Below are 114,968 nucleotides of genomic sequence, written 5' to 3'. Positions count from 1 at the left end.
TGGCAATGGACACTCGACTTTATTAAGTCGATCCCGTGCAGTATTAAGCTGGTCTTCGGTAAATAAGGTGCACCAGGGTCTCTGCAAAACCAGATACTCTACACTTAGTTTTAAATTTTCTTTCCCTCGAAGATACAACTCAGCAAAGCCCTGGGAAGGTTCTGTTGTAGCCAGTAATCTATTGGCAGCCTCCTTACCGCCATGTTCCTGAACCATTCGTAGAAAAAGATTGGCTCGATACGGAGGTTTCAGGTTCGCTGCTGAATGATAGATATGCATCATTTCATTATGAAATCTTTCTTCTATCTCTCTATCCATACTTCAATACTCCTTGATGTGCCTAACGCCTAAAGCACCGGCGGTAAAACCTGAGCGAAGCGGCGGTTTTGACGCCCGGTGCCTTTACTTGTTAGCTGCACGCCGCATACCTCGAGAAAAAGCATACAACGAAGACAGCAACTCTTGATATTGATTATTAATTTCTTCGTAATTTGGTTTTCGTTGGAACTTACCATGCTGATCTGTAGTTTGAGCTAGAACCAAATCATTAAGACTACCCATGCCGCCGCTACCTGAAAGTATGGTTTCAGCACAGCGTTGATACTCGCCGTTATCAAAGAAAGCCAAAGCCTTTTTAAAGAACTGTGCCCATCGATTCTCGTCGTTTTCAAGAAGCTCAATCATCAGAATGAGTTCTTTTCTAGTTTTATCGTACATGACTTTCCTAAGGCAGCTAACGCCGTCAGCAGGGGCAGCTTACCGTATGCGCGTTTTGCACAAAAATGGGAGCGGAGCGACCTGTGCAAAACGCGCATAAGGTAAGCTGTCCCGCGGAGGGCCGAAGGCCCGGAGCTTTACTGCCTGGCTTTGTTAACACCGACGATCCTGCGGGCCTCTACTACCCTGGATTGTGCTACGGGCTCAATATACTCGCAACTATAAACTTGCAATGTATCTTCGTACTTGGCACCCACTACTAAGTACGTGATTCCGGGTTCAAACTGATACTTGCATGCGCAAATATCAGTGCTATTGGTAACTAACTCTTTAGATACGTTACCTTTGATAGTTTCTTTTACATCAAATTTTGCCTCTACCTGGAGAACGACCGGCTCAATACCCACTTCCTCATAGATTGTTTTTTGGACGCTTTTTGCTCTACCCACGAAAACAATTTGTGCTCGGTCAATAGCAAATTCAAATGGATCTTTACCGTTGCTCTTTGCCACCAACTCATTTTGAGATTGGGTCCAGCACTTCGTAGCTAGGGCTGAAGAGCTAAAAATCAAAAGGCTTAAAATTGCGATGTATTTCATGTGTTAACGCCCCGCACAGGGGCAGACAGATAAGCGCAGCGTTTTGGCTGTCCCAGCGACCAACGGGAGCGATTGCTGCGGCTTGTTATGTTTATGACTCTTGATAATGTGCCTGCCTCCAGGAACTTATATCAGACTGACCTAAAACAACATTATTTACAAAAGACTTCATGTTTCTATCAGGCCTTGCAAGGATGAAACGTAGATAACTTACGCAAATTTCAGGACCATGCTCAGATAGTTTTTTAAAGTTATTCATGTGCAGATCACTTATTAACTCATAAGAACTGACCGCACTCTCCTCAAATACACTGAGTTCTCTTCCTAAGATTTCCTGTATTTTCCCTAAAATCTCTTGCTGCTTACTCATCCTATTCCTTAAATTTTATTGCAACTTCGCACTCGGAAACATAACAGTTTATTCAAAAGCATGGTTATATCTGGATATGTGGGTATATATGACCACGGGAGTCCATATATACCCAGAAATGGTCAGATATGACCATGCGAATGTTTGCCCCGCGCTGTCCTCCGCAGAACGATCAGCCAGCCACCTGTGCACCCTGAAGAATCTCCTCCAGCGTATCCACCTGCTTGCGCAGGCTGCTATTCGGAAACTTCTGCTTTACATAGGCCAGCAGTTTTCTCGCCAGATCCTCGCGGTTAAAACCGTCGATATAGATCTGTGCCAGCAGCAGATAGGCCGCGTCGAGGTGGCGGTAGTCCCAGTCTTCCTTGTGCAGGTTGTTCAGCAGTTGCGCCGCCGGGCGGTATTTCTGCTGGCGGTACAGCGCTTCCGCCAGGCCGTGGCGCAGATGGGATTTGTCGATGGTGGGCAGCGGGTCGGTGGCCAGGTAGAGTTCCGCCGCCTTGTGCGCGCGGTCCATGCGCACGAACTTTTCCAGCAGGTGCGGGCCCAGTTCGCGCAGCGCCTTCTTGTCCTGGGACGCGAGTAACAGGCGGTAGTAGCGCTCGTTCAGCGCGATATCGTCCGGGTAGCGGCGCAGGCAATCCACCAAAGTGCGGCGCGCGGTCTTGAAATCGCCTTCGCGCATCAGTATCTGCACTTCCGCCAGCGCGCGGGCGCGTTCGAACTCCTTTTCTTCTAGGTAGCTGTCTTCGTCATCGTGCGCGGCGGTGATACCCAGGCGCTGCTGCCGCGCGAGACAGATATAGCCCATCATCGCGCTGGTGACGATATAGAAATAGCTGGTGCTGGCCGCCACGACCGGAACTATGGCCCAGGGTGGCAGCTTGTCGCCGACCAGCAGCAACAGGTAGCCGGGTGCGGCGGAGACGGCGCTGGTGGCGAGCCACAGCAGCCAGTAGGGCCAGCCGATGATCAGGGTGAACTGCAGCAGCTTCAGCGGATTGATGGCCGCGCGCAGACTCTTCTCCAGTGCCAGCACGATCATCGCCGCCGGCGCCAGCAGCGACAGCGCGATGGAATAGAGCTGCAGGGCGCCGCTGCCGAGTTTCATAAACTGGTAGCCGACGAAGCCGGCAATCAGTGTCATGCCGATGACCTTGACGAACAGCGGTGCGCTGTTGCCGTCCAGGGCGTCGCCGAAGGCCGGCGCCTGCAGTTGGCCCTCGGCGAGCCGCTCGATCACCAGCAGGTTGTAGCGGGTGACCAGCGCGACGGTGGCCAGCAACAGTACCAATGACAGTATGCCGAGCCCGGAGATCAGCAGGCTGGCGCCGGTGGCCAGCGCCAGCACCGTCAGCGGTCCGGACTGCAGTGCGTACCTGAAGTAGAAGAGACCCATCTGCCAGAAGGGCTTGGCGCTGTTACTGGCGCCGATATAGTCGATCGGTTTGCGACACAGGGGGCAATCGGGGCGGCCGTTGTGATAATTGGCGCTTGCGCCGGGTATGCAGTCGCCGCAGTAGTGGCGGCTGCAGGGCTCGCACAACCAGGCGGCCTCGGCGCTGGAGTGGTAATTGCAGGATTCGGCCATGATCACTTCCCTATGCTTTTGTTATTCCCTGGCCGCCAGTTTATCCGCGGCGGTCCTGGCGGCGCAAACATCGGTGCAATCGTGGCGGCCTGTTAGAATGCCGGCGGATTGCACACATAATTCGCACAAGAGTTTTCAAAAGAAGGTGTTGTATGACTAAGGCAATGCAGGTCCAGTTGGTTGAATCCGCAGCGACGGATGCCTGGGGTGAGAAGGCGCTATTGAGCTTTACCAGTCGTGGCGCCACAGTGCACGCGACCAAGGCCACCGGTGCGCCGCTGGTCGCGGCCCAGCGCGCGGCGCGCCGACTGGACGGCATGGGAATATCCGCCGTGGAACTCAGCGGCGACGGCTGGGATCTGGAGCGCCGCTGGGCCTTCTGGGCCGGTTACTTCAATCCGCGCAACGACAACCGGCTCGACTGGGGCACGGAAAAGGCAGCGGAACTGAAAGAGCTCAATGCTCGCGAGACAGCGGCGCGCTGGGTGCGGGAAATCACCAACGGCACACCGGACGAGGTGTCACCGCGGGTACTGGCGGAGAGCGCAGCGGAAATGCTACAGAAGCTGGCGCCGGATGCGGTCAGCTACAAGATCATCGCCGGCGACGATCTGCTGACCGAGGGCTTTGTCGGTATTCACAATGTCGGCCGCGGCAGCGTGCGCGAGCCGGTGATGCTGCAACTGGACTATAACCCCGGCGCTGAAGGCTCCCACCCTTCCGGTGACGACGCGCCGGTGGATATCTGCCTGGTGGGCAAGGGCATTACCTTCGATTCCGGCGGCTACAGCATCAAGCCGTCTGCCGGCATGGCGACGATGAAGTCCGATATGGGCGGCGCGGCGATGGTCACCGGTGGCCTGGCGCTGGCGATCGCGCGCGGCCTGCAGAAGCGGGTCAAGCTTTACCTGTGCTGTGCGGAAAACCTGATCTCCGGCCACGCCTACAAGCTGGGGGATATCATCAAGTACAAGAACGGCGTTACCGTGGAGATCCTGAACACCGACGCCGAAGGACGGCTGGTGCTGGCGGACGGCCTGATCGCGGCCTCGGAGCAGGAGCCGCGCTGGATTCTCGACGCCGCCACGCTGACCGGCGCCGCCAAGATGGCGGTGGGGCGCGATTACAACTCGGTGCTCAGCTTCGAGGACGACACCGCACAGAAAGTGCTGGATGCCGCCGCGGCGGAAAACGAAAAAGCCTGGCGTCTGCCGCTGGAGCCGTTCCACCTGGAGCAGATACCGTCCGGCTTCGCCGAGATCGCCAATGTCGGCATCGACGGCAGCCCCGGCGCCTCAACCGCGGCGGCCTTCCTGGCCCGCTTTGTGCGTGACCAGGGCCGCAACTGGGTGCATATGGACCTGTCCGGTTCCTACCAGCCGGGTGCCAATGATCTCTGGGCCCAGGGTGCCAAGGGCCACGGCCTGCGCACGATTGCGCGCTTCCTGCAGGAAAGCTGAGTAACAGTAAGCTGGACGCGAGACGGCACCGTATCCCTTGTCATGGATGCGGTGCCCGTCCAATACCCCCTAGCGAAGGCACTCCGGCAGCCTCCAGGTAGCCGAATGGCCGCCGGCAACATTGGTGATTGTTGGCGCGGTATGCTTCATCGCAAAATCGCGCTAATATCGACGACATAACAATCTCCGGCGCGCCTCATAGGCGCAAATAGACGCAAAGTCAGGCGCAAAGTCCGCTTTGCTAGCGCCGGTTTCCCTGTCAGTGAAATAACGATAACTAGAAAATTGACCAGTTCATCTGATACCGCGGGCTCTCCCGCCAAACTTCCGGCGCAGTGCGCCAACTGCGGCACTCAACTTCTCGGCCCCCACTGTTATGCCTGTGGGCAGCCGGTGAAAGGTTTGGTGCGGCAATTCTCCAGCATTGTCGGCGACTTTTTTGACACGCTGCTGGCACTGGATTCCCGCCTGACGCGTACGCTCGGCCCGCTGGTGTCGCGGCCGGGCTACCTGACCGCGGAATATCTGGCCGGGCGCCGGGTGCGCTACGTCAGCCCGGTGCGGCTGTTTATATTCCTGTGTCTGACCACGTTCTTTATCGTGCAGCTGAGCAGCGACTGGGACATCAATGTTATCAGCAGTCAAATTGCCAAGGCGGAATCGGTAGAGGAAGTGCAGCGGTTGCGCGACCAGACACTGCACGAGCTGCGGCAGGCCATTGAAGAGAGTGACGAAAATTCCCCCGCGTTGGATGCGCTGAAAATCGCCGAGACGGAGGTGCGCCAACAGGCCGAAGAGCGCATCGCGGTGTTACAGGGCAAAGTGCCCGCCGTCGAGTTGTCGGAGCAAGCTTCCATCAGCGGAGAATTTTGCCTGGTCGGCCTCAGTGACAGTTGCTGGGACCCCCGTGTGCAGCCGGTGAATATCGCTGGCCTGCCCGCCGCCGTCAACGACTGGCTCACGGCGCGGGCGGTAAGGGCCAATGACAATATCAAGGTGATGAAAGAGGATCCAAATCGCTTCAAGGATGCTTTTCTCAGCGCCATCCCGGCGACGCTGTTTTTACTCCTGCCATTGTTCGCATTGATATTGTGGTTGCTGTACCTGTTCCAGCGGCGGCTGTATATGGAACATTTGATAGTGGCGCTGCACAGCCACGCCTTCCTGTGCCTGGCGGTGCTGCTGGTAACACTGTTGATAGACATCCAGGAGTGGCTGCAGGCCTATTCCATTATCGATTCACTGTGCAGCTGGGCGATCTTGCTCCTGTGCCTGTGGATGCCACTCTACCTGTTGCTGATGCAGAAACGCGTTTACGCTCAGGGCTGGGCAATGACCCTGGTGAAGTTTTACGTGCTGGGAGTCATCTATTCGTTACTGCTGGCATTCGGCGCAACCCTTACCGTTCTGACCAGCCTCGCTTGGATGTAATCGCCGTTCGTTGATTGCCGTCGCGCCATCGCGGCGGCGCTTCCGACCTCCACGATATCTCCGTATTTTTCTCTCGTATAAAGCGTTTCCGCGCCCGGGCGTCAGCCGAGTGACGTTATTGTGCTCGCCTCCCCCACCGTCTATACCTAATGCTGTGCTTTGCGCCGAGAGTCATTCTGGAGGCATATATGGACGCCACTCATCCGTACCGCCAGTGGCCGCGACGATTTATGGCGATCGCGGCACTGCTGCTTGCCGCCGTGCAGGCGCCACCGCTGGCGGCCGCCACTTATTTGCCCGGCAAGATAGTGCGCGCCGACCTGCTGACGACCAATCTGAATGCCGCCGCCAACTTCTACAGCCAGGTGTTCGGTTGGCAGCTCCGGCGTAACGACGCCGAGGGTTATATCGATGCTTTTGTGCGTGGCGAGCCGGTCGCGACGCTGGCTACCTACACCGGCGCAGGGGTGCCGCAGGATGGTTCCATCTGGCTGCCCTCCATCTCGGTGACCGACGTGGATGCAGCTGTCAGAGCTGCGACGGGCAATGGTGGCAAGGTCATCGAACCCGCGCAGAATGTGCCGGGTATCGGCCGTGCGGCGGTGATCGAGGACCCGAACGGTGCCGTGGTCATGCTGCTGCGCAATGAAAACGGCGACCCGGCGGATGGCCCGGCGCGCAACAACGAGTGGCTGTGGCCGGAATTGTGGACTGAGCGCCCCGATGCCACGGTGCAATTTTACGACAAGGTTGTCGGTTACAAGGCGGTCACGCGCAGGGGCCAACAGGGTCAGGACTACAGAATCCTCGGCCGTGACGGCGTTGCCCGCGCCACTATCCTGCGCACGCCGCTGGCCGATGTCGATTCGAACTGGCTGCTGTATATGAAGGTCAGAAACGTTCATGCGACCGCGCGCAAAGTAGTGAAAAACGGTGGCAGAATCCTGATCCCGCCGATGAAGGGCGACTTGAATGCGGATATCGCCATCGTCGCCGATCCCACCGGCGGGGTGTTTGCGATACAGGCGGGAGGCGAGTAACCATGACGGCATTGAACAGATTGCTGGCCGTTGCCGCGGCCGTGGCTATTACCGTCCCGCTGACTCTCGGTAGCGGCTGCGCCGGCAGCAGTAGTAGCGGCTATCAAAGTAGCGGCACCAAGGTAAGGAGCGCGCCGAGGGTGCGCGCCGGTATGCACTATCGCAGCCATTATTACGGCCATGCGTGGCGCCCGTGGGTCGGCTTCCGCCGGCCGATCGTTGTGGTGCCGCCCGGTGGCGGCAGTGGTGGCGGTGGTGGTATCGATCGTGAAGTCGATCCGGACTGGGGGGTAGAGGCACCGAGAATGCCGGAAGCCGTGACCCTGCCGTCTACGCCCGATATGGGCATGCCGGACTTCGGCGGAGACATGGGCATGGGCCTCGATCTGGGTGGCTTCGACTTCTGAACGTCAGTGTAACGAGGTTCCGCCGGGCGCAACCGGGGAAAACATCATGCCTATATGCCGATTTTCAATCGGTGCAGACGGCTTGCCCGTGTAACAATATTTTGCATGGAATAACCACACTTCCGACATGGCGTGCAGGACTCACGCCCCGAAAAAGTCCGCGCAAAAATATTCGCTACCACCAACACCCGCATAAAAGTCCAAAAAAGACGCCTGCAACTGCCGAGTAACAGTGGTCCCACTTGCGGGCCACTGATCCACCGGCGTGACGCGACGGCCACAACTTCGAATCAATAAACGCTACCATCCAGTCTGCTCGTGTGAGACGAATACATGGCACCGCGCCAGTGACCGGCTTCGCTCGCGGCCTCGACAATCTCGCGGGCATCGGGCAGCTGCTGGCGGATATTTCTGCAACGGATTCGCGCGGCGGGAGGTGACGGGGAAAGCGAACAGGCGGCATTGAGGCGCGATAATGCTCGACATCCCTGTGTGAAAATTGATCGATGGGGAAATTAATGGGTAGTCCAACGCCATTCAATTGAAAATTGCTATTTGGTCGAGGAACATTGATATAAACAAAAGCCACGACGAGAAGCCATGCGCGCAATCGACTACGCAGGCGTATTGAAGCACCAGCCGATTTTCTCGCAATTTACTCCCGCAGAATGTGAGGAGTTATTGGCATATTGTACCCCCCATAACCTGGTCAAAAACGAAAACCTCTTTCAGCAGGGAGAAACTGCAACCGGCTTTTACGTTGTGGTGCATGGACGTATCAAGCTCGCACTGCAGGCGCCTCGAGGTGCTGAAAAGGTCGTTGAGATAGTCACCGACGGCGGCAGCTTCGGCGAGGCGGCCATGTTTCTGGCCAAGCCCTATCCGGTGCTGGCACAGGCGTTGTGTGAGTCGCTGGTGATATTTGTTCGCGGCGAGTTTATCTTTGCCAGGATCGCGAGCGATCCGCAGTTTGCGCGCAGTATGCTGTGTGTGCTGTCGCATCAGTTGCATGCACTGATCGCAGATGTCGAAAGCTATTCTCTTAAGTCCGCTACCGAGCGGATCGCGGCCTTTGTCCTGAAGGAGAGTGCCCGTCGCAGCTCGGACCAGATTACCCTGGCCCTCTCTAAGTATGTGCTGGCTTCGCGCCTGAGTATCACCCCGGAAACTTTGTCCCGTGCACTGCACCAGATGAGTAACCGGGGCCTGGTCGAGGTGGATGGACGCAAGATTCGTATTCTCGATAGACCCCAACTGCATGAAATGCTGCAGCCCGCCTGAGCTAGGAGAAACGCTATTGTCCGAACTCTACTACCAGCCCCAAGCCGATGAAATCGAACTGTTCCAGAGCGCGCACCTGCAGCAGTTGCCGATATTGATCAAGGGGCCTACTGGCTGCGGCAAAACTCGCTTCGTGGAGTATATGGCGCGCAAGCTCGAGCGGCCGCTCTATACCGTCGCCTGCCACGACGACCTGACCGCGGCGGACCTGGTCGGGCGTCACCTGATCGGCAGTACCGGTACCTACTGGCAGGATGGCCCGCTGACGCGCGCCGTGCGCGAGGGAGCGATTTGCTATCTGGATGAAGTGGTCGAGGCGCGCAAGGACACGACGGTGATCCTCCATCCGCTGGCGGATGATCGCCGCACCCTGCCGCTGGAGCGTACTGGGGAAGAACTGCAGGCGGCACCGGGATTTACGCTGGTGGTGTCCTATAACCCCGGCTATCAGAACCTGCTCAAAGGCCTGAAACCCAGCACCCGGCAGCGCTTTGTCTGTTTGAACTTCGGCTATCCGCATAGGGAACATGAAATAGATATCGTCTGTCGGGAGGCGGATGTCGCGCCTGCTGTTGCCGCGCGCCTGGTGGAGCTCGGACATGCATTGCGGCGACTTGAGCAACACGACCTGGAGGAGGTCGCTTCCACCCGCTTGCTGATCCACGCCGGCCGTATGATCAACAGCGGGGTATCGCCAGTCCGTGCTTGCGGCAGTTGTATCGTCGAGCCACTGAGCGACGACGCAGATGTCCTGCAGGCGCTGATGGCGTTAGTGGATTTGCACTTTGGCGAGACCTGACCCTTGCACGGAAACGGCAACGCAGTGTTCGAACGGCGTATCGCGATGCGTGCGCAGATTCTGTATCTGCTGAATTTTCTGTTGTTACCGGGTATCGCCTTTATTCTGTTGCTAGCGATTTGGTACCGCACGGCTACAGAGGGGGAGTCGCTGCACCGGCAACATCTCGCGAGCGCGATCAAATGGGCGCTGATCGGCGGGCTCACACTGGTTATTGTGCCGATTAGTTACGTTTTTTTTTAGCGGAAAATCGGCCACGGCGATTGCGATACTGGTGACCGGCTGGGTGTGTATTCACGGCCTGCTGGTGTTGATCGGTGCCCATGGTCTGATGCGTGCGGCCAGCAATCGTCCACCGGTATTCTGAACAACTTTTATTGCCGGTGCAGCACAGGCGGCTGTCCGTCACGGCCAGCAGGAATGCTGGTCCGGCGAATTATTCAGTTCAGCGCGAAAGTGGTCGCTCGGCTAGCGCTATTCCTTACCGAGAACTCTCAGGAGAGCAGATATGGCAGAGAAATTCACCAAGGGAGCCGCCAGAAATATCTACTACGGGGGCAGCCTGTTTTGCATCCTGCTGTTTCTCGCGCTCACCTTCCATACAACGCGCGAAGCGCCGCAGACGAGTCATGAGGAAAACCTGACCGAGGCGGTGGCGCGCGGCAAGCTGGTATGGGAGGAAAATAACTGTATCGGCTGCCATACCCTGCTCGGCGAGGGCGCCTACTATGCGCCGGAACTGGGCAATGTCTACGTGCGGCGCGGAGGCGATGCAAGTTTCAAACAATACTTTGCCGCGTGGATGAAAATACAGCCGCTGCCGGCACCGGGGCGGCGCAAGATGCCCCAGTTCAACCTGACCGACCAGCAGGTTGACGACCTGGCCGAGTTCCTCAAGTGGACGTCGGAGATCAACACGCAAGACTGGCCGCCGAATGTGGAGGGATAAGGCAATGACAAATACCAGCACGTTAAAATTCGCCTCGCAGAGCGTGGCCAAGCCCTATTTTGTCTTCGCGCTGATCCTGTTTGCGGGCCAGATTCTGTTTGGCCTGATCATGGGGCTGCAGTACATCATCGGTGATTTCCTGTTTCCGGCAATTCCCTTCAACGTCGCCCGCATGGTGCACACCAACCTGTTGATCGTGTGGTTGCTGTTCGGTTTTATGGGGGCCGCCTATTACCTGGTGCCGGAAGAGGCGGATGTGGAACTGCACTCGCCGCTGCTGGCATGGATACTGTTTTGGGTATTCGCGGTTGCCGGTACCCTCACCGTGCTCGGCTACCTGTTGGTGCCCTACGCAACGCTGGCCAGCATTACCGGTAATGATCTGTTGCCGACGATGGGCAGGGAATTTCTCGAACAGCCGACAATCATCAAGGTGGGGATTGTGATTGTCGCACTCGGATTCCTCTACAACGTCGGCATGACGGTGCTCAAGGGCCGTAAAACGGTCATCAATATGGTACTGATGACCGGGCTCGTGGGGCTGGCGGTGATGTTCCTGTTTGCGTTCTACAACCCGGAAAACCTGGTGCTGGACAAGTTCTACTGGTGGTGGGTAGTGCACCTGTGGGTGGAGGGAGTCTGGGAACTGATCCTGGGAGCGATCCTCGCATTCGTCCTGATCAAGGTGACCGGCGTCGATCGGGAAGTGATCGAAAAGTGGCTCTACGTGATTATCGGCCTGGCGCTGATAACCGGCATCATTGGCACCGGCCACCATTATTACTGGATCGGCACGCCGTCCTACTGGCAGCCACTGGGCTCCATATTTTCTGCGCTGGAACCGCTACCATTTTTCGCCATGGTGCTGTTTGCGTTTAATGCCATCAACCACCGCCGCAAGGAGCACCCCAATCAGGCCGCTGCCCTGTGGGCCATGGGCACCAGTGTAATGGCCTTTCTCGGCGCGGGGGTCTGGGGCTTCCTGCACACACTGTCACCGGTGAATTACTACACGCACGGTTCGCAGATCACGGCCGCCCACGGCCATATGGCCTTCTACGGTGCCTACGCGATGATCGTGCTCACCATCATCTCCTATGCCATGCCCATCATCCGCGGCCAGGGTCAGGCCGCTCCCAATCGTGCGCAGGTCACCGAGATGTGGGGCTTCTGGCTGATGACTGTGTCCATGGTGTTCATTACGCTGTTTCTGACCGCCGCCGGTGTGGTGCAGGTCTGGTTGCAGCGCCTACCGGAGAGCGGCGCGGCGCTCAGTTTTATGAACACCCAGCAGCAGCTGAATATCTTCTACTGGGCACGTGAGTTGGCCGGTGTCATCTTCCTGATCGGTTTGGTGGTCTACTTCGCCAGCTTCTTCGTCAAAGGCGAAGCGGCCGATGTCGCCGCGATGAAGGCGGCCCGGGCCAGGGCACAAATCTGAGTTGGTCATCGTGCCTTCGCCTGGCGGAGGTGCGGTGCTGCCTTGAGGGCGGATTTTGGAAGAGTGGATCGGCAATCGCTGGCACAAGTTCATCACGCGCCGGGCCGACCGCGGTTTTCCCGCCGCGGCAGTTGAACTGGAGGCGGAAAAGAAAACGATCGGGGTGCTGTTTCGCGCGCTCGGCGGTGCGCCCGGCGTGCGTATTGAGGCGGCCAGTGCACAGGAAGTATTCGTTCGTCGCAGCTGGCTGCAGCGCCTCGCCGGCAGTGCGCAGAGTGCGGTGATTGCCTGGCAGGATGGCGACGCATTGCGCCTGCCGCCGCTGCTGCAAGTCTTTCCGCAGCAGTCGCTAAACCGCGACCTGTACCTGTGGCTGGCGATACTGGCCGCGCGCAGCCCGCAGCAGTATCGCAATTGGGCGCTGGACAATCAGCGCCTCGTCACCGAGGCATTAACGCAGTTTCCGGCGCTGCGTCCGCGCTACCGGCGCCTGGTCGAGGCGCTGTTGCCGCTGCGTCCCGCACCGGAATCCCTGCCCGATGACGAGGCTGAACTGGAGCGGGCCATCCGCCGGGCGCTGCTCGACCCGCAGACCGCCACAGATCTTCCGCGTGCGAACCGTGCGCCGCAGCCGGTGCCGCTGTGGCTCTATCCGCAGGCTGCCCTTGACGACCCGCTCGCGGTCGCCGCCGATATTCCCGAAGAGGGCGATTGCACGGCCGGCAGCACCCAGAGCCTGAGTGAGCGCAAGCGTGGTGAGCGTGCGGAGGAGCGCGAGCGGCGCGACGGGCTGATGCTGTTCCGGCTGGAAAACCTGTTCAGCTGGTCGGAATATGTGAACCTCGAGCGCAGCGAAGACGACACAGAGGACGAAGACGCTGCGGCCGCGGCCGAGGACATGGAAAAAATCGTGCTGTCGCGGCAGCGCAATCAGCGCAGCTCTTCCATCCGGCTGAGTCTGGACCTGCCTTCCGAAGCCTACGACGACCTGCCGCTGGGGGATGGGATTCGCCTGCCCGAGTGGGACTGGCACCGCCGGCGCCTGCTGGAAGACCACGTGTGTCTCCAGGCCTACTATCCGCGCAACGGCGACCCGGCACCACTGCCGCAGCACTTGCGACGCGATGCGGCGCTGTTGCGCAGCCAGTTCGAGCAGTTGCGGACACAGCGCTGCTGGCTGCGGTCCCAGTTGCAGGGAGAGGAAATAGACCTGAAGGCGTGGGCGGATTTCTGCGCTTCACGCCTCGCCGGTCACGCCCCGGAACCCGGTGTCTACCAGTCGTTCCGGGCAACCCATCGCGATATGGCGACTCTGCTGCTGGCGGATCTGTCTATGTCGACGGATGCGGCGCTGGATGAGGACAATCGTGTGGTGGACGTCGTGCGCGATGGTTTGCTGCTGTGTGCCGAGGCATTGGCCAGCGTCGGCGATCGTTTCGCGATTTACGGATTCTCCTCCGTGCGGCGCCAGCAGGTGCGCTTTACGCTGTTCAAGAATTTTGCCGAACCCCACGGCGATCCGGTGCGCGGCCGCCTGCTGGCCATGCGGCCGGGTTTCTACACGCGTATGGGCGCGGCGATACGCCAGGCGACACTGATCCTGCGGGACCAGCCGCAGCAGAAAAAGCTGCTGCTGATCCTGTCGGACGGCAAGCCCAATGATATCGACCGTTACGAGGGGCGCTACGGTATCGAGGATACGCGCGAGGCCCTGTCAGAGGCCCGCCGTGCGGGTCTGCATCCGTTCTGTATCACTATCGACCGCAGCGCCGAGGAGTATTTGCCCTATCTGTTCGGGCAGAACGGCTTCACCGTGCTCAACCACCCGGCGCATCTGCCGCTGCGGCTGCCGGAGCTGTATCACCAGCTGACTCACTGAGCGCAATTACGGGCTAGCCGAGCGAGCGCGGTAACAAGAAAATCATCACCGCACAGAAAATCACCACCAGCCAGAACAGCCACAGGAACGGACGGCGCAACCGCTTCCGATCGCGCAGCTCCTCGCGCGGCAGCGGCATGCCGCAGTGCCGGCAGCGGCTGCTGCCGGTCTCGTTCTCCGTATTGCAGTAGACGCAGCGCATGGCTTTACAGGTGAACGCTGAGTTTCAGCTGCACATGGCGACCGGGCGCCAGCAGGTTTTCCGTCGCGCTGGAGTAGAGTTTGTCGCCCAGGTTCAGGCCGCGCAGTACCAGCCGGTAGCGCTGCTCGCCTCCAAGCTCGATGCCGGCGGCAAGATTGACCGTGCCCCAGCCGGCGTTATCCGTGATTGTTCCGGCCTCATCCTCTTCGGCGGAATCGCTTTCACCGCGTAAGTACAGGTCGAGCCAGTAGTCCGACTGTGCGAGCCGCCCGGACTGGCGTAGGCCCGCGACCGCGCGCAGTGACGGGATGCCGCTGTTGTCGGTGGCAGTGCTGTCGGGTGTGGTGTTGAATTGGATTTCCCGCTGCATCCAGGTAGTGGTTCCGTAGAGTTCCAGGGAGTCACTGATAGCGTAGCTCAATATCATTTCCGTGCCGAGCGTCTCGGCACGGCCGACGTTTTTATAGATCTTGCTAGGGCGGCTGGATGAGCCGGGGATCTGGCAGTTGTCCGCAGCCGTACAGAACAGGTGGTCGATGTAATTGTCGGCGTCGGTGTAAAAGGTAGCCAGGTCCAGCGACCAGTTATCGCGTTCGAGACGCAGTCCCAGCTCAAAATTGTCAGAAGATTCTGGAGCCAGTTGCGGGTTCGGATTGACGTAGCGGCTGCCCGCCTGTGCACCCACGGCCGTATTCAGTAGTGATGGAAAGACGTAACCTTCGTTGTAGGAGGCGCGCAGCAGTGCGCGCGGAGCAAATTCCCACACCAGCGACACGGCCTCGATCGTCTTGCTGTCCCGCTGCTCGGCTACCTCCAGGTCCGGGCGATCCGTCTCCAGCAGTTCGCTGCGCATACGGTAGTGTCGCGCACCGGCCACCAGCTCAAGGTCGTCGGTAATCGCCCACTGGTCCTGCAGATACAGTGCGTCTGATTGCAACTGTGCTTCGTCGTGGCCGGGCGTCTGCCGATCGAGAAATGGCATCGTAGGGAAGGCGAGGGTGCTCAGGCGGTCTTGCACCAGATCGTCACGCAAGCTGCTCAGCCCGGCAATCAGGTAATGGCTGTCACTGAGTGACCAGTCCGCCTGCACCAGGCCGCCGCGGGTCTCCAGCTGGGAGTCGGTGCTGCTGGCGGTCTCCATAAACGGCGAGTAGGTCGCGTTTTGGAAAATACGATCACTGACCTGCCGATAGGCATTGGCCTGCAGCTTCACCAGCGACTGGCTGAGGTTGTCTCCGCTGTAAAACAGTGCGGCCTTGCGCCGGTCACGCTGCGGAATGGCCATGGTGAAATCGGTGAGCCCGTTATCGATGATGACCTGGGGATCGATATACACATCGGCGTTGGCCTCTACATCCTCGACGCGCGCTTCCAGGCGATGTTTGTCAAACTGTCGGCCCAGGTACAGCGACCAGGCACTGTTTTGCGCCGCGGTATTGTCCAGTTCGCCCGCGGGTGTGTTTCGCAGGCCCAGATCGTTGTCGATGCTGCTCAATCGGTACGCGGTGCCTGCCAGTTGGCCGTAGACCGAACCGCTGTATGTCTGGCCGCTGGTGGCACCGTTGTGGCTCAGGCCCAGATCAGCGGCGAACTGTTTACTGCCACCTTTCCTGGTAATGAAGTTCACTACACCACCTAATGCCTGGGAGCCATACAGTACGGAGCCAGACCCGCGTACTACCTCGATGCGCTCGATGGTATCCATGTCCAGCGTAAGCGGCACGCCTTCGCCACGGTGATCGGTGATCTGTTGTCCGTCCACCAGCACCGCAACCCGTGACGAATCCTCTCCACGCAGGCGGATCCGCTGCATACCCGCCTGGCCGGAATCAATGATGCTGACGCCGGGCACGTCTTTGAGTAGCTCCGCCACGCTCTGTCCGGTATTCTGCGCCAGCTCCTCTGCGGTCACCAGCGTGGTGGCCCGCGGACTGTAAAATACGGGTTTTTCGGTGCGGGTTGCCGTGACGACAATCTCTTCCAGTTCGCCCTGCTGTGCGAGGGAGACGCTGCTGGTTACACCAAGTGCCAGCGCGAGCACTTTCAGCGGGAATTTTTTCCGGGACATTGCGAGGTTCCTTTTTATTGATCGGGTTGGGGACAGTCCGTGAGTTTTTCGGTCAGCGCATCAAGCAATTCTTCATCGAGTATGAATTGCTGTGTTTCGAGGAGTTGATAGGCCCCACGATAATCGGGGCATTGGCGGAAAAAGCGACGTTCGCGATCGTTGTAAATATAACCACACAAATCGAGTTGTGTGCGCAGTGAAGGTGGAAGTGCTTCTGTGCTGTCGGCCCGTTCGGTATCGGGCCCTGCGAGTATGACAGCGATTATCTGTGTACAGTCCAGCTTCCACATCTGCTCCATATCACGCGCAGTATATGGCAGCCGTTCATTGACGAGCCCTTGTTCGTCAGTGGATTCCTGCGCCAGTGCCGCAGGCATGAACGAACACAGGAGCGCTATTAATGTTGTAGTGAAACTGCGGATTGTTAGAGTTAACTTGCGCATGATTGACTTCAGTCATTTCCTTTAAGCCGGTTTTCTGTGTAGAGTCCTGAGACTCAACCGGGTAGTTGCGAAATGCATAAAATCGCTTTTATCGTCCTGACTGTTTTGGTCTTTCTTTCTGCCAGTGCTAGCAGGGCGGCACCTCACGGTACCGGTGAGCTACATGACCTTTCCCTGCAGAGTGCCACACTTTTTTTTCCCAATGCGCAAAAAATAGCGCCTGTCCTGAATGATATCCCGGCGCGCCCGGTATTTGATAGCGATGCACTGATCGGTTACCTGTTCATTACCGATGAGATAACACCGATCCCTGCCTATTCTGGCAAGCCGATATCCCTCTTAGTGGGTATGAGTGTCGACGGAGAAATACGCGGTGTAAAAATACTGCACCACGAAGAACCTGTTCTGGTCATCGGTGTTGAAGACCGACAACTGCAGGAATTTATCGGTCAGTACGCGGGTATTAATGCCGAACAACGTGTGCGTATCGGAGCCTTCGATCGGGCGGGCTACCAGGGGGTCGATGGCATTACCGGCGCGACCATAACCTCAATGGTGATCAACCACTCCGTCATGCGATCGGCGAAGGAAGTGCTGGATGCCGTGCGCAAGCACCCCGAAGAGGTGTCTGCGGCCGTCCAGGATAGCCTTGAACGTGGAGCGGGGGCTGCGCCGCAAGAGGAAATTAATGGCATCGATTTCCTGCGGGAAAATTACGCCACGGTAACGCTGCTGGGTGCCGCGCTGATTTTTCTGCTCGGTATCCTTTTCTTTCAAGACTGGCTGGTGAAAAAGAAACAGCGATATGAATATGTCCGCACCGGTTACCTGATATTTACCGTGTTATATATCGGTTTGTATCTGGGGGCACAGCTGTCAGCGGTTAACTTATTCGCCTTTGCCCAGCGCCTCGGCCAGACGCTGTTCTGGGAGTCTCTGCTTTACGATGTCGCCATTTTCATGCTGTGGGCATTTGTAGCCTGTACGATCCTGCTGTGGGGGCGCGGCGTCTATTGCGGTTGGCTGTGCCCCTTCGGTGCGCTGCAGGAGCTGATTTACAAGGCCGCGCGCAAGTTGAGGCTGCCGCAGTTCACCTTTCCATCGGTGGTGCACGAGCGCCTGTGGGCGATCAAGTACTTTCTGCTCATTATTCTGGTTGGTGTCTCTCTGGGCTCAATGGCGCGGGTTGCGCCGTTACTGGAAGTCGAGCCGTTCAAGACCACCTTTGGACTGCTGTTCCAGCGTGAATTCATCTATGTCGCCTATGCATTGGGACTACTGTTGATCGCCGCGTTTAACAGCCGTTTTTACTGTAAGTATCTCTGCGTGCTCGGTGCCGCGCTAAGTATTTTCAGCCGCTTTCACGTATTCGACTGGCTGCGCCGGCGCAAGGAATGCGGGCACCCTTGCCAGGCATGTGCTAAGGCCTGTCCGCTTGATGCGATAAAGCCAACCGGAGAAATTATCGATTCGGAATGTCACTACTGTCTGCGTTGCCAGGTTCTTTACTGGGACGAATATACCTGCCCCCCGCTGGTGGAAAAACGCAAGCGCAGGGAGCAGCGGGCACTAAAACAACAGTCCGGGAATTTGATCGGCACCACGGAAGTGCGCTGATACTTGTACCAATAAATTCACGTGGTAACTCTTTGTGGTTAATTGATTCACGCATTGCCGAAAGTTGACCTTTGTCAAGGATAGTGCTGCGGCCGGGCCACAAAATTGATCTGAAGCTGGGAAGGTGAAGGAGAGCATCTGTGATGAAAAATACATTGGGCAGGCTGAGCGCCCTGAGCTTGGTCATAGCAACATTGTCCGCCGGCGCCTTGTATGCGCAGGAAGACGAGAAAAAGAAGACGGACCATCCGGGCACTACCGAAGGTGAGCGGCGCTATATGGGCGCGCCGCATATGACGGATGCCGGGGAGATGACGCTTCATCCCAACGGTCCGGAAATCACCTCGGCAGAATGGGCGGAATCCACAAAAATCTATTTTGAGCGCTGTGCCGGCTGCCATGGCGTGCTGCGCAAAGGTGCCACCGGCAAGCCGCTTACGCCGGACGTAACACAGCCAAAGGGTACCGCTTACCTGAAGGTGATGATCGATATGGGAACGCCGGGGGGCATGCCCAACTGGGGCAGCTCCGGCGACATGACCGCCAAGCAGATCGACGCGATGGCGCGCTACCTGCAACACATACCATCGCCGCCGCCGGAATTCGGCATGAAGGAAATACGCGACAGCTGGAAGGTGTACGTCAAGCCGGAGGACAGGCCCAAGAAGCCACAACACCAATACGACATCGACAATATCTTTGCGGTCACGTTGCGCGACAGCGGTCAGGTGGCGCTGATCGACGGCGACAGTAAGGATATCATCGCGATCGTGGATACTGGCTACGCGGTACATATCTCGCGCCCATCCAGCTCTGGCCGCTATATCTTTACCATTGGCCGGGACGCCAAGATCAATATGATCGACCTGTTCATGAAAGTGCCGAAAACCGTTGCCGAAATTAAAATCGGCACCGAGGCGCGTTCAGTAGAGACTTCCAAGTACAAGGGTTACGAGGACAAGCTGGCCATCGCCGGTGCCTACTGGCCGCCGCAGTACGTGATCATGGATGGCGACGATCTGGAACCAAAGAAAATCGTCTCCACCCGCGGTATGACGGTGGATACCCAGGAATATCACCCGGAGCCTCGCGTTGCCGCCATCGTCGCCTCGCACCAGCACCCGGAATTTATTGTAAACGTAAAGGAAACCGGCAAAGTATTGCTGGTTGACTACAGTAAACCGGATGCCCTGACGGAAACCACTCTGGAGGCGGCGCGCTTCCTGCACGATGGTGGCTGGGATTCCACCCACCGCTATTTCCTGACCGCGGCGAATCAATCCAACAAGATTGCCGTGGTCGATTCCAAAGATCGCGAGATGGAAGCGCTGGTGGACGTTACCAAAATCCCACATCCAGGCCGCGGTGCAAATCTCAATACCGCCAAATACGGTCCGGTCTGGGCGACCAGTGCACTGGGCAGTAACGAGATTACCCTGATCGGCACCGATCCGGAGAAACACCCGCAGCAAGCCTGGAAGGCGGTTAAAGTACTGGAAGGGCAGGGCGGTGGATCGCTGTTTGTAAAAACTCATCCCAAATCAAAGAACCTGTGGGTGGATACCACGCTCAACCCGGACGCCAAAATCAGTCAGTCGGTGGCCGTGTTCAATGCCGATGACCTGGATGCAGGATACGAGGTGCTTCCCATCGCGGAGTGGGCTGGTGTCGCAGACAAGGGGCCGGCGCGGGTGGTGCAGCCGGAGTACAATAAGGCCGGTGACGAGGTGTGGTTCTCTGTATGGAGCGGCATTGATCAGCCATCGGCTATCGTGGTGGTAGACGACAAGACGCGCAAGTTGAAGAAGGTTATCAATGATCCGCGCATCAAGACGCCTACCGGGAAATTCAATGTGTACAACACCAAGCACGATATTTATTGATCAATTGGTGTGACAGTACAAACCCGGACCGGCGCCTCTGGCGCCGGTCTTTATTTGTGTGAAGTACTGGCATACTCAGTAAAAAGACCTATACGGGATTGACGCGAGCCGGCCTCGCGCTGGTGTTGAATGTAACAGGGGAATTGGACTGGCCGTGAGCTAGCGTCAAGCGGCAGGCATAAGAAACGGGCAGCGCTGGCGCTGCCCGGTTGGCGTTACTTCAGACTGGCGTAGTAGGCGGCCAGATCGGCGATATCCTCGTCGCTCAGGTTTTTTGCCATGGGTGCCATCATCGGATCGTTGCGGGTGCCATCGCGGAATGCCTTCATCTGCTTGACCAGATAGCCCGCTTTCTGACCCGCCAGGTTAGGCCACAGGTCGTTGGGACTGATACCGTCAGCACCATGGCAGCTGGCACACAGGGCCGCCTTTTCCTTTCCGGCGGCGGGGTCACCGGCGGCGAAAACTGCCGTGGAGGCCAGCAATGCAATCAGGGCAATAGACCATCTCATAGGTGCAATCTCCTTTCCTGAATAGAAGTCTGGCTATTCTAACGCGCCCATACTCGGGGGAACCGCGTGCAGATCAAGAAACAGACAAAATACCCACATTGCGCCGCAAAAGCACCGTCAAACTCCTGTAGCAGATAGCAATCTATGGGGGAGTGGTATTGGTCCCTATGCGGGTGGCTCGGTGGGGCCCCTGGCCCTTTGACTGCCAGCGGCAGGCGCTGATCGCCGCGACCATTTATTTTGCAGCTCCTGCTGTGTCCTATCGATAGCGAGCTTCGAAATCGATAACCCCGTACTGTCCACCGGCATCGCCTCACATCAGCATTCGATCAGCGGTTGAGCGGGACAGCTTGGGGAGCCGCCACGGAGAGTGGCCAATATGCGGGGCTGCCGGTCGACAGTTGGGTGGGGCACAGCACGGCCTTGTCGTGCTGGACAATTGCATTAAGTCCATCTTGTAGCTGGTTCCACAACGCGATTCGTGGCTGGAAGTACCATTTTTTCGACCCTTGCTCTGTGATTGGCGGCAATCTGCTATTGAATTGGTAAGGCTTAAATTAAATTTTCTCGAATTTTGGTAAGACGCTTTTGGCAGGAAGGATGGTTGTCGCTGTCAAGCCTTGTCTGCTAAATTGGTCGACAGATTATATTGACCAATTGGAGACACGCTTTATGCAGCGCGCGCGACTATATCAGCAGGTGGCGGAGCAACTGGCTGCCGCTATCGCCGCTGGCGACTACCCGCCCGGCACTCGCCTGCCCGCGGAACGCAAGCTAGCGGAGCGTTTCGAGGTCAGCCGGCCGACAATACGGGAAGCGATCATTGCCCTCGAAATCGCCGGTTGTGTGGAGGTGAAGGGCGGTTCGGGTGTCTACGTGGCGGATGCGGGTAACTTTGCGGCGACCGCTACCGATATAGATCCCTTCGAGATACTACAGGCGCGGATCATGTTTGAAGGCGAGGCTGCCGGTCTGGCCGCGCGGCGGATGAGCGAAGAAGAAATCGCCGAACTGGAACAAATGCTGGAGGAAATGATTGCCGAGTATGCTGCGGATACCGAGGCAGAAGCGATGGACCAGAAGTTCCACGTGCTGATTGCCCGCGGTACGCACAACGACGCGGTGATCTCCGTATGCGAGCACCTGTGGCAGCTGCACAACAGTTCGTCGATATCAGCGCGTGTCCTGGAGAAGGTGCGTCAAGCCGGCTCCAAATGGCGTATCGATGAGCACCGCAAGATCCTGGCTGCGATTAAGAAGCGCGATGCCGATGGCGCGCGTAATGCCATGCGCGGCCATTTGCAACGGATGGTGCAGCAGTTGCTGGACGCCACTGAAGCCGAGGCTCTTGCAGCCGCGCGCCGCGAAGTCAATGCCGCCCGCGAGCGTTTCTCCCTGCCTTGAGCTTGGCCGCCTTGCGGGGACGTAACGCTCCGGCGGAACTGTATCTGTCTCGCCCTCTTTGCTGTAGCGGCCTTATCTCGTTGTTCTTACGGTAATTGGTAAGACACGGGGCTGCAAAACCGTTCCCCGGACAACAGCGCCGTATTATTCGTCTCATGCAGCCCGCCTGGCTGGCCCTGTTCGGGTGGGGAGATTGGCAAGCGCGCGACAAGCGGGTAGGGTTGGCAACAAATAAATTAAAGGGATCCGCAATGCGTTTTTCCATGTTTGTCGCCGCCACGGCTCTCGTCCTAGCTACTGCCGCACGCGCCGCAGTCAGCGTGCCGGAGGGCTTTTCTGTCTCAATGCTCGCCGATGACCTGGGAGCGACGCGCCACCTGGCTGTATCTGATAACGGTGTCGTCTATGCCTCGCTGATGCGGCCGGTGCAGGGCCACGGCCTGGTAGCGCTGGTCGACAGCGACGGTGACGGTGCGGCCGACGAACGCCATTATTTCGGCGAAGGATCCGGCACCGGCCTGGCGATCCACGATGGCTATCTGTATTTCAGCTCCGATACCGAAGTAAAACGCTATCGCCTCGGGAAGACACCGGTGCCCGCATCCGTACCCGAGGTTATCGTTTCCGGCTTCGCCCCCCAGTCACAACACGCGACCAAGCCGATGACGTTTGATGGCAAGGGCAACATGTATGTCACCGTGGGTGCGCCGTCGAATGCCTGCCAGCAGAAGCAGCGCACGCCGGGCAGCCCGGGTCTGAAACCCTGCCCGCAGCTCGAATCGCAAGCCGGTATCTGGCGCTTTTCCGCCAGCAAGCCGGGCCAGCGGCACGGCGTCGATGGCGAGCGCTATGCCACGGGTATCCGCAATGCGCTCGCGATGGACTGGAATCACAGTGCCGACGCCCTGTATTTCGCCAGCCACGGCCGCGATCAGTTGTCGCAGCTGTTCCCCAAATACTTCAACGATGAGCAAAATGCGGAACTGCCGGCGGAAGAATTCCACCGCGCAGTGCCCGGCGGCGATTACGGCTGGCCCTTCACCTACTGGGATCCGATGGTGAATGCGCGGATGCTGGCGCCGGAATACGGCGGCGATGGCAGCAAGCGCGCCGAGGCGGGTAAATATCCGGATCCATTGATCGGCTTTCCCGCCCACTGGGCGCCCAATGATCTGATCTTCTACACCAGCGATGGCTTTCCCGAGCGCTATCGCAACGGAGCTTTTATCGCTTTCCACGGTTCCTGGAACCGAGCGCCGCTGCCGCAGGCTGGCTTTAATGTGGTATTCGTACCGATGAACAGCAAAGGTGAAGTGAGTGGCCAGTGGTCGGTATTCGCCGACGGCTTTCATGGCAAAGATTCCAATGATCGTCCCACCGGGCTGGCCCAGGGGCCGGACGGTGCGCTCTATATTGCCGATGACCGCAATGGTCAGATATGGAAGGTCACCTATAAAGGGTGATGCTGGAGCGCAATTCCAGCCTCTGGACACCGCCTTAAGTTCTTATAGCTTTTGGTGGTGCCCACCTGCTCCGGTGGTCATAGGCAGCTGCCGAAAACCGGAGCGCGCCCGGGACTGGAGTTATCGCCGGCTATTTTTGCGGTAGTATCTGCCCAATAATATTCATAACACTGCCCGCTCGGAGGTCCATCTTGCGCCGCTTCACCCTTATTCCTACAGTTCTTGCCCTCGCTGCGGTCACACCTGCACTGTCACAGCCGAACACCAATGCCGCTCTGCTGGAAGAAATCCGCCAGGACGTCTCCGCGGACCGTATAGAAAAGGATATCCGTACCCTGGTGGGCTTCGGCACCCGCCACACGCTGTCGGAAACCGAGTCTGACACCCGCGGTATCGGGGCCGCGCGGCGCTGGGTCTACGAGGAATTCAAGCGCATCAGTGACGACTGCGACGGCTGCCTTCAGGTCTATTACCAGTCCGATTTTATCGAGGGTGAGAAGCGTATCCCCGCGCGCACCGAGGTGGTGAACGTGATCGCGGTGCAGCGCGGCAATGTGGATCCCGGGCGCTACGTGATCATGTCCGGCGATATCGACTCACGGGTGTCCGATGTCATGGACTACAAATCGGACTCCCCCGGCGCGAACGACAATGCTTCCGGCCTCGCCGGTACCATCGAGGCGGCGCGGGTGCTGAGCAAGCATAAGTTTGCCGGTTCAATCGTCTACGCGGGCCTGTCCGGCGAAGAGCAGGGGCTGTTCGGCGGCAAGATCATGGCCGCCGCGGCAAAGAAGGGCGGCTGGCGTATCACCGGCGTGCTGAACAACGACATGATCGGCAATATCGAAGGCATCAACGGCGTTATCAACAACACCACCGCGCGGGTCTTTATGGAGGGTACCCGCATGAACGAAAGCGCCGATGATGCGCGCATGCGACGCTTTACCGGTGGCGAAGTCGATTCGCCCTCCCGCAACCTGGGCCGCTACGTGCACAAGATTGCCGAGCGCTACATTCCCAACCTGGACGTGATGATGATTTACCGTCTGGATCGCTTCGGTCGCGGCGGCCACCATCGCCCGTTCAACGACCTCGGTTATCCCGGTGTGCGCATCATGGAAACCAACGAGAATTACAACCGCCAGCACCAGAACCTGCGCACCGAGAATGGCATCCGCTACGGCGATGTCATCGAGGGGGTAAACTTTGATTATGCCGCCAAGCTGACCTCGCTCAATGCGCTGACCATGGCCGCGTTGTCCAAGGCGCCGGCACCGCCCGCCAAAGTTACGATCGAGGGTGCCGTATCGCCCAATACAACGCTGAAATGGCAGGCGGCGGACAAGCGCGAGAAAAACCTGCTGGCCGGCTACAAGATCTACTGGCGCCTGACCGACGAATCCACCTGGACCAACAGCCGCTACGTCGGTAATGTCGATGAATACACGCTGGAAAATATTGTGATCGACAATTATTTCTTCGGCGTGGCTTCCGTGAGCAAGGACGGCTTCGAGAGCCCGGTGGTATTCCCGGGGCCGGCGGGATCCTTTTATCCCGGGGAATCCGGCGCGGAATAAACTGTACTAGCCGGGTGCGATCTGCGGACGCGGAGTAAAGGGTCACATACATTTATGTGGCCCTTTTTTGTTGCCGCTTCGGCCGCTTATCCGGATGTCGAAATCGCTGCCCGGCCTGGTTCTATACTGTGACGGCCCGAGCTGACAGCCGGGGAATAATCTGCATCGGAGAAACCTTGAACGATATCCTGATACAGGCGCGGGATCTCTGTGTTTCCTACCGCACCAGCCGTGAGCGCATCAAAGTGCTGCGCGGGCTGTCGCTCGAGCTGCGGCGCGGCGAGGCGGTGGCCATTATCGGGCCGTCGGGTTCGGGCAAGAGTACGCTGCTGAACCTGCTCAACGGCCTACTGCGTCCCGACAGCGGCCAGCTGCGGGTGTTCGGCCGGGAGGCGGCCGAACTGGGCGAAGGCGACTGGGCCGAACTGCGCCGCACGCGCATCGCGACGCTGTTCCAGGACGGCAACCTGATCCCAACGCTCACTGTGGAGCGCAATATTGCCTTTCGCGCCGGGCTTGCCGGGCTGCAGCAGCACGGTGGCCAGGCATTGCTCGAGCACCTGGATATTGCCGCCACTGCACAGCGTTATCCCGATCAACTTTCCGGCGGCCAGCGCCAGCGGGCCGCCCTGGCCTGCGCCTTCGCCATGCAGCCGGAACTGATACTGGCCGACGAACCCACCGGCAGCCTCGATCAGGCGACGGCCCAACGGGCGATACCGCTGTTCTTCGACGCCATCCGCGAGCGGACGGTGGGCGCGCTGATCGTCACCCACAACGCGGAGCTGGCCCGGCGCTGCGACCGGGTACTGGAACTGCGCCAAGGAGCCCTGAACCCATGGGACTCGGCACTGTCTTCCTGAGCCATTACCGCCGCCACCCCGGTCAGTTGGCCGGACTGCTGCTGATCCTGATCTGTGCCGCCATGCTGTGGAGTGGCGTCCGCTCACTGACCGGCCGGGCCGAGGATGCCGTTGCGCAATCCAGGGCCGCGCTGGAGCCGCGCCTGAGTGTCGTGCGCGTCGACGGCCAAGCGGTGGATGTAGCAGATTTCGCCGAGTTGCGCCGCGCGGGTCTCTGCGCCTCGCCGCGGTTGCAGGTGACGTTTCCGGCGAGCGAGGCACCGGAGGTTGTCGGTATCGATCCGTTCAGTGCCGCCTGCCTGCGCCAGTACAGTGTCGGCACGCCGGTAGTCGATGAACTGGTCGCGGAGCTCGATCAGCCGATACTGCTCGGCAGTGCCAGCGACCTGGCGCGTTGGCGGCGGCTGTCGCTGCCGGGCATGGGTGAATACCAGCTTCAAGAAACCGAAGGATTGCCGTCAGGTGTGTTGCTGACCGATATCGCCGTGGCTGCCGAGCTCGCGCCGTCTGGAAGGGCGGGGCTCGAGATTCTGCTGCCGGCGGCGGAGCTCGATAGGTTACCGCTGCCCGCCGGCTACCGCGGTCAGATCGAAGACTATGGCGTCGAACCGGATCCGCTGGTGGAAGCCTTCCTGCTGAATCTCAATGCGCTGGGGGCGCTGGCACTGCTGGTGGCGGCGCTGCTGGTGCGCAGTATCTATCGCTTCGCGCTGGAGCAGCGCCGCCGCAGCCTCGAGATCCTGGTGCGGCTCGGTGTCCGCACCGCACGGCTGCGGATGGCGCTGGTAGTGGAGGTGCTATTGCTGGCGCTGGTTGGCGCCAGTCTCGGTGTCCTGCTCGGTGAATGGCTGGCGTCGGCAATGGCCGACGGATTTCAGGGTACCCTCAGTGGACTGTTCAGCGTCGATACCCTGGCGCGCAGCCCGCCGGCGCTGGAAACCTGGTTCGGCATGGTGCTGATTCTGGTCGTCGTCGTCGGCTGGGCCGGCGTCGACCTGCTGATGCTCGGCCGCCGTGAGCAACGGACGGTGGCGGAAATGGAAAAGCGACGCTGGCTGACGACGCCGACTCTGGTGCCCCTAATTCTGGTTGCAGTATCGCTGGCAGTCCTGCTGGGGGCAGAAAAACTCTGGCTGATTTTCCTCGCCACCACCGGCTGCCTGATCGGCGCCGGCCTGCTGCTGCCCGGGCTGCTGAATCGGTTGCTGGCGCGGGTGCAGCGTCGCAGTCGGCAGCCATTGCTGGAGTGGTCCTGTGCCGAAATGCGCGCGCTGTGTCGATTGCTGCAATTGCCCCTGGTGGCGCTGGCATTCGCGATCGCGGCGGCCATCGGCGTGCAGGCAATGGTCGCCGGCTTCGAAGCGACCTTTGCCCGCTGGCTCGACCAGCGCCTGCAGGGCGATCTCTATCTCGATCCCGGGCGCCCCCTGGTAAACGGAGCAGCTGCCGACTGGCGCGGCCGACTGCAGGCGCTGCCCGGCGTGAAGACCGTATTACCGATGGTGCGCGGCCGCGGCCTGGTCGACCGGATGCCGGTGGATGTACTGGCGATCGATCCGGCCTCGACGCTGGTGCGGGGATGGCCCTTTCTCGCCGCCGTGTCCGACCCCTGGAGTGCACTAGTGGAGCGGGGCGTACTGATCAACGAACAGCTCGCCCGCCGGCAGTCGCTGGCATTGGGTGACGATATCCGCTTCCGCCTGGGCACAAAGATGCAGTCGCGCGAAGTAATCGGCATTTACGCCGACTATGGCCGACCCGAGGGCGAGCTGCTGTTGCCGCTGGCGACATTGCCGGATGTTCTCCCCCGCAGCTACACGACGTTTGTACTCGGCACGACCGCGGCCAATAAAATCAATTGGCAGGACTGGCCCGGGCAATATTCGTGGCTGGCCGGCAGCCGACTGCGGGATCAGACGGGACTGAAGCGCGCGGCCAACGCCGCTTTTGCGCGTACCTTCCAGATGACCCGGTTGCTGAATGGCCTGACGCTGGCATTGGCCGGTACTGCGCTGGCACTGATGGGGTTAGTGATTTTCCGCTTGCGGCAGCGTAGCTACACCCTGCTGCATGTCTATGGCGTGCCGCGGCGACGTCTGCGCCGGCGATTGCTTGTGCACAGTATGCTGATTACCGGCTTGCTGGGGGTACTGGCGACGCCGTTGGGTATTTTCCTCTGCTGGGTGCTGGTGGCCCGCGTCAATCCGGCCGCCTTTGGTTGGGCGCTACCGCTGCATCTATACCCTGGTTTCTGGCTACAGGTCTGGCTGGTGTGCATGCTGATCGGCGCCTTCGTAGGTGCGCTGATGCGCGATCCGGTGCACTTGGAGACGCTGAAGAATGAATAGTGCCAGCCGGATAGTGCTATTGGTGTTTTTGCTGAGCGGCTGCGGTGAGTCTGCCGATCGCGAAGTGTCGCTCGGCGCCCTGCGCGAATCGCCCGCGGGTTTCACCCAGGCGGCGCCGGGCATGACCGTCAGCCTGCCGGAGGATATGGGGCCGCACCGGGATTATCGTCTCGAATGGTGGTACCTGACAGCGAACCTGCACGGCGCCGACGGCGAGCGCTTCGGTGTGCAGTGGACATTGTTCCGCATCGGTTTGCGGCCAGGACCATACCAAGAGAAGGAATCGGGCTGGCGTCGCGATGAAATCTGGCTGGCTCACGCTGCGCTCAGCCGCCCCAACGACCACCGCTTCGCGGCCCGCAGCGCGCGTGGCGGTACCGGCCAGGCCGGCGTAACGGTGCAGCCATTCAGGGCCTGGATCGATCACTGGCAGCTCGAAAGTAACCATTCAGGGAACTGGTCGTTGGCGGTGGACAGCGAAGACTTCGCCTACCGGCTGCATCTGAAGCCGCGTCTGCCCCCGGTGCTAAATGGCGACCGCGGCTTCAGCGCCAAATCCACGGGTGGCGGCGGCTCGATGTATTTCAGCTATCCCCTGCTGGCGATCGACGGCGAGGTAATAACGGACGGCCAGCGCTTTCAGGTGGCAGGGCAGGGCTGGTTCGACCGCGAATGGAGCAGCCAGTACTTGCAGCCGGATCAGCAAGGCTGGGACTGGCTGGCGCTGCATCTGCAGGACGGCCGCCACCTGATGCTGTTCCGCATCCGCGGCGATGAACCCTATTTCACCGGCACCTTGGTGGCGGCCGATGGTAGCGCCCGAACGCTAGGCGCCGATGACTTCAGCCTCCAGCCGAGCGAGTACCGCGACAGCCGCTTCGGTCGTGTGCCGGTGGTGTGGCAGATGCAGTTGCCGGCGGCCGGGCTGGATCTAGAGATTCGCTCCTGGCCGGGTGATTACTGGAACCCGGGCCAATTGCGCTACTGGGAGGGGCCGGTCAGCGTCAGCGGCAGTCACTCCGGTGAAGGCTATCTGGAGATGACCGGGTACGCAGATTGACGACGGTGGCCTCCGCACACAGCCCTACGCCGTGACCGACGCCAGCTTCGTGCTCCAATAGCGTTTGATCCTGTCGTGATCTTTTCTCGCGGCCCGCGCTATTCGGCAACACCAGTTCGATAATCTGAAAGGCCAAGAAAAGGGCCGTTTACCCGATGTTCTCAGTAACAGGACGGCTAGTATTGCATCTTCTACACTAGTTTTGTCGCTGCCGGCAGTGCACCGGCCGGAATGCCGCTGTAAATATATGCCCAACAGTTTAAATTTTTGGCGCGCCAACCAATTCATTCGTTCATTTCAACAGAAAGGTGACGTGCCGATGGCGGGTGGCGCTTTGGGGATTGGCGAGCAGTCGCAAGAAAAGGCGGAAAATCTTTCAACATCAAGGTTAAAGAATGATGAGCAATGGAGCGAAAATACTGCCCGGTGCTAAAGCGCCGAATTTGGTAGTTACCAAAATGGACGGTGAGACTTGGGATTTGTCAAAACAGTCACCGGAAAATTTTACCGTGCTGATGTTCTACCGCGGCTTACACTGTCCAATTTGCAAGAAAACGCTAGAGGAACTCAACAAGAATATGAGTAAGTTTGAGGCGCGTGGCACGAAAGTTTTTGCGGTGAGTATGGATAGCCAGGAGCGCGCTTCACGCACTAAAGACGAATGGGACATTGACAAGGTGCCGCTGGGCTACGGCTTAACGGAAGAGCAGACCAACGAGTGGCAGCTATTCCTATCAAAAAGTATCAAAGAGGAAGAGCCGCGCAAATTCAGTGAGCCCGCGCTATTTATCATCAAGCCCGATCAGACACTGTATGCCGCCTACGTACAATCCGCGCCGTTTGCCCGCCCGAGGATCGATGACATTTTGGGTGCGATAGACTTCGTGTTGGAAAAAGATTACCCGCCACGCGGAACGCTGGGTCGATAGTTGATGCTGCAGTTGTGCTAATTGTCCCGGTGCGGCATGACAGCCGCGGTTTGAACACAAGCGGGTCACCGGTGGCGGTCATCTAGCAACAGCAACTTCCTGCGACCACGTTGGGTTTGGCCTAGGCGACTGCTGTTTGCGAACTGAAGGCTACCTAGAGCGGGTGAGAGGGCGAATAATTACGGTAGGTGCGAGGCCGACTGGTTTCGGTCGGCTGAAACCATCCTTGAAGTCGTGCGCTGTATCGGGCGTATATTCGTAGCGATCATAATACGATTTCGACTTGGAAATCCAATCAAGACATAACCCCCGCAGCATCCTGCGTGCGATTGTTATGTTTTTCTGCTCAGTTTCCTTAGTGTGTAGCTAATACAGAGAGCCAGTAGATAAAAGAAAATTAAAAACTCATGGTTGCCCGTGTTGTTAGCCCAACCAATTGCCCGCTTTCTACTGCCCAGTATGCTCACAAAAATAAAGGGCATTCCGATTGCACCAAACAATCCACCAAATGCAACCGCTGGTGCGCTATCTATACCTTCTCTATAGAAAATTGCAGCCGCGAGAGCCAGCAAGGCAATACCTATGAGAAAAAGCAGGCTCCTAGAAAGTAGCTCATCAAATTCGTTTCTTTGTCTTTTTGTGGCCACTTACTCTCCTGAAATATAACGCCCGCGGAGACCCGAAGGGCTGGAGCTTTCTGCTTGCGATTGTTGGCTGAAGTATCGCGTGCCCTAATAGCCCAAGTATCGGTACTGAGAGGGCGCATGTATTCGATGGAAAGGACCATTATCATGTGGCACACTGCTCCCCAAATTCCAACCACCTGCTTGGTAGGCGACTGCGCAAGTTTGGTCGAAATTACCTACAGCTCCCGCGTATGGGTGACTTACTTGTTGATTAGCCGGAACCCCAGCAGGTATGTTTCCTGCATAATTGTGGTAGATTTGTCCTGCCTGTATATAAACACTACATCCTCCTAAGCTCTCAGTGAATATGTAATTTGTTCCCACAGGAAGAGCATGGCTTGAAATTCCCTGTCCTGGGGGGGCTGCCAGCCACATGGCATTTATACCTCTTGTCCAGTGACCTACATTTGTTCCCCTATTCTGCATAACAGTGAGCAGAACCAAATTTCCTGCAGCAGGTGCCTGTATATTGATATGAGCTGCGGGATTAATGATTTGTAAATCGAAATTATAAATTTGACCACTTACTAAAGCTCTTCCATTATGATTATCGGTAAAACAGGTTGGCACAATAATTGAGTGATTTGCTAAATAGTTAGCGACATTGGCAATAAATCTCTTGTTTTGTCCATTCATTGGGTTGCTCCATATTTTTTCTTAGGAATAAATTGAAATTTATTAACTACTTCGCTTTAGATCGACCGTCTTACCCAGCTAACGCCCGCAACAGGGGCGACCAATGCTATGCACGTTTTGTGCGAAAATGGGAGCGAAGCGAACCGCACAAAATGTGCATAGCGTTGGGCGTCCCGCGGAGACCCGAAGGGCCGTAGCATGCTGCTTGCGCTTGTTAAGCATGTCTGTCGACTCGATAAAATGAGTAGACACACAAGGCCAAACCTACTGCAAAGAGCGTATCAACAGCTAAACCGGTTAATGCATGATTGACGTACGATTCTACGGGCTGCCATTTTTCCCATACGAAGTTTGTAATGGGGATTCCGAAAACCATTGAAAAAGTCATTATTGCTAGGCCCGCTGCGAACAATTGAGATGAAACGGTTCCCTTTCTCATTAGCAAGCCAATAGACACCAAACAGAGAGCGATGGTCGCGCCATGGCCTATTGCAGTTATTTTAATTATTTCCAACATTTTATTTTCGTATGCTTAACGCCCGCAGCAGGGGCGACCAATGCTATGCACGTTTTGTGCGAAAATGGGAGCGCAGCGAACTGCACAAAACGTGCATAGCGTTGGGCGTCCCGCGGAGGCCCCGTCAGGGGCCGTAGCATACTGCCTGCAATTGTTAGAATTCTACTTGGTCAGGAGCTCAAACAACCTTCTATTGTAACCAACAACGTAAAATTGATTATGCTTGTAATCTTCAGGCACGCTCCAAGATTCATAGCCCTCAGTAACTACCACACACCAAAGATATGCAAAGGCCGACGGCTCAACATCAAACTTTTCTTTAATTATTGAGTCTTCAACGCCGAGAAAAGTAAGCTTTTCCCTCTCGTTGCGAGCCATCTTAAATTCCCAATGCCCCGTTCCGAAGTCTTCCTCTGCTTCAGCTTCACCGCGAAGGAGAGATGTCGAGGGCTCGGAGTATTGCGCAATTTGGGCCTCACTCTTCGTAATCTCGAAGTAGATCCAGGCCACCAAAACAAAAATAATGGCGGCGCCTAAAAGTACTATATTTTTCTCTATGCCAACTAGTCTCATAAAATTCTAACGCCGTGCTCAGCGGCGGCTTATTTTATGTGCTTTTTACACGAAAATGGGAGCGCAGCGTCCGTGCAAAAAGTGCACAAAGTAAGACGTCGGCTGCAGCACCTTGTTAAGGCAACCTCACTATCTGGTAGCTCGTAACCTCTATACCCAAAGAATCAATTTTTCTTTGAGTGCCAATTGGGTCCCATGACGAAGCAGACCCTCTATACGGATCAACGGAAACCCCTGTATTGTATGGAACAAGATTCCCCTCCATTAGCGATTGGCAGCCACCAGTTGGGAAGTACAAACTAAGATCTGTTGTGATCCCTTTTGGCCGCAGCTTATCGGATCCGCTTTGTAACTTAAAATCCCATTTATTATGCAAGCCACGACCGTCACAGGATCGACCTACATAAGTACAGGTGCCTACGTCTGCGATATCGTACCTTTGGTCTCGATATTTATATGCAATAGCAAATGAAAAATTTGCTGTCCTCTCCTCCGGAATTTTCTCGATAGGCTCATCAAGAAAGCATCCTGCTTTTACTGCCATTTCGACACACCCTGATAGAATAAAAGCCATGATGAATAGATGTACTTGCTTCATTTTACATGCCTTAACGCCCGCAGCAGGGGCGACCAATGCTGTGCACATATTGTGCTAAAAATGGAGCGCAGCGACCAGCACAATATGTGCATAGCATTGGGCGTCCCGCGGAGGTCCCAAGGGCCGGAGCATACTGCCTGCGTTTGTTAAAGGGGCTTCGCGCACCATTCTGTCAGCGCCACCTCAGCATCAACCTCAGGCTCATTTACCTTTTCTCCAGAGCTAGCGCCGCACTTGTTACTCCCACACGTGTAGCCAACTGCGCGATCTACTTCTCCGTACTCCTGAATCAAACCAACCGCTACATTGTTCCGCAGATAAAAACGATTTTTATATGTTCCAGTTGGAGCTACGAGAGGAACCGGTACTATACCAACAAACGCACCAGCACCAGACCATGAGGTACCATCTTTATAAATAAGAACTTTACATTGCTCAAATAGACCTACGGAATCAGGACTGCCCCAATGTTCGATAATTTCATCCTCTGAGTAAGGCAAATCTCTCTTCTCGAAACTAAATATATTTCTCTCTTTCTCTAAGCTGAATTCTGTTCTTGCCAATTCCTTTTTGCCGTATGTGCCAGCAGCCAAACCGACACAACCAGAGAGCATGGTTAACAGGAAAATTACGAAAATGGCTCTCATCACTGATTTACCTTTAACGCCCAGCGCAGGCGCAACCAGCGTGGAGCGCCTTTTGTGTTAATGTTTGAGCGACAGCGAGTAACACAAAAGGTGCGTAACGTTGGCTGTCGCTCTGCCGCTGCTTGTTATGGTTTTTCACCCCTCGAAGCACCACAGGTAACGGTCCCGATAGTACTTGTAGGGATTGTCCAACCGCACAATCGGTGAGTCTTCGAAGTTATACTGGATTAATGCAACATCGTAGATCCCGTGGTTTAGTTCCTCTTTATCAAAATTGCATTTCATTGACTTTCTCTTTCCTTTTGCAATTTTGATATAAAGAACATCACCCATCTCGCTATCATGGGCACTAAATATGCCGTGCTCAATTTCCATTGTTTGCAAATCAAGATCAGTAAGCTTTGCCTTCTCCGACTCAGAGAAGCTGACGGGCTTTCCATCTATATGCATAGAAATATTTCTTAGATCATCATTTTCCGGATCTAGATCTATCTTCACAGAAACATTTTTATATGGCTCAGGAAGAACTCCCTCTACATAGACATGATGAGAATGCAATTTGGTTGTGTCATAAGCTGCTGAAAACATTGGGAAGACAGCAAGCAAAAGTATGAAATTCTTCATGGGCTCTTGGGAACCATAACGTTGCCATCTGTGGCGGCCGGAGCGATTTTAGCGCGAAGCGCGTTGTGTAGGCCGTCCGCAGCATGGCCTAGTTATGCGCTTTACTCGCGGCCCACTCCAAAGCCTAGTCTTCGTGCACACTTCCTCGATTGTAAACCACCATCAAGGTGTTTTGAGAAGTTAAAACATCCTCTCTATTGTTTAGAAAAACCAAGAAAACGGCTTTTTCTGAAAGATCTGGAGCCTCGCAGACTTTTGTACTTGGGTATAAATATCCCTCACTTTCAATTTCCCCTTTTAGGACTGGAGAAATAGTAGAGTAACGCCACCTTAGATGGGGCGCTTCATCAAGGTGCTCGATTTCGACATTTGCCAAGAAGACTATTTTCGCCCTCTCATACGCAGAATCTAGCATATCAACTCTGTCGAGTGATTTTCGATCATTGCAGTAAATATCGATTGCTAAGGCACTTCCACTGAGCATTAACAGTAGAAAAAACTGAAAGACTCTATTCATACGCTTGCCGCATAACAGTTTTATTCAAAAGCCTAGGGCTTTATATCACCGTGGCTCGATATATTGGAGGTGGATTTAGCTTCGTGAAAAAAATATCCAGAAATCAATGAGTTAAAAGCGATTAAATAAGAGGCTCCAGAATCATATGGCCTGCTGTCGAATGGTGTGTCTTGTGGGATGGCTCTTGTTCTCAGGTGCACATGTCGAAAAATCAATAAGTTACGCGATTTAGGGAGGTGATATAAAGCCCATGGCTTCTGAATTCGGTTCATTTTCGTGTCGATAGTGGGCGTGTCGAGATTGCGGCCTTTCCCACGGCTCTAAATCTGTACAAGTGTTGGTTGCCAACAGTTGGTCTGTGGCCGTACGTGGAACAGGTTTTCGTGCGGACGCTCGATAAAATTGGAGTAGCGGACAGTAGACTGGCGTAGGCACTTTTAGTGTTGGTGTCTAACAGGATTGCTGCGCATTTTGAAAAAATTGCTTGTGTACGCAGTGAACCCTAGGGGCTCCGGAACTACGCCGGGTTTCGATAAGCGAGCTGGGATAAACAGAATGGGGGAGAGGAAATGGTGGGCCCTCCGGGACTTGAACCCAGGACCTGCCGATTATGAGTCGGATGCTCTAACCAACTGAGCTAAGGGCCCCCAAAGTCGCTTGCGTTGTGGTGCAGGCGGTTGGGCAAAGTACTCGATTTTTCCTTGTAAATCAACGCCTTTTCCGGCGCGGGTTACCAGGCCCAGGCGAAGCCGAGGTTGGCGCTGCCTGCCTCCCAGTCCAGGTCATCGATCGAGCGCTGGTAGCTGAGATTGAAGTAGATACCTCCACCCTCCCGCTGGAGCAGCACCATGCCGGCGCCGATTTCAGCCCAGGTGGCACCGCGGTCGTTTTCCAGATAGAGGCGATTGTCGAACTGCAGTTCGTCGTTGCCGTCTAGGGTGTACCAGAGGTTGCCGAAGGCGTAGTACTGGTTTCGGCCGTCCGGGTTGTAGCCGCGCAGGCCGGCGCGGAAAGTGAGTTCCGGCGTCATGTCCGGCTCTATGCGCGAGATGCCGTCCTCGTAGGCATCGAAGTTGGTGTAGTTGGCCACCAGCTGCAGCTGCGGTTCCAGGCTGATGCGCTCGTTCAGGGTGCGGGTCCAGCCACTCTCCAGCGAGACGCTGAGCTGCGGGGCGAAGACTCTGTCGTCGACGCCCCGGTTGGAGCGGCTGTCCAGCTCCAGGTAGGCAGCTTTGACGAACACGTCCAGGTAATTCCGGTTGAGGCGGTAGTCGGTGAAGTAGCCGCCGAAATAATAGGTTTCCAGTTCGTTGCGGCCGGCGTCGAAATGCCGGAAGCCGCGGGCGAAGCCGCTGACATCGCCGCCGGCGCGGCTGCTGCCGACAAACACGCCCAGCTCCTGGGAGCCGCGGCAGCTGGGCGCGGAGTAGATATTGCCGCCCAGCTGTATACCGCCCAGGTTGCCGTCGAAGCGGCTGTATACATCGCCGTCCCAGTCGATATCCGCACTCTGGTAATAGAGCCGCATCCAGGCATTGTTGCCGGCGCTGCTCCAGTAGCGCTGTTCGCCACGCCGCTTGTGATAGCTACCCATTTCCGTGAGCGACAGGAAGTGGGCGAGGGATTTCGCCTGGGCGTAGAGGGGGATTTCCGGCCGGTACAGCGGGATCGGCCTGGCGCCAGCCGGTGGTGCGGCGGCGACCATCGGTAGCGCGCCCAGCGGTAGTGTTGGAATGGACGATGTGTTCGGTGTGGATGGTGTAACCGCCCTGACGCTGGGCGCGGCGCTGCCGGGCAGCAGCGTCGAGCGCAGGTACCAGTTGTCCGACGCGCTGGGCTCACCGGTGCCGCGGAACAGGAAATACTCGTAGGGCCCGGCGGACAGGGACCCGGTGGTGAAGAAGGCATCCGGGGCGGTAGTGGCACCGTTCAGCGCTTCGATGACCAGGATGCCGTCGCCCGTTGCGGCGCCCTTGCCACCCTGCACGTTGAACGCTATCTGGGTGTTGCCGTGGGCGTGGCCGCCGTCGATCTGCAGCACATCGGCGTCGCTGCTGTCGTCGCCGAGAATCACGTCGAGCAGCAGCAGGCCGTTGCCGGTGTAGTCGCCGACGATGCGCAGCGTGTTTTCCGACGGGCCGCGCAGGTCGATGGTACCGTTGTTTTCCAGTAGCAGGGGCTGGCCCGCGGCGGTGAATAGCATCGAATTCATGTCGATCAGAAGCAGGCTGCTGCCGCGATCTACCGTTAGCCGGGTAGCCAGTGCATCGGTGCCGCCGAGTTCGAGGTTGTCGCTGAACTCGATCGTCGAGTTGTCGCTCAGTCGCACGGATTCCCACTGCAGCAGCTGGGCCGGATCGGTGATGACTTGATTGCGCAATAGCAGGCTGTCGTTGCCGCGGCCGCCGTTCAGCAGGGTGCTGCCCAGCGCGGTGACCGAATCGAGGGTGGCGCTGTCGTCGCCATCGCCCAGCAGTACGGCGCCGCCGATACTGCCGCCGCTCCAGTAAAAGCTATCCCGATCGCTACCCGTCAGGATGTGATTGCCGATGCTGCCGCCGCTCAGCTCGATCACATTTTCGCCGCGGCCGAAATCCACGTTGCGGTCGATGGTGCCGCCGGACATGCGCAGCGTGTCGTTCTGGAAGCCGGCGAGAATATCGTTATCGACCAGGCCACCCTGCATCGCCATTTCATTGTCGGAGGTGCCCAGGTTGATCGTGCCGACGCGGCCGCCGGTCATAGTGACAAGGTCGCCCCCGGAAAAGGTGCCGACAATCCGCCCGCCCTCAATCAGCGCCCGATCCTGGCCGCCGCCCTGATCAATGCTGTCGATCACACCGCCGCGCAAATTGAACCGGTCGGCTCCGCCGCGCTGGGCGATATGGCCACTGACGCGACCGGCGTTCATATTGAAGGTGTCGCGCCCATCGCCGTCGCCAAAATCAATCGCGAGGCCGCCGCTACTGCTGATATTGCCGCTGTTGGTCACCGTGTCGTCACCGCTGGCAGAGAGCTCGATGGTGTTGGCGCTGCTGGTGGTCAGGTTGCCGCCGTTGTCGATCTCGGCGCCCGGGCCCAGTTCGATTGCGGTTGTTGCGCCGGTATCGATGGTGGCGCCGGTGGTGACGGTCACGCTGACGTCGCTGGCCGCCGGCGCCTGGATGCCGGTGGTGTCGGTGCCGTCGCAGATCACATCGCTGCCGCTGGCTGGGGTATTGTCGCTACAGGCGGCGAACAGTGCCTGCGGACTGGCCATGCCGGCGGCCAACAGCAGGCCGGCACAGTGACGCAGGACATCCTTCGCGCGCGCGTGGGGCATAAACCTTCCCTGGTTTATAGGAGTTAACAGGCTCGGAATTCTTTTGGAGCAGAAAGTCTAGACGAGCCGGGCGCACCTGCGAGGCAGCCAGAAGGGGCGAGGCGAGCGGCAATGGTGGGCGCTCCCGCCGTGCGGCGGGAGGCAAAAGACTTAGCCGAGCCAGCGTGGCAGCAGGATGCAGCCCCAGGTAGACAGCCACAGCAACAGGGCAATGGATACCGCCGCCGAACCGGTGTCTTTGGCAATTTTCGACAGCGGATGCCGCTCCGGGCCAATGCGGTCGATGGCCGCTTCCACGGCGCTGTTGAGCAGTTCCACCACCATCACCAGCAGCGTCGCGCCGATCAGGATGGCGCGCTCGACACCGCTCTCGCCGAGCCACAGCGCCAGCGGAATCAGGAAAATGGCGAGGGTGACTTCCTGGCGGAAGGCGGCTTCGTTGCGCCAGCTGGCGAGCAGGCCCTGCCGGGAATAGGAGGTGGCGTCGATCAGGCGGGAGATGCCGGTCTTGCCGGGTTTGTTGATGAACTCTTCTTGTTGCATGGTGTTTTTCTTGCGGCGCATGGTCGTGCCGGAAGTTCGCGGTAGCAGGTCCCGGCGGTCACTGAACTGTCACATAAAAAAGCCCGGCGTTGCCGGGCTTTCAGTGTGGTGCTTACCCCTCGTCGAGGAAGCTCCGAAGATGCTCGGAGCGAGACGGGTGGCGCAGCTTGCGCAGGGCCTTGGCCTCGATCTGGCGGATACGCTCGCGGGTAACGTCGAACTGTTTGCCCACTTCTTCCAGCGTGTGGTCAGTGTTCATATCGATACCGAAGCGCATGCGCAGTACTTTCGCCTCGCGCGCCGTCAGGCCGGACAGCACGGAGCGGGTAGCGTCGTGCAGGCCAGTCTGGGTGGCGGTGTCTACCGGCGAGGACTGGTTCTGGTCCTCGATAAAGTCGCCCAGATGCGAGTCTTCGTCGTCACCGATCGGCGTCTCCATGGAGATCGGCTCCTTGGCGATCTTCAGTACCTTGCGCACCTTGTCTTCCGGCATATCCATGCGCTCGCCCAGCTCTTCCGGAGTCGGCTCGCGGCCCATCTCCTGCAGCATCTGGCGGCTGATGCGATTGAGCTTGTTGATGGTCTCAATCATGTGCACCGGAATACGGATGGTACGGGCCTGGTCCGCGATGGAGCGGGTGATCGCCTGGCGAATCCACCAGGTGGCGTAAGTCGAGAACTTGTAGCCGCGACGGTATTCGAACTTGTCCACCGCCTTCATCAGGCCGATGTTGCCTTCCTGGATCAGGTCGAGGAACTGCAGGCCGCGGTTGGTGTACTTCTTCGCGATGGAGATCACCAGGCGCAGGTTGGCCTCGACCATCTCCTTCTTGGCGCGGCGGGAGCGGGCCTCGCCGATCGACATGCGGCGGTTGATCTCCTTGATCTGGCCAATCTCCAGACCGGCACGCTCCTGGCACTGGGCCAGCTTGCGCTGCGCTCGGATGATGTCCTCGGCTACCTGGCGCAGGTTGTCGGAGTAGTCGCGCTTCTTCTTGATGATGCCGGGGATCCAGTCTTCGTTGACTTCGTTGCCCGGGAACTCCTTGATAAAGGTCTTGCGCGGCATCCTGGCCCGCTTGATGCACAGATTCATGATGGTGCGCTCTTGCTCGCGCACGTCGTCGAGAATGCTGCGCACTTCGTTGTACAGCGGGTCGAACTGGCGCGGGGCCAGCTTGAAGTAGCGGAATACCTCGCCCACGGCTTCCATGGCCTCGCCGGCCTGTTTGGAATCGCGGCCGTGCTTCTTGATCGCGGCGTCGGCTTTCTTCTGCGCGGCGATCAGCTTCTTCATGCGCTCGGCCAGCTCTTCCGGGTCGATGCCGCCGACGTTTTCTTCTTCTTCTGAAGAGGAGTCGTCGTCATTGTCGTCGCTGGCGTCATCGTCGTCGCTGCTGTCGCTGCTGTCGGTACTGGAAGCGGCGGCGGCCTGGCCGGCCTGTGCGCCCGGAGGCACTTCGTCGGCCGGGTCGAGCCAGCCGGCGATCACATCGGGGATGCGGCGCTCTTCTTTCTCGATCAGCTCGTACTCGTCGATCACATGCTGTACCGCGCCCGGCCAGTAGGCGAGGGCGGCCATCAGTTCACGCAGGCCCTCTTCGATACGTTTGGCAATGGCGATCTCGCCCTCGCGCGTGAGCAGCTCTACGGTGCCCATTTCGCGCATATACATGCGTACCGGATCGGTGGTGCGGCCCACGTCGGATTCCACCGCGGCCAGAGCGGCGGCGGCTTCGGCGGCGGCGATCTCGTCTGCGGAGCTGTCTCCTTCGGCCATCAACAACTCTTCGGCATCCGGTGCGCTTTCAAACACCTTGATGCCCATGTCGTTGATCATGCCGATGATATCTTCCACCTGATCGGGATCGGAGATGTCCTCCGGCAGGTGGTCATTCACTTCGGCGTAGGTCAGATAGCCCTGCTCTTTACCGCGGGCGATCAGTTCCTTAATACGGGAAGTCTGCTGTTGGGTTTTGTCGGTCATGCACAACCCTGAATTCTGGGGATGAAAATACGGGACAAAGACGCGGGATTATAGCGTATTTGCGATAGCAATAACCACTCTGGCTGTCAAGGGACGCCTTGGTGCGATGTTTACTGTGCTTGAGTTCCCGATCCCGTCCGGGGTGAGTGAATATGGTGCTGGGCCGAGGGATTTCAAGGCCTGCACCGGTGATTAATCCTGTTTCTGTCGCCAGTTGGCCAGCAGCGCCAGTTGTTCCTCCGCGCTGAGCTGGCCGCCGCCTTTCAGCTGCGCCAGCAGGTCGCGGTTGCGCTGCTTCTGCGCGGCCCGTTCCAGCCGCTGCAGGCAGTCGACGAACTCGGCCTGCGGGTCATATTCCAGTTTGCTGTCGCCCTGCGCCAGTTGGCGCACGCCGCTGACCAGCTGGGAGGCGGCAAGCTTCGCCAGCGTGTCGCAGGAGTCGGCGCCGTGGTGCGCGCGCCAGTAGCCCAGCAGCTGATTCAGATTGTAGTCCGGCCGGCTCTTGAGCAGGTCCACCAGTTCCGCGAACAGCTGCAGGTCCGGGTGGCCGCTGGCGCGAAACTGCGCGCTGTCCTCGATCTGCTGGGCCAGTTGCGGGTGGTGCAGCAGCAGTGCGATCAGCATGCGCTCCGCCGGCAGCCGGTACTGGCCGCTGCGGCGCGGCTGCGCCGGTTGCGAGGGCGTCCCGGCAAAAAATTCTTCCTCCGGCGGCGGCACGTCGGCCAGCTCTGCCGGCGGGGCATCGGGCTCCGGTGCCTGCCGTTGCGGCTGTTGTTGCGATTGTGGTCCGGACTGCACTTGGGGCTGGGCCTGTGCCTTTGCCTGGGCCGCGCGGGCCTTTTCCGCGCTGATCACTTCCTGCAGCGTATCCTTGTCGAGGCCGGTACGCGCAGCCAGCTGCTGGAACATCAGCTGGCGGTAGACCCCGGCCGGCAGCAGGTCGAGCAGCGGTGCGGCCAGTTTCGACAGGCGCGCGCGGCCGTCCATCGTCTGCAGGTTGATGCCCTCGCCGAGCAGGTCGAACAGGAAGTCTTCCAGCGGGCGGGCCTGTTCGTCGATCATCTGCTGGAAGCGCTCGCCGCCCAGCTGGCGCACCAGCGTGTCCGGGTCCTCGCCTTCCGGCAGCAGCAGGAAGCGCACGCTGCGGCCGTCCTGCATATGCGGCAGCGCCGCTTCCAGTGCGCGCCGGGCGGCGGTGCGGCCGGCCTGGTCGCCGTCAAAGCAGAACACCACTTCTGGCGCGTTGCGGAACGCCAGTTGAATATGTTCCTCGCCGCAGGCGGTGCCGAGGGTGGCGACGGCGCAGCGGATACCGAACTGCGCCAGCGCCACCACATCCATATAGCCCTCGACGACGATCAGCCGTTCGAGCGTGCGGTTGGCCTGGCGCGCCTCCCACAGGCCGTAGAGTTCGCGGCTCTTGTGGAAGATCGGGGTCTCCGGCGAGTTCAGGTACTTGGGCTTCTCGTCTCCCAGTACCCGCCCGCCAAACGCGATGGCCCGGCCGCGCTGGTCGCGGATCGGGAACATGATGCGGTTGCGGAAGCGGTCGTAATGGTGGCGCGCGCCGGGTTTGGTATTGCCGTCGCTGTCCTGGCGGCGGATCGCGAGGCCGGCCTGCTCCAGCAGGTCCGCGTTCTGCGCCGTGTCGCCGAGTTCATTCAGCAGGTTGTCCCAGCCCGGCGGGGCCAGGCCGATACCGAAATCCCGTGCAATCTCGCCGGACAGACCGCGGCCGCGCAGGTAGGCGATGGCGCGGCCGGCGGCCGGATGGGCACGCAGCTGGCTGCGGTAGTAGTCGGCGGCTTTCTCGGTCAGCTGGTACAGCGACTGGCTCTCGCGCTGGCGCTTTTCCTGGCCCGGGGCCAGCTGCTCGCGCGGTACCTCGAGGCCCTGGTTCGCGGCCAGCTTTTCCACCGCCTCGGGGAAGGGCAGGCGGTCGTACTCCATCAGGAAGCCGATCGCGTTGCCGTTGGCGCCGCAGCCGAAACAGTAATAGAACTGCTTGTCGGGGCTTACCGTGAAGGAGGGGGTTTTTTCATCGTGAAACGGGCAGCAGGCGGAGTAGTTTTTGCCTGTCTTGCGCAGTTTGACCCGGCTGTCCACCAGCTCGACGATATCCGCCCGTGCGAGCAGGTCGTCGATAAAGTGCTGGGGGATCTTGCCGGCCATAGGGTCTCGCTAGCGCGTCGGCGATCAGCCGAGCTGCGCCTTCACCAGTTTGCTGACAGCGCCCATGTCGGCGCGGCCCTGTACCTGCGGCTTCACCTGGGCCATGACTTTGCCCATGTCGGCCATACCGCTGGCGCCGGTGTCTTTGACCGCCGCGGCGACGATCTCGGCAATCTCGTCTTCGGACAGCTGTTCCGGCAGGAATTCCTGGATCACGTCGATTTCCGCCTGCTCCACGGCGGCCAGCTCGGCGCGGCCGGCCTTTTCATACTGGGTGATGGAGTCGCGACGCTGCTTGGTCATCTTGTCCAGCAGGGCCAGAATGCGGGCGTCGTCCAGTTCGATGCGCTCGTCCACTTCCACGCGCTTGATCTCGGCATTGATCAGGCGCAGCGTGGCCAGTCGCTCCTTGGCGCGGGCTTTCATCGCATCTTTGGTGGCTTGAGCCAGGGTGTCCTTGAGGGTGCTCATAGTGGCTGATCCGGAATTTCGCTTGTTATTGGTTCGGGCCGGTAAGAATAGCGCGTCCGGCGCGGGTGGAGAATGCGGCAGCGGAAACGAAAAACGGCGCGCGAGTCAGGCTCGCACGCCGTTTTGTGAAACCGCTGCGGGATCGAACCCGCTGGGCGACCTCTCTGAGTCAGGCTTAATGCTGACTGCAGCTCTTAGTAGAGGCGCTGGAACTTGCGGTTTTCGCGCTGCAGCTTCTTAGCGTGACGCTTAACAGCGGCAGCAGCCTTGCGCTTGCGTACAGCAGTCGGCTTCTCGTAGAACTCGCGACGACGTACTTCGGACAGTACACCGGCTTTCTCACAAGAGCGCTTGAAGCGGCGCAGGGCGATATCGAAAGGTTCGTTGTCTTTGATTCGTACAGAGGGCATTAGGATACCTGTAAAATTCGTTTCTCTCGGCCATTCCGGCAATGCTCTCGCAGTTGCTTCCGGTGGCCGGTTCACAGCGAGGGCGCAAATTCTAAACACTCCCCCACGGGATCGCAACCCCATTTTCCAGTATGATAGCGGCCCCGCGAGGCAGTCACGAGTAAGAAACCAAGTGCGCGTTCTGGGTATTGAAACCTCCTGCGATGAAACCGGCGTCGCTATCTATGACACCGAGTCCGGTCTGCTCGGTCACGCCCTGTTCAGTCAGGTGGATCTGCACGCCGATTACGGTGGTGTGGTGCCGGAACTGGCCAGTCGCGACCATGTGCGCAAGCTGCTGCCGCTGGTGCGCCAGGTCATGCGCAAGACCGATACCCGCCCGGCCGATCTCGACGGTATCGCCTACACCGCCGGTCCCGGCCTGGTCGGCGCGCTGATGGTGGGTGCCTGCGCCGGCCGCGCACTGGCCTACGGCTGGGGCATCCCGGCAGTAGCCATCCATCATATGGAGGGCCACCTGCTGGCGCCGATGCTGGAGGAGAATCCGCCGGCCTTTCCGTTCGTCGCGCTGCTGGTATCCGGTGGCCATACCCAGCTGGTGGACGTGCGCGGCCTCGGTGATTACGAATTGATGGGGGAGTCCCTCGACGATGCCGCCGGCGAGGCCTTCGACAAGGCGGCGAAGATGCTCGACCTGGATTATCCCGGCGGTCCGCGCCTGGCCGCGCTGGCAGAGAAGGGCGATCCGTCGCGCTTCACCTTCCCGCGGCCGATGACCGACAGGCCCGGGCTGGATTTCAGTTTTTCCGGCCTGAAGACCTACACCCTGACCACGGTGCGCGAACACGCGCTGGCAGACGGCCTGCCGGACGAACAGACCTGTGCGGATATCGCCGCGGCCTTTCAGGAGGCGGTGGTCGACACGCTGGTAATCAAATGTCGCCGCGCGATCCGGGCCTCCGGCCACAAGACCCTGGTCATCGCCGGTGGCGTGTCGGCGAACAAGCTGCTGCGCGAGCGCCTCGAAACGGTGCTGGCCAAAGACGGCGCCCGGGTCTATTACCCGCGCCACGAGTTCTGCACCGACAACGGTGCCATGATTGCCTACGCCGGTTGCCTGCGCCTGCAGGCGGGCGAGCATGCGGATCTGAAGATAGAAGTGCGGCCGCGCTGGCCGATGACGGAGCTCTGAGAGACTGCTGCGCCTGGCATCTTGGCCGCCGGCGTTCCTTGCACGAAATACAAATGAGTTGGCGGATGGATATCGTTTATATACGGGATTTGAAGGTGGATACCATTATCGGTATCTACGACTGGGAGCGCGAAGTGCGCCAGACGGTGAGTCTGGATCTGGAGATGGCCTTCGATATCGCCGAGGCCGCGCGCACCGACAATATCGAACACACCCTCAATTACAAGGCGGTGGCCAAGCGGCTGATCGCATTTATCGAGGGCAGCGAATTCCTGCTGGTGGAAACCATGGCGGAACAGGCCGCGGCCATCGTGCGCGATGAGTTCAATGTGTCCTGGCTGCGCCTGCGCCTGTCCAAGCCCGGCGCCGTGCGCGGCTCACGCGATGTGGGCGTGATCATCGAACGCGGCGACAGGCCGGCCAGCGGCGCGGCCGCTTTTTCCGGAGGCTGACCGTGGCACAGGTATTCCTCAGTCTCGGCAGCAATATCGATCGCGAACGGCATATCCGCGCCGGCCTCGATGCGCTGGCGCAGCAGTTCGGCGAGCTGCAGGTCTCCCGCGTGTTCGAAAGTGTGGCGGTGGGATTCGACGGCGATAACTTTTATAACCTGGTGGTCGGTATTCACACCGACCTGCCAGTGGGCCAGCTGGCCCTGCGGCTGCGCGAAATAGAGGATGCCAACGGCCGCCTGCGCGCCGGCCCGAAATTCAGCGCCCGTACGCTGGATATCGATATCCTGACCTACGACGACCTCACCGGCACCATCGACGGCGTAAAACTGCCGCGGGGCGAAATCCTCAAGAATGCGTTCGTACTGCTGCCACTGGCGGAGCTGGCGCCGGATGCGGTGCATCCGCTGGAACGAATAACTTACCGGCAGTTGTGGGATGAGTACGATCAGGCTTCGCAGAAGCTGTGGCCGGTGGCCTTCGACTGGCCGGGAAAATAAACGTCCGAGTGCGGCAATAAAAAAGCGGCCTGAATCGGCCGCTTTTTTTCTGCTGTCCGTGCCCCTTAGCTCAGGCTGGCCAGTGCCTCCTTGGTAAAGGGGACTATCTCTTTCTCGCGTCCGTCCCGCATTTTCAGCAGCCAGTTGGGATCCTGCAGCAGGGCGCGGCCCACCGCGATCATGTCGAACTCGCCGTTATCCATGCGCCGGGTAAGCTCGTCCAGGCCGGTGGGGTTGGCGGTGCCGCCCATGCCCTGGTTGTTGCCGCCGATAAAATCATCGTCGAGGCCGACGCTGCCGACGGAAATAACCGGCTTGCCGGTAAGCTCTTTGGTCCAGCCGGCCAGGTTCAGGTCGGAACCCTCAAACTCCGGCAGCCAGAAGCGTCTGGTGGAAGCGTGGAAGATGTCGACACCGGCGTCCACCAGCGGTGTCAGGAAGCGCCGCAATTCCTCCGGGTTTTGTGCCAGCTTGGCGTCGTAGTCCTGTTGCTTCCACTGGGAGTAGCGCAGCACTATGGCGAAGTCTTTGCCCACTGCGTCGCGCACGGCTTCGACGATTTCCACAGCAAAACGGCCGCGGTTCTCGATGGAGCCGCCGTACTCGTCGTCGCGCTGGTTGGTGCCTTCCCAGAAAAACTGGTCGATCAGGTAGCCGTGCGCGCCGTGGATTTCCACGCCGTCAAATCCGACTTCCTTGGCCGCTCTGGCGGCATCGGCGAAGGCGCGGACCACGTCCCGGATGTCTTCCCTGGTCATCGCGTGGCCGTTGGGCTTGCCCGGCTTGAACAGGCCGGATGGCGAATACCCTGGAACGGATTTATCCGGCCCGATTCCTTCCTTGCGCACGGAACCCACATGCCACAGCTGGGGGATGATCTGGCCGCCGGCAGCGTGCACTTCGTCGACTACCTTCTTCCAGCCGGCCATGGCTTCGTCACCGAATATCGCCGGCACATTCTCGTAGCCGTTGGCGGCCTTGTGGCCGACGAAGGTGCCTTCGGTGATGATCAGGCCGACTTCGCCCTCGGCGCGGCGGCGGTAATACCCGGCCACCTGGTCGTTGGCGACGTAGCCGGGAGAAGCGGTGCGCGTCATCGGGGCCATTGCCACCCGGTTGCGCAATTTCAGGGTTTTATGCTCGAACGGACGCAGCAGGCTATCCAGGGAACTACTCATATCACACTCCCGAATCTCTTCAGTAAACAGCACTAGCGGGCCAGTCGTATGACTGGCTCAGTAAATATGGTTGCGTTATGAGACTTGATTTGGTTTTTTAATGCAACCTTTTTCGCTTATACTGCCCGCATGACACGTAAACGTTTTGATGATCTGGGCTGTTCCGTGGCCTGCGCGCTCAATGAGGTGGGTGACTGGTGGTCGCTGCTGGTGATCAAGCAGGCCATGCTGGGCACACGGCGCTTTGTCGACTTCCAGAACGGCCTCGGCATCGCCAAGAATATCCTCTGTGACCGCCTGTCCCGCCTGGTGGACAATGGCGTGATGACCCGCGTCAACGTGGGCGAGCACGGCACCCGCTACGAGTACCGCCTGACCGACAAGGGTCGGGACCTGTTCGCGGTGGTGGTCGCCCTGCGACAGTGGAGCGAGCGCTGGAACGGCAACAAGGATGCTATGCAGCTGGTGGATCGAAGCTCCGGTGCGCCGCTTGCGCCGGTGGTCGTGCAGAACGCAGACGGCGAGGTGCTGACCGTCAAGGATGTGCTGTTTGTGGACGAGAATGGCCAGCCGCTGGAGCGGGCTGGCTGAGTGCCTTTACTCCGTAGAGATTGGCCGGCCGTCATAACCAGCTGGGAGCGGCAGAGGCCGCTCCTGTTGACGTTAGCTAACCTGCAAGCTTTTTGCCTGCGCCAGTAGCCGCACAATATCCACCGCCTTGCCGAGCTGGCCGCGCATAATTGCAACTATCCCATGCATGGCCAGGAGCCTGCGGTCGATAATTGCTCCTTTATGCTCAGTGATCCGCAACAGTTTTTTCTGAGCTGGTGCTATACCCTGTTGTTCATAAGTAAGCAGTAGCTCCACGGTGAGTTCTGCGGGTGTCAGCGAGCGCGGGGTTGGCTGATTACCCAGCGCCTCGACCATGGCCTCTGCCAGCGGCCATACCGACCAGGGGTTCTGCCCGGTAAGAAGGCGCCCGTCGATACTGATCTGTTTTAAATAGGCCGGCCCCGGCTCAAAAATAGCGCCGCTCTGGCGCAGGCCATCCTCGAGCAGAAACGGAAACAGTTGCGGCGCATCGGGAATCAGAAAAAGCTCTTCCTCGTTGGTGAAACCGCTGACCCGACGATTTGCCAGCAGTGGTTCGCCTCCCGGCAGCTTTACGTTGACGAGCGCCGCTGGGCCGTGACACACGGCGCCGATGACTCCGCCGCTGATATAGGTTTGGCGCACCAGCTTCTGCACAGATGGATTATCCGGAAAATCAAACATGGCGCCCTTGCCGCCGACAAAAAAGACCGCCTGGTAATCTTCGCTCTGTACCTGCTCGATGGGGATCGTATGGTTCACTTTCCGTTGAGCGATCTTGTCGTTGAGGAAGGCGTAGTCGAACGGTCCCATATCGTCTTTATCAATCACCACCGGCGGAATACCTCCTGCGGTGCTGGCGATATCTACCTCAAACCCGTTGGCTGTAAAGACATAGTATGGGCGCGACAGTTCTGTCAGCTCATAGCCGGTGCTTTGGCCACTATTACCCAGCGTGTCGGTGCTGGTCACGACAGCGAGAATTTTGCCCCGCTTTTCCGGTGTGATCTGCTGAAGATAGTTGAGGTCCGAGGGACTGGTTTGCGCGAGCGCTACGTGATCTTGTGGCGGAGGAATCAGGCTCTTGAGCCAGAATCCGGTGCCGAATAACGAGAGAGCAATAATAGAAAGTGTCAGTAACAGTTTTTTAACCATGGTCCAGGTCTCCTATTTAGCAGGAGCAGCCTACTCACCGAAGGGTAAAATTCAGGTGAAAAAAATCGCCGATCGGAAACGCAGTACCATTCTGGCCTGGCTTCAGGAAGCGCGATCAGCGTCAAGCGCCGGATATCTGGGAAAAGGGCGGAAAACTGAAACCTACTCGAAGGCGTTTCCCGCCCTTGGTGGGCGTTTTTCTTTCCTCTACAGCCGCTGGGCCAAAGCCTCAACGTAATCTGCCGGGAGAATGTGGCCGCTGTCGAATGCCAGGTGTTCCTTGTTCTCGCTCGCAATTGCCAGGAACAGAGCCCTGTTGTCCGCCGCCGATGCGTATTCATCGTCGTTTGCGGTAATCAGGAGGACCGGGGGTTCCTCGATCAGTGAGGCGAGATTCTTGGGAGCCACCAGTGCGGTTTTATCGTCGACATGTGGTGGGACCATGGCCACAAGCTGGTCGACACGTCGGTCCAGAGCTCCGAGCAGCAGGCCGACCTGCGCACCCATGCTATAGCCGACAGCGGTGATCCGGTCGCTGTTCAGTGTCGGCTGATCGGAAATCCAGTCGAGAAGCACTCGGTAATCCAACACTGTTTTCCGAATCATATTTTCATAGTTGGTTTTGTCGCCGAAAAAGTGGAGGTCGTTCATGATCGATTTCAAGGGTCTGTCAGGATCTTTCCTTGTGCCGTGAAACCTGGCATCGATGGAAATCACTGCATAACCCTTATCGGCGGCCAACTTGGTGATTTCATTTACCCGGGTAACAGTCGGGCGCCCCTTGAATGAATCTGTCCACCAGCGCTGGTAACCCCTGCCCATGGCGGATATGCCGATCAGCACCGGGTGCTTTTCCTGATGAGAAGGGGGGTAGCTGATCTGGCCGTTGACCAGCGCACCGTCAAAACTCCGGAAGGAAAGACTGAATTTGCCGTCGCCGATAGCCTCGAGGCGCATATCGATATCGGCCGGGGGCTCGTAGTCGTAGGCAGCAAGAATCTGGGCTTGCGGTATCGGTTTTGCCTTGAGAGCAAAAAATTGATACCAAACTGCAAGTGCGCCAAGCAATGCGACCAGTGTCGTCCCGAATAATTTCTTAATCATAGTGTCCGTCTCCATATTGATGGAGGCAGACTAATTGCTGGCAGGTGAAATTCAGGTGAAAAGCTTGGGGTGAACGGTGCAGCTGAACAGGCCATTATTGCAGCGGGCGGAGAAATCCCAGTCCAGCGCGTTCAGTATCCGCTTGGCAAGGAAGAGTCCCTGGCCCATGCCGTCGCTCCGCGCGCCTTTGTGTCGTGGCAGGAACGCCGCTTTCGTGTCCGGCACTTCCGCTACTGGATTTTCGAAGACCAGCGCATCGCCATCCTGATAGATGCGCAGTTCCGCCCGCGACGCGTGGCGGAGGGCGTTGTCGAGCAGGTTGTCCACCAGCAGCGCGGACAGGTGGCGGTTGCCGAGGGCGCGAATATTGTCCGGCAGCTCTATTTGAATACGAAACTGCGCCTTCGCAATGCAGTGGTGGCGCGCGAGCAGGCGCTCTTCCAGCAGGTGGCGCAGTCCAAACGAAACCTGCTCCGCAGACTCGGCACGCGCCAGTGCCAGCAGCGAGGTGATCGTGTTTTCCATTTCGGTTAACGCACCGTGCAGCTGCTCAGTTTCCTGTGCTGAGAGTTCACGCCGGCCGGACAGCGCCAGTGTGTTTTTAGCAATGGTGATTGCGGTGCGCAGCTCGTGGCTGACGTCGCGGGTGAATTCTGTTTCGCGCTGCAGGGCGGACTCGAGCTGGTTGAGTGCGCCCTCCAGTGTTCGAGCCAGGAAGCCGATTTCATCCCGGGCGGAACTGGCGGTTAGCGACAGGGCCGCACTGTGGGGTTGTCGATTTTCGACTTCCTCGGCGAGGAGCAGTACTGGCCTGACGGTTCGCGAGGACAGCCGGAAAGCGGTCCATAGCGCCAGAACTGCGGTGGCCAGCAAGGCGCTGATCAGCAGCCATAGCAGGTTACCGGACTGGCGGGAAACGGTGAGCAGCCGGCTCACCTCGGCGGCGAGTATCGGTGAGGTATTTTCGTCCAGGTCCAGCCGGCGCAGGTGGAAGTGGCGCTCGCCATCGGCGAACCACTCGGCCCTGGTCTTCCCGTCCGGTATTGCGGCGAGGAGATCCTGTGGTGCCGGCTTGTTGTCGTGGTAGAGCTCGATATAGGGCAGCCGCGGCGGGGGCAATTCGCCGCTGGCCTGAAACTCCGTTTCGATATAGCGGACTTCGTCGGCGAGCAGGTTGTCCAGCACCTGGTCTTCGATGACGTAGGCCGCCAGCGCACAGATGGCGCTATAGAGCAGGCAGAGCAACAGGGTGAAGGCGCCGAAAGTAGCGAAGACGCGTCGTTGGAGGCTTCTATTGACCCGCACCAGGCACCTCCAGTCGATAGCCCAGATTGGTAATGGTCTTCAGCATCGGCGCGCTGAAGTGCTTGTCCAGCGCTTGGCGCAGGCTGTAGATGTGGGATTTCAGCGCGTCTGTCTCCGGCGGATTGTCTCCCCAGATCTGATGCAATATTTCTGAGCGGCTGACTGGCTGCGGGTAAGCCCGAGCCAGGATTGAAAGTATCTGAAATCCGATCGTGGTCAGTTGCAAAGCTTGCCCCTCTCGGCATGCCGAGTGTTCGCGGCGACGGATAACGAGATCGCCGATGCGTATTTTGTCGCTCTGATGCAATTCATTTCGGCGCGCAAGGGCACGGCAGCGCAGCGCCAATTCACGGGGATCGAAGGGCTTGCAGAGGTAGTCATCGGCGCCGGTGTTGAAGCCTTCCGCCATGTCGCTGAAGGCGTCGCGGGCGGTCAGCATCAGTACCGGCATATTCACCGTGGCCTGTTCTTTGATGCGGCGGCAGACCTCCAGCCCGTCCATATCCGGCAGGTTCAAGTCGAGGACAATCAGATCGTAAATCTGCTCCAGGGCCAGTTCTTGGCCGAGGCGCCCGCAGTGGGCAAAATCGATATGCCAGCCGTGTCCACCCAGAAACTCTCCGGTCTGGCGGGCAATGGTCGGGTTGTCTTCGATGAGCAGAATCTTGAGTGCTTTCACCGGCTCGGATCTAGTGGTTTTTTGAGCGCGAGACCATTGTGACAAGATCCGGGTGAAATTGAAGTGAAATCAAATATTGAGATTGCGGCCGCCATCCACCGCGATCACCTGGCCGCTGATATACGGCGCATCAGAAACGAGGAAGCGCACCGTGCGGGCTATATCCTCGGCGTTGCCGGTGCGGGCCAGCGGAATGCGCTCGAGAATCTTTGCCTTGGATGTGTCGTCCACGGTTTCCTGTTCCGGCCACAGAATCGCGCCGGGGGCCACCGCGTTGACGCGCACCTGTGGCGCCAGCTCCAGCGCCAGGCTCTTGGTCAGCATCACCAGCCCGGCCTTGGCGGCGCAGTAGAGAGGGTGCTGCGGCATCGGGCGCTCGGCGTGGATGTCGGCCATATTGACGATGCAGCCGTTGTCTCTCGCGAGGCTTGCCGCCAGTGCCTGGCTGAGGAAAAAGGGCGCTTTCAGGTTGCTGCCGACCAGCTGATCCCACTGCTCCTCACTGGCGCTCCCGACCGGGGTCGGGAAAAAGGCGGAGGCGTTGTTGACCAGTACATCGATACCGCCCCATTGCTTTACCGCCTGTTCGGCCAGTTGTTCGCAGTCGGCGGCCCTGGCCAGTTCGCTGTGCAGGGCCGCGGCGGAGTCAGGACGGATGCTGTTCAGCTCGTCGGCCAGTTGCCGCGCTACGGTGGCGGAATTGCGATAGTGGATGATGACCCGGTGATCCCGGTGCAGCTCGCGGGCTATGGCGCGGCCGAGGCGGGCGGCGGCGCCGGTGATCAGTGCATTACGCATCGCCGTCTTTCCCAACGTGCTGGTCCTTTATGCTGGCGATGGCGGCGATACGGGCGCGATCCAGCGCCTTGCCCAGCTCGGCGCCTTCGAACCCCTGTTCCATCAATGCATCTGCGGTGACCGCCGCTGCGGCGTCGCGTACTTTGCGCAGGTAGTCCACCTGCGGGTAATCGCGATCCTGCAGGCCCTTGCGCCCGCGGGCATCCGCCTCGCAGGCGAGCAGGAACTGTTCGAACCTTTCCGGGCGGCGCAGGGCGTCCAGTGCGCGCAGCATCTTCATCAGCGTCTGCGGACGCAGCTCGAACGCCTTGTGGCAGTGCAGGTGATACTCGCATACCCCGGTTGCCAGTGCGGTCAGCTGCTTGGGCACGCGCCAGCGCTTGCAGACATCGCGCACCAGCGGCAGGCCGCCGCACTCGTGACCGCGGTGGCTGGGCAGTATCTCCTCCGGCGTGATGCCCTTGCCGAGATCGTGCACCAGGACCGCGAAACGCACCGGCAGCTCCGCCGGCGCGATACGCAGCGCCATCATGACATGTTCGCCGGTGTCGATTTCCGGGTGGTGCCGGGGTGGCTGCGGCACACCGAACAGCTGCTCGACCTCCGGTAGCAGAATCTTCAGCGCGCCGCACTCGCGCAGCACGCGGATAAAGATATCCGGGTCGGGCTCGGTCAGCGCCCGGCTGATTTCTTTCCACACCCGTTCGGCGACCAGGTGCTGTACCTCTCCCTCTGCGACCATCTGCCGCATCAGGGTCATGGTGTCGTCGGCAACGGTGAAACCGAGGTGGTGATAGCGGGCGGCAAAGCGGGCGACGCGCAGTATGCGCAGCGGGTCCTCGGCAAAGGCCGGCGATACGTGGCGCAGCAGCCGTGCTTCCAGGTCGGCGCGGCCGCCGTAGGGGTCGATCAGCTGGCCGTCTTCGCCCTCGGCCATGGCATTGATGGTGAGGTCCCGGCGCAACAGATCCTGTTCCAGGGTCACGTCCGGCGCCGCATAGACGTTAAAGCCGCCGTAGCCGTGACCGCTCTTGCGCTCGGTGCGCGCGAGTGCGTATTCCTCGCCGGTGTCGGGATGCAGGAATACCGGGAAGTCCTTGCCCACCGGCTTGAAGCCGAGTTCGCGCATCTGCGCTTCATCGGCGCCGACCACCACCCAGTCGCGCTCGTGGACCGGGCGATCGAGCAGCTTGTCGCGCACAGCGCCGCCGACCAGGTAGATCTTCACGGAAATTGCTCCGGGGAGCGGGAGGATTGGTGCCGGGGTGAGCTTGCTACTGCCATAAATCCATTCGTTCCGGCGCCGCATCGGCGTACAGGGGCGGTTAGATCGGGGAGATCTGAGGATTTGGCAAGATAAAAAAAAGGCCCCGAAAAAACAAGGGGGCCCAGGGTCTTAGGGTATTCGCTCGGGGAATATCCATTCGCCATTCAAAAAGACTGTTGCCTGCCTGGCGGTTGGCCCGGGAGGGCCTCGGCGTCCACTGATCTGCCGAATTGTGACCATTCTATTTAACCTGTCATACCTGTCAACTATATCTTTCAGTATTTTTTGAGGGGGTTCGGCTGCCGTTCGTTAATAATGAACATAACCCGAGTTTCAGACTGGTTTTTCAGTGTTGAACAGCATAATTTATAAGGGCACTTGAATCAGACAGGATAAATTCGCGCTAAGTGGCAAAAATCAGCCGCATGTTGCGTAAACGATCTTGGCGGGTGCCTGCCAGTAATTGCAGGATGTTGGGGGAATAATAGAGATGAGCGAACTGCACGTGCTTACCACGGGAGAGGCAGCGAGATACTGTGGGGTGAATTTCCGCACCGTGATTCGCTGGATAGAACGGGGCCAGCTAAAGGCCTATAAACTGCCCGGCCGCGGCGATCACCGTATCTGTGTCGAGGACTTTGTCGGCTTCCTGCGCGATAACTCCATGCCGGTACCCAGCGAACTGGCTGCGGCCAGCCGCAAGGTACTGCTGCTGGCGAGTGATCCGGAGTTGACCGCCGCTGGCCGCCAGGCCCTGCAGCAGGTGGGCTGTGACGTGGAAGTGGCCGGCGACAGCTTTGTCGCGGGTACCCTGATGGCCGGCTGCAAGCCGGCGCTGATGGTGATCGATGCGAACCTGGTGGGCGTCAACGGTTTCCAGATTCTGGATCACCTGCGCTCGCGCAGCGAATACGCCAATGTGCGTGTGGTCGTGATTGCCCCGGCGGGTGAGCGGGATCAGCAGCGCTGGCTGAATGCCGGAGCCGACGCTCTGGTGGCACATCCGGGTGAGCGCAGCGAACTGGCGGCCAAAGTGAAGCTGCTGCTGGAAGTTTGAGTGAAAGCTGAACGATGAGTGCGGAATGGTCGCTAAATGCGCCACTTCGCCGTCATCATTCCGTATCGCCAGGTGGGTCCAATCGTCAGAAGGTCCGGATGGGCCTAGATCGGTTTGGGAACCAGCATTGATTCCTCGTCGCCTTCGAGGCGGTCGCGCCCCTGTTCCGGGCAATGGAAACTAGCGGTGATTTCATCGCCATTCAGACTGTGCAGATGCACATCGAATCCCCACAGCCTGTGCAGGTGTCTCAAAACCTCGCCGGTGTCTTTCCCCAGTGGGCGGCGGCGATGCTGGGTGTGGTGCAGGGTCAGTGAGCGGTCGCCGCGAGTGTCCACGGCGTAGACCTGAATATTGGGTTCGCGGTTGCCCAGGTTGTACTGGCCCGCCAGATTGGCGCGCAGCTGGCGGTAGCCATCCTCGTCGTGAATCGCGCTGACGACTATCTCGTTCTCCCTGTCGTTGTCGCTGATACAGAAGAGCTTCATATCGCGCATGACCTTGGGTGACAGGAACTGCAGGATGAAGCTTTCGTCCTTGAAGTCGCGCATCGCGAACTGCAGGGTGTCCTTCCAGTTGCTCCCCGCAATATCCGGAAACCACTGGCGGTCCTCGTCGGTGGGGTTTTCACAGATACGCCGCAGGTCGCTGAAGATGCTGAAGCCCAGTGTGTAGGGGTTGATGCCGTTGTAGTAAGGGCTGTCGAATGACGGCTGGTAGATCACATTGGTGTGGCTCTGCAGGAACTCCATCATGAAGCCTTCCGTCACGCGCCCGCGCTTATACAGCTCGGACAGCAGCGTGTAGTGCCAGAAGGTCGCCCAGCCCTCGTTCATTACCTGGGTCTGTCGCTGCGGATAAAAGTACTGGGCCAGCTTGCGCACGATGCGCACCAGTTCCCGTTGCCAGTTCTCCAGCAGCGGCGCATTCTTTTCGATGAAATAGAGGATATTTTCCTGGGGCTCCTCGGGGAAGCGCCGCTCTGCCGCCTGCTCCGCACCGTCCCCCATCTTCGGAATAGTCCGCCACAGATCATTGAGTTGCCGCTGGCGGTACTCTTCGCGCTCTTTCTGGCGGCGCTCTTCCTCTACCGCGGAAATCGGATAGGGGCGCTTGTAGCGGTCGACGCCGTAATTCATCAGCGCGTGGCAGGAGTCCAGTATCGCCTCCACCTCGTCCATGCCGTGGCGCTCCTCGCACCGGGCGATATAGTTTTTGGCAAAAATCAGGTAGTCGATGATGCTGCTGGCATCGGTCCAGGAGCGGAACAGGTAGTTGCCCTTGAAGAACGAGTTGTGCCCGTAACTGGCATGGGCGATGACCAGCGCCTGCATCGTCATGGTGTTCTCTTCCATGAGATAGGCGATGCAAGGGTTGGAGTTGATCACTATCTCATAAGCGAGCCCCATCAGGCCGCGCTGGTAACTGTTCTCTACACTGATGAACTGCTTGCCGAAGGACCAGTGGTTGTAGCCCACCGGCATGCCGACGGAGGAGTAAGCATCCATCATCTGCTCGGAGCTGATCACCTCTATCTGGTTGGGGTAGGTGTCCAGGCCGAACTCTTCGGCCAGTTCGCCGATGGCGCGGTCATATTCCTGGATCAGCTCGAAGGTCCATTCGGAACTGGTGGAAATGGGGCCGCCGGATTCGGATTCCGGCGCGTTGGTGCCGGTGGTAAACGTATCTAGCATCAGGCGGACACCTTCTGGCTGAACAATTGGCGGAAGACCGGATAGATATCCTGTACATCGACGATCTGCTCCATGGCGAAGTGCTCCGGGAAAAGGGTGCGCACACTCTCGTACTCCTCCCACAGCGCCTGGTGATCGCGCGGGGTGATCTCCACATAGGAGTAGTACTGCACGTGGGGCATGATGTCGTCGATCAGTATCTTGTGGCAGGTGCTGGAATCGTCGTTCCAGTTATCGCCGTCGGAAGCCTGCGCACCGTAGATATTCCACTCGCTGGCCGGGTAGCGCTCGCGCATGACGCGGCGCATCAGCTTCAGTGCACTGGAGACGATGGTGCCGCCGGTTTCGCGGGAATAGAAAAACTCCTCTTCATCCACTTCCTTGGCGCTGGTGTGGTGGCGGATAAATACGACTTCCGTGTATTCGTAGCTGCGCTGTAGAAACAGGTACAGCAGCAGGAAGAAGCGCTTGGCCATGTCCTTGGTGGCCTGGTTCATGGAACCGGACACATCCATCAGGCAGAACATTACTGCGCGCGATCGCGGGCGCGGCTGGCGTACCAGCAGGTTGTACTTGAGATCGAAGTCGTCGAGGAATGGCACCCTATCGATGCGGCGGCGTAAATCGGCGATCTTGTCGCGCAGCGTTTCAATTCTGCGCTGGTCGCGCAGCACCAGATCCTTTTCCTCCTCCTGCGCCAACTCCAGCTCCAGTTCGCGCAGGTTGCGCCGCTTGCTGCTGGTCAGCGCGATGCGGCGTGCATTGGCGGCGCGCAGCGAGCGCACCACATTGAGACGCCCCGGCGTGCCTTCGTTACTGATGCCGGCGCGCACTACCTGAAAAGATTCGTTGCCGGCCAGGCGGCGCTTGATCATATTGGGCAGCTGTAATCCCTCGAACATGAAGTCGAGGAACTCTTCCTGCGAGATCTGGAAGACGAAGTCATCTACGCCCTCGCCGCTGTCACTGGCACCTCCGCCACCGCCACCGGCGCCGCCCTGTTGTCCCTGGCGGGGGATGCGGTCACCGGAGATAAACTCCTTGTTGCCGGGTAACACCCGCTCTACGTGGCCGCCGGCACCGTGGGAGAATATGGGTTCGCTGATATCGCGGGTGGGAATACTGATGCGTTCGCCCTTGTCCATATCGGTAATGGAGCGGCTGTTCATTGCCTCGCCGACGGCCTTCTTGATATGGGCCTTGTAGCGTCGCAGGAACCGCTGGCGATTGACGGTGCTCTTTTTCTTGCCGTTCAGGCGGCGGTCGATGATATAGCTCATATTACTGCCTCTTGTCGGAGTGGCTCGGGCCGGAGGCGCCGCTTTGATGCCGCACCTCCGGGAGTTAAGCCGTGACCGGCATTAAACTTTCGCCACTCCTCGATGACCGCTTCAGTTCGTTACTGCGACTTGCGCACGCGCAGGTACCATTCCGAAAGCAGGCGCACCTGTTTCTCCGTGTAACCCCGCTCCACCATGCGGGCGACAAAGTCCGCGTGCTTCTTCTTGTCGTCCGCAGAGGCCTTGGTATTGAAGGAGATTACCGGCAGCAGGTCTTCGGTATTGGAGAACATCTTCTTCTCGATGACCGCGCGCAGTTTTTCGTAGGAACGCCAGTCCGGGTTCTTGCCCTGGTTGTTGGCGCGGGCGCGCAGCACGAAGTTGACGATCTCGTTGCGGAAATCCTTCGGGTTGGAGATGCCCGCGGGTTTCTCGGTTTTCTCCAGCTCTTCATTCAAGGCGCCGCGATCGAGGATCTCGCCGGTCTCCGGATCGCGGTATTCCTGGTCCTGGATCCAGAAGTCGGCGTAGGTCACATAGCGGTCGAACAGGTTCTGGCCGTATTCGGCATAGGATTCGAGATAGGCGGTCTGGATCTCCTTGCCGATAAACTCCACATAGCGCGGGGCCAGGTATTCCTTGATAAAGCCGAGATAGTTTTCCTGCTGTTCCGGGGGGAACTGCTCCTGCTCTATCTGCTGCTCGAGCACATACAGCAGGTGCACCGGGTTGGCGGCCACTTCGGTGGCATCGAAGTTGAATACCTTGGACAGGATCTTGAACGCGAAGCGGGTGGACAGGCCGGTCATGCCCTCGTCGACACCGGCATTGTCACGGTATTCCTGCATGGTCTTCGCTTTCGGATCCGTGTCTTTCAGGTTCTCGCCATCGTAGATCCGCATCTTCGAGAAGAGGCTGGAGTTTTCCGGGTTCTTGATACGGGACAGCACCGAGAACTGCGCCAGCATCCGCAGGGTGTCCGGTGCACAGGGGGCCTTGGACAGCGAGCTGTTTTCCAGCAGCTTCTGGTAGATCTTGATCTCTTCGTGGACCCGCACGCAGTAGGGCACCTTGACGATGTAGATGCGGTCGAGGAAGGCCTCGTTATTGCGGTTGTTGCGGAACGACTGCCACTCGGACTCGTTGGAGTGGGCCAGGATGGTGCCGTTGAATGGAATCGAGCCGAGACCCTCAGTGCTGTTGTAGTTGCCTTCCTGGGTCGCCGTCAGCAGCGGGTGCAGCACCTTGATCGGCGCCTTGAACATCTCCACGAATTCCATCAGGCCCTGGTTGGCGCGGCACAGGCTGCCGGAGAAACTGTAAGCGTCGGGATCGTTCTGCGGGAAATCCTCCAGCTTGCGGATATCGATCTTGCCCACCAGCGAGGAAATGTCCTGGTTGTTCTCGTCGCCGGGTTCGGTCTTCGAAATGGCAACCTGGTCGAGAATGGACGGGCGGATTTTTACCACGCGGAACTTGCTGATATCGCCCTTGTATTCGTGCAGGCGCTTGACCGCCCAAGGTGACATGATGGTGTTTACATAGCGCCGCGCTATGCCGTAGTCCTCTTCCAGGATCTGGCCGTCCTCGTCCGGCGAGAACAGGCTGAGCGGGGATTCGAACACCGGTGAGCCCTTGATCGCATAGATGGGGATTTTTTCCATCAACGCCTTCAGGCGTTCCGCCAGGGAGGACTTGCCGCCGCCGACAGGGCCCAGCAGGTAGAGAATCTGTTTCTTCTCCTCCAGGCCTTGGGCGGCGTGGCGGAAGAAGGAGACGATCTGTTCTATCGCCTCCTCCATGCCGTAGAATTCACTAAACGCCTTGTAGCGCTTGATCACCTTGTTGGAAAAGATGCGCGACAGGCGTGGGTCGCGGGAGGTGTCCACCAGTTCCGCTTCGCCAATGGCCATCAGCATGCGCTCCGCGGGGGAGGCATAGGCGCTGCGGTCGGTTTTACACAGCTCCAGGTATTCCTGGATGCTGAGTTCTTCATCCTGGATCGATTCGTATCTCTCCAGGTAGTGATTGAATATCGTCATGATGTACAGCTCCCTGTAGCGTGTCGGACAGCGTTCGACGTCCTACCGGTCGCGCTGGATGAGGGCACAGGTTACTTCTTAAAATGTGCGTCTGACCCTGAGGGCTGGCGACCTGGACGCGAAGCTGCTGCGCAGTCTTCGCGTTTACTGGAATATTCGCTTGGGCGCGAAACACTATCTTTATAACCAGTGACAGAGGTGCCTCTCTGCCGCGCGGAAGCAAATGCGAAATCACCTCCCGCTTTTCCAGCATAGCTTTCCGTGTAGTCGCGGCGGCGAACTGACGCCAACACAGGTTGAATTAGGCGGCAGTTTTGCGCTCTACTAAGCGCCCAATTAAGAACACAAAGTGATTAAAGGAACTCTCTATGGCAATCCTGGTGACCGGCGGCGCCGGTTATATCGGCAGTCATACCTGTGTCGAAATGCTTGCCGCGGGCTGGGAACCGGTGGTGGTCGATAACCTCGCCAACAGCAGCGAGGAGGCACTGCACCGGGTCGAGGCGATTGCCGGGCGACAGGTGCCATTCCACCAGGTGGATATCGGAGATGTAGAGGGACTGCGGGAAATTTTTTCCCGTTATGACGTCGAAGCTGTAATCCATTTTGCCGGCTTGAAGGCCATTGGAGAATCAGTGGCGCAGCCATTGCGCTATTACCAGAATAATGTTGCTGGAACTTTGACGCTGTGCCGGGTCATGGCGGAGTTCGGCGTGCACCGGCTGATATTCAGCTCATCGGCCACCGTTTACGGTGACCCGGCAAGCGTGCCCATCCGCGAGAATTTCCCCACTGGTGCGACTAATCCCTACGGCGCCAGCAAGCTGATGGTGGAAGATATGCTGCGCGATCTGTGCGCGGCGCCGGACAGTCAGTGGAAGATCAGCCTGCTGCGCTACTTCAACCCGATCGGTGCCCATGAGAGCGGTGCGATTGGCGAGGATCCCCGCGGTATCCCCAACAATTTGCTGCCTTATGTTTCCCAGGTGGCGGTCGGCCGCCTGCCGCAGTTGCAGGTGTTTGGCGATGATTACGATACGATCGACGGCACCGGTGTGCGCGACTACATCCATGTCGTCGATCTGGCCCGCGGCCACCTGGCCGCGCTGACAATGCTGCGCCGCGATGGTACAGCGGCAGGTTGTTATACCCACAACCTGGGGACCGGCCGCGGTAGCTCGGTGCTGGAGATAGTGCGGGCCTTCGAGCGGGTCAGCGGTCGACCGGTGCCTTACCAGATTGTACCGCGCCGCCCCGGTGACATCGCCGAGTGCTATGCCGATCCGGCGCTGGCAGAACGGGAGCTGGGCTGGAAAGCCGAGTACGATCTCGAGCGCATGGTTAGGGACACCTGGCGCTGGCAGTCGCAGAATCCGAACGGCTACTCGACTGACTAACAACAGCTGTGGCGGTCCGGGACAGCCTCAACTCCCACCGCTACCAGCCCAGCAAGAAGCTTTCGCCCTCTGTTGTAAATCGCAGCGCAGAGCCCAGGTGGTGGCACTCGCGGTCGAGGGTGTTGCGCAGCCAGTCGCAGTCGCTGTCGGTCGGTTTCTGCAGGCGGAAGCGACGCATTTCCATCGGAATGACTTCCAGCCGCTGCAGCGTCCCGCTTTGCCACTGCAGGTCGACGCAGTACAGCGGGCGCAGGTAAGAGCGGTATTCCTCACGGCCGCTGATGCCCTCGTAGTCGTTGATCAAATCCCCACAGCCATAGAGAATCGGGTGCCCGCGATAGACTTCTATGCCCTGGGGGTGGTGGGAGGAGTGGCCGTGGACCAGGTCCACACCGGCGTCGATCAGCCGGTGGGAGAATTCCCGCTGTTGGCGGGCAATGCGATAGCCCCAGTTGCCGCCCCAGTGAACGGACACGATTGCCAGGTCGCCAGGGGCGCGCCGGTCGCGTATTTGCTGCGCGATTTCGCCGGCAGCCCGCGCTGACAGTTCGTCGATAAAAAACACTCCGGCTTTCGTCTCGGTCGCGGCCCAGTCTGCGGGAATACCGCTGCTGGGATGACCGCAGGCAAACAGCAGCAGCCGTCGCTCGCCCAATCTGATTACCGCCGGCTCTATGGCCGATAGCAGATTGGCGCCGGCGCCCGCGGTCTTGATGCCGGCCTGATGCAGGCTGGTCATGGTCTCCGTCAGTCCGTCGTAGCCCCAGTCAAGAACGTGATTGTTGGCCAGGCTGCAGGCATCGATCTGCGCCACGGACAGACAGGGCACATTGCCCGGGTGCATACGGTAGTTGATGCCCTTGCCGGGCCAGAAGTCATCGCTGCGGGTAACCGCCGTTTCCAGGTTGATAATCCGGCAGTCGGGCGTGCGCGCCGCCATTGCCGCAAGGGCGTCACCCCACAAATAATCATATGTGGCCGGTTGTGGAATGCCGCCATTGCGCTCCTCTGCCAGTGCGACATAGCCTCTGGCGGAGTGCATGTAGGATTCGTGGATTTGCGGATCACCGGCGCACGGCAGTATCTGATCGATACCGCGGCCGGTCATCACATCACCGGTGAGCAGCAGCCTTAAGTTGGGTGACGAAACCATATTTCCGCTCGGTCACAGTATAAGAGGCGCGTCTGTTCGCACCCTCTGTCGAGGTGCCCCACAAGGGTACAGTCGAAATTGCGGAAATGGTTGTTGCCCGGTGCCGGCGGCCGGGACTAGAGATCGCAGTCCACACAGAAGAATGACTCGTCGCTCAGCCGCATCGCGGTGAGCATGCCGCCCCAGACGCAGCCGGTATCCAGCGCGTAGACATTTTTCGTGTCCGCGCGGCCTTCCAGTGCGGCCCAGTGGCCGAAAATAATCTTATCGTTTTTGGTCTTGCGCTCGGGAAAGGTGAACCAGGGCTGGAAATCGCCGTGGGCAGCCTGAGGCCCGCGCTTGGTTACCAGGTCGAGGGTGCCGTCAGCCTTGCAGAAGCGCATGCGGGTGAAATAGTTGGTGATAGAGCGCAGTCGCTCGATACCGAGCAGATGGTCGCTCCAACAGTGGGGTTCGTTGCCGTACATACCGTAGAAATAGGCCTTGGCCAGCGCGTCATCCGCCAGCGCCTGGTGCACTTCGCGGGACAGTTCCAGCGACTTGGTAATACTCCAGATCGGCGGTATACCGGCGTGCACCATCGTGAATCCCTTCTTGTGCACCACGAGCGGCAGACTCTGCAGCCACTGCAGCAGTTTGTCCGCGTCCTTGGCCTGCAGTACCTTTGCCAGGTCGTGCTCCCGCTCGGACAGCCGCTTGGCGCCGTGGGCCAGGGCAAGCAGGTGCAGATCGTGATTGCCCAGCACCGCAGTGACCTGGTGGCGGTGTTCGTAGAGAAAGCGCAGTGTGGCGAGACTGTCGTGGCCGCGATGCACCATATCCCCGGCCAGCCAGAGCTTGTCGCGGTCCGGGCGGAAATGGACTTTCTTCAATAACCGCTGCAGTTGGTCAAAGCAGCCCTGGATGTCGCCGATGGCGTAGGTGGCCAAAGCTCTACCCCGAAATCGATTGTGTGATTACTTGTCTTCAAGCTCCGCACAGTAATTTACCAGCTGGACAAACTCCTGCACGCTGAAAGTTTCCGGCCGGCGGCCGGCGTCGACCGGTAGCTGATCGGTGTCCAGTTCAGGATACAGGGGTTTGAGGGCGTTGCGCAGTGTCTTGCGACGCTGCTGGAAGGCGACGTTGACGATGCGTTCCAGCAGCTGCTCGTCGCGGGCCGGGTAGGGCGGTTCCGCGTGTGGCACCAGGCGCACGATGGCGGACTCCACCTTCGGTGCGGGGCGGAAGGATTGCGGCGGCACCGGGAACAGCCCCTGGACGCGACAGTGGTACTGCACCATGACGCTGAGGCGGCCATAGGCCTTGCTGCCGGGTGTTGCGCTGAGACGATCCACCACTTCCTTCTGCAGCATGAAGTGCATGTCCTGCACCTTGCCTCGGAAGCTGAGCAGGTGGAACAGTAGCGGCGTGGAGATGTTGTAGGGCAGGTTGCCGACAATACGCAGCTTCTGGTCGCCGGCAAATGTGCCGAAATCGAACTTGAGTGCGTCCTTCTCGATAATCTGGAATTGCGGGTAATCGCGAAACTTGAATTGCAGTAGCGGAATCAGGTCGCGGTCGAGCTCCACTGCGGTCAGGGACGGGCAGCGTTGTAGCAACAGCTGGGTAATAGCGCCCTGGCCAGGGCCAATCTCCACCAGTTTGTCGCTTTCCTTGGGCCCAATGGCGCGTACTATGCGCTCGATAATATTCTCGTCCACCAGAAAGTTCTGGCCGAAGCGCTTGCGCGCCTTGTGTTGGAAAAAGTTGTCCATAGGATAAATTTCGGAATCTAGGTTCTGGCTTACAGGCTGCGCAGTCTGGCCAACTGGATTGCCTGTGACATCGCTGCCTGCAGGCTGCCGCTATCGGCGATGCCCTGGCCGGCGATATTGAGGGCGGTGCCGTGATCCACAGAGGTGCGGATAAACGGCAACCCCAGGGTGATGTTTACCGCGTGGCCGAAGCCCTTGAATTTTAACACCGGCAGGCCCTGGTCGTGATACATGGCCAGCACGGCATCGCAGCGTGCCAGTTGCGGCGGCGTAAACAGCGTGTCTGCCGGCAGGGGACCGATCAGCTCAATTCCTAAAGCGCGCAACTTGTCCAGCGTGGGCCCAATGATCTCGATTTCCTCGCGCCCTAGGTGGCCGCCCTCGCCGGCGTGCGGATTGAGTCCGCAGACGCCGATACGCGGTGCGTCGATACGGAACTGATGGCGCAGGCTGCGGTGCAGTATCGTGATGATCTGCTCGAGGCGCGGAGCGGTGATTGCGGCACTGACATCTTTCAGCGGCAGGTGCGTGGTCACCAGGGCCACCCGCAGCTCCTCGGCGGCCAGCATCATGACCACCCGCTCGACACCGGCCAGATCGGCAAAAAACTCGGTGTGGCCACTGAAGTTGATGCCGGCGTCGTTGATCACGCCCTTGTGTACCGGGCCGGTCACCAGGGCATCGAAGCGCCGTGCCAGACAGCCTTCGGCGGCAATGCGCAGGGTTTCCAGTACATAGGCGGCGTTGGTGCGGTCCAGCTTGCCCGCTTCGGCGGGTTTTGCCAGTGCAGTCGGCTGGATGTAGAGGGTGCCGGCGGGGGTGGCCTGTGCGGGTGCTGCGGGATCGAACGGCAGCAGGTCCAGGGATTGATGCAGTTGCGCGGCCGCTTGCAGCAGCAGTTGCGGATCGGCAATCGCGACTATCTGCGCGGAGCTGCCGGCGCCGGCGAGCCTGACCGCCAGTTCCGGGCCGATACCGGCGGGTTCGCCGGGTGTGAAGGCGATTCTGGGAATCATGTTTCCGCCGGGTTCGTCCATAAAAATACCGGGCGCCTTGCGCCCGGTATCGAATATCTTTGCAGGCCGTTACTGCTGCTCAGTGCTCTCGGACTGCCCCTGTGCATCTGGCAGCTTGATCTCCACATAGGCCTGGTCGCGGATTTCGCGGCGCCAGTTCTGCAACTCCTCCTCGTAGCGGCGGTTGCGCAGCAGGTTGGCGGCCTGGTTGCGGATGTACTGATCAGTCATGTCCTGCTTGCGGCGGCCGTCCACCTTGAGGATATGCCAGCCGAACTGGCTGCGGAACGGCATGCTTATCTCGCCGACCGGGGTGTTGTCCATGGCCTGGGTGAACTCGGGCACGAACTGGCCGGGCATCGACCAGCCGAGGTCGCCGCCGGCCAGCATAGTGCCGATATCCTCGGAGTTCTCCCGCGCCAGCTCGCCGAAGTCGGCGCCGTTCATGATCTGCTCGCGCAGCTCGACCAGTTTGTTGTAGGCGTCGTCATCGCTGAGGATCGCGGAGGGTTTGACGAGGATGTGGCGCACCTTGGTCTGCTCCACCAGCTGCTCGGTGGAGCCGCGCTGGGCGTGGATTTTCAGCAGGTGGAAGCCGGCGTCGCTGCGGAAGGGTTCGGTCACATCGCCGACCTTCAGCCCTTCGAGGGCGTCGGCAAACAGGCTCGGCAGCTCCACGGTTTTGCGCCAGCCGAGGTCGCCGCCGGACAGCGCATTCTGGCCGGCCGAGTTGGCGATGGCGAGGCGACGGAAGTCGGCGCCGCCGCGGGCCTGCTCCGCCAGCTGCTCGGCCTTGGTGCGCGCCGCCGAAACCTCGTCGGCGGGTGCGCTGGAGCTGACCGGGATCAGGATATGGCCGAGTTCGTACTGCGGCGACTTCCAGAATTCCCCTTCCTTGGAGCGCAGGAAGTTGTCGATGTCCTGGTCGGTGATCTGGATACGGCGGTTGACGCTGCCCTGTTCCACGCGGCGGATCAGCAGCTCCTGGCGGATCTGCTGGCGGAAGCTTTTCATCGACAGGCCGTCCGCGGCCAGACGCTGACGGAACTCCTCCGGGCTGACACCCGCGTTCTGCTGCACCCGCGCAATCGCCTGATCCAGCTCGGCCTCGGAAATGGTGACGCCGGCGCGGGAGGCCATCTGCAGCTGCAGTCGTTCGATAATCAGCTGTTCCAGTACCTGGCGGCGCAGCACGTCGATCGGCGGGGCCTGAACTTGTTGGGCTTGGATCTGGTTCAGAATGGTATCCAGGCGCTGTTGCAGTTCACTGGCCATCACCACGTCGTCATCCACGACGGCGACTACGCGGTCGAGCGTCTTTACCTGGGCCGAGGCGGTGCCGGCGGCCAGCAGGCACGCGGTCAGCAGGGCCAGCAGGCTGCGCATTGAAGTGAACTTAGTCATTATTCTCATCACTGTTTCAGTAATTCTCTCTGGTCAAAGTTGGCAATGCCCTGGCTGAGCATACTGGTTACGGTGGTGCCGATGCCAGCGAGGCCTTTCAGCTGGATCTCCAGATAGACTCCCTCGTCGTATTTGAGGTCTTCCGGCTGGACCACGTCGGCGAGATCATTATCCAGGGTGCGCCGCCATACGAGGCGGGCTCGATAGCAGCAGCTGTCATATTCGACGCCCGCCAGGTATTCCAGTTCCCGCTCGTAGGTCAGATCGTAGGCCGCGCCGGCCACTATTGATGTATGGGCGTTGACCGGCAGTACCGTCGAGGCGTTGGCCTGTTTGGTCGAGGCGTCGGTCAGTTCACCGTCGGCATTCAAGAACACGCTGTTCTTGCGCTGATAGTAATAGCCCAGGTTAAAGATGCGAAAGTCGTCATCAAGGTAGCGCAGGATGAAGTTGCCGCGGTTGATATTGTGCTCGCTGTCGTCGTAGACGACCTCGCTGCCGATACGCATGGCCTGGATAGGACGGCTCTCGATGCGGGCGGCGAGCTCCGAGCGGGGTGATCCCTCGATCAGGCCTTCGCGACCGATGCGCACGTCATCGGAATAGAAGATCTGTCCGACACTGGCGGCCAGCAGGTCGCGGCCGCTGACCGGGTCGATAAAGCGCGTGGTCAGGCCCAGCGCCACGCGGTCGGCGTCATCGATGCGGTCGTTGCCGGTAAAGCGGCTGGCGCGGAACAGCTGGTCGTAGCTGAACGTGAACAGCGAGGTGTCGAACAGCAGGTCGCTACCACCGTCCCGCGGATCCTCGGTAATATCGAAAAAGTCGCTCTGGTCGGCGGTGCTGCTGGCCAGCGCGAACAGCCGCGGTTCCAGGGTCTGTACATAGTCGCGACCGAAGGCCGCACTGTTGCGCTCGAAGAAGAGCCCGGTATCCAGCGTAAATTGCCCGGCGGAGGCTTCCGGGGTGTCGCTGCTCTCCGGCCTCAGGAACTGATCATCGAGACGGTAGCCCAGGTAGCGGGCGGCCAGTCCCGGCTTGATATAGCCCCACAGCCACTGTTTGTCCCAGTTCAGCTCGTAGTCGAGCCGCAGTCGCTCGGCGGTCACGAAGTTGCGGGTCAGCTCGGTGACGCTGTTGGGGTCATCGGTGTCGCGGATAAAGCGGATCGTCTGGGTGTCGTCGTGATCCCAGCTGGTGACCTGGTTGCGCATCGTCAGCAGCCAGTCGCCCCAGCGGTAGTCGCCGTCCACGTCCAGGCGCGGCAGCTGGCTGTAGACATCGAAGCGGTCCTTCACCAGCAGCTGGTAGTCCTGGCCGCGCAGTGTCGCGCGCCAGTGTTCTCCCAGCAGGCTGCCTTCGGCCATCTGGCTGACCTGGGTCTCGGCGGAAACGCTCAGGTTGGCGGTGTCGAGGTCGCGGAAGAAGTCCGGATCGCTGACCTTGGTGTAGTCGACATTGGTACGCCATAAGCCGCCGGTGCCGCCCTGCTGTTCCAGGTTCACCAGCCAGCGGTCCTCCCCCTTGGCCGGCAGCACCAGGTCCTCCGGAAACCCTCTCCTGATCAGGTCGCGGGCGTCCTCATCGTCGCCACCCTTGTCATTCGGCAGGCCGGCAAGGCGCAGTTCGGTATTGAACAGCTGGCTCAGGTGGCGCACTTCCGCTTCCGCACCGGTGCCGCGGTACTGGATATAGCGCGGCACAATGGTCGCATCCATTTGCGGCGCGATATTCCAGTAATAGGGAATGGCGACATCCCAGCCATTCTTGTCGCTGTTGCTGATGCTCGGGAACAGCAGGCCGGACAGGCGCGCATCGCCGACCGGGAAGCGCATATAAGGGAAATAGAATACCGGCACGTCGAGGATTTCCAGGCGCACGTCCCGGGCCACCCCCTGACGCTCGACATTGTCGATACTGATCTGGCCGCCGGTCACACGCCAGATCTCATTGCCGGGCTCACAGCGGGTGTAATTGCCCTCGGTCAGAATCAACTCGCCGCTCGCTTCCCGCGAGGCATGATCGGCATTGCCGTGAATGAAGGCATCGTGCACCACATAAGTGGCATCCTCGATGGCGGCGGCCTTGCTGTCGGTGTGGACCTCGGCCGCGGCGCCGCGCACCAGCAGGCTGGGTTCCCGTATTTCGATGGCGCCGCGCAAATAGGCGGTGTTCTCTGCGCGGTTGACGTCCACCTGGTCGGCAAACAGCTGGCGATGCCCCTGGGTGACATGCACATTGCCGCGCAGTTCGGCGGTGCCGTCATCGAGCCATTTGGACTGGTCGGCGGTGGCGCGCAGGGGAGCATCCTCCGGTACCAGATCGGCGTCGGGATAATACTGCGGCGGTGCGACAAAGGCGCCGGAGCAGACCGCCGGCATAGCCGCGCGCTGTTCCGGCGTTAGTTGTGATTTCGGCAGCCAGTCCAGGTACAGATAGGGGTTGTAGTCGGGATCCGCAGGTAGTTCCGGTTCCGCCGCTTGCGCCCACAGCGGCTGCGCGGCAATCAGGCCGATGGCGAGCGAGCGTGGGCGTGAAATTCGTGCAATCGCCAGCGTGAGACGATGCCACCGGGAAGCTTCCAGCATCAGGTGATATGTTCCGGCTATCTTTAGTGTTTCTTCCGTTGGGGGGTGCGCACAACAATAAGGGTTGTGTGATGAGGCGCGCAAAAATCAGCGGACGATTCTACTTGAATGTAGAAGTGGTTAATAGCGGCTTCCCGGCACCCTGTCCCAGAGAATTGTACCGCCGTCGCTGGACGCGGGCCGCCCCGCGGTTACAATGCGGCCAAATAATTGGAGTAGTAATGGCGCATGAGTGAGCCTTCGAGCGGCCCAATAGATCGATCGCGCGATGAACCGCATAACGCGCATAATGAAAGGCGCGAGGCATTGAGCCTCTGGGCCGGTCGGGCACTGGGGCTCGATAGCGGCGCACAGCTGACGAAATTGGCCGGTGATGCGGGTTTTCGCCGCTATTTCCGTACGCTGAGTGAGCCGCACATGATTGCGGTGGATTCGCCGCCGCAGCGCACCAACCCCGCCCGCTTTGTCGCTGTGGCCGACTACCTGCGCCGCTATGGTATCCATACGCCGATGATAGCCGCGGCGGATGTGGAACACGGCTTTATGCTGTTGGAGGATCTCGGTGACTGCCAACTGCTGAGCCAGCTGGACGACGACAGCGTCGAAGGGCTCTATGCCGAGGTGTTGAGCGAGCTGCTGTGCCTGCAGCAGATACCGCCGCCGACGGATGACCTTTTCCCGCCCTACAGCCGTGAACTGCTGCTGACCGAGATGCGCATCCTGCCTGAGTGGCTGGCGGAAAAGCTGCTCGGCCACTCGCTCAGTGAAACGGACAGAAAACTGCTGGAAGATACTTTCAACTTGTTGCTGGATAGCGCCACGGAGCAGCCGCAGGTGCTGGTGCACCGGGATTACCACAGCCGCAACCTGATGATTCGCGACGGTGAGCGCCCCGGGGTGGTGGACTTCCAGGACGCGGTGTGGGGGCCGGTCACCTACGACCTGGCCTCGCTACTGCGCGATTGCTATATACGTTGGCCGCGGGAACGGGTGGAGCGCTGGGCGCTGGCCTATGCCGCGACTGCCGAGGCGGCCGGCGTTCTGGAGTCGGTGGAACCACAGACTTTCCTGCGCTGGTTCGACTGGATGGGGCTGCAGCGGCATATCAAAGTGCTGGGACTCTTCCCGCGCCTGTATCTGCGCGACGGCAAGGAGGGTTATCTGCCGGATCTGCCACTGGTAATCCGCTATGCGCTGGAAGTCTCCGAACGCTACCCTGAATTGAAGCCCTTTGCCGATTGGTTCCGCGCCGAACTCCTGCCGCTGATTGAGGACCAAGACTGGTACCGCGATTATCGCAGCGCCGGCGACCGCCGCCGGTAACCAGACAGAGTAACCGTACAGAATATCTCGATGACCGACCGCACACAGTATCCCATCCCGACCGCCATGGTGCTGGCCGCCGGCTTTGGCAAGCGCATGCGCCCGCTGACCGACCAGGCCCCCAAGCCGCTGCTGCAAGTGGCCGGCAAGCCGCTGATCGAATATGCGCTGGATCGCCTGGCGGCTATCGGCGTGCAGCGCGTGGTGATCAATCTCGGCCATCTTGGCCATATGATTCGCGCGCAGCTCGGCGGCGGCGAGCGCTGGGGTCTGGAAATCCGCTATTCGGTCGAGAAAGAGGAAGAGCCGCTGGAAACCGCCGGCGGCATTATCAAGGCGCTGCCGTTGCTGGGCAGCGATCCGTTCCTGGTGGTCAATGGCGATGTCTGGTGCGATTTCGACCTGGCCCGCTGGCTCGAGCGGCCGCTGCCCGACGGGTGTCCCGGCCGCCTGCTGATGGTGCCCAATCCTCCGCACAATCCCGAAGGGGATTTCGGCATTGATGAAGGCCTGCTGTCGGGCACGGCGAAGCCCCGCTATACGTTTGCCGGCATCAGCTGGCTGCGGCCGGAGATACTGACCGGTTATCCCAATGTGCGCGCCTGTTTCGGGCTCGGCGAGGTCTTCACCTACAACGAGGACAAGCTGCAGGCGGAACTCTACGAGGGGGACTGGTGTGACGTCGGCACACCGGAGCGTCTGCAGCGACTGGACCAGCGCCTGACCTCAGGCAAAGAGAACAACTGAAGGATATCGACATGTCGGATTACAAGATCGCCCCGTCCATTCTCTCCGCCAACTTCGCTCGTCTCGGCGAGGAAGTCGATGCGGTGCTGGCTGCTGGAGCCGACTGGGTGCATTTCGACGTAATGGACAACCACTATGTGCCGAATCTGACCATCGGACCGATGGTGTGCCAGGCGCTGCGCAAGCACGGTGTCGAGGCGCCCATCGATGTGCACCTGATGGTGGAGCCGGTGGACGATATGATCCGCATGTTCGCGGATGCCGGCGCCACCTACATCACCTTTCACCCAGAGGCCTCGCGGCACGTGGACCGCTCCCTGCAGCTGATCCGCAGCTTCGGCTGCAAGGCGGGGCTGGTATTCAACCCGGCCACCGGTCTGGATGCGGCCAAGTACGTGATGGACAAGCTGGACATGATCCTGCTGATGTCGGTCAATCCCGGCTTCGGCGGGCAGAAATTCATTCCCGCCACACTGGACAAGCTGCGCGAGGCGCGCGCGCTGATCGACGCGTCGGGCGAGAATATCCGCCTCGAGATCGACGGTGGTGTCACCCAAGACAATATCGCGGAGATTGCCGCCGCCGGCGCCGATACCTTTGTTGCCGGTTCGGCGATCTTCAATGCGGACGACTACGGCGAAGTCATCACCGCGATGCGCAAGAGTCTGGGATGATGTGTGACCGGGCGGGCAAACTCTTGCCCGCCCGCAGCGGGATTTGTACACTTGAGCGCCTGCAACGAGGGAATGCCCGTGAGCCACACTGCCCCCCACAACACCTGCTGGCGATGGCGCCGGTAATCCGCTGAGGCCAATCCGGTACCTGGTATTTTGATACTGGTATCGTAACGGCCACCCCGTTGGGAACGCCTCCCGTTTCATGGTTCTGGCGCCCACAAACCGAACCTCTCGGCACTCACAGTCCGGAACAGTCTCGAACCTTAGTCGGAGTCGCCATGACCCCTAGTGAATACGCCCAACTTGCGTCCGCGGGTTACAACCGCATACCGCTGGTGCGCCGCGTGCTGGCGGATATAGAAACGCCCCTATCGACCTACCTGAAACTGGCCGCCGGCCGCTACAGTTATCTGCTGGAGTCGGTGCAGGGTGGCGAGAAGTGGGGTCGCTATTCAATCATCGGCCTGCCGGCGCGGACCCTGCTGCGGGTGCGCGGCCACGAGATTACCGTTGAGCGCGATGGCGAGGTCGTGGAACGGCATGAATCGGCCGATCCGCTCGCGTTCGTAGAGGAGTTCCAGCAGCGCTACCGGGTACCCGAGCTACCGAATCTGCCGCGCTTCAACGGCGGCCTGGTGGGCTATTTTGGCTATGACTGCGTGCGCTATATAGAGCCGCGCCTGGCCGACAGCGCGCCGCCGGATACCCTCGGCAATCCGGATATCCTGTTGATGGTCAGCGATGAGCTGGTGGTATTCGACAATCTTGCCGGTGCGGTGATCTTTATCGTGCATGCGGATCCACAGCGGGAGAATGCATTCGAGCGCGCACAGCAGCGCCTGGATGAACTGGTCGGCAAGCTGGCACAGCCGCTGCCGGATACCGTGCCGCTGGATCTGGACGGCAACGCCATCGACGAGAGTGCCTTTCGCTCCCATTTCGGCGAGGAGGCGTTCAAGCGGGCTGTGGATACCGTCAAGGAATATGTGCTCGCCGGCGATGTGATGCAGGTGGTGCCGTCGCAGCGGTTGTCTGCGCCGTTCGACGCGCCGCCGCTGAATTTCTATCGCGCGCTGCGCAGCCTGAACCCCTCTCCGTACATGTATTTCCTCGATCTGGGCGACCATCAGGTGGTGGGCTCCAGCCCGGAAATCCTGGTGCACCTGGAGGAGGGTGAGATGACCGTGCGACCGCTGGCCGGCACCCGCCGCCGTGGGGCCACCGAGGACGAGGACCAGGCGCTGGAGAAAGAGCTGCTGGCGGATCCGAAGGAGCTGGCCGAGCACCTGATGCTGATCGACCTGGGGCGCAATGATGTGGGCCGGGTCGCGGAAACCGGCAGTGTGCAGGTCACCGAGAAGATGGTGGTGGAACGTTACTCCCACGTGATGCACATCACCTCCAACGTCACCGGTAAGCTGAAGGCAGGCCTGTCGGCGATTGATGCGCTGCGCGCGGCGCTGCCGGCCGGCACTCTGTCGGGGGCACCGAAGATCCGCGCGATGGAGATTATCGACGAGCTGGAGCCGGAAAAACGCGGGATTTACGGTGGTGCCGTCGGCTACCTGGCCTGGAATGGCAATATGGATACCGCCATAGCCATTCGGACCGCGGTAATCAAGGATGGCCAGCTATATATCCAGGCCGGAGCCGGCCTGGTCGCCGACTCGGACCCGCAGGCCGAGTGGGATGAAACAATGAACAAGGCGCGCGCACTGTTCCGTGCCGCGGCCATGGCTCTATCTGGCAGTGGTGAGACAGCGAATTAACTGCAATGAACGAAGTTAGTATTTCCCCGACATTATCTTTTGCCCAGCGCTGCGAGCGCACCGTCGCAGCGCCGCTTTTCAGCCAGATTATCATCGGCCTGATCTTACTGAACGGTATGGTCATCGGCCTGGAAACCTCGACCTGGATGACCGAGCGCTTTGGTGGCCTGCTCGCCGGCGTGAATCAACTGATTCTGCTGGCCTTTGTCGTCGAGGCCGCGATCAAGATGGCCGCCCATGGCAGCCGCCCGTGGCGCTACTTTGCCAGTGGCTGGAACTCCTTCGATTTCAGCATTATCGCGCTGAGCCTGATTCCCGCCGCCGGACCGCTGGCGACACTGGCACGCCTGGTCAGGGTGCTGCGCGTACTCAGGCTGGTATCGGCGTTTCCGGAATTGCGCCTGCTGGTGGACACACTACTGCGCAGCCTGCCGAGCATGTTTCATATTGCGCTGCTGATGGGCATCATTTTTTATATCTACGGCGTCGCCGGCTATTTCCTGTTCCACGAAATTGACCCGACCCACTGGCGCAGTCTGCCGATCGCGCTGCTGAGTCTGTTTCGCATCGTCACTTTCGAGGACTGGACCGATATCATGTACACGGCGATGGAGACCATGCCCTGGGCCTGGCTCTATTTTGTCAGCTTCGTCGTGATGGGCGCGTTCGTGATGATCAATCTGTTTATCGGCGTGGTCCTGAATAATCTGGAGGAGGCCAAGCTGCGGCGCCTGGACGAGCTGCAGTTGCCGCCGAGCCAGACCGAGATCCTGCGCGAACTGCGCGCAACCCAGGATGCACTGGCGCGCCTGCAAAAGCGTATGCAGCAATCCGCATCATCTCCAATGGCCAAGGGAGCCGAGCAATGATTCTGATGATCGACAACTATGACTCCTTCACCTGGAATGTGGTGCAGTACCTGGCCGAGTTGGGTGCCGAGGTCGTGGTCAAGCGTAACGACGAGATTACCGTCGACGACATTGAACAGCTGGCGCCGGAGAAGATCGTCATTTCCCCCGGGCCCTGCACGCCGAATGAGGCGGGTATCTCCATGGAGACCATCCGCCGTTTTGCCGGTCGGATTCCGATACTGGGTATCTGCCTCGGCCACCAGAGTATCGGCCAGGTATTTGGCGGCAAGGTGGTGCGTGCCGGCAAAGTGATGCACGGCAAGACTTCACCGATAGTGCACAACAATCTGGGGGTGTTTCACGGGCTGTCCAACCCGTTCGAGGCCACCCGCTACCATTCGTTGGTGGTGGAGAAGGACAGCCTGCCGGAATGCCTGGAAATCACCGCCTGGACCGAAACCGACAGCGGTGAAATCGACGAAATTATGGGTTTGCGCCACCGTGAACTGGCGGTGGAGGGAGTGCAGTTTCATCCCGAATCCATTTTGACTCAGCATGGTCACGATATGCTGAGAAATTTTCTGGAGGCCTGAGGCCATCAGCCGGCGCATTGCGCCGATGAGCGCCTGGTCCGGGAAGAAGACTGAAGTCAAAGGGGAGAGCGGAGTGAATATTCAGCAAGCCATCGCCAAACTGGTTGACGGCGAAAACCTGACCCGTGCGGAGATGCGCGCGGCGGTCGGCCAGATAATGCGTGGTGAAGCGGAACAGGCCCAGATAGGGGCGCTGCTGGTAGCGCTGCGGATTCGCGGCGAAACGGTCGATGAAATCGCCGGCGCCGTTGAGGTGATGCGTGAACTCGCCACACCGGTGGCACTGGATCTGACCGATGCGGTGGATATCGTCGGCACCGGCGGTGATGGCGCTAACCTGTTTAACGTCTCCTCGGCCGCCAGCTTTGTCGCCGCCGCCGCCGGCGCGCGGGTAGCCAAGCACGGCAACCGCTCGGTGTCGTCCAGCAGCGGCGCCGCCGACCTGCTCGAGCGCGCCGGCATTTATCTCGAGCTGAGCCCGGAGCAGGTCGGTCGCTGTGTCGACACCATCGGCGTCGGCTTTATGTTTGCGCCCAGTTTTCACAGTGCCGTGCGCCATGTGGGGCCGGCCCGCAAGGCGCTCGGTATGCGCACCATCTTCAATCTGCTCGGCCCGCTGACCAATCCCGCCGGCGTGAAGCGCCAGGTGATCGGCGTCTACGACAAGCACTACTGTCGCATCCTGGCGGAGGTGCTGCAGAGTCTCGGCTCCGAACACGTCATGGTAGTGCACAGCGAAGATGGGCTCGACGAGGTGAGTCTGGCCGCGGATACCTTCGCGGTGGAACTGAAAGATGGTGAGATTGGCGAGCGGGTTATCCGCCCGGAGGATTTCGGCATCGAGCGCCGCAGTCTCGACGGGCTCTGTGTATCCGGTTCCGAGGAGTCGCTGGGGCTGATCCGCGATGCGCTGGGCAAGGGTGCCACCGACACCGGGCAGAAGGCGGCGGATATCATCGCCCTGAATGCCGGACTCGCCATTTATGTCAGTGGCGTGGCGGATTCGGCCGAGCAGGGCGTAGCCATGGCCCAGGATGCGATCGCCAGCGGACTCGCCGGCGAAAAGATCAACGACCTGGCGGCCTTTACCAGCGCCTTCCGCCCGGAACAAGCAGCTGTGAGTCCGGGGGAGAGACAGCCATGAGCGGAAAGGAAACAGCCATGAGCGCGAAGGAGACTGCCATGAGCACACCGACCATCCTGAAAACCATCGTCGAGCGCAAGTGGCAGGAAATCGCCGAGCGCAAGCGACAGTGCTCGCTGGAGGACATGCGCGCGCGGGCGCTAGACCAGCCGTCCGCGCGCGGTTTTGTCGCGGCTATCGAGAACAAACTGTCCAGCGGTGAGGCGGCGGTCATCGCCGAGATCAAGAAGGCCTCGCCAAGCAAAGGCGTTATTCGTGCGGACTTCATTCCCGCCGAGATCGCCACCAGTTATGAAAAGGGCGGTGCCGCCTGTCTGTCGGTGCTTACCGATGTGGATTTCTTCCAGGGTGCCGACGCCTATCTGCAGCAGGCGCGGGCGGCTGTGCGGCTGCCGGTGCTGCGCAAGGACTTTACCGTAGACCCCTATCAGGTGTGCGAGGCCCGTGCCATCGGTGCGGACTGTATCCTGCTGATCGCCGCCTGTCTGGAAGACGGGCAGATGCATGATCTGAACGGCCTGGCGCAGGAGCTGGGATTGGACGTGCTAGTGGAAGTGCACAACCGCGAGGAGCTGGAGCGGGCGCTGGTGTTGCCGAACCGGTTGATCGGTATCAACAATCGCAATTTGCACACTTTCGACGTGCAGCTGGAGACGACCTTCAAGCTGCTGGACCTGATTCCCGACGACCGCATAGTGGTCACCGAGAGTGGTATCCACACCACCGATGACGTTGCCGCGATGCGCGGTCACGATGTGAATACCTTCCTGGTTGGCGAGGCGTTTATGCGCGAACCGGATCCCGGCCGCAGATTACTGGAAATGTTCAATTGACCCGCGGCTACGCCCGGGGCTGACAGTTGCGCCCCGGCGCAGCCACAACGAAAAAGGGCGATCCAGAGGATCGCCCTTTTTCGTCACGCATGGCGCCGTCAGCGGGTGCCGTAGACCACCATGGTCTTGCCCTTCACCGATACCAGTCCCTGTTCTTCCAGGGTCTTCAGTACCCGGCCGACCATCTCCCGCGAGCAGCCGACGATACGGCCGATTTCCTGGCGGGTGATCTTGATCTGCATGCCCTCCGGGTGGGTCATCGCATCGGGCTCGTTGCACAGGTCCAGCAGTGTGCGCGCTACGCGGCCGGTGACGTCGAGGAAGGCCAGGTCGCCGACCTTGCGGGTGGTGTTGCGCAGGCGGCCGGCCATCTGCGTCGCCAGCGCAAACAGGAATTCTGGGTGCTGGCGAGTCAGTTCCTGGAACTTGCTGTAGGAGATTTCTGCCACTTCGCATTCGGTCTTGGTGCGTACCCAGGCACTGCGGGTGTCCTGATCGAACAGGCCCATCTCGCCGAAAAAGTCGCCGTCGTTCAGATAGGCCACGATCATCTCGCGCCCTTCATCGTCCTCGATCAGCACGGTGACAGAGCCGCGCATGATGAAATACAGGGATTCGCAGCGGTCGCCGGCGTAGATGATGGTGCTTTTGGCCGGGTAGCGGCGCCGGTGGCAGTGGGCCAGAAAATCTTCAATATTGCCGATGGTCAATTGTTCTTCGGTAGCAACCGTCACGGATCTACTCCTTATTTATTAATTTTGTGCCTGATCCCGACATGAATGCGCCACAGCACACGCGGATTATCGCGTGAAATCACTGTCCCCAACAGTGGCTGCATCCGGGAAACTCTCGCAGTGTGACCTGCGACACTTTTGCCTTGCAAAGAAATGACCTTATAGCGGCAGTAGAGTTCGGTGACAACCACCAATAAGGCTGACTGCCTATTCTCATTTCGCGACAAAGTAATATAGCGAACACTATACCGGAAAACGGCCGCACGCAGGTTACAGCGACGCAATATGCTAAGCTTCGCGCCCTCTATTTCAGAAGGAGTGTGGCAATGCAGGGCAGAGTGACCTGGGTGGATGAGCTGACTTTTGTCGGCGAGGCCGGCAGCGGCAATTCGGTGGTGATGGAAGGCGGACGCAAGAACAACGGCATCCGCCCGATGGAGATGATCTTGCTGGGTGTCGGCGGCTGCGCCTCCTACGACGTGGTCAGCATCCTGCAGAAGGCGCGTCAGGACATTATTTCCTGTCACTGTGAGCTGAATGGCGAGCGCCCGGATGCAACGCCGGCACCTTTTACCCGCATCGAAATGGAATTCGTGGTGCGCGGTCGCGGGCTGAAGGAGACCCAAGTAGCGCGGGCGGTGGAGCTGTCGGCGGACAAGTACTGCTCGGCGTCCATCATGCTGCGCAACGCCGGGGTGGAAATAGTCCACAGCTATCGCATTGAGGAATTGTAACGGCGGAACCCGTTAGCGGAAGCGGCCTCTACGCAGCCCTGCTGCCGGTGGCCGTCCGCTCATTCACGGACGGCACCGGCAGCAGAGCCTTCGCATCGAACTTCGGTACTCTTTCCGAACCCTGAGGTCCACTCAGATCCGATAGCTGGCCGAGGTCATGACCTTGGACACCAGCGACATCAGACCCTTCAGCGGCGCCGGGAAACGGGCGCCGCCGGCGTCCAGTGCGGCATGGCCGTGCTCTTCCTCGTCGATACGCATCTGCTCAACCACCGCGCGGCTTTTCTTGTCCTGCGCCGGCAACCGCTGCAGATGACTCTCGAGATGCTTACATACCTGTTCCTCGGTAGCGGCGACAAAACCGAGGCTGACGCGGTCACTGATTTTACCGGCGGCGGCGCCGAGGCCGAACGACAGGCCGTACCAGAGGGGGTTCAGCAGGCTCGGGCGGCTGTCCAGTTCGCGCAGTCGCAGTTCACACCAGGCCAGGTGATCGATTTCCTCGTCCGCGGCGCGCTCCATCTCACCGCGCACTTCCGGCAGCTTGGCGGTCAGTGACTGGCCCTGGTACAGCGCCTGGGCGCAGACCTCGCCACTGTGATTCACGCGCATCAGCCCGGCGGCGTGCCGGCGCTCGGCGTCGCTCAGCTCCGCCTCTGGTTCGGCCTTGGCCGGCGACGGTCGCCCGTGGCAGGGGGTGCCGGGGCTCAGGGTGCGCAGTGCGCGATCCGCCTGCAGCAGCAGGTGGTCCAGTCCGGTCAGTTTGCGTTCACTCATCTCAGTTGATTCCGCTCAGATGATGATGGCGGGACGGCATCTGGCCGTGCCCGCAGGTTTAGCTTCGGTGTCAGCTGGTGGCGGCTTCTTCCCGCTCTACCGCGCGATAACCGATATCCTTGCGGTAGAAGACGCCGTCCCAGTAGATGGCGCGGGCCGCGGTGTAGGCGTTGGCCTGGGCTTCGGCGACGGTGTCGCCGAGGGCGGTGGCGCAGAGAACACGGCCGCCGTTGGTGACGACCCGCTCGCCGTCCAGCGCGGTGCCGGCATGGAATACCTTGGCATTGTCGCTGTCGGCGCGATCCAGGCCGCTGATGGCGTCGCCTTTGCGGTAGCTGCCCGGGTAGCCGTGGGCGGCCAGTACCACACCGAGGGCGGGACGGGAATCCCATTCGGCGGTGACTTCATCCAGACGCTTGTCCAGCGCCGCCTGGCACAGTTCCACCAGGTCGGACTTCAGGCGCATCATGATCGGCTGGGTTTCCGGATCACCGAAACGGCAGTTGTACTCGATCACCTTGGGCGCGCCATCGGCATCGATCATCAGGCCGGCGTAGAGGAAGCCCGTGTAGGGGATGCCCTCGGTGGCCAGGCCTTGGACGGTGGGTTCGATCACTTCGCTCATGATGCGCTGGTAGACGCTGTCGGTAACCACCGGGGCGGGTGAATAGGCGCCCATGCCGCCGGTGTTGGGACCCGTGTCGCCGTCGCCGACGCGTTTGTGGTCCTGGCTGGTGGCCATCGGCAGAATGTGCTCGCCGTCCACCATCACGATAAAGCTGGCTTCCTCACCGGTCAGGAACTCTTCGATTACGACGCGGCAGCCGGCGTCGCCGAAGGCATTGCCGGACAGCATGTCGCGCACCGCCAGTTCCGCCTGCTGTTCGGTTTCGGCGACGATGACGCCTTTACCGGCCGCGAGGCCGTCCGCCTTGACGACGATCGGCGCGCCGCAGTCGCGAATATATTCGATCGCCGGCTCGATCTCGGTGAAATTGCGGTAGGCAGCGGTGGGAATCTTGTGGCGCTCGAGGAAGTCCTTGGTGAAGGCCTTGGAGCCCTCCAGCTGCGAGGCGCCCTTGCTGGGGCCGAAAATGGCCAGGCCGCGGCCGTTGAAGAAATCGACGATGCCGTCGACCAGCGGAGCCTCAGGCCCGACGATGGTCAGATCGACGCCTTTTTCCTCGGCGAACTCGGCCAGCGCCGAGAAGTTGTCGACGCCGATGGCGACGTTCTGCAGCTTGGGCTCGCGCGCGGTGCCGGCATTGCCGGGCGCGACAAAAACGGTGTCGACGGCGGGGTTCTGTGCCGCTTTCCATGCCAGGGCGTGCTCGCGGCCGCCTGCGCCGATAATCAATACATTCATTGTTAATTCCCCCTGAGTCGGCCGGTGTAGTCCATTGGGTACGGATTGAGATGGGCTATTTTAGCCCGGAATTGTGACGGACAAGAAAAAGCCGGCCCATTGAGTGCCGGCTTGTGCCTGAAAATCGGCTATCGGTAGTGCCGCTTAATGACGGAAATGGCGCATGCCGGTGAAGACCATTGCCATATCGTGCTCGTCGGCCGCGGCAATGACTTCCTCGTCGCGCATGGAGCCGCCCGGCTGGATGACTGCGCGGATGCCCACTTTGGCCGCATTGTCGATGCCGTCGCGGAACGGGAAGAAGGCGTCGGAGGCCATTACCGAGCCTTTGACTTCCAGGCCGGCGTGCTCCGCCTTGATCGCCGCGATACGTGCCGAATTGACCCGGCTCATCTGGCCGGCACCGACACCGATGGTGCGGCCGTCGTTGCCGTAGACGATGGCATTGGATTTGACGAACTTGGCCACCTTCCAGGTGAACAGCAAGTCGCGGATTTCCTCTGCACTGGGCTGGCGCTTGGTCACCACCTTCAGGTCGGATTCGGTGATGACGCCGTCGTCGCGGTCCTGTACCAGCAGGCCGCCGTTGACGCGCTTGTAATCCAGCGCCGCTACGCGTTCCGCGCTCCACTGGCCGCAGATTAGCAGACGCACATTCTTCTTCTCGGCGACTGCGGCTTTCGCTTCCTCGGATACCGAGGGCGCGATAATCACCTCGACGAACTGGCGCTCGACGATGGCTTTCGCCGTGGCACCGTCCAGCTCGCGGTTGAAGGCGATAATGCCGCCAAACGCGGATTCGGTGTCGGTGGCAAAGGCCAGGTCGTAGGCCTTGCCGATATCTGCGGCGATGGCCACGCCACAGGGGTTGGCGTGCTTGACGATCACGCAGGCCGGCTCGTCGAAAGCCTTCACGCACTCCAGTGCCGCATCGGTATCGGCGATATTGTTGTAGGACAGCTCCTTGCCCTGCAGCTGCTCGGCGGTGGCGATGCTGGCTTCCGCCGGTTCGGCTTCGACGAAGAAGGCGCTCTTCTGATGCGGGTTTTCGCCATAGCGCAGGTCCAGCTTCTTGATGAACTGGCTATTGAAGGTGCGCGGGAACTGCTGCTTCTCGCCATCCTTGATCCTGCCCAGGTAGTTGGCGATGGCGCCGTCGTAGCCGGCCGTGTGCTCGAAGGCCTTCACCGCCAGGTCGAAGCGGCTGGCCTGGCTCAGGGCGCCGTCATTGGCCTGCATTTCGTCGACGATGCCGTCGTAGTCGCTGGCGTTCACGACGATAGCGACATCTTTGTGGTTCTTGGCCGCGGCGCGCACCATGGTCGGGCCGCCGATATCGATGTTCTCGATCGCGTCGGCGAGGGTGCAGTCCGGTTTGGCCACGGTCTGGGCGAAGGGGTAGAGATTCACCACCACCATATCGATCGGGGAGATGCCGTGCTCTGACATGACGCTGTCGTCGGTGCCGCGGCGGCCGAGGATGCCGCCGTGTACTTTCGGGTGCAGGGTCTTTACGCGCCCATCCATCATCTCCGGGAAGCCGGTGTAGTCGGAGACTTCCACGACCGGGATACCGGCTTCTTTCAGCTGGCGGTGAGTACCGCCGGTGGAGAGGATTTCCACGCCCATCGCGGAGAGCTGTTGGGCGAATTCCACGATTCCGCTTTTGTCCGATACGCTGATCAGCGCGCGGCGAATCGCAACCTTGTCAGTCATAGCACTTGGTCCATCTGAGTTTCTGAAAAGGGTAGTTGAGCCCCGGCTTGGCGGGACCGCGGCCGCGGGCAGGGCCGCGGCCGGGAATCGAGGCCGGTGTGCTGGAGCCGCTTCGCAGTGGCGTTGGCTTCGATTCGGAGCGGCGAAACCCGCCGCCAGCAAATAGCGAGGGGGGATGAGTAGCCTCATCCCCCCTCGAGTCGTCTGTGCCGCCGATACAGCGCGGTGCTTACAGCAGCCCGTAGCGCTTCAGTTTCTTGCGCAGGGTGCCGCGGTTCAGGCCCAACAGCTGCGCCGCACGGGTCTGGTTATGGCGGGTGTACTTCATGACCACTTCCAGCATCGGCGCTTCGATTTCTGACAGCACCATGTCGTAGACATCGGTGACCATCTGGCCGTCCAGGTGACGGAAGTAGTTTTCCATCGCTTGCTCAACGGCGTCGCGCAGAGACTGCTGCTGCGGCTGTGCCAGTTGAGTCTGTCCCCCGGTGGATACTTCGTCGCTGCCAGTATCCGGAATCAGTGCTTCGTTATTCATGCCGCTTGTGCCCCTCTCGTTATTCGGCGTTCAAACCACTCGTGAACGCTGGCATGTTGTGCTTCTGCGCTATCCAATTGGAAAAAGGTCTTGCGAAAGGACTCGCTCCCCGCGAGTGTCTTCAGGTACCACCCCACATGCTTGCGGGCGATACGGACCCCCATCAATTCACCGTAGAAACGGTGCAATTCACCCAGGTGGGCGAGCAATATTTCCCTGACTTCATCCAGTGAGGGTTCGGGAAGCCGCTCGCCGGTGGCGAGGTAATGGGCTATCTCCCGAAAAATCCATGGCCGTCCCTGTGCTGCACGGCCAATCATGACTGCAGCTGCGCCAGTGTAGTCGAGTACCTCCCGGGCCCTCTCTGCACTGGTGATGTCGCCATTGGCGAAAACCGGAATTTTCACCTCGCGTACAATTTCAGCAATGGTATCGAATTCGGCCTGCCCGTGGTAGCCGCACGCGCGGGTGCGACCGTGTACTGCCAGCGCAGAGATACCAATGTCTTCGGCCATTCTGGCCACAGCGACGCCGTTGCGAGAATCCGGGCACCAGCCGGTGCGGATTTTCAGTGTCACTGGTACTGAGACGGACTGAACCACGGCTTCCAGAATATCCGCGACCAGTTTTTCGTCTCGCAGCAGGGCCGACCCCGCCGCTTTCTTGCAAACCTTCTTCGCCGGACAGCCCATATTGATGTCGATAATCTGGGCGCCGCGACGGACATTTTCCCGCGCGGCTTCCGCCATCATCTCCGGGTCACCGCCGGCGATCTGTACCGAAATGGGTGCGGTCTCGCCCGCGTGGTCCAGGCGTAACCGCGACTTGCGGCTGTTCCACAGCCGGGTGTCTGAGGTCACCATTTCCGACACCACCAGTCCGGCACCGAGCTCTCGGCACAGCTGGCGGAAGGGTCGGTCGGTAACACCAGCCATAGGCGCCAGAATTACCGGTTGGTCGATAATGTAGGGGCCAATGGCGATGGACACGGCAGCTCCACTCGGGCGTCGAACAGCCCTCAGGTCCTCGCGGACCGGCCTTGGGCTCCAGGAAAAACAGCCGCCTATGATAGCGGCTGGCCCGACATTGGAAAAGCGAAAAAGCGGGCAAATTGGTTGCTCGCTGCGCGTTTAGTTTGCGGATTGCGCAATATTGGCAGTTTTCTGCGCCAACTTGTTGCTCTACTTCACGCAAAGAGTGCGCGTCAGCGCGCGATATGCAGTTCGTAATTCACCGCCTCGCTGCCCGGATCCACAATCTCGATCGCAATATGCACCGGGCTGCCACTGGGCATCTGCCTGCGCCCGGCCAGCTCGCCCTGCAGGTAGTCGCGGGGCGCAAACAGTCGGCTGGCGACCGGCTTGTTCTTCAGGTCGCTGAAACTCAACAGCAGGCTCGGGAAGGGCTGGGCGTAGGGGGCGGTATTCAACAGTACCGCGTCCACCACCAGTGCGCCGGCCAGCTGCGGGTGGCTGCGCACCATCAGGTTAGAGGTGTGGATTGCCTGCAGGTCCTCCAGTGGCGGCAGCTCGCAGCCCAGCACCGGGCAGGCTTTTCCGTAGAGATCGCGCCAGGGCTGCTGCTTGCTCAGGCTGTCGAAGCGGAAATAGGCCAGCTGTGCGGCGATGGCTACCAGCAGCAACAGTGCCGACAGCCCCCACAGCCAGCCCGGGACACGCCGGTCGCGGCGCGGCCGCCAGGCGACTTCGAGCGGTGCGGGCTCGATCGCCGAGATCAGCCGCTCGCGCTCGGGGTCGGCGGAGAAAGGCGGCTTCTCGGTGGCCGGCGGCTCCGTCGTGTGGCTCTGGATATGCTCCAGTTGTTCGCTGAACTCGTCGGCGGAGGCATCGTCGTAGCGGGAAGTAAAGGCGGGTTCGCGCTGTTGTGGTGGTTCCGGGGTGTCGTTGGCCCAGGGATCCTCCTGCCAGTCGGGCTTGAGAGTTGCGCCGTCGTCGTCTTCGTCTTCGGCGTCCCCGGCTTCGGCGGAGGCTATATCCTGCCACTCGGTGTCGCCGAAGGCCTCGCCGATCAGCGGCTCGTCCTTCATTTTCTTTTCTGTGTCCCTGTCGGCGGCGTTAGTGGCGGCCGCTGCGGGCACGGTGGGCGGTGCCGGCTCGTCGTCTTCCAGGTCGATGTCGTCATGAATCAGGAAGTCGTCATCTTCGAGCAGCGCGTCAAGATCCTTGCTTGCGTCGGCATCGCTGTCGGCAAAGACGATATTTTCGTCGGCGCGGAATACCTGCAGGCAGGAGCCACAGCGCACGGCGCCGCGGGCCGCACGCAGCTGCTGTTCGTTGACGTGAAAGGAGGTGCTGCAATGGGGGCAGCGAGTTACCAGTTGCGACATGCTTGTTCGGAAAGTTTTATCAGGCGGCCAAGTCTATCAGCCTGTCCGGCAGCCGCGTAGTGCCTGGTGTCACATCAGTGGTTGCGGGTGCCGGCGAGGCGCACCCAGTCGTCGCGCTGGCCGTCGGCATCGAAATCGACCCACTGGCTATAGGCGGCTTTTACCTGCTCGGCCTGGGAGGCGAGTATGCCGGACAGGCAGATGCGCCCGCCGACCTTGGTCAGTTCGATCAGCTGCGGTCCCAGTGTCACCAGCGGGCCGGCGAGAATGTTGGCCAGCATGACATCCGCGGGCTCCCGCGGCATCTTTTCGGGCAGGTAGACCGGAAAGCGCTCGGGGTCGATGCCGTTGCGGGCGGCGTTATCGCGGCTTGCGATCAGGGCCTGGGGGTCGATATCGGTGCCGGTGGCGCGCGCGGCACCGAGCAGCAGCGCGCCGATGCCGAGGATGCCGGAGCCGCAGCCGAAATCGATGACACTCTTGCCGGCCAGCGATTCCCCCGCCAGCCACTGCAGGCACAGGAAGGTGGTGGGGTGGGTGCCGGTGCCGAAGGCGAGGCCCGGGTCCAGCAGCAGGTTCACCGCCTGCGGTTGTGGCGGCTCGCACCAGCTGGGGCAGATCCAGAGATTGTCGCCGCACTGGATCGGCTGGTAGTGCGACATCCACTCGCGCTCCCAGTCCTTGTCCTCCAGTTGTTCCCAGCGGGCATTGGGGAGCAGTTCGCACAGATAGGAGGCCGCCTTGGCCTCAGTTACAGCGGTGTCCACTTCGGCGTCGAAGAGCCCGGTGACCCGCGTCTGATCCCACAGCGGGACCTCGCCGAGGCCCGGTTCGAGGATCGGCTGGTCCGCATTGTCCTGCAGGGTGACAGACACGGCGCCGGCGAACAGCAGTGCCTGTTCGATCCTTTCCGCCTGCTCGCGGTTGGTATCTACGCGGAGTTGTAGCCAGGGCATAGTGATGGTGGTCGCTGATGGATGGGGTGGATTGATTGTAGGGGCGGGGTGTCGGCAGTGCCGGGAGCAGCGGGAGTGTCCCGCCGCCGCAATGGCGCTACGGGACACCCCGTCAGCCGGGATCAGAGTCCGAGCTTCTTCTCGAGGTAGTGAATATTCACACCGCCCTCGGCGAATGCGCTGTCGCGCACCAGCTCTTCCTGCAACGGGATATTGGTCTTGATGCCGTCCACGATCAGTTCCGACAGGGCCACGCGCATGCGCGCCAGGGCTGCCGTGCGGTCTTCCGCATGGGTGATGACCTTGGCGATCATCGAATCGTAGTTGGCAGGTACCGTATAGCCGGAGTAGAGGTGCGAATCGACGCGCACGCCCAGTCCGCCGGGAATGTGGAAATTGTTCACCTTGCCTGGGCAGGGGAAGAAGGTCTTCGGATCTTCCGCATTGATACGACACTCGAAGGCGTGCCCGCGAATGACGATGTCTTCCTGTTTCAGGGACAGCTTTTCGCCGGCGCAGACGCGAATCTGCTCCTTGATCAGGTCGACGCCGGTAACCATCTCGGTGACCGGGTGCTCCACCTGGATGCGGGTGTTCATCTCGATGAAGTAGAAGCGCTCGTCCTCGTACAGGAACTCGAAAGTGCCCGCGCCGCGATAGCCGATATCGATACAGGCCTGTACGCAGGATTCGTACACCGCCTGGCGCACCTCATCGGGGATGCCCGGTGCCGGTGCCTCTTCCAGTACCTTCTGGTGGCGGCGCTGCAGCGAGCAGTCGCGGTCGCCGAGATGGATGGCGTTGCCCTGGCCGTCGGACATGACCTGGATTTCCACGTGGCGCGGGTTCTGCAGGAACTTCTCCATATACACGGTGCCGTCGCCAAAGGCCGCCTGAGCCTCGGACTTGGTCACCGAGATGGCGTTCAGCAGTGCAGCCTCGGTGTGTACCACGCGCATGCCGCGGCCACCGCCGCCGGCCGCCGCCTTGATGATGACGGGGTAGCCGATCTTGCGTGCGATCTCGTGGCAGCGCTCGCCGTTTTCCGGCAGCGGACCGTCGGAGCCGGGAACCGTCGGTACGCCGGCCTTTTTCATCGCGGCAATGGCGGACACCTTGTCGCCCATCAGGCGGATTACATCGGGATCCGGGCCAATAAATGTGAAGCCGCTCTTCTGCACCTGCTCGGCGAAGTCAGCGTTTTCCGCCAGGAAGCCGTAGCCCGGGTGTACCGCTACGGCGTCGGTGATTTCCATCGCCGAGACGATCGCCGGGACATTCAGGTAGCTCTGCGGCGAGGGGTTGGGGCCAATGCACACGGATTCGTCTGCGAGGCGCACGTGCTTCAGGTCGCGATCTATCTGGGAGTGCACGGCCACGGTGCCGATACCCATCTCCTTACAGGCGCGCAGTATCCGCAGCGCGATTTCGCCGCGGTTGGCGATCAGAATTTTGTCAAACATACTTGCTCACCCCGCTCAGACGATGGTCACGAGCGGCTGGTCAAACTCTACCGGCTGGCCGTCTTCCACCAGGATGGATTCGATGGTGCCGGCCTTGTCGGCTTCGATCTGGTTCATCATCTTCATCGCCTCGATGATGCAGACCACGTCGCCTACTTTCACCTGTTGGCCGACCTTAACAAACGGCTCGGCGCCGGGGCTGGGTGCCGCGTAGTAGGTGCCCACCATCGGTGACTTCACCGGGTGGCCGGTCAGCGCGGGTACCGCTTCCTTCTCCTCGATAGCTGGTGCAGCTGCAGGGGCGGGGGCGGCGGCCGCCGGGGCTGCTGGCGCTGCGTAAACCGGGGCTGCTGCGGCCTGCGGGGCGCTGCTGACGCCGCGGCTGATGCGCACGGACTCTTCGCCTTCCTTGATCTCCAGCTCGCCGATATCCGATTCTTCGAGCAGCTCAATCAGTTTCTTAATCTTGCGGATATCCATAGTTCTTCACTCTCAGTGTCTTGTGCAGTTCTGGGTTATTTATTGGCTGGCGCCACACTCAGTTGGTGTATGGCTGCCTGCAGGGCCAGGGTGTAACTTTGTGCGCCGAAGCCGCACACGACACCCCGAGCCAGGTCGGAAAAATAGGAATGGCGGCGGAACTCTTCCCGGGCGTGGGGATTGGACAGATGCAGCTCAATAAAAGGAATAGCCACAGCTGCCAGGGCATCCCGCAATGCCACACTGGTATGGGTGAAGGCGGCGGGATTGATCACGATAAACTCCACGCCTTCGCCGGCCGCCGCCTGTATGCGCCCGATCAGTTCCGCTTCGCTGTTGCTCTGCAGAGTGTCCAGCTGGTGGCCGGCCGCCTCGCACTGGGCGCGCGCCGCCGCATCAATCTGCGCCAGCGTGGTGGCGCCATAGATATGCGGCTCACGGGTGCCGAGCAGGTTGAGATTGGGGCCGTGCAGCAGAAGAAGTCTAGCCATAGCTTGCTCTGAAGAAAAAGCGCAAAACGGTCACAAAAACGGGTGATTGGCAGCTATCTTGCGGGCAAACTCGATTTTTTGGCCGGATTGCCCGAGTGCCGGGGCGAGTGTGCCGCAAAAGTGACTCCCTGTCCATGCCTGCGACACGGTTTATTGAAGTTAGCCGCAGTTCGGCGAATTTTCCGTGACATTTAGCGCAAAATTATCCTGGCGCTGGCTTTTTTGCCCGCTTGAATGGCTACAAAGGCAGTTTGTCGTCACTTTCGGCTTCCGAGGCGCTGAGCTGGCTCTGCGCCGCGGCATTGAGCGCCGCCAACAGCCCCTCGCGGGTCAGTATCTGCGGCAGGATTTTCGCCTCGCCACCACCGGCCGGGTAGAGTAGATAGAGAGGAACGCTGGTGCGGCCGTACTTGGCCAGCAGCGCACTGATCTGCGGGTCCTGATTGGTCCAGTCACCCTTCAGTGCGACCACGCCGAGCTGTTGTACCGCCTCGCTGACCTCGTCGCTGGACAGCACCACCTTTTCATTCGCCAGGCAGGTAATACACCAGGCCGCGGTCATGTTCGCCAGCACCGGCCGTCCTTCGCTGCGCGCGGCGCTTAGCCGATCGGCGGAATAGGGTTGCCAGTAGCTGCCTCCGGCGATCGTGGTCGGCTGTTGCACCGTGGTCAGGCGCGGCAGCAGCAGTAGCGCGAACGCCAGTGCCAGCAGTGCGGTCGCTCCTTTACCCCAGTGCCACTTATTCTGCGACTCGAGTGGCCGCGGCCAGAGCCACAGCGCGAAGGCGATCGCCACGGCGCCGGCCAGCACCAGTGCCACACCGTCACTGCCGCTTTGGCGGCCGAGCACCCACAGCAGCCATATGGCGGTCAGGTACATCGGGAAAGCCAGCAGTTGCTTGAACCGGTCCATCCACGGGCCCGGGCGCGGCAATTTCTCGGTCAGCCGTGGAATATAGGTCAGTAGCAGGAAGGGGGCCGCCATACCCGCGCCGAGCGCCGCGAACACCGTTAGGGCGACGGCCGCGGGCTGGGTCACCGCGAAGCCCAGTGCCGAGCCCATCATTGGCGCAGTGCAAGGGCTGGCGACCAGTGTGGCCAGGGCACCGGTGGCGAAAGAGCCGCGCAGCCCGCGCTGGGCGCTGAGACTGCTGCCGACGCCCATCAGGCTGCCGCCAAATTCCGTCACGCCGGAGAGGCTGAGCCCCATGGTAAAAAACAGGTAGGCCAGCGCTGCCACCAGCCACGGCGACTGTAGCTGGAAGCCCCAGCCAACCGCTTCACCGCCGGCGCGCAGCGCCAGCATCAGGGCCGCGATCAGCACGAAGCTCAGCACCACGCCGGCGCTGTAGGCCCAGCCGTGGTGATGGCGCTGGTTGGCGTGCTTGGCCGCCTGGCTGACGGCCAGTAACTTGATCGACAGCACCGGGAATACGCAGGGCATCAGGTTTAGCAGCAGGCCGCCGGCGAATGCGAGCAGCAGTGCCAGCGGTAATGCCATGCCGGCGCTGCCGCCGGCAGCGGTCCGCCTGGCACCGGTTGCCGCCGGGGGTGCGCTTGAGTCGGCGGGAGTGACGCTGCCGCTGGTGGGGTCCAGCGTGAACTGGCGCACCTGCGGTGGGTAGCAGAGGCCGGCATCGGCGCAGCCCTGGTAGTGCATCTCCACACGCACCGGACCGCTGCTGTCCCCCAGGTCGATCGGGAATTCCAGCTGTAGGCGGTAGACCTCGGTTTCCTTCTCGAAATAGTCGTCCCAGATGACCTCTCCATCCGGAAGAGTCAGCGGCAGCGGCGTCTTTTCTTCGCCGTCCAGCCGATACAGCGCGAGTTTTTCCCGGTACAGGTAGTAATCCGGGGCTATCTGGAATATCGCGCTGACCCCCTGGGCATCGAACAGGAAATCCTGCCGGTAGGCCTCATCCACCGGCAGGAATTGGACACTGTCGCTGCCACCCGGGGCGGGAAGAAGTGGCTGGTTCGACTGCGCTGCGGCACCGCCAGTCAGCACAAATGCCAGCGCTGCGAGCAGGTAGAGGAAATTTTTTCGGAAACTGTCGGTCATCACAGCCATAGCTACAAAAATTATTTATAGTCAGACGCATGCATCTGACTGCCGCCGTGGACGGGGGTTCATTGGAGTCGGCAGTATAGCGATGCCTGCGGTACAAAAAAACAACAGCGGGGGATTTGATTTGCCGTCATTTGACCGCCTTCTCACTATCGGAGTATCGCTGCTGATGGCCTTGTGGCTGAGCGGCTGCGTTACCCGTCCGCCTCTGCCGGCGCCGCGGGCTATTCCGCTGCCGCAGTCGACCGCTCCGTCACCCGAGGAGATTCGCCAGCGCAATGTGGCATTCTTCCTCGAGCGCGCCGAGGCTGCGCAGCGTGAGGGCTTCCTGACCCAGCCGGCCGGTGCCAGCGCCTATGACTACTACCTGCGTGTGAAACAGCTGGATCCGGACAACCGCCGTGCTGCCAGCGGTATTCAGACCATCGTGATCGAATTCGTCGAACGCGCGCGCGACGCACTGCGCCGGCGGGCCTTTGGCGAGGTAAATAGCTACCTCAGCCGCGCGGAGGAATTGGCGCCGGGCAATGCGCTGGTGGCCGAGGTGCGCGCGCAGCTGGTGCGCGAGCGCAGCCGCGCGAAGCTGGACTTGCCGCAGGGAGAAACCGTGGCGCTGCCGGCGGCGCAGCTGGCGGCCAAGTCCGATGACGCGGTGGCGTTACTGCGTGGCGCGGCCGAGCGTATTCGTCGCGATGGGTTGCGCGTGATCATTGTGGCGCGCACCGATGCGGAGGGCCGTTGGATTTACCAGCAGCTGCGGGAGGCCGTGCCCGGTTACCGCATACGCGGCGATATCAAACTCGGCAACCCGCCGCGGCTGCTATTGATCACATCGACCGGGGGAGGAACACCGTGAACAAGTTGCTGAAAACTCTCGGCGCCATTTTTATCGCAGGCGCCTTAGCTGGCTTCACTGCGGCCGGTGACGATGGCACTGCTGCAGCCGGCAGCCAGGTTACCGGACCTGCTATTCCCGGCGTGCATCTGGATGGCTTTGCCCGCGAGACGCTACCGGGCATGGCGATGAGTGCGGCGTATCTCTCCGTACGCAATTCGGGCGGCGAGGCCATGCGCCTGACGGGGGTGGAATTGCCGGGCCTTGAAGATGCCACCGCAGATCTCCATACGACAGTTAATGAAGACGGTGTCAGTCGTATGCGCGCGCTGCCGGAACTGGCGATTCCCGCCGGAGCAGCCATTGTAATGGCGCCGGGCGGCGTGCATCTGATGTTGCACGGTGTGCGACTGCGCGCTGGCGAACAGTTACCGCTGCGCGTGCACTTCGCCGACGGCCGGGTAGTAGAGCTGAGCATACCGGTGCGGCAACTGAAGGCTGCTGCCGAGCATCACCACCACGGCTGAACTTTTTCTGCGCCGCGTTTACGAAAAGAATCAAAAATTTATCTGCAAAAAATTGCTGGAGGAATGAATGAAAAAGCTGCTGCTATTCTTGGGAGCCTGCGTACTGACTGCCTGTGCCCACAGTCCGGTAGAGGTCCAGGTGCGTCCGCAAGTGCAGGTGCCGTCCGAAATGATCGGCGCCGGCTATACATTGAGCGTGCGCGGTGTCAATCAGTTGCCGGGTGGCGGTCTCGGCTCTCTCGGTGGCATCTACGCGGACACCTCGAATGTGCGTCTCGCCAATAATGTCGAAAACGCGATCGCCGATACACTGCGCGATGGCTTCGCCAACTGGTCTTTCCGCACCGTGGACAGCGCCGCGGACGTACAGGTGCTGGCCAAGCTGACCGGCCTCAGCTACGACAGCCCGGACAAGCTTTACACCAGTAAAGTGGATACCTCCGCCGAAGTGCAGCTGGAAGTAAAAATCGGTGGCGCTACTTATTTTGGCAATTACCGCTCCAGCGGCAAGGATCGCAGTCTGATCAAGCCGAGTCGCGAAGAGGTGGAGACTCGCGTCAACGACCTCCTGAGCGCCACACTGCAGCGCGCGTTCGAAGATGAGAAACTGAAAAATTTCTTGCGCACACATCTTTGAGTGTGCAACTTAGACGCCTGAAACAGCCGGCGAACAGGGAGCGTTCGCTATTTGAACTGTGTCGCTGGGCCTTTGCGATGGAGTATGCATACTCGCCATACTACCGGTCGACTGGCTGTCCGGGGGGCTGTCCACCCGGCGCCGATTGAGGCCATACAGCAGCATAAAATCGCGAGTTTGCGGCATTGACTGAATTTGATCCCAAATCTGTCGAGTACCTCGGCCTGCTGATGCGGGAGGAGCACGAGCTGATGCCCGGCGCACAAATCAGCCTGCCTGCGGCTGAAGCAGCGCTGAGCGAAATCGCCGACGGCGTGATAGTGACCGATGCGCAGGGGCGGGTTACCTACAGCAATCCACTGATCAGCGAGATGACCGGTAACCTAGTGGGCCTGCTGCCCGGGCAGTTTCTCAACGATAACCTGCCGCTTCACGACAACAGTGGCGCCCCTTTGCCGCCGATTCTGCCGCAGACTGGTGCGGAAGCCGAGCCACCGGGGATGCGCGAGTTCAATGCCTGTATCCTGCGCCCCGGAGAGGAACAGAGCCCGCTGCAAGTCAGCGTGCAGGTGATGGCGGTAAGGGAAGGCGCCGCGCTGAAAAACTTTGTCCTGATCCTGCGCGATACTTCCGCCGCGCGCCGCATCTCCTCCCGCCTCAGTTGGCAGACCAGCCACGATTCCCTCACCCGCCTGCCGAACCGCCAGTTTTTCGAAAGCGAACTACAGAAGACTTTGACTGGCTGTGTCGACAGGCGCCAGCATCATGTACTGCTGTACCTGGATATCTACCAGTTCAAAGTGGTCAATGACACCCTCGGTTACGGTGCCGGCGACCAGTTGTTGGTGCAGTTGGTGCAGCAGTTGCGCCGCTGCCTGTCCAGTGACGATCTGTTCGCCCGCGTCGGCAGCGATGAGTTTGCGGTACTGCTGCACAACTGCACCTTGGAGGAGGCGGGGCGGGTGGTGGCGCGCCTGCGCGAAACGGCGCAGGACTTTGCCTTCCACTGGGATGGCAGCGACACGCGCGTGGCCCTCTCCATCGGCGTGGTGGCGGTAGATCGACACGCCGCTAACGCCAGCCAGTTGTTAGCCGTGGCCAACGACGCCTGCTGCGCGGCGCGGGACCAGGGGCGCAATCGCGTAAAGCTGTTCAGCGACTCCCGCAAGGTAGTGGAGAAGCGCCGCGAGACTACGTGGGTCGCGGAGATACACGCCGCACTGCGGGAAGACCGCCTGATGTTGTATCGTCAGCCGGTGGTAACCCTGAAGGGCGAGCAGCGCGTGCACCACTACGAAATTCTGGTGCGCATGCGCGGACGTGACGGCAGCGTGATCTCGCCGGGGTTATTTCTGCCCGCGGCCGAGCGCTACGGCCTGATCGAGGAGGTGGATCGCTGGGTAATCCGCCGGATCTTCGCCTACATGGCGCTGGAGCAGCGTCTGAGCATCAGCGGCTTCGGCTATGCGATCAATATCTCCGGCATCAGTCTCGGTGATGAAACCTTCGCCGATTTTGTCTTGCGGGAACTGACCGAGGCGGGTGTGACGCCGTCGCGGGTGCAGTTCGAGATCACCGAGACCAGCGCCATCGATAATCTCGAGCGGGCGCTGATCTTTATTCACAAGCTGCGCGCTGCCGGCTGCAGCTTTGCCCTGGACGACTTCGGCCGCGGTGTCTCTTCGCTGGCTTACCTGCGGCAGCTGCCGGTGGATTACCTGAAGATCGACGGCAGCTTTGTGCGCAACATGCTCGAAGACGAGATCGACAGCGCCATGGTCAGCACCATCGATCACCTCGCCAAGCGCATGGGTATCAGCACCATCGCCGAATATGTCGAGACGCCGGAACTGATGGACAAGCTGCGCCTGATGGGGGTGGATTACGCCCAGGGGTTCGGCATCGCCGCTGCCGCCAGCCTGCCGGAACTCAACGATCCACCGCCGCAGTCGAAAGTCCGCTCGTAAGGGCACGCCGCGGTTAAACCACCGGCGCCAGCAACTCGGAGTGCTGCTCTGCCCGCAACCGCGGTCCGTACTGACTCACCACCTGCGCGGCCGCGCGGCAGGCCAATTCACCCGCGTCGGCAAAAGACATGTCCCGATTTATACCGTACAGGAATGCCCCGGCAAACATATCGCCGGCGCCGTTGGTGTCGATCGCGTGTACCTTGGGGCTCGCGACGCGGTACTGCTGCTCCCCGTCCCACAACAATGCGCCCTCGGCGCCCAGGGTGATGGCAAAGCTACGGCAGTAAGCGCGCAGCGCCTGCGCGGCCGCATCGATGGAATCGGTGGCGGTAAAGCCGATGGCCTCGTCGCGGTTGCAGAACAGCATATCCACACCGGCGCCGATCATTTCCCGCAGGCCGTCGCCGAACAGCTGCACCATCGCCGGGTCGGACAGGCTGAGGGCGGTCTTCACGCCGGCCCGCTGTGCCTGCTCGCGCAGCGCGATGGCGGCGGCCCGCCCGCTGTCAGAGGACACCAGGTAGCCCTCGATATAGGCCCAGCGGGACGCGGCCAGTGCGGCTGAGTCCAGCTCGGTTACGGACAGCTGCTCGCTGATGCCCAGGTAGGTGTTCATGCTGCGCTCGGCGTCCGGGGTAACCAGCACCAGGCATCTGCCGGTGGTGCCGCCATCCGCCTGTTGCAGCGTGGCCGGGTAGGCGACGCCGGCGTTGGTCAGGTTGGCGCGGTAAAAGTCGCCGTTGTCATCCGCCGCCACCTTGCAGGAATAGAAGGTGCGCAGGCCGAAGTAGCTGGCGGCGATCACGGTGTTGGCGCCGGAGCCGCCGCAGGCGCGTTTGGCGGTCACCAGGTGATCCTGGAGGTCATCGACCAGTTGCTGCTGGCGGGCGTCGTCCACCAGGGTCATCACCCCCTTGTCGACGCCGAGTGTCTGCAGGTCGCCGTCGGAGACCTCGATTTCCGTGTCGAGCAGGGCGGCGCCGATGCCGTAAAGATCATACTGGTGCATATCTGTCTTTTTCCGAGCTGTTTTGCGTGTTTTCCGCGCGCATTATGGCCGCCCGCGGGGCAAGTTCAAGGCGCCGGTTTGACTTGCGCGCTGCAGACCTTATAAAGGCCCGGCCCGTTTCGCGGTGAACTTCTGGGCCGAAATTGCGGTCAATCATCGGATACGTGGGATTGGCACCTATCTATAGTTGATTTAGTAGCTTGGTATTGCATCTGTATGGCAGCGACAAATCGCCGGCGCCGCAAGGCGTCTAAACCGGGAAGACTACACCGCTGGATGGTGCGGCTCGGCCTGCTGGCCCTGGTTGGCGGCCTGGTGCTGGCCGGCTATATGGTCTACCTGGATGTGCAACTGCGGCAGCGACTGGAGAGTCGGCAGTATCAGCTGCCGGCGCGGGTCTTCGCACGGCCACTGATTCTGCGTGAAGGCATGGTCATGCGCCCGGACGAGCTGGAGGCGGAGTTCAATGCCCTCAACTACAGCGAGCAGGGCACGCTTTCCGAGCCGGGACACTGGAGCCGCGAGGGCATGAACTACCGGGTCTGGCGCCGGGATTTCGTGCACGCCGACGGGCGCGAGCCGGCCGCGGTGGTCAGTTTCCGCCTGCGCAACGACGAAATCAGCAACCTGCGCGGTGAGAATGGCGAGCGCTTGAAAGAGTTCCGCCTCGATGCCGCCAATATCGGCACGCTGCTCGGCGGTGGCGACGACCGCAATCCGGTGCACTTCGCCGATATTCCGCCGCTGTTGGCCAACGCTCTGATCGCGGTCGAGGACCAGGATTTCCTGCACCACTTCGGCGTTTCGCCCCGCGGCATCGCCCGCGCCATGGTCGCCAATATCAAGGCCGGCGAAGTGGTCCAGGGCGGCTCCACGATCACCCAGCAGCTGGTCAAGAACATCTTCTTCGATCACAAGCCGAGCCTGTGGCGCAAGTTCAACGAGGCGCTGATGGCCGTGCTGATGGAGATGCACTACGAGAAGGCCTACATACTGCAGGAGTACATCAACGAGGTCTGGCTGGGGCAGCAGGGCAGCCGCGCCATTTACGGCTTCGGCCTGGCGTCCGAGTTCTACTTCCAAAAACCGCTGGATACCCTGGAGCCGCACCAGATTGCCTTGCTGGTGGGGCTGGCCAAGGGCGCTTCTTACTACAATCCCTGGCGCAACCCGAAGCGGGCGCTGGAGCGACGCAATACCGTGCTCGACCTGATGCTGGAGCAGGGCCTGATCACGCCCGAACAGCACCAGACGTACAGCGCCAAACCGCTGGAGGTGGCCAGTGCCGGTGCCGCCGCGCAGAATCCCTACCCGGCATTTACCGAGCGACTGCTGGCGGAACTGCGTCCTTTCTACTCCTACGAAGAACTGCGCACTGCCGGCCTTCGGGTCTACACCACGCTGGCGCCATCGGTGCAGAAACTGGCGGAAGATGCCGTCAGCGAGGGGACCACGCGGCTGGAGAAGAATCGCGGAATCCAGAAGGATTCCCTGCAGGCTGCCACGGTGCTGCTCGATAACGATACCGGTAACGTTCTCGCCATGGTCGGCGACCGCCGACCCCACTTTCCCGGCTTCAACCGCGCGCTGGAGGCGCGCCGCCAGATCGGCTCGCTGATCAAGCCGGCGGTGTATCTGACCGCACTGGAGCGCCCCTTCGATTACAGCCTGGCGACACTGATCGACGACGCGCCAATTCGCATCGAGGGCGATAACGGCGAGGTGTGGATGCCGCAGAATTTCGACAAAAAAGCGCATGGCCAGGTGCCGCTGTATATGGCGCTGGCAAAATCCTACAACCTGGCCACCGCGCGGCTGGGGCTGGATCTGGGACTGGAAAATGTGCGCCAGACGATCCGCCGCCTCGGCGTACAGGCGGATCTGCCGCGCGTGCCATCCATGCTGCTCGGGGCGGTGGAGCTGACCCCGTTTGAGGTGGCCGACATGTACCAGACCATCGCCAACGGCGGCGAGCACGTGGAGCCGCGCACCCTGCTGGCGGTATCCGATGCCGACGGCGACCAGGTACAGCATTTTCGTCGCCGCACCAATCGTGGCGTGGATCCGGTACCCGCCTACCTGCTGCGCTACGGCCTGGAGCAGGTCATGCGCCAGGGCACCGGCCGCAGCGCCTACAAGAGCCTGCCCGGCAGTGTGGCCTTTGCCGGCAAGACCGGTACCACCAACGATTACCGCGACAGCTGGTTTGCCGGCTTTTCGCCGGGTGTCACCGCGGTGGTCTGGATAGGTCGCGACGACAACGAGCGCACCGGTTTGACCGGCTCCACCGGGGCTCTGACCATCTGGACCGACATCATGCGTGACTTGCCCCATCGCCACGGCCGTATCGAGCCGCCGAGGGGTGTGGAATACAAGCCCGTCAATGCGCGTGGCCAGTATATGAATCCCGAGTACTGTCGCGGTGGCACGGAGTTGCCGTTCTCGTACGAAACCAAGCTGCAGCCGGCACCGGAATGCGCCGGGCGCGACCGCTGGCGCTGGTTCCGCGATCTGTTCGGCGATGACGAGCAGCGGCAGGAGGCGGCGCCGCGCGAAGAGATGACGCCCGGCTGGGGTATAGATCCGCGCGAACAGCAGCGCCGTGAGGAGCGCGAGCGCCAGTTGCAGGAACAGTTGCGGCGGGATGACGAGATGCAGCAGGCGCCGCAGTTCGAAGAGGAGCCGCTGCAAATCCCGCGCACTGAGGAAGAGCGCCTGCAGCAGCTCGAGGAGGAGGACCTGCGCCAGGAGCAACTGTATCTCGAAGAGGAACGTCGCGCCGAGGAAGAGCGGCGCATCCTGGAGGAGCGCCTGCGCCGCGAGGAAGAGTTGCGCCGCAGCCGCCAGCCGGGCGCCCCCGTGGAAGAGGCCGAGCCCTGGCCGATGGAAGAGGAGGATCAGTGGCCCTGAGGCCACTGAACTGCGCTCCCGTTATCTGGCTTGCAGCAGCCGCGCCGCGTCCTCGGCAAAGTAGGTCAGGATACCGTCGGCACCGGCGCGCTTGAACGCCAGCAGCGACTCCAGTATCACCGCCTCTCGCGCCAGCCAGCCATTGTCGAAAGCCGCACAGTGCATCGCATACTCGCCGCTCACTTGGTAGGCAAACGTCGGCACGCGCAGCTCGTCCTTCACCCGCCGCACCACATCCAGGTAGGGCATGCCCGGCTTGACCATGATCATGTCCGCGCCTTCCTGCAGGTCCAGCGCACATTCGTGCAGTGCTTCGTCGCTGTTGGCCGGGTCCATCTGGTAACTGGCCTTGCTGCCGCCCTTCAGGTTGCCGGCGGAGCCGACCGCATCGCGGAAGGGGCCGTAGTAAGCCGAGGCATACTTGGCGGCATAGGACATGATCATCGTGTTCACATATCCCTCGCGCTCCAGCGCATCGCGAATAGCGCCGATGCGGCCGTCCATCATGTCCGACGGTGCCACCACGTCGGCGCCTGCGGCGGCGTGGGATAGCGCCTGCTGTACCAGCACCTCGACGGTATCGTCGTTGACGATATAGCCGCCGTCATCCATCAGACCGTCCTGGCCGTGGCTGGTAAAGGGGTCCAGTGCCACGTCGGTGAGTACGCCCAGTTCCGGCACCGCATTCTTCAGTTCGCGCACCGCGCGCTGGGCCAGGCCGTCGGCGTCGTAGGCGGCGCGGGCGTCTGCGGATTTGTGCGCCGGATCCACCACCGGGAACAGGGCCACCGCCGGAATACCCAGTGCCGACAGTTCCCTGGCTTTCTTCGCCAGTCGGTCGACTGTCAGTCGCTCTACGCCGGGCATGGAGGCGACGCGCTGGGTCTCGTCGCGCCCCTCGATCACGAACAGCGGCAGTATCAGGTCGTCGCAGGTAAGTTGGTGCTCACGCATTAAACGGCGGGAAAAGTCCTGCGCGCGCAGGCGGCGCAGGCGGGTGTTCGGATAGGCGCCGCGCTGAAGGCTGCTAGTCATAGGGAAAATCACTCCGGCTGGAAGATCAGGTTTTGCCGCGACAGGCCCTGTGCGGCTAGGCTGGCGGCAATGATAACAAAATGGAGACGGAACCATGGCCGTTGCACTCTGGAGTCTACTGCTGGCGGTGCTGATGCCGCCGATATTTGCCGCGATTGCCAAGGCGAGCGCGAGCGGCCGCTACGATAATCGAGCGCCGCGGGAGTTTCTGGAGCGGCAGACCGGATTGTCGCGCCGCGCGGACTGGGCCCAGCGCAACAGTTTCGAGGCCTTGCCCGCCTTTCTCGCCGGGGTATTGGCAGCTGCCATTGCCGGTGTCGATGAGCGCTGGCTGGCGACTCTCTCGGTCGCCTTTATTGTCGCCCGGATCCTGTACGGCATCTGCTACCTGTGGGACTGGGCCGCGGCCCGCTCACTGTGCTGGTTTACAGGTTTTTTCTGCTGTATCGGACTGCTGATCCTGGCGGCACTGGCCGCGGCCTGAGCTGCGGTTCAACCGCTGCCCGAGCGCAGGAAGGCCACAAGCTGTTGTCCGGCGGCGGCAATATGTTGTTCCAGCAGGGTGGCGGCCGTGTCGCTGTCATCCCGCTGCAGCGCGTCGAGAATCGCATAGTGTTCGCGCTGGCTGGTGTCCTGGTAGTCGAGACTGCGGGACTGGTAGCCGATATAGCGCTCGCACTGCCGGTGCAGTTGCTCCACTGTGGCAAACAGGGTCGGGCGCGCGGCGGCCCGATACAGGCAGGCGTGAAACTCCCAGTTCAGCGCGCCTATCTCGGTCGCAGCCAGTGTTTGGTCCGATTCCATGCGATCGAGGATATCCCGCGCGCGGCCCAGGGTCTCCGCATTGAGCTGCGGCGCCGCGAGGTTCTGCAGCAGCGGTTCCAGCCGCATACGCATCAGGTAAAGATCCTCCACTTCGAGCGGGTCGAAGCGTGGCACCGCGACACCGCGCTTGCCGTGCCCGGTGAGCCAGCCCTCACTTTTCAGCTGCTGCAGTGCGTCCCGCACCGGGATGCGACTGACGTCGTAGAGTTCCGCCAGTTCCGCCTGCTTCAGTACCTGGCCCGGGGCGAAACGGCCTTGCTGGAGATCTTTCTTGATGCGCTGGTAGAGGTTCACGAATTGCCCTGTCGAAAAACCCAGTAACTTGCCAGTCCGCCGATCAATCCCCAGAAAGCCGCGCCGATACCGAAGAAGCTGGCACCGGAGGCGGTGATCAGGAACGTGATCAGTGCCGCTTCGCGGCTGTCGACTTCGGCAGTTGCACTGGCGAGACTGGAACCGATGGTGCCGATCAGCGCCAGGCCGGCCAGGCTCGCGATCAGTGCCTGGGGAAATGTGCTGAATAGGGCAACGACGCTGGCGCCGCAGAGTCCCACGAGCAGGTAGAAAATTCCGGCGGCAATGCCGGCGGTGTAGCGCCGGGCGGGATCTGCGTGGGCCTCCGGGCCGGTGCAGATGGCGGCGGTTATTGCGGCGAGATTGAAGGCGAAGCCGCCGAACGGCGTCAGCAACAGCGAGGCCAGCCCGGTACCGCTGATTACCGGCGAAATAGGCACCCGCGCATAGCCGCTGGCCCGCAGCGTGGCCACGCCGGGAATGTTCTGCGAAGTCATGGTGACGATAAATAGCGGCAGGCCGACGCCGAGCAGCGTCGACAACTCAAACTCCGGCGCGACCCAGATCGGTTGGCTCGGTGACCAGTGCAGCTGCTCGAAATGGATCAGCCCTAGCAGCCAGCTGAGTGAAAAGCCGATCGCCAGCACCAGGATGATCGCGTAGCGGGGCAGCCAGCGGCGGCCGAGGAGATAGGTCAGCAGCATGGCGCCAACCAGCAGCGGATTGCTCTGCAGCGAGGTGAAGATCGACAGGCCGAACTGCACCAGAATACCGGCGAGCATGGCGCTGGCAATCGGTATGGGGATCCTACGCGTGATCCTGTCGAAGGTGCCGGACAGGCCGAGCAGCAAGGTCAGCAGCGCGCTGAATAGAAACGCACCGATGGCATTGGCCATCGGAATCCCCACCAGACTGGTCGCCAGCAGCGCGGCTCCGGGCGTGGACCAGGCGGTGACTACCGGCGCGCGGTAATACCAGGAAAAGGCGATGCAGGTCAGTCCCATACCGAGCCCCAGGGCGCCGATCCAGGACGCCATCATCGCCTCGCTGGCCCCGGCGGCGCGGGCCGCTTCGAAGACGATGGCGACGGAGCTCGCAACGCCGACCAGTACCGCGACGAAGCCGGCACTGACCGTGGACAGGCTGCTATCTGCCAACAGGGAACGCGCCACAATGTATACCCCTATAAAAATGTATACATTTTTATAGGGCGACGAGACAGAGAATGCAATGCTTTTTCCGCGGTAGTGGAAAGACGGTGGGCTTGTGAGGAGGGAGGTGCACCCGCTCTACATCAGAGCGGGCGCGGTGCGGAACGGATCAGGCGAGTCGCGCAAAGACCCTGCGCGCGGCGGCGATAGTCTGCTCGATGTCCTCGTCGCTGTGGGCCGCGGACATAAAGCCGGCTTCATAGGAGGCCGGTGCCAGGTAGACGCCTTCCTCCAGCATGCCGTGGAAAAAGCGGTTGAAGCGCTCGGTGTCGCAGGCCATCACCTGCTGGTAGTTGGACACCTGCGGTTCCTCGGTGAAGAAGAAGCCGAACATGCTGCCGGCCTTGTTGGCGGTCAGCGGAATGCCGGCTTCCCTGGCCGCGGCCAGCACGCCTTCGACGAGGCGGTCGGTCTTGGCGGTCAGCTCTTCGTAGAGACCGGGCTCCTGCACCAGGCGCAGGGTTTCAAGGCCGGCGACCATCGCCACCGGGTTGCCGGACAGGGTGCCGGCCTGGTAAATCGGGCCCAGCGGCGCGATCTTTTCCATGATCTCGCGCTTGCCGCCGAAAGCGCCGACGGGCATGCCGCCGCCGATAACCTTACCGAGTGTGGTGATATCCGCCTCGATACCGTAGTGACCCTGGGCGCCGGTCAGGCTGACGCGGAAGCCAGTCATGACTTCATCCAGGATCAGCAGGGCGCCGTGCTGGTCGCAGACTTCGCGCAGGGTTTCGAGGAAACCGGGCAGCGGCGGAATGCAGTTCATATTGCCGGCCACAGGCTCGACGATGATGCAGGCGATCTGGTCGCCGATCTCATCGAAACATTTGCGCACGCCGTCGGCGTCGTTGTAGCTCAGGGTGATGGTGTGGTCGGCGAGGGAGGCCGGTACGCCCGGTGAGGAGGGCACACCCATCGTCAGGGCGCCGGAGCCGGCCTTCACCAGCAGCGAGTCGGAATGGCCGTGATAACAGCCCTCGAATTTGACGATCTTGTCGCGGCCGGTATAACCGCGCGCCAGGCGAATGGCGCTCATGGTCGCCTCGGTACCCGAGTTCACGAAGCGCACCAGGTCCATATTCGGCCACAGGCGACAGAGTTCCTCCGCCAGCTCTGTCTCCAGTTCGGTCGGCGCGCCAAAGCTGAGACCGGACTGTGCCTGCTCGACCACGGCTTCGATCACGTCCGGATGCGCGTGGCCGAGCACCATCGGCCCCCAGGACTGCACATAGTCGATATAGCGCTTGCCGTCGGCGTCGTACAGATAGGCGCCTTCGGCGCGCTGGATAAACAGTGGCGTGCCGCCGACCGCGCGAAACGCACGCACCGGTGAATTCACGCCGCCGGGAATATATTGCTGGGCTTCGGCAAAGAGTTGCTCGGATTTACTCATAGGATTCTTTCAGGAATTGGGGAAATGGCTCGGAAACTTGGCGGGCTATTATCGCGGCCTTGGCACGGCGGCACAATGTGCGCCTGTTTCGTGGGGTAGCTTAGTGGTTTGTCTTCGGTACCGGATCAGCGTTTGCACCAGAACAAGCGGTTGGGGATCGGCCGCCCCATGCCCAACCGGCGGCTGTCGGCAATCGCGCTCCAGGTAAACTGCTGGCTACGGCTGACCGCCTCGATAATGGTCAGGCCGTGGGCGATATGGCAGGCGATCGCGGTGGCGAGCGTGCCGCAGACACCGTAAGCGGCCGGTGGCAGTCGCTCCCAGTGGAACTGGCGGATCAGGCCGCGCTCGTCATAGAGGCGGTTTTCCAGCTGCTGTTCGCGGGGTACTCCGGTCAGCAACAGGTAGCGGCAGCCGCTCTCGAGCAGTTCCTGCGCCATCGCGTCCAGCACGTCGGCCTCCAATGCCATGGCGCGCGCCTCGCGCCGGTTCGGGCAGGCCATGGTGGCGTAGGGTAGCAGCAGCGATGTCATCGCCTCCCACAGCGGCGGCGCCAGCAGGCTCTCCTTGTCCGCCAGCGTGGCGTCGGGATCGATGATCACCGGGATATTGGGGTAGTCGCGCAGCACGCTGTGCAGTGCGCGCACATTTTCCACCGAGCCCAGATAGCCCACCTTGATGGCGCCGACCGGCATGTCCTCGAGGACCGCGCGCGCCTGCTCCACCAGCAGGCTGTCGTCCACCGGCGCCACACCAAGCAGCCCCCCGGTATCGCCGACACTGATGGCAGAGACCACCGAAGCGCAGTGGCAGCCCAGGCTGACTGCGGTCTCGGTATCCGCGGCAATTCCGGCGCTGCCGCTGGGGTCGTGGTGAGTAATGGTCAGAATAATGGGTTGGCGCGTGTCCATATATCGCCTGTAGAGCTGCCGGTTGCTGTGCGCCTAATTCTAGTTGCTCGGCGCACAGCTATTGGAGTGATCCGGCGCCAAATTAAAACGGCCTCACCACTGCCAGTATCACGATGACGACCAGTGCAATTACCGGCAGTTCATTGAAAATACGGAAGTAGCGCCCGCTCTTGGTGTTGGTGCCGGCGGCAAATTTGCGCACATAGGCACCGCAGATATGGTGGTAGCCGATCAGCAATACGACGAAAAACAGTTTCGCGTGCAGCCAGCCGGCGGTCTTGTAATAGGCCCAGTTGTAACTGATCAGCCAGATACCGAGAGCGACGGTGGCAATCATCGACGGGATGGCAATACCGCGGTAAAGGCGGCGTTCCATGATGCAAAAACGGTCGCGGCTGACGGCATCGGTGGCGTCCACGTGGTAGACAAACAGGCGCGGCAGGTAGAAGAGTGCGGCAAACCAGCACACCACGGCGACCAGGTGAAAAGCTTTAACCCACAGCATCGAGTTCCCCCTCGGCAAATTAATTGGTTGTGACTATTTTCGGTAATAGTTATCGATATGTTGCGGCAGGATAATACCGGTAATCCGGTTGTCCAGCGCACCGCCGTGGCCGCGGCTGATAATCAGGGCGCCGGCGCCGCTGGATTCCAGCGCTTGCTGGGCCTCGAGCAGGGTGGCGCGCCAGTTCAGCTCGGCCATTTGGTCGCGGTCGCCGGGCAGTTTGAGCAGATCCACTGGCTCCTCTTTTTCCGTTTTCGGCTCCTTGTCGGCTTCTTTTGCCTCCGCGCGCGCTTCCTTGACGCGTTCCATAAACGTCGCCAGATCCGCGGCGCGGAGTAATTGCGGAGTCGGTTCCTGCGGCAGGTCGATCAGAATCCATTGCGGGTGGCGCTCAATCAGGCGCGTCGCTTCCTCCTCGCTGATTTTCTGTGGGGCGATGACGAAGCGTCGCTCCATCACACTGGCGACGCCGACACGGCTCAGCATCTGCTGGCGCCAGCTGGGGGTGCCACTCTTATCGAGCGCGCGCAGGGTCTCCTGGAAAATGCCCTCTGTGGCGAAGAAATAGCGGCTGACCAGACTGGCAACGACAATCATCATCATGCTGGGAAACAGGACATTGGCGTTGTAGGTGAGTTCGAGAATGGCGAGCAGGGCCGCCAGCGGTGCATTCAGCAGTGCCGCCATCATCGCGGCCATACCGACCATCGCGTAGAAGCCGGGGCTGGCGGTGTATTCGCCGAGCCAAAAATTAGTGAGGCCGCCGGCGATACCGCCGAGACAGGCGCCGAGAAACAGACTGGGGCCAATCACTCCGCCGGGGATGCCCAGGCTGGTGCCCAGTGACGTGGCGACGAGTTTCGCCACGACAATGATCATCAGCGCGGAAAGCCCTATCTCGCCAAGCATGGCCTTTTCCAGCGTATCGTAGCCCGTGCCCAAGATTTCCGGCACCCAGATGGCGATGGTGCCGGTGGTCAGTCCGACAATCAGGAAACGGGTCAGTGGTGAGCTGCGTTGATATTTTGCCAGCCGGCGATGCACGCGGATAAACAGCGCGGCCAGGGTGCCGATGACCAGAGCGCAAAGCAGCAGTACCGGTAATTCTGCCAGTGAGGTGAGCTGGATTGCGGGGACGTTAAAGGCGGGTTGGCGGCCGAACGCAATTTGAGCAGTAGTGCTGCCGGCCACCGCTGCCAGCATCACTGGCAAGAAGCCGACCACCGAATATTCCAGCATCACGACTTCCATCGCGAAAACGACCCCTGCCAAAGGGGTATTGAACGAGGCCGCAATTGCCGCGGCAACGCCGCAGCCAAGCAGGCTGCGCACCGAGTTATTCGGCAGACGCAGCTTGCGTGCGACCCAGCTGCCGCTGGCGGCACCCAGGTGGACCGCCGGCCCCTCACGTCCGACGGAATGGCCGCTGACCAGTGCGGTGGCGCCGGCGAAAAACTGCAGAAAGGCGTTTTGTATCGGCATGAAGCCCTGGTGATTGTGCAGGCGGTCGAGCACGTGGACGACACCGACATGGCGGCGGCTGGGTTTCAGTAACAGGTACATACTGCCGAGCAGCAGGGAGCCGAGCACCGGCAGGCCGAAACGCCAGTGTGGTGGCAGGGCTTCGTAGCGCTCGGGGATGGCCAGAAACAGGTGGGTCGGCCACTCACTGACCAGGCGAAAGAGCACCGTAACCGCGCCCGCGCAGATGCCGATCAGCAATCCCATGGCCAGCAGCGGCGCCAGCGCGTCCTGGGCGGACAGCATCAGGCGCAGCCTCTCCAGGCCGTGCTCCCGTTGTGGCCAGCCGGGCAGGGTCTTTTTGGTAGATTTGCCGGTACGCTGTGACACCACACATCCTTAAAGTGCAGAAGCTTGTGGTAGAGTGCTCCGCTGATTCAGGCGCTGCCGCCGTGGCCGGCGGGGAAACAGGGAGACTCGAACGAGGTGATTAAGGTAGCAATTGTCGGCGGTACCGGCTACACGGGCGTAGAATTGTTGCGCTTGCTGGTCACGCACCCGCAGGTAGAACTGACGGCGATAACTTCCCGCGCGCTTGCCGGCACGCCAGTGGCAGAGCTATTTCCGAGTCTGCGCGGTCACTGTGAGCTCGCCTTCTGTGAGCCGGATCTGGAGCAGCTGGCGGCCTGTGATCTGGTGTTTTTCGCGACGCCCCACGGTGTCGCGCAGGCGCAGGTGCCGGAGCTGATCCGCCGCGGCGTGAGGGTGATCGACCTGTCAGCGGATTTTCGCCTCACGGATATCCCCGCCTGGGAACAGTGGTACGGCCAGCAGCATGCGGCTCCGGAACTGGCGGCGCAGGCAGCCTACGGTCTGCCGGAGATCAACCGCGCGGAGATTGCCGGTGCACAGCTGGTGGCCTGCCCCGGCTGTTACCCGACGGCGGTCCAGCTCGGCTGGATACCGCTGCTGGAGGCGGGTATCGTCGACCCGCAGCAGCTGATCGCCAGCGCTGCCAGCGGCGCCAGCGGCGCCGGCCGTCAGGCCAAGACGGATCTGCTACTGGCGGAGAACAGTGACAACTTCCGCGCCTACGCCGCCGGCGGTCATCGCCACCTGCCGGAAATCGAGCAGACTCTGCGCCGGGTGCAACCTGCCGGAGCCAGTCCTGCGCGTGTCACCTTCGTCCCCCATCTGGTGCCGATGGTGCGCGGAATCCACGCGACCCTGTTTGCAAATGTGCAATCCGGCCAGTCGGCAGCGGAACTGCAGCAGCTGTTTGAGAGTCGGTATAGGGACGAACCGTTTGTCGATGTCATGCCGGCCGGTAGCCACCCGCAGACCCGCAGTGTGCGGGGCACCAATATCTGTCGCCTCTCGGTGCTGCAGCCGCAGGGGCGGGATACCGTGGTGGTGTTAGCGGTGATCGACAACCTGGCCAAGGGGTCTTCGGCGCAGGCGATGCAGAACATGAACATCATGTTCGGGCTGGATGAGGCCCTGGGGCTGGAGAGCCCGGCGCTGCTGCCTTAAAATCGGCAGGCTCACCACGACAAACGTATAACCAGATAACAACAGCGGATTTCATGACGCGCAAAGTAAAAGGCAGCAAGCAGTACCGCATGAAGGTGGTGCCCCATCGGCCGTTTTCCGGTGCCCTTTCCATCGTGGGTGCCGCCTTGCTGGTGTTGGCCACTTCCGCGGCGGCCTATTTTGCCGGTCAGCACCACCTGCGCAGCAATCTCGACCAGAAGACACTGGCTCACGAGAAGGCCCTGCAACAGCTCGATGAACTGAAAAGTGAAAACGAGGCATTGCGTCTGCGGGCCGCGACCGCCGAGCAGTCGCTGACGATCGGCGAACAGGCCAGCGAGAAGGTGCGTGCGGAATTGGTGCAGAAAGAGAGCCGTATCGCCGAGCTCAAGCAGGAAATTTCCTTCTACCGGGGCCTGATGGCGCCGGCCGACGGCAGCGATGGGGTGTCCATCGGCCGTTTCAGTATTTCGCAGACCGCCGATGTGCACCGCTATCAGTACAAACTGCTGGTACAGCAGTCGGCCACGCGACACACTGTCGTGAAGGGGAATGCAACCTTCACCATTGTGGGCCGCCAGGATGGACAGCCAAAACGCTACCCACTGAGCGACCTGTCGCCACAGGTGGATAGCGAGTCGATTCCATTGCGTTTCAAGTACTTCCAGAATATCGAAGGCGAGCTGCAGTTGCCCGAGGGTTTCGAGCCGGAAGGCGTCGAGCTGTCGCTCAAATCGAGCGGACGCAAGGGTTTCAATATAGAGCAGCGCTATGGCTGGCTGGTGCAGAAAAGCTAGCCACAGCGCTGAACGATGAGGTTTGACTGAATTATGTTTAGTAAAAAAGAGAAGGCTCCTACTATGGCTAGCACGAGTAGCAACCACACGACTCTGATTGCACGCCAGACTGAAGTGTCCGGCGACCTGCATTTTCGCGGCAACCTGGTGATCGAGGGCAAGGTGCGCGGCAACGTCAGCGCGCATAGCGATAGCGACGCCCGCCTGCAGATCGTTGACGGTGGCACGGTGGAAGGTGAAATCCGCGTGCCCCACGTTGTGATCAACGGCAATGTCCAGGGCGATGTCTACGCTGCGCGCCACCTGGAGCTGGCCACCAAGGCGATGGTGGAAGGCAACGTTCACTACAAGCTGATTGAAATGGTCAAGGGTGCCCAGGTTAACGGATCTCTGGTTTCCAACATCGACATGGATGCCACCGGTGAGCCGCGCATGATCGAGTACTCTGAGGAAGAGACGGTCATCGAAGCCGACTGATATCGGCGCCCGTTGGCGCTGCTCACGAGCCCCGGCTACCCTGTGGTGTCGGGGCTCGCTGCTTCATAATACTTGACTGTTTTTCTGGGTTTAAGCAAGATGACCGCCTCGAGGCTGCGCTCTGTATAATTTTCTTACGAGTCGCGAATGTCTCGATGCGCTGAGAGAGACCTATGTCAGAAGCTGTTTCCTTTTCTCCCGAACCGGTGGTGGTGACCGATAAGGCGGTGGCCAAGGTCAAAAGCCTGCTGGAAGATGAGGGCAATCCCGAACTGAAACTGCGCGTTTTCGTGACAGGTGGTGGGTGCTCTGGTTTCCAGTACGGTTTCACCTTCGACGAGCTGGTGGCGGAAGATGACGCAGTGGTCGAAAAGGACGGTATTCAGGTGCTTGTCGATGCGATGAGTTATCCCTACCTGGTGGGCGCCAGCGTCGACTACGAAGAGGGCCTGTCCGGCTCCCGCTTTGTCGTTCAGAACCCCAATGCCTCATCCACCTGCGGTTGCGGTTCCTCCTTCTCCATCTAGACCCTACCTGTTGGGCACACCTCCAGATCACTGTTGGCGGCTGCGGAGTCAAGATTGTCCGCAGCGGGATCAGCGGCAACACCCTGGTTCAACTATATTTTCAATATCCTGTGATGTCAGGAGGTGCGGCGGTGCTCAGGCGGGGTAAATGCCGCCCAGTACCGCCTCCTGCCGGGCACCGGTGACGCCCGGGCAGTTCCCCGGCAGTCCGAGCAGTGTCTGCCGCGCCAGCCATGCAAACCCAACGGCCTCCAGCCAGTCTGCATCTATGCCGTAACTGCCGGTATCGGCAATCGACCAGGTCGGCAGGCGTCGACGCAGGCGCGCCAGCAGATCTTTGTTCTTGGCGCCGCCACCGCACACGAGTAATTCCCCGCCGTCGGCGAACTGATGTACCGCCTCGGCAATACTGGCGGCAGTGACTTCCGTCAGCGTCGCCTGTACGTCCGGCGGCGCCAGTTCCAGGCCCGCGCAGGCCTGCTCCAGCCAGTTGGCGTTGAAGGTTTCGCGCCCGGTGCTCTTGGGCGGTTTGGCTGCGAAGTAGGGATCGGCCATCAGCCGGTTGAGCAATTCGGGATTGGCGCGGCCACTGGCGGCCCAGGCACCATCGCGGTCAAAGGACTGCCCCTTGTGCAGGCCGATCCAGTAATCCAGCAATGCATTGCCCGGGCCGGTATCGTAACCGTAGACGCTGCCGTCTGCGGCCAGTTCGGTGATGTTTGCCATGCCGCCGATATTAACCACCGCGCGATCGCAGTCGGTGGCAAAAGCGGCGCGGTGGAATGCCGGCATCAGCGGTGCGCCTTGGCCACCGAGGGCCATGTCGCGGCGGCGGAAATCGGCGACCGTGGTAATACCTGTGAGCGCGGCAATGGTATTGGGGTCGCCCAGCTGCACGGTAAAGGGCGCAGCCACCGTACCCGGCGGCCGGTGGCGTACTGTCTGTCCGTGGCTGCCGATCGCGGTGATATCCGCGGCTTCAACGCCGGCGCGCGCCAACAGTGTGTTGGTCGCCTCGGCAAATGCCTGCCCCAGCTGCCGGTCCAGTTGACCGGCGCGATCGAGCTCGGAGGGGCCCGGCGCGCAGAGAGCGAGGATAGCGTCGCGGAGTGTCGGGTGGATCGGGTGACCGAGAGCGGTCAGGATACGTGGTTTTGGCTTGTCTTCGTCGCCGAAGTCGACCAGCACCGCGTCGATGGAGTCGACGCTGGTGCCGGACATCAGGCCGATATAGAGATCGGGCATTCTAGTTAACGCTGTTGTTGTCGTTATCTTCGCTGCGTTGCGCCAGGGCGGGTTGTTCGTAGTTTTCCAGTTTTGCCAGCAGAGGCTGTGTCTGGGCCTTGAAGCGGGCCATTTCCGCGTCGGGAATGGATTTGGCTTTCGGCAGCTTGCGCACGATGGTGGCCGGATTGCGGTGGCGGCCGTTGACCAGGAATTCGTAGTGGAGATGCGGTCCGGTGGCGTAGCCGGTGGAGCCAACGGTACCGATCACCTGGCGCTGCTTGACTCGCTGACCCCGCTTTACCTTGCGCTTGGTCAGGTGCAGGTAGCGGGTTACGTAGCGCTCGCCATGCTGGATAAACACATAGTTGCCATTGGACTTGCTGTAACCGGCCTTGATCACACGGCCGTCGCCGGCAGCGTAAACCGGCGTACCGCGGGGGGCGGCGTAGTCGGTGCCATTGTGCGGGCGGCGCGTCTTGAAGATCGGGTGCAGGCGGCGCGGGTTGAAATGCGAGCTGATGCGGCCGATATCCACCGGCGTGCGGATAAATGCCTTGCGCATGCTCTTGCCGTCGGGCGTGTAGTAGTTGGCGTCACCATTGCTGTCGACATAGCGCACCGCACTGAAGGTCTTGCCCTGGTTGGTAAAGCTCACTGCCTGGATCGGGCCGTTGCCAATCTTCTCGCCGTCGAGGAATTTCTCGTCATACATCACACTGAAGCGGTCGCCCTTGCGGATATCCAGTGCAAAGTCGATATCGGAGCTGAACACTTCCGCCATTTCCATGATCAGGCTCTGGCTGAGGCCGGCGTTGCTGCCGGCGACGAACAGCGAGCTGTCGATCTCGGCCTCGCGGTAGGCGGCGTAGCTGTCCGGTTCCCGCTGGTGCAGGGCATAGGTGAACTTGTCGGCTTCGCCGCGACTGAATTCAACCAAGTTGAGGCGGTCGCGGTGCAGCTCCAGACTCTGCAGGGCGCCGTCGTCGTCAATATGGAAGGTGAGCTCCTCTCCCGGTGTCAAACGGGCTAGCTGCTTTGCTTCTTTGCCACTGGAGAGCAGCTGGTACATCTCAGCCGTGCTGATGCCGGCGCGCTGGAACAGGTCCGACAGCGTATCGCCATTCTGCACTTTAAGGCTTTGCGAGCGCAGTTTGGGCTCAATCGTTTCCGGGGGCTGCTGTGCTAACGGCGTTGCGGCGCTCGCTTCCTCAACAGTGGAGAGGTTCACCGGTAGTGACAGTCGTTTGGCCTCCACTTCCGGGGTGGAGACAAACATGGTCAGCGCCAGGGCGAAGCTTGCCGCACCGGCGGTGACAGCGTGGGTGCGCGGGAAGTGCTGGCGCAGGGCGCCCAACAGGCGCGGCGTCGGTTTGCGTTTATTTTGCATGGTCTTAACGATTGGCGCTGGTTGTCTTTGTTATCGGTGCTGCGGGCAGCGGGTGCCTAAAAAACGAGCACTGAGGCGGCTTTATAACAAATATTCCGCCGTGGTTCACGGAGTAATTGACCTGTCTGTCCATGACTGAGTTCCTTTCCACTTGTTCCCTGACGGTAGTTTGCGCCTGCGCTAGGCGCATCTACCGGCCGCAGCTTGTATTTACCGCAAAGTCCGGTAATGTTGCAGCCCATTTCGCCGCCGTCCGGCGGTCTTAATTCGAGTCATATTACGAGGGAAAACCATGGCTGGGGTCGACGCGACACTGCTTAAAGACTTGGATCGCCGCGGGCTGATTAATCAGGCGACCGGCGACGGCGAGCTGACGCAGCATTTGACGGAGAGCCGCACCCTCTATTGCGGTTTCGACCCCACTGCAGATTCCCTTCATATAGGCAGTCTAGTACCGCTGCTTACTTTGAAGAGGTTTCAGGCGGCAGGACACAAGCCTATTGCACTGGTTGGCGGCGCAACCGGCCTGATTGGCGACCCTTCCTTCAAGACGCAGGAGCGCAGCCTCAATACGCCGGAGGTGGTTTCCGGCTGGGTGGAGAAACTGAAGCGCCAGGTGTCCCAGTTCATAGATTTTGATTGTGGCGACAACAGTGCCGTCGTCGCCAACAACCTCGACTGGACTCAGGATCTGAATGTGCTCGATTTCCTGCGTGACGTAGGAAAACATTTCTCCGTCAACAATATGATCAACAAGGAATCGGTCAAGCAGCGTATCCAGCGCGAGGGTGAGGGTATCTCCTTTACCGAGTTTTCTTACATGCTGCTGCAGTCAATGGACTTCGCGGAACTGTTCAAGCGCTACAATTGTACTCTGCAGATCGGTGGCTCAGACCAGTGGGGCAATATCACTGGCGGCGTCGACCTGGCCCGCCGGCAACACCGCGGCAAGGTCTACGGCCTGACCCTGCCACTGGTCACCAAGGCGGACGGCACCAAGTTTGGCAAGACCGAGAGCGGCACTATCTGGCTGGATGCGAACCGCACCTCGCCCTACGCTTTCTACCAGTTCTGGCTGAATACCGCCGACGCGGATGTCTACAAGTTCCTACGGTACTTCACCTTCCTCAGTGTCGACGAGATCGACGAAATTGAGGCGGCGGACCGCGAGCGTGCCGGCAAGCCGGAGGCGCAGGGTATCCTGGCGCGCGAGGTGACTCGACTCATACACGGCGATGAGGGGCTTGCCGCGGCAGAGCGCATTTCCCGTGCGCTGTTCTCCGGCGACATCGCCGACCTGTCAGAGAGCGATCTCGAGCAGTTGCGCCTCGATGGCCTGCCGAGTTCAGTGCTGCCGGCCGACTTTGGCGGTCAGAGCCTGATCAATCTGCTGGTTGACGCGGGCATGGCGCCTTCCGGCAAGCCGGTAAAGGATGCACTGGGGCGCAATGCGGTGCTGGTCAATGGGCAGGCTGTAGGGATGGAATTCAATGCTGATCCCGCGGCGGTCTTCAGTGCCGATCGGGCGTTGTGTGGGCGCTTCTTTATCGTTCGCCTGGGTAAGAAGAAGTACCACCTGTTTACCCTTGAAAGCTGATTGGTTTTTGAGCGAATTTTTGCCGGAAAAATCTTTTTTACAGTTTTGTCACGAAAGTGCTTGCGGCGGGTTTCGGCAGCCCTTATAGTTCGCGCCCTCGCTGCTTGAGAAGCAGTGAGGAGGTGGCTCCAAGTGATTGATTTTCTTAAGAAAATTTCTTCAAAAAAGAGCTTGCCAAGGTCGAAGAGGTCGCTATAATGCGCGCCACTTCGAAGGGAGTCTGAAGGCTTCCAGAGGGGGTTCCTGGCAACCCTTCGAGGGATGAAAGAGCAGCTTTTAGCGGCGCTTTCCTCTTCCGAAAAAAGCTCCAAAAAAGAGCTTGTCAGGGTTGAGGAGGTCGCTATAATGCGCGCCCCTTCAAGCGGAACCGGAAGCGGTTTCGCGAGGTTGGAAAGAGGCTCTCGAGCCGCTGCGAAAACCTCGAAAAAAGCTGCAAAAAAGCACTTGCTTCAGCAGCCCGGATGTGTAGAATACGCGTCCCGCAGTTAGGGCCTAGCGCTCAACTGAGTTGTTTAAAAATTCGATCAAGCAATATGTGTGGGTGCTTACGGGGCGATGAATCGATACATCTGGCTTCGGCCAGAAAACGATTTATCGGAAGTAAGTAACTCATGTCAATGAATTACGTTTTAATTCCGAGCAAGACTT

105 protein-coding genes and 1 tRNA gene (1 of these 106 running past the window's edge) are annotated in these 114,968 nt (G+C 60.4%); 45 read left to right on the top strand and 61 right to left on the bottom strand.

Features of this window, described 5'->3' with window-relative positions; all coding sequences use genetic code 11:
• From BLW36_RS14980 to BLW36_RS14965, 5 genes are all read right to left on the bottom strand, one after another.
• Positions 1 to 318 carry the 5' portion of a hypothetical protein gene (locus BLW36_RS14980; RefSeq protein WP_091390609.1) on the bottom strand. The gene continues 30 nt to the left of window position 1, outside the view, so 318 of the gene's 348 nt are visible here — the first part of the coding sequence; its start codon is at positions 316 to 318; its stop codon lies beyond the left edge, outside the window.
• 84 nt (positions 319 to 402) lie between these two features.
• Positions 403 to 717, bottom strand: a complete 315-nt coding sequence (locus tag BLW36_RS14975) for a DUF6966 domain-containing protein (protein ID WP_091390604.1) — start codon at positions 715 to 717, stop codon at positions 403 to 405.
• A gap of 137 nt (positions 718 to 854) precedes the next feature.
• Positions 855 to 1,316 carry a hypothetical protein gene (locus tag BLW36_RS14970; protein WP_091390602.1) on the bottom strand — a complete coding sequence of 154 codons (462 nt, stop codon included), beginning with the start codon at positions 1,314 to 1,316 and terminating at the stop codon, positions 855 to 857.
• Between the two features lie 91 nt (positions 1,317 to 1,407).
• Positions 1,408 to 1,686, bottom strand: coding sequence for a hypothetical protein (locus BLW36_RS17265; protein WP_139304921.1), 279 nt, complete (start codon positions 1,684 to 1,686; stop codon positions 1,408 to 1,410).
• A 172-nt stretch (positions 1,687 to 1,858) separates the two neighbouring features.
• On the bottom strand, positions 1,859 to 3,277 hold the full coding sequence (locus tag BLW36_RS14965; protein ID WP_091390597.1) for a tetratricopeptide repeat protein: 1,419 nt from the start codon (positions 3,275 to 3,277) through the stop codon (positions 1,859 to 1,861).
• Between the two features lie 152 nt (positions 3,278 to 3,429).
• Here BLW36_RS14965 and pepB point away from each other — a divergent pair, with 152 nt between their 5' ends.
• From pepB to BLW36_RS14915, 10 genes are all read left to right on the top strand, one after another.
• Positions 3,430 to 4,737, top strand: coding sequence for an aminopeptidase PepB (gene pepB / locus BLW36_RS14960; protein ID WP_091390596.1), 1,308 nt, complete (start codon positions 3,430 to 3,432; stop codon positions 4,735 to 4,737).
• A 405-nt stretch (positions 4,738 to 5,142) separates the two neighbouring features.
• Positions 5,143 to 6,168 carry a DUF3667 domain-containing protein gene (locus BLW36_RS14955; protein ID WP_244506286.1) on the top strand — a complete coding sequence of 342 codons (1,026 nt, stop codon included), beginning with the start codon at positions 5,143 to 5,145 and terminating at the stop codon, positions 6,166 to 6,168.
• Between the two features lie 188 nt (positions 6,169 to 6,356).
• Positions 6,357 to 7,208, top strand: coding sequence for a VOC family protein (locus tag BLW36_RS14950; RefSeq protein ID WP_170833231.1), 852 nt, complete (start codon positions 6,357 to 6,359; stop codon positions 7,206 to 7,208).
• Between the two features lie 2 nt (positions 7,209 to 7,210).
• Positions 7,211 to 7,615 (top strand): hypothetical protein, encoded by a 405-nt coding sequence (locus BLW36_RS14945; RefSeq protein ID WP_091390590.1) that lies wholly within the window; start codon positions 7,211 to 7,213, stop codon positions 7,613 to 7,615.
• A gap of 600 nt (positions 7,616 to 8,215) precedes the next feature.
• Entirely contained in the window at positions 8,216 to 8,896 is a 681-nt protein-coding gene (locus BLW36_RS14940) for a Crp/Fnr family transcriptional regulator (RefSeq protein ID WP_091390588.1), read from the top strand.
• A gap of 16 nt (positions 8,897 to 8,912) precedes the next feature.
• Complete coding sequence (locus BLW36_RS14935) at positions 8,913 to 9,695, top strand: CbbQ/NirQ/NorQ/GpvN family protein (RefSeq protein WP_244506281.1); 783 nt, start codon at positions 8,913 to 8,915, stop codon at positions 9,693 to 9,695.
• 24 nt (positions 9,696 to 9,719) lie between these two features.
• Positions 9,720 to 9,938, top strand: a complete 219-nt coding sequence (locus BLW36_RS14930; RefSeq protein WP_091390584.1) for a hypothetical protein — start codon at positions 9,720 to 9,722, stop codon at positions 9,936 to 9,938.
• Positions 9,939 to 10,203: 265 nt separating this feature from the next.
• Positions 10,204 to 10,644: a c-type cytochrome gene (locus BLW36_RS14925; protein WP_091390582.1), complete on the top strand. Its 441-nt coding sequence runs from the start codon at positions 10,204 to 10,206 to the stop codon at positions 10,642 to 10,644.
• A gap of 4 nt (positions 10,645 to 10,648) precedes the next feature.
• Complete coding sequence (locus BLW36_RS14920) at positions 10,649 to 12,085, top strand: cbb3-type cytochrome c oxidase subunit I (RefSeq protein WP_091390580.1); 1,437 nt, start codon at positions 10,649 to 10,651, stop codon at positions 12,083 to 12,085.
• 55 nt (positions 12,086 to 12,140) lie between these two features.
• Positions 12,141 to 13,964 carry a nitric oxide reductase activation protein NorD gene (locus BLW36_RS14915; protein WP_211567223.1) on the top strand — a complete coding sequence of 608 codons (1,824 nt, stop codon included), beginning with the start codon at positions 12,141 to 12,143 and terminating at the stop codon, positions 13,962 to 13,964.
• 13 nt (positions 13,965 to 13,977) lie between these two features.
• Here BLW36_RS14915 and BLW36_RS14910 read toward each other — a convergent pair whose 3' ends face one another.
• From BLW36_RS14910 to BLW36_RS17260, 3 genes are read right to left on the bottom strand one after another with little or no spacing between them, the layout of a single operon-like run.
• Entirely contained in the window at positions 13,978 to 14,166 is a 189-nt protein-coding gene (locus tag BLW36_RS14910) for a hypothetical protein (protein WP_091390576.1), read from the bottom strand.
• A 4-nt stretch (positions 14,167 to 14,170) separates the two neighbouring features.
• Positions 14,171 to 16,234: a TonB-dependent receptor plug domain-containing protein gene (locus BLW36_RS14905; protein ID WP_091390574.1), complete on the bottom strand. Its 2,064-nt coding sequence runs from the start codon at positions 16,232 to 16,234 to the stop codon at positions 14,171 to 14,173.
• Positions 16,235 to 16,248: 14 nt separating this feature from the next.
• The gene (locus BLW36_RS17260) at positions 16,249 to 16,677 is read right to left on the bottom strand and encodes a hypothetical protein (protein ID WP_139304920.1); all 429 of its coding nucleotides are present in this window, start codon (positions 16,675 to 16,677) and stop codon (positions 16,249 to 16,251) included.
• A gap of 72 nt (positions 16,678 to 16,749) precedes the next feature.
• On the opposite strand from BLW36_RS17260, the gene BLW36_RS14895 reads away from it, so the two are divergent.
• Positions 16,750 to 18,294, top strand: coding sequence for a NosR/NirI family protein (locus tag BLW36_RS14895; protein ID WP_091390567.1), 1,545 nt, complete (start codon positions 16,750 to 16,752; stop codon positions 18,292 to 18,294).
• Between the two features lie 143 nt (positions 18,295 to 18,437).
• Positions 18,438 to 20,177, top strand: a complete 1,740-nt coding sequence (locus BLW36_RS14890) for a nitrite reductase (RefSeq protein ID WP_091390561.1) — start codon at positions 18,438 to 18,440, stop codon at positions 20,175 to 20,177.
• A 215-nt stretch (positions 20,178 to 20,392) separates the two neighbouring features.
• Here BLW36_RS14890 and BLW36_RS14885 read toward each other — a convergent pair whose 3' ends face one another.
• Positions 20,393 to 20,689, bottom strand: a complete 297-nt coding sequence (locus tag BLW36_RS14885) for a c-type cytochrome (RefSeq protein ID WP_091390547.1) — start codon at positions 20,687 to 20,689, stop codon at positions 20,393 to 20,395.
• Positions 20,690 to 21,361: 672 nt separating this feature from the next.
• On the opposite strand from BLW36_RS14885, the gene BLW36_RS14880 reads away from it, so the two are divergent.
• The 7 genes from BLW36_RS14880 to BLW36_RS14850 all read left to right on the top strand — a co-directional run bounded on the left by BLW36_RS14880 (position 21,362) and on the right by BLW36_RS14850 (position 30,333).
• Positions 21,362 to 22,093, top strand: coding sequence for a FadR/GntR family transcriptional regulator (locus BLW36_RS14880; RefSeq protein WP_091390545.1), 732 nt, complete (start codon positions 21,362 to 21,364; stop codon positions 22,091 to 22,093).
• A gap of 251 nt (positions 22,094 to 22,344) precedes the next feature.
• Positions 22,345 to 23,556, top strand: coding sequence for a PQQ-dependent sugar dehydrogenase (locus BLW36_RS14875; protein WP_091390543.1), 1,212 nt, complete (start codon positions 22,345 to 22,347; stop codon positions 23,554 to 23,556).
• A gap of 191 nt (positions 23,557 to 23,747) precedes the next feature.
• Entirely contained in the window at positions 23,748 to 25,133 is a 1,386-nt protein-coding gene (locus BLW36_RS14870; RefSeq protein WP_091390542.1) for a M28 family metallopeptidase, read from the top strand.
• 176 nt (positions 25,134 to 25,309) lie between these two features.
• Positions 25,310 to 25,996, top strand: coding sequence for an ABC transporter ATP-binding protein (locus BLW36_RS14865; RefSeq protein WP_091390540.1), 687 nt, complete (start codon positions 25,310 to 25,312; stop codon positions 25,994 to 25,996).
• Positions 25,972 to 28,344 carry an ABC transporter permease gene (locus tag BLW36_RS14860; protein ID WP_091390538.1) on the top strand — a complete coding sequence of 791 codons (2,373 nt, stop codon included), beginning with the start codon at positions 25,972 to 25,974 and terminating at the stop codon, positions 28,342 to 28,344. The genes BLW36_RS14865 and BLW36_RS14860 overlap by 25 nt, the downstream gene beginning before the upstream one ends.
• A complete protein-coding gene (locus tag BLW36_RS14855; protein WP_091390536.1) occupies positions 28,337 to 29,404 on the top strand; it encodes a lipocalin-like domain-containing protein in 1,068 nt (355 codons plus the stop codon). The genes BLW36_RS14860 and BLW36_RS14855 overlap by 8 nt, the downstream gene beginning before the upstream one ends.
• A gap of 395 nt (positions 29,405 to 29,799) precedes the next feature.
• Positions 29,800 to 30,333, top strand: a complete 534-nt coding sequence (locus BLW36_RS14850) for a redoxin domain-containing protein (RefSeq protein ID WP_211567222.1) — start codon at positions 29,800 to 29,802, stop codon at positions 30,331 to 30,333.
• A 332-nt stretch (positions 30,334 to 30,665) separates the two neighbouring features.
• Here BLW36_RS14850 and BLW36_RS17255 read toward each other — a convergent pair whose 3' ends face one another.
• From BLW36_RS17255 to rpsU, 14 genes are all read right to left on the bottom strand, one after another.
• Complete coding sequence (locus tag BLW36_RS17255; protein ID WP_139304919.1) at positions 30,666 to 30,980, bottom strand: hypothetical protein; 315 nt, start codon at positions 30,978 to 30,980, stop codon at positions 30,666 to 30,668.
• Positions 30,981 to 31,064: 84 nt separating this feature from the next.
• Positions 31,065 to 31,655, bottom strand: coding sequence for a hypothetical protein (locus BLW36_RS17250; protein WP_139304918.1), 591 nt, complete (start codon positions 31,653 to 31,655; stop codon positions 31,065 to 31,067).
• 679 nt (positions 31,656 to 32,334) lie between these two features.
• Entirely contained in the window at positions 32,335 to 32,745 is a 411-nt protein-coding gene (locus BLW36_RS14840; RefSeq protein WP_091390532.1) for a hypothetical protein, read from the bottom strand.
• Positions 32,746 to 32,860: 115 nt separating this feature from the next.
• The gene (locus tag BLW36_RS17245) at positions 32,861 to 33,343 is read right to left on the bottom strand and encodes a hypothetical protein (RefSeq protein WP_139304917.1); all 483 of its coding nucleotides are present in this window, start codon (positions 33,341 to 33,343) and stop codon (positions 32,861 to 32,863) included.
• Between the two features lie 146 nt (positions 33,344 to 33,489).
• Positions 33,490 to 33,990 carry a hypothetical protein gene (locus tag BLW36_RS17240; protein WP_139304916.1) on the bottom strand — a complete coding sequence of 167 codons (501 nt, stop codon included), beginning with the start codon at positions 33,988 to 33,990 and terminating at the stop codon, positions 33,490 to 33,492.
• Between the two features lie 135 nt (positions 33,991 to 34,125).
• A complete protein-coding gene (locus tag BLW36_RS17235) occupies positions 34,126 to 34,614 on the bottom strand; it encodes a hypothetical protein (protein WP_139304915.1) in 489 nt (162 codons plus the stop codon).
• Positions 34,615 to 34,738: 124 nt separating this feature from the next.
• Positions 34,739 to 35,131, bottom strand: a complete 393-nt coding sequence (locus BLW36_RS17230; RefSeq protein WP_139304914.1) for a hypothetical protein — start codon at positions 35,129 to 35,131, stop codon at positions 34,739 to 34,741.
• 570 nt (positions 35,132 to 35,701) lie between these two features.
• A tRNA-Ile gene (locus BLW36_RS14830) sits at positions 35,702 to 35,778 on the bottom strand.
• 83 nt (positions 35,779 to 35,861) lie between these two features.
• The gene (locus BLW36_RS14825) at positions 35,862 to 38,453 is read right to left on the bottom strand and encodes an autotransporter family protein (RefSeq protein WP_091390525.1); all 2,592 of its coding nucleotides are present in this window, start codon (positions 38,451 to 38,453) and stop codon (positions 35,862 to 35,864) included.
• A gap of 150 nt (positions 38,454 to 38,603) precedes the next feature.
• Positions 38,604 to 38,996, bottom strand: a complete 393-nt coding sequence (locus BLW36_RS14820) for a diacylglycerol kinase (RefSeq protein ID WP_091390820.1) — start codon at positions 38,994 to 38,996, stop codon at positions 38,604 to 38,606.
• A gap of 112 nt (positions 38,997 to 39,108) precedes the next feature.
• On the bottom strand, positions 39,109 to 40,983 hold the full coding sequence (gene rpoD / locus BLW36_RS14815) for an RNA polymerase sigma factor RpoD (protein WP_091390523.1): 1,875 nt from the start codon (positions 40,981 to 40,983) through the stop codon (positions 39,109 to 39,111).
• A 192-nt stretch (positions 40,984 to 41,175) separates the two neighbouring features.
• Positions 41,176 to 43,155, bottom strand: coding sequence for a DNA primase (gene dnaG / locus BLW36_RS14810; protein ID WP_091390522.1), 1,980 nt, complete (start codon positions 43,153 to 43,155; stop codon positions 41,176 to 41,178).
• A 24-nt stretch (positions 43,156 to 43,179) separates the two neighbouring features.
• Positions 43,180 to 43,626, bottom strand: a complete 447-nt coding sequence (locus tag BLW36_RS14805; RefSeq protein ID WP_091390520.1) for a GatB/YqeY domain-containing protein — start codon at positions 43,624 to 43,626, stop codon at positions 43,180 to 43,182.
• A gap of 194 nt (positions 43,627 to 43,820) precedes the next feature.
• Positions 43,821 to 44,036 (bottom strand): 30S ribosomal protein S21, encoded by a 216-nt coding sequence (rpsU, locus tag BLW36_RS14800; protein ID WP_020411530.1) that lies wholly within the window; start codon positions 44,034 to 44,036, stop codon positions 43,821 to 43,823.
• Positions 44,037 to 44,208: 172 nt separating this feature from the next.
• Between rpsU and tsaD the strand changes: the two genes are divergently transcribed.
• From tsaD to folK, 3 genes are all read left to right on the top strand, one after another.
• Positions 44,209 to 45,228, top strand: a complete 1,020-nt coding sequence (gene tsaD / locus BLW36_RS14795) for a tRNA (adenosine(37)-N6)-threonylcarbamoyltransferase complex transferase subunit TsaD (RefSeq protein ID WP_091390515.1) — start codon at positions 44,209 to 44,211, stop codon at positions 45,226 to 45,228.
• A gap of 65 nt (positions 45,229 to 45,293) precedes the next feature.
• Positions 45,294 to 45,680 carry a dihydroneopterin aldolase gene (gene folB / locus BLW36_RS14790; RefSeq protein ID WP_091390512.1) on the top strand — a complete coding sequence of 129 codons (387 nt, stop codon included), beginning with the start codon at positions 45,294 to 45,296 and terminating at the stop codon, positions 45,678 to 45,680.
• Positions 45,681 to 45,682: 2 nt separating this feature from the next.
• A complete protein-coding gene (gene folK, locus BLW36_RS14785; RefSeq protein ID WP_091390510.1) occupies positions 45,683 to 46,180 on the top strand; it encodes a 2-amino-4-hydroxy-6-hydroxymethyldihydropteridine diphosphokinase in 498 nt (165 codons plus the stop codon).
• 65 nt (positions 46,181 to 46,245) lie between these two features.
• Here the strand turns inward: folK and BLW36_RS14780 are convergent, their stop codons facing one another.
• Entirely contained in the window at positions 46,246 to 47,358 is a 1,113-nt protein-coding gene (locus BLW36_RS14780) for an NADH:flavin oxidoreductase (protein WP_091390507.1), read from the bottom strand.
• Between the two features lie 129 nt (positions 47,359 to 47,487).
• Here BLW36_RS14780 and BLW36_RS14775 point away from each other — a divergent pair, with 129 nt between their 5' ends.
• Positions 47,488 to 47,949 (top strand): winged helix-turn-helix transcriptional regulator, encoded by a 462-nt coding sequence (locus BLW36_RS14775; protein WP_091390505.1) that lies wholly within the window; start codon positions 47,488 to 47,490, stop codon positions 47,947 to 47,949.
• 72 nt (positions 47,950 to 48,021) lie between these two features.
• Here BLW36_RS14775 and BLW36_RS14770 read toward each other — a convergent pair whose 3' ends face one another.
• The 6 genes from BLW36_RS14770 to BLW36_RS14745 form a co-directional block, all read right to left on the bottom strand.
• Positions 48,022 to 49,104, bottom strand: coding sequence for a type 1 glutamine amidotransferase domain-containing protein (locus BLW36_RS14770; RefSeq protein WP_091390501.1), 1,083 nt, complete (start codon positions 49,102 to 49,104; stop codon positions 48,022 to 48,024).
• A gap of 207 nt (positions 49,105 to 49,311) precedes the next feature.
• Positions 49,312 to 50,208 carry an alpha/beta fold hydrolase gene (locus tag BLW36_RS14765; protein WP_170833230.1) on the bottom strand — a complete coding sequence of 299 codons (897 nt, stop codon included), beginning with the start codon at positions 50,206 to 50,208 and terminating at the stop codon, positions 49,312 to 49,314.
• A gap of 51 nt (positions 50,209 to 50,259) precedes the next feature.
• Positions 50,260 to 51,513: a sensor histidine kinase gene (locus BLW36_RS14760; protein WP_170833229.1), complete on the bottom strand. Its 1,254-nt coding sequence runs from the start codon at positions 51,511 to 51,513 to the stop codon at positions 50,260 to 50,262.
• Positions 51,500 to 52,192, bottom strand: a complete 693-nt coding sequence (locus BLW36_RS14755; RefSeq protein WP_091390490.1) for a response regulator transcription factor — start codon at positions 52,190 to 52,192, stop codon at positions 51,500 to 51,502. The genes BLW36_RS14760 and BLW36_RS14755 overlap by 14 nt, the downstream gene beginning before the upstream one ends.
• Before the next feature lie 69 nt (positions 52,193 to 52,261).
• A complete protein-coding gene (locus tag BLW36_RS14750; protein ID WP_091390487.1) occupies positions 52,262 to 52,990 on the bottom strand; it encodes a pteridine reductase in 729 nt (242 codons plus the stop codon).
• Positions 52,983 to 54,218 carry a multifunctional CCA addition/repair protein gene (locus tag BLW36_RS14745; RefSeq protein WP_091390485.1) on the bottom strand — a complete coding sequence of 412 codons (1,236 nt, stop codon included), beginning with the start codon at positions 54,216 to 54,218 and terminating at the stop codon, positions 52,983 to 52,985. Before BLW36_RS14745 ends, BLW36_RS14750 begins: the two co-directional genes overlap by 8 nt.
• A gap of 529 nt (positions 54,219 to 54,747) precedes the next feature.
• Between BLW36_RS14745 and BLW36_RS14740 the strand changes: the two genes are divergently transcribed.
• A complete protein-coding gene (locus tag BLW36_RS14740) occupies positions 54,748 to 55,314 on the top strand; it encodes a response regulator (protein WP_091390481.1) in 567 nt (188 codons plus the stop codon).
• Between the two features lie 104 nt (positions 55,315 to 55,418).
• Here the strand turns inward: BLW36_RS14740 and BLW36_RS14735 are convergent, their stop codons facing one another.
• From BLW36_RS14735 to BLW36_RS14725, 3 genes are all read right to left on the bottom strand, one after another.
• Positions 55,419 to 57,008 (bottom strand): SpoVR family protein, encoded by a 1,590-nt coding sequence (locus BLW36_RS14735; protein WP_091390478.1) that lies wholly within the window; start codon positions 57,006 to 57,008, stop codon positions 55,419 to 55,421.
• On the bottom strand, positions 57,008 to 58,288 hold the full coding sequence (locus BLW36_RS14730) for a YeaH/YhbH family protein (protein WP_091390475.1): 1,281 nt from the start codon (positions 58,286 to 58,288) through the stop codon (positions 57,008 to 57,010). The genes BLW36_RS14735 and BLW36_RS14730 overlap by 1 nt, the downstream gene beginning before the upstream one ends.
• 119 nt (positions 58,289 to 58,407) lie before the next feature.
• Positions 58,408 to 60,330 carry a PrkA family serine protein kinase gene (locus BLW36_RS14725; protein WP_091390473.1) on the bottom strand — a complete coding sequence of 641 codons (1,923 nt, stop codon included), beginning with the start codon at positions 60,328 to 60,330 and terminating at the stop codon, positions 58,408 to 58,410.
• Between the two features lie 368 nt (positions 60,331 to 60,698).
• On the opposite strand from BLW36_RS14725, the gene galE reads away from it, so the two are divergent.
• Positions 60,699 to 61,727 carry a UDP-glucose 4-epimerase GalE gene (galE, locus tag BLW36_RS14720; protein WP_091390469.1) on the top strand — a complete coding sequence of 343 codons (1,029 nt, stop codon included), beginning with the start codon at positions 60,699 to 60,701 and terminating at the stop codon, positions 61,725 to 61,727.
• A 40-nt stretch (positions 61,728 to 61,767) separates the two neighbouring features.
• Here galE and BLW36_RS14715 read toward each other — a convergent pair whose 3' ends face one another.
• The 6 genes from BLW36_RS14715 to BLW36_RS14690 all read right to left on the bottom strand — a co-directional run bounded on the left by BLW36_RS14715 (position 61,768) and on the right by BLW36_RS14690 (position 69,645).
• Entirely contained in the window at positions 61,768 to 62,880 is a 1,113-nt protein-coding gene (locus BLW36_RS14715; protein WP_091390465.1) for a CapA family protein, read from the bottom strand.
• 116 nt (positions 62,881 to 62,996) lie between these two features.
• Positions 62,997 to 63,809 (bottom strand): symmetrical bis(5'-nucleosyl)-tetraphosphatase, encoded by an 813-nt coding sequence (locus BLW36_RS14710; RefSeq protein WP_091390463.1) that lies wholly within the window; start codon positions 63,807 to 63,809, stop codon positions 62,997 to 62,999.
• Between the two features lie 27 nt (positions 63,810 to 63,836).
• Positions 63,837 to 64,637, bottom strand: coding sequence for a 16S rRNA (adenine(1518)-N(6)/adenine(1519)-N(6))-dimethyltransferase RsmA (rsmA, locus tag BLW36_RS14705; protein ID WP_091390460.1), 801 nt, complete (start codon positions 64,635 to 64,637; stop codon positions 63,837 to 63,839).
• 29 nt (positions 64,638 to 64,666) lie between these two features.
• Complete coding sequence (gene pdxA / locus BLW36_RS14700; protein ID WP_091390818.1) at positions 64,667 to 65,653, bottom strand: 4-hydroxythreonine-4-phosphate dehydrogenase PdxA; 987 nt, start codon at positions 65,651 to 65,653, stop codon at positions 64,667 to 64,669.
• A gap of 69 nt (positions 65,654 to 65,722) precedes the next feature.
• A complete protein-coding gene (locus BLW36_RS14695) occupies positions 65,723 to 67,057 on the bottom strand; it encodes a peptidylprolyl isomerase (RefSeq protein ID WP_091390454.1) in 1,335 nt (444 codons plus the stop codon).
• A gap of 8 nt (positions 67,058 to 67,065) precedes the next feature.
• Positions 67,066 to 69,645, bottom strand: coding sequence for an LPS-assembly protein LptD (locus BLW36_RS14690; protein WP_091390449.1), 2,580 nt, complete (start codon positions 69,643 to 69,645; stop codon positions 67,066 to 67,068).
• A gap of 306 nt (positions 69,646 to 69,951) precedes the next feature.
• Between BLW36_RS14690 and BLW36_RS14685 the strand changes: the two genes are divergently transcribed.
• From BLW36_RS14685 to trpC, 8 genes are all read left to right on the top strand, one after another.
• On the top strand, positions 69,952 to 70,968 hold the full coding sequence (locus BLW36_RS14685) for an aminoglycoside phosphotransferase family protein (protein ID WP_244506280.1): 1,017 nt from the start codon (positions 69,952 to 69,954) through the stop codon (positions 70,966 to 70,968).
• 30 nt (positions 70,969 to 70,998) lie between these two features.
• The gene (gene murU / locus BLW36_RS14680) at positions 70,999 to 71,715 is read left to right on the top strand and encodes an N-acetylmuramate alpha-1-phosphate uridylyltransferase MurU (RefSeq protein ID WP_244506279.1); all 717 of its coding nucleotides are present in this window, start codon (positions 70,999 to 71,001) and stop codon (positions 71,713 to 71,715) included.
• An 11-nt stretch (positions 71,716 to 71,726) separates the two neighbouring features.
• A complete protein-coding gene (rpe, locus tag BLW36_RS14675; protein WP_091390442.1) occupies positions 71,727 to 72,389 on the top strand; it encodes a ribulose-phosphate 3-epimerase in 663 nt (220 codons plus the stop codon).
• Positions 72,390 to 72,670: 281 nt separating this feature from the next.
• Complete coding sequence (gene trpE / locus BLW36_RS14670; RefSeq protein ID WP_091390439.1) at positions 72,671 to 74,161, top strand: anthranilate synthase component I; 1,491 nt, start codon at positions 72,671 to 72,673, stop codon at positions 74,159 to 74,161.
• A gap of 5 nt (positions 74,162 to 74,166) precedes the next feature.
• A complete protein-coding gene (locus tag BLW36_RS14665) occupies positions 74,167 to 75,030 on the top strand; it encodes an ion transporter (RefSeq protein WP_091390435.1) in 864 nt (287 codons plus the stop codon).
• On the top strand, positions 75,027 to 75,605 hold the full coding sequence (locus BLW36_RS14660; protein WP_170833228.1) for an anthranilate synthase component II: 579 nt from the start codon (positions 75,027 to 75,029) through the stop codon (positions 75,603 to 75,605). Before BLW36_RS14665 ends, BLW36_RS14660 begins: the two co-directional genes overlap by 4 nt.
• A gap of 73 nt (positions 75,606 to 75,678) precedes the next feature.
• A complete protein-coding gene (gene trpD / locus BLW36_RS14655) occupies positions 75,679 to 76,749 on the top strand; it encodes an anthranilate phosphoribosyltransferase (protein ID WP_091390431.1) in 1,071 nt (356 codons plus the stop codon).
• Between the two features lie 38 nt (positions 76,750 to 76,787).
• A complete protein-coding gene (trpC, locus tag BLW36_RS14650; protein WP_091390810.1) occupies positions 76,788 to 77,582 on the top strand; it encodes an indole-3-glycerol phosphate synthase TrpC in 795 nt (264 codons plus the stop codon).
• A 98-nt stretch (positions 77,583 to 77,680) separates the two neighbouring features.
• On the opposite strand, the gene crp is transcribed toward trpC, so the two are convergent.
• Positions 77,681 to 78,316: a cAMP-activated global transcriptional regulator CRP gene (gene crp / locus BLW36_RS14645; protein WP_091390428.1), complete on the bottom strand. Its 636-nt coding sequence runs from the start codon at positions 78,314 to 78,316 to the stop codon at positions 77,681 to 77,683.
• Between the two features lie 326 nt (positions 78,317 to 78,642).
• Here crp and BLW36_RS14640 point away from each other — a divergent pair, with 326 nt between their 5' ends.
• Positions 78,643 to 79,050, top strand: a complete 408-nt coding sequence (locus BLW36_RS14640) for an OsmC family protein (protein WP_091390424.1) — start codon at positions 78,643 to 78,645, stop codon at positions 79,048 to 79,050.
• Between the two features lie 132 nt (positions 79,051 to 79,182).
• Here BLW36_RS14640 and coq7 read toward each other — a convergent pair whose 3' ends face one another.
• The 11 genes from coq7 to BLW36_RS14585 form a co-directional block, all read right to left on the bottom strand.
• Complete coding sequence (gene coq7 / locus BLW36_RS14635) at positions 79,183 to 79,827, bottom strand: 2-polyprenyl-3-methyl-6-methoxy-1,4-benzoquinone monooxygenase (protein ID WP_091390421.1); 645 nt, start codon at positions 79,825 to 79,827, stop codon at positions 79,183 to 79,185.
• 70 nt (positions 79,828 to 79,897) lie between these two features.
• Entirely contained in the window at positions 79,898 to 81,193 is a 1,296-nt protein-coding gene (gene purD / locus BLW36_RS14630; RefSeq protein ID WP_091390418.1) for a phosphoribosylamine--glycine ligase, read from the bottom strand.
• 144 nt (positions 81,194 to 81,337) lie between these two features.
• Entirely contained in the window at positions 81,338 to 82,909 is a 1,572-nt protein-coding gene (purH, locus tag BLW36_RS14625; protein WP_091390415.1) for a bifunctional phosphoribosylaminoimidazolecarboxamide formyltransferase/IMP cyclohydrolase, read from the bottom strand.
• A 229-nt stretch (positions 82,910 to 83,138) separates the two neighbouring features.
• On the bottom strand, positions 83,139 to 83,447 hold the full coding sequence (fis, locus tag BLW36_RS14620; protein WP_091390412.1) for a DNA-binding transcriptional regulator Fis: 309 nt from the start codon (positions 83,445 to 83,447) through the stop codon (positions 83,139 to 83,141).
• A complete protein-coding gene (gene dusB, locus BLW36_RS14615; RefSeq protein ID WP_091390408.1) occupies positions 83,444 to 84,436 on the bottom strand; it encodes a tRNA dihydrouridine synthase DusB in 993 nt (330 codons plus the stop codon). The genes fis and dusB overlap by 4 nt, the downstream gene beginning before the upstream one ends.
• Before the next feature lie 215 nt (positions 84,437 to 84,651).
• Complete coding sequence (locus BLW36_RS14610; RefSeq protein WP_091390405.1) at positions 84,652 to 85,794, bottom strand: DUF3426 domain-containing protein; 1,143 nt, start codon at positions 85,792 to 85,794, stop codon at positions 84,652 to 84,654.
• A gap of 74 nt (positions 85,795 to 85,868) precedes the next feature.
• The gene (prmA, locus tag BLW36_RS14605) at positions 85,869 to 86,750 is read right to left on the bottom strand and encodes a 50S ribosomal protein L11 methyltransferase (protein ID WP_091390402.1); all 882 of its coding nucleotides are present in this window, start codon (positions 86,748 to 86,750) and stop codon (positions 85,869 to 85,871) included.
• 122 nt (positions 86,751 to 86,872) lie between these two features.
• Positions 86,873 to 88,213 (bottom strand): acetyl-CoA carboxylase biotin carboxylase subunit, encoded by a 1,341-nt coding sequence (gene accC, locus BLW36_RS14600; RefSeq protein ID WP_091390399.1) that lies wholly within the window; start codon positions 88,211 to 88,213, stop codon positions 86,873 to 86,875.
• A 15-nt stretch (positions 88,214 to 88,228) separates the two neighbouring features.
• The gene (gene accB / locus BLW36_RS14595) at positions 88,229 to 88,693 is read right to left on the bottom strand and encodes an acetyl-CoA carboxylase biotin carboxyl carrier protein (RefSeq protein WP_091390396.1); all 465 of its coding nucleotides are present in this window, start codon (positions 88,691 to 88,693) and stop codon (positions 88,229 to 88,231) included.
• Between the two features lie 35 nt (positions 88,694 to 88,728).
• Positions 88,729 to 89,184, bottom strand: coding sequence for a type II 3-dehydroquinate dehydratase (gene aroQ / locus BLW36_RS14590; protein ID WP_091390394.1), 456 nt, complete (start codon positions 89,182 to 89,184; stop codon positions 88,729 to 88,731).
• Positions 89,185 to 89,422: 238 nt separating this feature from the next.
• Positions 89,423 to 91,246: a protein-disulfide reductase DsbD family protein gene (locus BLW36_RS14585; RefSeq protein ID WP_244506278.1), complete on the bottom strand. Its 1,824-nt coding sequence runs from the start codon at positions 91,244 to 91,246 to the stop codon at positions 89,423 to 89,425.
• Between the two features lie 175 nt (positions 91,247 to 91,421).
• Between BLW36_RS14585 and BLW36_RS14580 the strand changes: the two genes are divergently transcribed.
• The 4 genes from BLW36_RS14580 to BLW36_RS14565 all read left to right on the top strand — a co-directional run bounded on the left by BLW36_RS14580 (position 91,422) and on the right by BLW36_RS14565 (position 95,218).
• The gene (locus tag BLW36_RS14580) at positions 91,422 to 92,108 is read left to right on the top strand and encodes an N-acetylglucosaminyltransferase (RefSeq protein WP_139304912.1); all 687 of its coding nucleotides are present in this window, start codon (positions 91,422 to 91,424) and stop codon (positions 92,106 to 92,108) included.
• Positions 92,105 to 92,614 carry a copper chaperone PCu(A)C gene (locus BLW36_RS14575; protein ID WP_091390384.1) on the top strand — a complete coding sequence of 170 codons (510 nt, stop codon included), beginning with the start codon at positions 92,105 to 92,107 and terminating at the stop codon, positions 92,612 to 92,614. Before BLW36_RS14580 ends, BLW36_RS14575 begins: the two co-directional genes overlap by 4 nt.
• Before the next feature lie 67 nt (positions 92,615 to 92,681).
• Entirely contained in the window at positions 92,682 to 93,251 is a 570-nt protein-coding gene (locus BLW36_RS14570) for a YajG family lipoprotein (protein WP_091390381.1), read from the top strand.
• A 185-nt stretch (positions 93,252 to 93,436) separates the two neighbouring features.
• A complete protein-coding gene (locus BLW36_RS14565) occupies positions 93,437 to 95,218 on the top strand; it encodes an EAL domain-containing protein (protein ID WP_244506277.1) in 1,782 nt (593 codons plus the stop codon).
• A gap of 13 nt (positions 95,219 to 95,231) precedes the next feature.
• Here the strand turns inward: BLW36_RS14565 and BLW36_RS14560 are convergent, their stop codons facing one another.
• Positions 95,232 to 96,230 carry an adenosine kinase gene (locus BLW36_RS14560; RefSeq protein ID WP_091390378.1) on the bottom strand — a complete coding sequence of 333 codons (999 nt, stop codon included), beginning with the start codon at positions 96,228 to 96,230 and terminating at the stop codon, positions 95,232 to 95,234.
• A 216-nt stretch (positions 96,231 to 96,446) separates the two neighbouring features.
• Here BLW36_RS14560 and mrcB point away from each other — a divergent pair, with 216 nt between their 5' ends.
• Complete coding sequence (gene mrcB, locus BLW36_RS14555) at positions 96,447 to 99,140, top strand: penicillin-binding protein 1B (protein ID WP_091390375.1); 2,694 nt, start codon at positions 96,447 to 96,449, stop codon at positions 99,138 to 99,140.
• A gap of 21 nt (positions 99,141 to 99,161) precedes the next feature.
• On the opposite strand, the gene hemB is transcribed toward mrcB, so the two are convergent.
• Positions 99,162 to 100,175: a porphobilinogen synthase gene (hemB, locus tag BLW36_RS14550; protein ID WP_091390372.1), complete on the bottom strand. Its 1,014-nt coding sequence runs from the start codon at positions 100,173 to 100,175 to the stop codon at positions 99,162 to 99,164.
• A gap of 94 nt (positions 100,176 to 100,269) precedes the next feature.
• On the opposite strand from hemB, the gene BLW36_RS14545 reads away from it, so the two are divergent.
• A complete protein-coding gene (locus BLW36_RS14545) occupies positions 100,270 to 100,659 on the top strand; it encodes an MAPEG family protein (protein ID WP_091390370.1) in 390 nt (129 codons plus the stop codon).
• An 8-nt stretch (positions 100,660 to 100,667) separates the two neighbouring features.
• Here the strand turns inward: BLW36_RS14545 and BLW36_RS14540 are convergent, their stop codons facing one another.
• The 6 genes from BLW36_RS14540 to BLW36_RS14515 form a co-directional block, all read right to left on the bottom strand.
• Positions 100,668 to 101,294 carry a GntR family transcriptional regulator gene (locus BLW36_RS14540; RefSeq protein ID WP_091390368.1) on the bottom strand — a complete coding sequence of 209 codons (627 nt, stop codon included), beginning with the start codon at positions 101,292 to 101,294 and terminating at the stop codon, positions 100,668 to 100,670.
• Entirely contained in the window at positions 101,291 to 102,466 is a 1,176-nt protein-coding gene (locus BLW36_RS14535) for a benzoate/H(+) symporter BenE family transporter (RefSeq protein ID WP_211567220.1), read from the bottom strand. The genes BLW36_RS14540 and BLW36_RS14535 overlap by 4 nt, the downstream gene beginning before the upstream one ends.
• Before the next feature lie 148 nt (positions 102,467 to 102,614).
• Positions 102,615 to 103,898 (bottom strand): glutamate-1-semialdehyde 2,1-aminomutase, encoded by a 1,284-nt coding sequence (gene hemL, locus BLW36_RS14530; RefSeq protein WP_091390362.1) that lies wholly within the window; start codon positions 103,896 to 103,898, stop codon positions 102,615 to 102,617.
• A gap of 125 nt (positions 103,899 to 104,023) precedes the next feature.
• Positions 104,024 to 104,809: a bifunctional hydroxymethylpyrimidine kinase/phosphomethylpyrimidine kinase gene (gene thiD / locus BLW36_RS14525; protein WP_091390358.1), complete on the bottom strand. Its 786-nt coding sequence runs from the start codon at positions 104,807 to 104,809 to the stop codon at positions 104,024 to 104,026.
• Positions 104,810 to 104,891: 82 nt separating this feature from the next.
• On the bottom strand, positions 104,892 to 105,314 hold the full coding sequence (gene hemJ, locus BLW36_RS14520; protein ID WP_091390355.1) for a protoporphyrinogen oxidase HemJ: 423 nt from the start codon (positions 105,312 to 105,314) through the stop codon (positions 104,892 to 104,894).
• A gap of 33 nt (positions 105,315 to 105,347) precedes the next feature.
• Positions 105,348 to 107,165: a chloride channel protein gene (locus BLW36_RS14515; protein ID WP_244506276.1), complete on the bottom strand. Its 1,818-nt coding sequence runs from the start codon at positions 107,163 to 107,165 to the stop codon at positions 105,348 to 105,350.
• Positions 107,166 to 107,261: 96 nt separating this feature from the next.
• On the opposite strand from BLW36_RS14515, the gene argC reads away from it, so the two are divergent.
• The 4 genes from argC (at position 107,262) to erpA (ending at position 110,109) form a co-directional block, all read left to right on the top strand.
• Positions 107,262 to 108,308, top strand: a complete 1,047-nt coding sequence (gene argC, locus BLW36_RS14510; protein ID WP_091390352.1) for an N-acetyl-gamma-glutamyl-phosphate reductase — start codon at positions 107,262 to 107,264, stop codon at positions 108,306 to 108,308.
• A 53-nt stretch (positions 108,309 to 108,361) separates the two neighbouring features.
• A complete protein-coding gene (locus BLW36_RS14505; protein ID WP_091390350.1) occupies positions 108,362 to 109,105 on the top strand; it encodes a DUF6776 family protein in 744 nt (247 codons plus the stop codon).
• A 63-nt stretch (positions 109,106 to 109,168) separates the two neighbouring features.
• Positions 109,169 to 109,582: a bactofilin family protein gene (locus BLW36_RS14500; RefSeq protein WP_091390347.1), complete on the top strand. Its 414-nt coding sequence runs from the start codon at positions 109,169 to 109,171 to the stop codon at positions 109,580 to 109,582.
• 173 nt (positions 109,583 to 109,755) lie between these two features.
• On the top strand, positions 109,756 to 110,109 hold the full coding sequence (gene erpA, locus BLW36_RS14495) for an iron-sulfur cluster insertion protein ErpA (RefSeq protein ID WP_091390344.1): 354 nt from the start codon (positions 109,756 to 109,758) through the stop codon (positions 110,107 to 110,109).
• 135 nt (positions 110,110 to 110,244) lie between these two features.
• On the opposite strand, the gene BLW36_RS14490 is transcribed toward erpA, so the two are convergent.
• On the bottom strand, positions 110,245 to 111,354 hold the full coding sequence (locus BLW36_RS14490) for an anhydro-N-acetylmuramic acid kinase (RefSeq protein ID WP_091390341.1): 1,110 nt from the start codon (positions 111,352 to 111,354) through the stop codon (positions 110,245 to 110,247).
• Position 111,355: 1 nt separating this feature from the next.
• Positions 111,356 to 112,723 (bottom strand): peptidoglycan DD-metalloendopeptidase family protein, encoded by a 1,368-nt coding sequence (locus BLW36_RS14485; protein ID WP_091390337.1) that lies wholly within the window; start codon positions 112,721 to 112,723, stop codon positions 111,356 to 111,358.
• 292 nt (positions 112,724 to 113,015) lie between these two features.
• Between BLW36_RS14485 and tyrS the strand changes: the two genes are divergently transcribed.
• Positions 113,016 to 114,320: a tyrosine--tRNA ligase gene (gene tyrS / locus BLW36_RS14480; RefSeq protein ID WP_091390333.1), complete on the top strand. Its 1,305-nt coding sequence runs from the start codon at positions 113,016 to 113,018 to the stop codon at positions 114,318 to 114,320.
• The last annotated feature ends 648 nt before the right edge of the window (positions 114,321 to 114,968 follow it).

Source organism: Microbulbifer marinus (genome assembly GCF_900107725.1).
Lineage (GTDB): Bacteria > Pseudomonadota > Gammaproteobacteria > Pseudomonadales > Cellvibrionaceae > Microbulbifer > Microbulbifer marinus.
This window is presented reverse-complemented; position numbering and strand designations above follow the sequence as displayed.

Coding starts and splice junctions, on each gene's coding strand:
- hemJ (WP_091390355.1), bottom strand. CDS start 105,314: ATGCTGTGGGTTAAAGCTTTTCACCTGGTCGCCGTGGTGTGCTGGTTT.
- BLW36_RS14950 (WP_170833231.1), top strand. CDS start 6,357: ATGGACGCCACTCATCCGTACCGCCAGTGGCCGCGACGATTTATGGCG.
- BLW36_RS17265 (WP_139304921.1), bottom strand. CDS start 1,686: ATGAGTAAGCAGCAAGAGATTTTAGGGAAAATACAGGAAATCTTAGGA.
- BLW36_RS14975 (WP_091390604.1), bottom strand. CDS start 717: ATGTACGATAAAACTAGAAAAGAACTCATTCTGATGATTGAGCTTCTT.
- BLW36_RS14775 (WP_091390505.1), top strand. CDS start 47,488: ATGACACGTAAACGTTTTGATGATCTGGGCTGTTCCGTGGCCTGCGCG.
- rsmA (WP_091390460.1), bottom strand. CDS start 64,637: ATGGACAACTTTTTCCAACACAAGGCGCGCAAGCGCTTCGGCCAGAAC.
- BLW36_RS14890 (WP_091390561.1), top strand. CDS start 18,438: ATGAAAAATACATTGGGCAGGCTGAGCGCCCTGAGCTTGGTCATAGCA.
- BLW36_RS14690 (WP_091390449.1), bottom strand. CDS start 69,645: ATGCTGGAAGCTTCCCGGTGGCATCGTCTCACGCTGGCGATTGCACGA.
- purD (WP_091390418.1), bottom strand. CDS start 81,193: ATGAATGTATTGATTATCGGCGCAGGCGGCCGCGAGCACGCCCTGGCA.
- erpA (WP_091390344.1), top strand. CDS start 109,756: ATGTCAGAAGCTGTTTCCTTTTCTCCCGAACCGGTGGTGGTGACCGAT.
- BLW36_RS14920 (WP_091390580.1), top strand. CDS start 10,649: ATGACAAATACCAGCACGTTAAAATTCGCCTCGCAGAGCGTGGCCAAG.
- thiD (WP_091390358.1), bottom strand. CDS start 104,809: ATGGACACGCGCCAACCCATTATTCTGACCATTACTCACCACGACCCC.
- hemL (WP_091390362.1), bottom strand. CDS start 103,898: ATGAGTAAATCCGAGCAACTCTTTGCCGAAGCCCAGCAATATATTCCC.
- pepB (WP_091390596.1), top strand. CDS start 3,430: ATGACTAAGGCAATGCAGGTCCAGTTGGTTGAATCCGCAGCGACGGAT.
- BLW36_RS14725 (WP_091390473.1), bottom strand. CDS start 60,330: ATGACGATATTCAATCACTACCTGGAGAGATACGAATCGATCCAGGAT.
- BLW36_RS14940 (WP_091390588.1), top strand. CDS start 8,216: ATGCGCGCAATCGACTACGCAGGCGTATTGAAGCACCAGCCGATTTTC.
- BLW36_RS14665 (WP_091390435.1), top strand. CDS start 74,167: ATGAACGAAGTTAGTATTTCCCCGACATTATCTTTTGCCCAGCGCTGC.
- BLW36_RS17245 (WP_139304917.1), bottom strand. CDS start 33,343: ATGAAGCAAGTACATCTATTCATCATGGCTTTTATTCTATCAGGGTGT.
- prmA (WP_091390402.1), bottom strand. CDS start 86,750: ATGCCCTGGCTACAACTCCGCGTAGATACCAACCGCGAGCAGGCGGAA.
- BLW36_RS17230 (WP_139304914.1), bottom strand. CDS start 35,131: ATGAATAGAGTCTTTCAGTTTTTTCTACTGTTAATGCTCAGTGGAAGT.
- BLW36_RS14570 (WP_091390381.1), top strand. CDS start 92,682: ATGAAAAAGCTGCTGCTATTCTTGGGAGCCTGCGTACTGACTGCCTGT.
- rpe (WP_091390442.1), top strand. CDS start 71,727: ATGTCGGATTACAAGATCGCCCCGTCCATTCTCTCCGCCAACTTCGCT.
- BLW36_RS17235 (WP_139304915.1), bottom strand. CDS start 34,614: ATGAAGAATTTCATACTTTTGCTTGCTGTCTTCCCAATGTTTTCAGCA.
- BLW36_RS17250 (WP_139304918.1), bottom strand. CDS start 31,655: ATGAATGGACAAAACAAGAGATTTATTGCCAATGTCGCTAACTATTTA.
- rpsU (WP_020411530.1), bottom strand. CDS start 44,036: ATGCCCTCTGTACGAATCAAAGACAACGAACCTTTCGATATCGCCCTG.
- BLW36_RS14545 (WP_091390370.1), top strand. CDS start 100,270: ATGGCCGTTGCACTCTGGAGTCTACTGCTGGCGGTGCTGATGCCGCCG.
- hemB (WP_091390372.1), bottom strand. CDS start 100,175: ATGACTAGCAGCCTTCAGCGCGGCGCCTATCCGAACACCCGCCTGCGC.
- aroQ (WP_091390394.1), bottom strand. CDS start 89,184: ATGGCTAGACTTCTTCTGCTGCACGGCCCCAATCTCAACCTGCTCGGC.
- pdxA (WP_091390818.1), bottom strand. CDS start 65,653: ATGATTCCCAGAATCGCCTTCACACCCGGCGAACCCGCCGGTATCGGC.
- BLW36_RS14905 (WP_091390574.1), bottom strand. CDS start 16,234: ATGTCCCGGAAAAAATTCCCGCTGAAAGTGCTCGCGCTGGCACTTGGT.
- BLW36_RS14610 (WP_091390405.1), bottom strand. CDS start 85,794: ATGTCGCAACTGGTAACTCGCTGCCCCCATTGCAGCACCTCCTTTCAC.
- BLW36_RS17240 (WP_139304916.1), bottom strand. CDS start 33,990: ATGAGAGCCATTTTCGTAATTTTCCTGTTAACCATGCTCTCTGGTTGT.
- BLW36_RS14770 (WP_091390501.1), bottom strand. CDS start 49,104: ATGGTTAAAAAACTGTTACTGACACTTTCTATTATTGCTCTCTCGTTA.
- BLW36_RS14885 (WP_091390547.1), bottom strand. CDS start 20,689: ATGAGATGGTCTATTGCCCTGATTGCATTGCTGGCCTCCACGGCAGTT.
- BLW36_RS14805 (WP_091390520.1), bottom strand. CDS start 43,626: ATGAGCACCCTCAAGGACACCCTGGCTCAAGCCACCAAAGATGCGATG.
- BLW36_RS14765 (WP_170833230.1), bottom strand. CDS start 50,208: ATGATTAAGAAATTATTCGGGACGACACTGGTCGCATTGCTTGGCGCA.
- BLW36_RS14500 (WP_091390347.1), top strand. CDS start 109,169: ATGGCTAGCACGAGTAGCAACCACACGACTCTGATTGCACGCCAGACT.
- BLW36_RS14580 (WP_139304912.1), top strand. CDS start 91,422: ATGGCCTTGTGGCTGAGCGGCTGCGTTACCCGTCCGCCTCTGCCGGCG.
- BLW36_RS14880 (WP_091390545.1), top strand. CDS start 21,362: ATGCAGCGCGCGCGACTATATCAGCAGGTGGCGGAGCAACTGGCTGCC.
- BLW36_RS14735 (WP_091390478.1), bottom strand. CDS start 57,008: ATGCTAGATACGTTTACCACCGGCACCAACGCGCCGGAATCCGAATCC.
- BLW36_RS14485 (WP_091390337.1), bottom strand. CDS start 112,723: ATGCAAAATAAACGCAAACCGACGCCGCGCCTGTTGGGCGCCCTGCGC.
- BLW36_RS14640 (WP_091390424.1), top strand. CDS start 78,643: ATGCAGGGCAGAGTGACCTGGGTGGATGAGCTGACTTTTGTCGGCGAG.
- BLW36_RS14585 (WP_244506278.1), bottom strand. CDS start 91,246: ATGACCGACAGTTTCCGAAAAAATTTCCTCTACCTGCTCGCAGCGCTG.
- coq7 (WP_091390421.1), bottom strand. CDS start 79,827: ATGAGTGAACGCAAACTGACCGGACTGGACCACCTGCTGCTGCAGGCG.
- trpC (WP_091390810.1), top strand. CDS start 76,788: ATGAGCACACCGACCATCCTGAAAACCATCGTCGAGCGCAAGTGGCAG.
- tyrS (WP_091390333.1), top strand. CDS start 113,016: ATGGCTGGGGTCGACGCGACACTGCTTAAAGACTTGGATCGCCGCGGG.
- accC (WP_091390399.1), bottom strand. CDS start 88,213: ATGTTTGACAAAATTCTGATCGCCAACCGCGGCGAAATCGCGCTGCGG.
- BLW36_RS14820 (WP_091390820.1), bottom strand. CDS start 38,996: ATGCAACAAGAAGAGTTCATCAACAAACCCGGCAAGACCGGCATCTCC.
- BLW36_RS14875 (WP_091390543.1), top strand. CDS start 22,345: ATGCGTTTTTCCATGTTTGTCGCCGCCACGGCTCTCGTCCTAGCTACT.
- fis (WP_091390412.1), bottom strand. CDS start 83,447: ATGAATAACGAAGCACTGATTCCGGATACTGGCAGCGACGAAGTATCC.
- BLW36_RS14970 (WP_091390602.1), bottom strand. CDS start 1,316: ATGAAATACATCGCAATTTTAAGCCTTTTGATTTTTAGCTCTTCAGCC.
- BLW36_RS14505 (WP_091390350.1), top strand. CDS start 108,362: ATGACGCGCAAAGTAAAAGGCAGCAAGCAGTACCGCATGAAGGTGGTG.
- BLW36_RS14965 (WP_091390597.1), bottom strand. CDS start 3,277: ATGGCCGAATCCTGCAATTACCACTCCAGCGCCGAGGCCGCCTGGTTG.
- BLW36_RS14855 (WP_091390536.1), top strand. CDS start 28,337: ATGAATAGTGCCAGCCGGATAGTGCTATTGGTGTTTTTGCTGAGCGGC.
- galE (WP_091390469.1), top strand. CDS start 60,699: ATGGCAATCCTGGTGACCGGCGGCGCCGGTTATATCGGCAGTCATACC.
- BLW36_RS14715 (WP_091390465.1), bottom strand. CDS start 62,880: ATGGTTTCGTCACCCAACTTAAGGCTGCTGCTCACCGGTGATGTGATG.
- BLW36_RS14780 (WP_091390507.1), bottom strand. CDS start 47,358: ATGAGTAGTTCCCTGGATAGCCTGCTGCGTCCGTTCGAGCATAAAACC.
- rpoD (WP_091390523.1), bottom strand. CDS start 40,983: ATGACCGACAAAACCCAACAGCAGACTTCCCGTATTAAGGAACTGATC.
- BLW36_RS14895 (WP_091390567.1), top strand. CDS start 16,750: ATGCATAAAATCGCTTTTATCGTCCTGACTGTTTTGGTCTTTCTTTCT.
- BLW36_RS14825 (WP_091390525.1), bottom strand. CDS start 38,453: ATGCCCCACGCGCGCGCGAAGGATGTCCTGCGTCACTGTGCCGGCCTG.
- BLW36_RS14560 (WP_091390378.1), bottom strand. CDS start 96,230: ATGCACCAGTATGATCTTTACGGCATCGGCGCCGCCCTGCTCGACACG.
- purH (WP_091390415.1), bottom strand. CDS start 82,909: ATGACTGACAAGGTTGCGATTCGCCGCGCGCTGATCAGCGTATCGGAC.
- BLW36_RS14850 (WP_211567222.1), top strand. CDS start 29,800: ATGATGAGCAATGGAGCGAAAATACTGCCCGGTGCTAAAGCGCCGAAT.
- accB (WP_091390396.1), bottom strand. CDS start 88,693: ATGGATATCCGCAAGATTAAGAAACTGATTGAGCTGCTCGAAGAATCG.
- trpE (WP_091390439.1), top strand. CDS start 72,671: ATGACCCCTAGTGAATACGCCCAACTTGCGTCCGCGGGTTACAACCGC.
- murU (WP_244506279.1), top strand. CDS start 70,999: ATGACCGACCGCACACAGTATCCCATCCCGACCGCCATGGTGCTGGCC.
- BLW36_RS14945 (WP_091390590.1), top strand. CDS start 7,211: ATGACGGCATTGAACAGATTGCTGGCCGTTGCCGCGGCCGTGGCTATT.
- dnaG (WP_091390522.1), bottom strand. CDS start 43,155: ATGGCCGGCAAGATCCCCCAGCACTTTATCGACGACCTGCTCGCACGG.
- BLW36_RS14750 (WP_091390487.1), bottom strand. CDS start 52,990: ATGCGTAATGCACTGATCACCGGCGCCGCCGCCCGCCTCGGCCGCGCC.
- BLW36_RS14840 (WP_091390532.1), bottom strand. CDS start 32,745: ATGAGACTAGTTGGCATAGAGAAAAATATAGTACTTTTAGGCGCCGCC.
- BLW36_RS17260 (WP_139304920.1), bottom strand. CDS start 16,677: ATGCGCAAGTTAACTCTAACAATCCGCAGTTTCACTACAACATTAATA.
- BLW36_RS14860 (WP_091390538.1), top strand. CDS start 25,972: ATGGGACTCGGCACTGTCTTCCTGAGCCATTACCGCCGCCACCCCGGT.
- BLW36_RS14925 (WP_091390582.1), top strand. CDS start 10,204: ATGGCAGAGAAATTCACCAAGGGAGCCGCCAGAAATATCTACTACGGG.
- BLW36_RS14660 (WP_170833228.1), top strand. CDS start 75,027: ATGATTCTGATGATCGACAACTATGACTCCTTCACCTGGAATGTGGTG.
- BLW36_RS14730 (WP_091390475.1), bottom strand. CDS start 58,288: ATGAGCTATATCATCGACCGCCGCCTGAACGGCAAGAAAAAGAGCACC.
- folB (WP_091390512.1), top strand. CDS start 45,294: ATGGATATCGTTTATATACGGGATTTGAAGGTGGATACCATTATCGGT.
- BLW36_RS14740 (WP_091390481.1), top strand. CDS start 54,748: ATGAGCGAACTGCACGTGCTTACCACGGGAGAGGCAGCGAGATACTGT.
- mrcB (WP_091390375.1), top strand. CDS start 96,447: ATGGCAGCGACAAATCGCCGGCGCCGCAAGGCGTCTAAACCGGGAAGA.
- BLW36_RS14695 (WP_091390454.1), bottom strand. CDS start 67,057: ATGACTAAGTTCACTTCAATGCGCAGCCTGCTGGCCCTGCTGACCGCG.
- BLW36_RS14490 (WP_091390341.1), bottom strand. CDS start 111,354: ATGCCCGATCTCTATATCGGCCTGATGTCCGGCACCAGCGTCGACTCC.
- BLW36_RS14910 (WP_091390576.1), bottom strand. CDS start 14,166: ATGCGCTGCGTCTACTGCAATACGGAGAACGAGACCGGCAGCAGCCGC.